The sequence below is a fragment of the Prolixibacter sp. SD074 genome (genome assembly GCF_009617895.1).
GTDB lineage: Bacteria > Bacteroidota > Bacteroidia > Bacteroidales > Prolixibacteraceae > Prolixibacter.
In genome coordinates this window covers 3,863,642-3,963,877 of sequence record NZ_BLAW01000001.1, presented here as the reverse complement: position 1 = coordinate 3,963,877, position 100,236 = coordinate 3,863,642, and the positions used below count along the sequence as shown (strand labels likewise).

The 100,236-nt window shown below is 45.7% G+C and carries 97 protein-coding genes and 5 pseudogenes; 50 read left to right on the top strand and 52 right to left on the bottom strand.

Annotated elements, in window-relative coordinates:
• The 7 genes and pseudogenes from GJU82_RS17745 to GJU82_RS17085 form a co-directional block, all read left to right on the top strand.
• The coding region (locus tag GJU82_RS17745) for a phenylalanine--tRNA ligase beta subunit-related protein (RefSeq protein ID WP_255474006.1) at positions 1–325 on the top strand (325 nt) is incomplete at its 5' end.
• On the top strand, positions 303–797 hold the full coding sequence (locus GJU82_RS17740) for a phenylalanine--tRNA ligase beta subunit-related protein (RefSeq protein ID WP_194831095.1): 495 nt from the start codon (positions 303–305) through the stop codon (positions 795–797). The genes GJU82_RS17745 and GJU82_RS17740, both read left to right, overlap by 23 nt.
• On the top strand, positions 758–1,771 hold the full coding sequence (locus GJU82_RS17110) for a hypothetical protein (RefSeq protein ID WP_194831094.1): 1,014 nt from the start codon (positions 758–760) through the stop codon (positions 1,769–1,771). The genes GJU82_RS17740 and GJU82_RS17110 overlap by 40 nt, the downstream gene beginning before the upstream one ends.
• A gap of 69 nt (positions 1,772–1,840) precedes the next feature.
• On the top strand, positions 1,841–2,113 hold the full coding sequence (locus GJU82_RS17105) for an EamA family transporter (protein WP_153633243.1): 273 nt from the start codon (positions 1,841–1,843) through the stop codon (positions 2,111–2,113).
• A 795-nt stretch (positions 2,114–2,908) separates the two neighbouring features.
• Positions 2,909–3,505, top strand: a pseudogene (locus GJU82_RS17590) (hypothetical protein).
• Positions 3,506–3,934: 429 nt separating this feature from the next.
• Positions 3,935–4,375, top strand: a complete 441-nt coding sequence (locus GJU82_RS17090) for an O-acetyl-ADP-ribose deacetylase (protein WP_153633240.1) — start codon at positions 3,935–3,937, stop codon at positions 4,373–4,375.
• On the top strand, positions 4,350–4,982 hold the full coding sequence (locus tag GJU82_RS17085) for a GNAT family N-acetyltransferase (protein WP_228488750.1): 633 nt from the start codon (positions 4,350–4,352) through the stop codon (positions 4,980–4,982). Before GJU82_RS17090 ends, GJU82_RS17085 begins: the two co-directional genes overlap by 26 nt.
• 15 nt (positions 4,983–4,997) lie before the next feature.
• Here GJU82_RS17085 and GJU82_RS17080 read toward each other — a convergent pair.
• Positions 4,998–5,321 (bottom strand): annotated as a pseudogene (locus GJU82_RS17080) (SRPBCC domain-containing protein); the annotation flags it as partial.
• 213 nt (positions 5,322–5,534) lie between these two features.
• Between GJU82_RS17080 and GJU82_RS17075 the strand changes: the two are divergent.
• Positions 5,535–6,356 (top strand): UbiA-like polyprenyltransferase, encoded by an 822-nt coding sequence (locus GJU82_RS17075; RefSeq protein WP_153633239.1) that lies wholly within the window; start codon positions 5,535–5,537, stop codon positions 6,354–6,356.
• A gap of 94 nt (positions 6,357–6,450) precedes the next feature.
• On the opposite strand, the gene GJU82_RS17070 is transcribed toward GJU82_RS17075, so the two are convergent.
• From GJU82_RS17070 to GJU82_RS17045, 6 genes and pseudogenes are all read right to left on the bottom strand, one after another.
• Positions 6,451–8,421, bottom strand: a complete 1,971-nt coding sequence (locus tag GJU82_RS17070) for a DUF3078 domain-containing protein (protein ID WP_153630303.1) — start codon at positions 8,419–8,421, stop codon at positions 6,451–6,453.
• Positions 8,422–9,280: 859 nt separating this feature from the next.
• A pseudogene (locus GJU82_RS17065) lies at positions 9,281–9,601 on the bottom strand (ABC transporter permease); the annotation flags it as partial.
• 27 nt (positions 9,602–9,628) lie between these two features.
• Positions 9,629–10,033, bottom strand: coding sequence for a hypothetical protein (locus tag GJU82_RS17060; protein WP_153630301.1), 405 nt, complete (start codon positions 10,031–10,033; stop codon positions 9,629–9,631).
• On the bottom strand, positions 10,030–10,947 hold the full coding sequence (locus tag GJU82_RS17055) for a DMT family transporter (protein ID WP_153630300.1): 918 nt from the start codon (positions 10,945–10,947) through the stop codon (positions 10,030–10,032). Before GJU82_RS17055 ends, GJU82_RS17060 begins: the two co-directional genes overlap by 4 nt.
• 123 nt (positions 10,948–11,070) lie before the next feature.
• Positions 11,071–11,937, bottom strand: coding sequence for a fructosamine kinase family protein (locus GJU82_RS17050; protein WP_153630299.1), 867 nt, complete (start codon positions 11,935–11,937; stop codon positions 11,071–11,073).
• Positions 11,927–12,403 carry a low molecular weight protein-tyrosine-phosphatase gene (locus tag GJU82_RS17045; protein WP_153630298.1) on the bottom strand — a complete coding sequence of 159 codons (477 nt, stop codon included), beginning with the start codon at positions 12,401–12,403 and terminating at the stop codon, positions 11,927–11,929. The genes GJU82_RS17050 and GJU82_RS17045 overlap by 11 nt, the downstream gene beginning before the upstream one ends.
• A gap of 121 nt (positions 12,404–12,524) precedes the next feature.
• Here GJU82_RS17045 and GJU82_RS17040 point away from each other — a divergent pair, with 121 nt between their 5' ends.
• From GJU82_RS17040 to GJU82_RS16940, 21 genes and pseudogenes are all read left to right on the top strand, one after another.
• A complete protein-coding gene (locus GJU82_RS17040; RefSeq protein WP_153630297.1) occupies positions 12,525–13,013 on the top strand; it encodes an outer membrane protein in 489 nt (162 codons plus the stop codon).
• A 510-nt stretch (positions 13,014–13,523) separates the two neighbouring features.
• Positions 13,524–15,802, top strand: a pseudogene (locus tag GJU82_RS17035) (sodium-translocating pyrophosphatase).
• Between the two features lie 209 nt (positions 15,803–16,011).
• Entirely contained in the window at positions 16,012–17,025 is a 1,014-nt protein-coding gene (locus tag GJU82_RS17030; RefSeq protein WP_153630295.1) for a dihydroorotate dehydrogenase-like protein, read from the top strand.
• A gap of 203 nt (positions 17,026–17,228) precedes the next feature.
• Positions 17,229–17,573, top strand: coding sequence for a hypothetical protein (locus GJU82_RS17025; RefSeq protein ID WP_153630294.1), 345 nt, complete (start codon positions 17,229–17,231; stop codon positions 17,571–17,573).
• Positions 17,573–17,992 carry an ATP-binding protein gene (locus tag GJU82_RS17020; RefSeq protein ID WP_153633238.1) on the top strand — a complete coding sequence of 140 codons (420 nt, stop codon included), beginning with the start codon at positions 17,573–17,575 and terminating at the stop codon, positions 17,990–17,992. The genes GJU82_RS17025 and GJU82_RS17020 overlap by 1 nt, the downstream gene beginning before the upstream one ends.
• A complete protein-coding gene (locus GJU82_RS17015; protein ID WP_153633237.1) occupies positions 17,989–19,398 on the top strand; it encodes a [Fe-Fe] hydrogenase large subunit C-terminal domain-containing protein in 1,410 nt (469 codons plus the stop codon). Before GJU82_RS17020 ends, GJU82_RS17015 begins: the two co-directional genes overlap by 4 nt.
• Before the next feature lie 82 nt (positions 19,399–19,480).
• Positions 19,481–19,816 (top strand): DRTGG domain-containing protein, encoded by a 336-nt coding sequence (locus GJU82_RS17010; protein WP_153633236.1) that lies wholly within the window; start codon positions 19,481–19,483, stop codon positions 19,814–19,816.
• 3 nt (positions 19,817–19,819) lie between these two features.
• On the top strand, positions 19,820–20,551 hold the full coding sequence (locus GJU82_RS17005; RefSeq protein WP_153633235.1) for a PHP domain-containing protein: 732 nt from the start codon (positions 19,820–19,822) through the stop codon (positions 20,549–20,551).
• Positions 20,548–21,099, top strand: coding sequence for an ATP-binding protein (locus GJU82_RS17000; RefSeq protein ID WP_153633234.1), 552 nt, complete (start codon positions 20,548–20,550; stop codon positions 21,097–21,099). Before GJU82_RS17005 ends, GJU82_RS17000 begins: the two co-directional genes overlap by 4 nt.
• Positions 21,100–21,106: 7 nt before the next feature.
• Positions 21,107–21,496, top strand: coding sequence for a ferredoxin (locus tag GJU82_RS16995; RefSeq protein ID WP_153633233.1), 390 nt, complete (start codon positions 21,107–21,109; stop codon positions 21,494–21,496).
• Between the two features lie 29 nt (positions 21,497–21,525).
• Positions 21,526–22,557 carry an NAD(P)H-dependent oxidoreductase subunit E gene (locus tag GJU82_RS16990; protein WP_153633232.1) on the top strand — a complete coding sequence of 344 codons (1,032 nt, stop codon included), beginning with the start codon at positions 21,526–21,528 and terminating at the stop codon, positions 22,555–22,557.
• A 119-nt stretch (positions 22,558–22,676) separates the two neighbouring features.
• Positions 22,677–23,945, top strand: a complete 1,269-nt coding sequence (locus GJU82_RS16985) for a transposase (RefSeq protein WP_194830920.1) — start codon at positions 22,677–22,679, stop codon at positions 23,943–23,945.
• Positions 23,946–23,964: 19 nt separating this feature from the next.
• Positions 23,965–24,765: pseudogene (locus GJU82_RS16980) on the top strand (NADH-ubiquinone oxidoreductase-F iron-sulfur binding region domain-containing protein); the annotation flags it as partial.
• A gap of 27 nt (positions 24,766–24,792) precedes the next feature.
• Positions 24,793–26,592, top strand: coding sequence for an NADH-dependent [FeFe] hydrogenase, group A6 (locus GJU82_RS16975; protein WP_153630290.1), 1,800 nt, complete (start codon positions 24,793–24,795; stop codon positions 26,590–26,592).
• Positions 26,593–26,598: 6 nt separating this feature from the next.
• Positions 26,599–27,129: an NADH-quinone oxidoreductase subunit NuoE gene (nuoE, locus tag GJU82_RS16970; protein ID WP_153630289.1), complete on the top strand. Its 531-nt coding sequence runs from the start codon at positions 26,599–26,601 to the stop codon at positions 27,127–27,129.
• Positions 27,130–27,401: 272 nt separating this feature from the next.
• The gene (nuoE, locus tag GJU82_RS16965) at positions 27,402–27,866 is read left to right on the top strand and encodes an NADH-quinone oxidoreductase subunit NuoE (RefSeq protein ID WP_153630288.1); all 465 of its coding nucleotides are present in this window, start codon (positions 27,402–27,404) and stop codon (positions 27,864–27,866) included.
• 34 nt (positions 27,867–27,900) lie between these two features.
• Positions 27,901–29,088, top strand: coding sequence for an NADH-ubiquinone oxidoreductase-F iron-sulfur binding region domain-containing protein (locus GJU82_RS16960; protein ID WP_153630287.1), 1,188 nt, complete (start codon positions 27,901–27,903; stop codon positions 29,086–29,088).
• Between the two features lie 25 nt (positions 29,089–29,113).
• The gene (locus GJU82_RS16955; RefSeq protein WP_153630286.1) at positions 29,114–30,904 is read left to right on the top strand and encodes an NADH-dependent [FeFe] hydrogenase, group A6; all 1,791 of its coding nucleotides are present in this window, start codon (positions 29,114–29,116) and stop codon (positions 30,902–30,904) included.
• 190 nt (positions 30,905–31,094) lie between these two features.
• On the top strand, positions 31,095–32,603 hold the full coding sequence (gene hydG, locus GJU82_RS16950; RefSeq protein ID WP_153630285.1) for a [FeFe] hydrogenase H-cluster radical SAM maturase HydG: 1,509 nt from the start codon (positions 31,095–31,097) through the stop codon (positions 32,601–32,603).
• Positions 32,604–32,847: 244 nt separating this feature from the next.
• Entirely contained in the window at positions 32,848–33,039 is a 192-nt protein-coding gene (locus GJU82_RS16945) for a cold-shock protein (RefSeq protein WP_106540221.1), read from the top strand.
• Between the two features lie 180 nt (positions 33,040–33,219).
• Entirely contained in the window at positions 33,220–34,857 is a 1,638-nt protein-coding gene (locus GJU82_RS16940) for an amidase (RefSeq protein WP_153630284.1), read from the top strand.
• 8 nt (positions 34,858–34,865) lie between these two features.
• On the opposite strand, the gene GJU82_RS16935 is transcribed toward GJU82_RS16940, so the two are convergent.
• Together GJU82_RS16935 and GJU82_RS16930 are read right to left on the bottom strand one after the other, a co-directional pair.
• A complete protein-coding gene (locus tag GJU82_RS16935; RefSeq protein WP_153633231.1) occupies positions 34,866–38,072 on the bottom strand; it encodes a glycoside hydrolase family 2 TIM barrel-domain containing protein in 3,207 nt (1,068 codons plus the stop codon).
• 278 nt (positions 38,073–38,350) lie between these two features.
• Positions 38,351–39,058, bottom strand: coding sequence for an RluA family pseudouridine synthase (locus GJU82_RS16930; protein ID WP_153633230.1), 708 nt, complete (start codon positions 39,056–39,058; stop codon positions 38,351–38,353).
• A gap of 367 nt (positions 39,059–39,425) precedes the next feature.
• Between GJU82_RS16930 and GJU82_RS16920 the strand changes: the two genes are divergently transcribed.
• Positions 39,426–40,505 carry a 3-oxoacyl-ACP synthase III family protein gene (locus tag GJU82_RS16920; RefSeq protein WP_153633229.1) on the top strand — a complete coding sequence of 360 codons (1,080 nt, stop codon included), beginning with the start codon at positions 39,426–39,428 and terminating at the stop codon, positions 40,503–40,505.
• Between the two features lie 188 nt (positions 40,506–40,693).
• On the opposite strand, the gene GJU82_RS16915 is transcribed toward GJU82_RS16920, so the two are convergent.
• Together GJU82_RS16915 and hydE are read right to left on the bottom strand one after the other, a co-directional pair.
• Positions 40,694–41,563, bottom strand: coding sequence for a hypothetical protein (locus tag GJU82_RS16915; RefSeq protein WP_153633228.1), 870 nt, complete (start codon positions 41,561–41,563; stop codon positions 40,694–40,696).
• A gap of 313 nt (positions 41,564–41,876) precedes the next feature.
• Complete coding sequence (gene hydE, locus GJU82_RS16910; RefSeq protein ID WP_153633227.1) at positions 41,877–42,971, bottom strand: [FeFe] hydrogenase H-cluster radical SAM maturase HydE; 1,095 nt, start codon at positions 42,969–42,971, stop codon at positions 41,877–41,879.
• A 169-nt stretch (positions 42,972–43,140) separates the two neighbouring features.
• Here hydE and amrS point away from each other — a divergent pair, with 169 nt between their 5' ends.
• Both amrS and mnmA read left to right on the top strand, forming a co-directional pair.
• On the top strand, positions 43,141–44,148 hold the full coding sequence (gene amrS / locus GJU82_RS16905) for an AmmeMemoRadiSam system radical SAM enzyme (RefSeq protein ID WP_153633226.1): 1,008 nt from the start codon (positions 43,141–43,143) through the stop codon (positions 44,146–44,148).
• 79 nt (positions 44,149–44,227) lie between these two features.
• Positions 44,228–45,409: a tRNA 2-thiouridine(34) synthase MnmA gene (gene mnmA / locus GJU82_RS16900; protein WP_153633225.1), complete on the top strand. Its 1,182-nt coding sequence runs from the start codon at positions 44,228–44,230 to the stop codon at positions 45,407–45,409.
• A 21-nt stretch (positions 45,410–45,430) separates the two neighbouring features.
• Here the strand turns inward: mnmA and GJU82_RS16895 are convergent, their stop codons facing one another.
• The 37 genes from GJU82_RS16895 to GJU82_RS16715 form a co-directional block, all read right to left on the bottom strand.
• Entirely contained in the window at positions 45,431–47,350 is a 1,920-nt protein-coding gene (locus GJU82_RS16895; protein WP_153633224.1) for a menaquinone biosynthesis decarboxylase, read from the bottom strand.
• 71 nt (positions 47,351–47,421) lie between these two features.
• A complete protein-coding gene (locus GJU82_RS16890) occupies positions 47,422–48,735 on the bottom strand; it encodes a citrate (Si)-synthase (protein WP_153633223.1) in 1,314 nt (437 codons plus the stop codon).
• A gap of 204 nt (positions 48,736–48,939) precedes the next feature.
• Entirely contained in the window at positions 48,940–49,545 is a 606-nt protein-coding gene (gene rplQ, locus GJU82_RS18005; RefSeq protein ID WP_153633222.1) for a 50S ribosomal protein L17, read from the bottom strand.
• A 6-nt stretch (positions 49,546–49,551) separates the two neighbouring features.
• A complete protein-coding gene (locus GJU82_RS16880) occupies positions 49,552–50,544 on the bottom strand; it encodes a DNA-directed RNA polymerase subunit alpha (protein WP_153633221.1) in 993 nt (330 codons plus the stop codon).
• 17 nt (positions 50,545–50,561) lie between these two features.
• A complete protein-coding gene (gene rpsD, locus GJU82_RS16875; RefSeq protein WP_153633220.1) occupies positions 50,562–51,170 on the bottom strand; it encodes a 30S ribosomal protein S4 in 609 nt (202 codons plus the stop codon).
• Between the two features lie 27 nt (positions 51,171–51,197).
• A complete protein-coding gene (gene rpsK / locus GJU82_RS16870; RefSeq protein WP_153633219.1) occupies positions 51,198–51,587 on the bottom strand; it encodes a 30S ribosomal protein S11 in 390 nt (129 codons plus the stop codon).
• A gap of 12 nt (positions 51,588–51,599) precedes the next feature.
• Positions 51,600–51,977 carry a 30S ribosomal protein S13 gene (gene rpsM, locus GJU82_RS16865; RefSeq protein WP_025863456.1) on the bottom strand — a complete coding sequence of 126 codons (378 nt, stop codon included), beginning with the start codon at positions 51,975–51,977 and terminating at the stop codon, positions 51,600–51,602.
• Positions 51,978–52,016: 39 nt separating this feature from the next.
• The gene (ykgO, locus tag GJU82_RS16860; protein WP_081782363.1) at positions 52,017–52,133 is read right to left on the bottom strand and encodes a type B 50S ribosomal protein L36; all 117 of its coding nucleotides are present in this window, start codon (positions 52,131–52,133) and stop codon (positions 52,017–52,019) included.
• An 11-nt stretch (positions 52,134–52,144) separates the two neighbouring features.
• On the bottom strand, positions 52,145–52,366 hold the full coding sequence (gene infA, locus GJU82_RS16855; protein ID WP_027585466.1) for a translation initiation factor IF-1: 222 nt from the start codon (positions 52,364–52,366) through the stop codon (positions 52,145–52,147).
• The gene (gene map, locus GJU82_RS16850) at positions 52,345–53,148 is read right to left on the bottom strand and encodes a type I methionyl aminopeptidase (protein WP_153633218.1); all 804 of its coding nucleotides are present in this window, start codon (positions 53,146–53,148) and stop codon (positions 52,345–52,347) included. The genes infA and map overlap by 22 nt, the downstream gene beginning before the upstream one ends.
• Before the next feature lie 10 nt (positions 53,149–53,158).
• Positions 53,159–54,502 carry a preprotein translocase subunit SecY gene (gene secY, locus GJU82_RS16845; RefSeq protein ID WP_153633217.1) on the bottom strand — a complete coding sequence of 448 codons (1,344 nt, stop codon included), beginning with the start codon at positions 54,500–54,502 and terminating at the stop codon, positions 53,159–53,161.
• Between the two features lie 5 nt (positions 54,503–54,507).
• Positions 54,508–54,954 (bottom strand): 50S ribosomal protein L15, encoded by a 447-nt coding sequence (gene rplO / locus GJU82_RS16840; RefSeq protein WP_153633216.1) that lies wholly within the window; start codon positions 54,952–54,954, stop codon positions 54,508–54,510.
• A gap of 23 nt (positions 54,955–54,977) precedes the next feature.
• Complete coding sequence (rpmD, locus tag GJU82_RS16835) at positions 54,978–55,157, bottom strand: 50S ribosomal protein L30 (RefSeq protein ID WP_153633215.1); 180 nt, start codon at positions 55,155–55,157, stop codon at positions 54,978–54,980.
• 17 nt (positions 55,158–55,174) lie between these two features.
• A complete protein-coding gene (gene rpsE / locus GJU82_RS16830; protein ID WP_153633214.1) occupies positions 55,175–55,690 on the bottom strand; it encodes a 30S ribosomal protein S5 in 516 nt (171 codons plus the stop codon).
• 5 nt (positions 55,691–55,695) lie between these two features.
• On the bottom strand, positions 55,696–56,052 hold the full coding sequence (rplR, locus tag GJU82_RS16825; protein WP_153633213.1) for a 50S ribosomal protein L18: 357 nt from the start codon (positions 56,050–56,052) through the stop codon (positions 55,696–55,698).
• A 16-nt stretch (positions 56,053–56,068) separates the two neighbouring features.
• Positions 56,069–56,626, bottom strand: a complete 558-nt coding sequence (rplF, locus tag GJU82_RS16820; RefSeq protein WP_153633212.1) for a 50S ribosomal protein L6 — start codon at positions 56,624–56,626, stop codon at positions 56,069–56,071.
• A gap of 16 nt (positions 56,627–56,642) precedes the next feature.
• A complete protein-coding gene (gene rpsH / locus GJU82_RS16815) occupies positions 56,643–57,041 on the bottom strand; it encodes a 30S ribosomal protein S8 (protein ID WP_153633211.1) in 399 nt (132 codons plus the stop codon).
• A gap of 20 nt (positions 57,042–57,061) precedes the next feature.
• Entirely contained in the window at positions 57,062–57,331 is a 270-nt protein-coding gene (gene rpsN / locus GJU82_RS16810; RefSeq protein ID WP_153633210.1) for a 30S ribosomal protein S14, read from the bottom strand.
• A gap of 5 nt (positions 57,332–57,336) precedes the next feature.
• Entirely contained in the window at positions 57,337–57,894 is a 558-nt protein-coding gene (rplE, locus tag GJU82_RS16805) for a 50S ribosomal protein L5 (RefSeq protein WP_153633209.1), read from the bottom strand.
• Positions 57,894–58,217 (bottom strand): 50S ribosomal protein L24, encoded by a 324-nt coding sequence (gene rplX / locus GJU82_RS16800; protein WP_153633208.1) that lies wholly within the window; start codon positions 58,215–58,217, stop codon positions 57,894–57,896. Before rplX ends, rplE begins: the two co-directional genes overlap by 1 nt.
• 14 nt (positions 58,218–58,231) lie before the next feature.
• Positions 58,232–58,597 (bottom strand): 50S ribosomal protein L14, encoded by a 366-nt coding sequence (gene rplN / locus GJU82_RS16795; RefSeq protein ID WP_025863443.1) that lies wholly within the window; start codon positions 58,595–58,597, stop codon positions 58,232–58,234.
• A gap of 2 nt (positions 58,598–58,599) precedes the next feature.
• On the bottom strand, positions 58,600–58,857 hold the full coding sequence (rpsQ, locus tag GJU82_RS16790; protein WP_153633207.1) for a 30S ribosomal protein S17: 258 nt from the start codon (positions 58,855–58,857) through the stop codon (positions 58,600–58,602).
• A gap of 8 nt (positions 58,858–58,865) precedes the next feature.
• Complete coding sequence (gene rpmC, locus GJU82_RS16785) at positions 58,866–59,063, bottom strand: 50S ribosomal protein L29 (RefSeq protein WP_153633206.1); 198 nt, start codon at positions 59,061–59,063, stop codon at positions 58,866–58,868.
• Positions 59,063–59,497 (bottom strand): 50S ribosomal protein L16, encoded by a 435-nt coding sequence (rplP, locus tag GJU82_RS16780; RefSeq protein ID WP_153633205.1) that lies wholly within the window; start codon positions 59,495–59,497, stop codon positions 59,063–59,065. The genes rpmC and rplP overlap by 1 nt, the downstream gene beginning before the upstream one ends.
• Before the next feature lie 34 nt (positions 59,498–59,531).
• The gene (gene rpsC / locus GJU82_RS16775) at positions 59,532–60,251 is read right to left on the bottom strand and encodes a 30S ribosomal protein S3 (RefSeq protein WP_153633204.1); all 720 of its coding nucleotides are present in this window, start codon (positions 60,249–60,251) and stop codon (positions 59,532–59,534) included.
• A 6-nt stretch (positions 60,252–60,257) separates the two neighbouring features.
• Entirely contained in the window at positions 60,258–60,674 is a 417-nt protein-coding gene (rplV, locus tag GJU82_RS16770; RefSeq protein WP_153633203.1) for a 50S ribosomal protein L22, read from the bottom strand.
• 44 nt (positions 60,675–60,718) lie between these two features.
• The gene (gene rpsS / locus GJU82_RS16765; RefSeq protein ID WP_153633202.1) at positions 60,719–60,988 is read right to left on the bottom strand and encodes a 30S ribosomal protein S19; all 270 of its coding nucleotides are present in this window, start codon (positions 60,986–60,988) and stop codon (positions 60,719–60,721) included.
• A 9-nt stretch (positions 60,989–60,997) separates the two neighbouring features.
• Positions 60,998–61,822: a 50S ribosomal protein L2 gene (rplB, locus tag GJU82_RS16760; protein WP_153633201.1), complete on the bottom strand. Its 825-nt coding sequence runs from the start codon at positions 61,820–61,822 to the stop codon at positions 60,998–61,000.
• Between the two features lie 8 nt (positions 61,823–61,830).
• The gene (gene rplW, locus GJU82_RS16755) at positions 61,831–62,127 is read right to left on the bottom strand and encodes a 50S ribosomal protein L23 (RefSeq protein WP_228488748.1); all 297 of its coding nucleotides are present in this window, start codon (positions 62,125–62,127) and stop codon (positions 61,831–61,833) included.
• A gap of 8 nt (positions 62,128–62,135) precedes the next feature.
• Positions 62,136–62,765 carry a 50S ribosomal protein L4 gene (rplD, locus tag GJU82_RS16750; protein WP_153633200.1) on the bottom strand — a complete coding sequence of 210 codons (630 nt, stop codon included), beginning with the start codon at positions 62,763–62,765 and terminating at the stop codon, positions 62,136–62,138.
• The gene (rplC, locus tag GJU82_RS16745) at positions 62,765–63,382 is read right to left on the bottom strand and encodes a 50S ribosomal protein L3 (RefSeq protein ID WP_153633199.1); all 618 of its coding nucleotides are present in this window, start codon (positions 63,380–63,382) and stop codon (positions 62,765–62,767) included. The genes rplD and rplC overlap by 1 nt, the downstream gene beginning before the upstream one ends.
• Before the next feature lie 23 nt (positions 63,383–63,405).
• Positions 63,406–63,711, bottom strand: coding sequence for a 30S ribosomal protein S10 (gene rpsJ / locus GJU82_RS16740; RefSeq protein WP_025863432.1), 306 nt, complete (start codon positions 63,709–63,711; stop codon positions 63,406–63,408).
• A 26-nt stretch (positions 63,712–63,737) separates the two neighbouring features.
• Positions 63,738–65,843: an elongation factor G gene (fusA, locus tag GJU82_RS16735; protein ID WP_153633198.1), complete on the bottom strand. Its 2,106-nt coding sequence runs from the start codon at positions 65,841–65,843 to the stop codon at positions 63,738–63,740.
• Positions 65,844–65,898: 55 nt separating this feature from the next.
• A complete protein-coding gene (rpsG, locus tag GJU82_RS16730) occupies positions 65,899–66,375 on the bottom strand; it encodes a 30S ribosomal protein S7 (protein ID WP_153633197.1) in 477 nt (158 codons plus the stop codon).
• A gap of 143 nt (positions 66,376–66,518) precedes the next feature.
• Positions 66,519–66,893 carry a 30S ribosomal protein S12 gene (gene rpsL, locus GJU82_RS16725; RefSeq protein WP_106540266.1) on the bottom strand — a complete coding sequence of 125 codons (375 nt, stop codon included), beginning with the start codon at positions 66,891–66,893 and terminating at the stop codon, positions 66,519–66,521.
• A 227-nt stretch (positions 66,894–67,120) separates the two neighbouring features.
• Positions 67,121–68,407, bottom strand: coding sequence for an HlyD family secretion protein (locus GJU82_RS16720; RefSeq protein WP_194831092.1), 1,287 nt, complete (start codon positions 68,405–68,407; stop codon positions 67,121–67,123).
• A gap of 60 nt (positions 68,408–68,467) precedes the next feature.
• Positions 68,468–70,657, bottom strand: coding sequence for a peptidase domain-containing ABC transporter (locus tag GJU82_RS16715; RefSeq protein WP_153633195.1), 2,190 nt, complete (start codon positions 70,655–70,657; stop codon positions 68,468–68,470).
• Between the two features lie 394 nt (positions 70,658–71,051).
• Here GJU82_RS16715 and GJU82_RS16710 point away from each other — a divergent pair, with 394 nt between their 5' ends.
• The gene (locus GJU82_RS16710; protein ID WP_153633194.1) at positions 71,052–73,208 is read left to right on the top strand and encodes a translation factor GTPase family protein; all 2,157 of its coding nucleotides are present in this window, start codon (positions 71,052–71,054) and stop codon (positions 73,206–73,208) included.
• Between the two features lie 93 nt (positions 73,209–73,301).
• Here the strand turns inward: GJU82_RS16710 and GJU82_RS16705 are convergent, their stop codons facing one another.
• Entirely contained in the window at positions 73,302–74,609 is a 1,308-nt protein-coding gene (locus GJU82_RS16705; protein ID WP_153633193.1) for a gliding motility-associated C-terminal domain-containing protein, read from the bottom strand.
• A 166-nt stretch (positions 74,610–74,775) separates the two neighbouring features.
• Between GJU82_RS16705 and GJU82_RS16700 the strand changes: the two genes are divergently transcribed.
• From GJU82_RS16700 to GJU82_RS16620, 17 genes are all read left to right on the top strand, one after another.
• Positions 74,776–77,091 (top strand): ATP-dependent helicase, encoded by a 2,316-nt coding sequence (locus tag GJU82_RS16700; protein ID WP_153633192.1) that lies wholly within the window; start codon positions 74,776–74,778, stop codon positions 77,089–77,091.
• Between the two features lie 156 nt (positions 77,092–77,247).
• Positions 77,248–77,859, top strand: coding sequence for a DUF4290 domain-containing protein (locus GJU82_RS16695; RefSeq protein ID WP_153633191.1), 612 nt, complete (start codon positions 77,248–77,250; stop codon positions 77,857–77,859).
• A 12-nt stretch (positions 77,860–77,871) separates the two neighbouring features.
• Entirely contained in the window at positions 77,872–79,179 is a 1,308-nt protein-coding gene (gene murA, locus GJU82_RS16690; protein WP_153633190.1) for a UDP-N-acetylglucosamine 1-carboxyvinyltransferase, read from the top strand.
• 35 nt (positions 79,180–79,214) lie between these two features.
• A complete protein-coding gene (locus tag GJU82_RS16685; protein WP_153633189.1) occupies positions 79,215–79,769 on the top strand; it encodes a TlpA disulfide reductase family protein in 555 nt (184 codons plus the stop codon).
• A gap of 163 nt (positions 79,770–79,932) precedes the next feature.
• Positions 79,933–80,571 carry a nucleotide exchange factor GrpE gene (locus GJU82_RS16680; RefSeq protein ID WP_153633188.1) on the top strand — a complete coding sequence of 213 codons (639 nt, stop codon included), beginning with the start codon at positions 79,933–79,935 and terminating at the stop codon, positions 80,569–80,571.
• 38 nt (positions 80,572–80,609) lie between these two features.
• Entirely contained in the window at positions 80,610–81,761 is a 1,152-nt protein-coding gene (dnaJ, locus tag GJU82_RS16675; protein ID WP_153633187.1) for a molecular chaperone DnaJ, read from the top strand.
• A gap of 312 nt (positions 81,762–82,073) precedes the next feature.
• Entirely contained in the window at positions 82,074–82,940 is an 867-nt protein-coding gene (gene hisG / locus GJU82_RS16670; RefSeq protein ID WP_153633186.1) for an ATP phosphoribosyltransferase, read from the top strand.
• Positions 82,941–82,951: 11 nt separating this feature from the next.
• On the top strand, positions 82,952–84,241 hold the full coding sequence (gene hisD / locus GJU82_RS16665; protein ID WP_153633185.1) for a histidinol dehydrogenase: 1,290 nt from the start codon (positions 82,952–82,954) through the stop codon (positions 84,239–84,241).
• A 3-nt stretch (positions 84,242–84,244) separates the two neighbouring features.
• A complete protein-coding gene (gene hisC / locus GJU82_RS16660) occupies positions 84,245–85,282 on the top strand; it encodes a histidinol-phosphate transaminase (protein ID WP_153633184.1) in 1,038 nt (345 codons plus the stop codon).
• Between the two features lie 26 nt (positions 85,283–85,308).
• The gene (gene hisB, locus GJU82_RS16655; protein ID WP_153633183.1) at positions 85,309–86,427 is read left to right on the top strand and encodes a bifunctional histidinol-phosphatase/imidazoleglycerol-phosphate dehydratase HisB; all 1,119 of its coding nucleotides are present in this window, start codon (positions 85,309–85,311) and stop codon (positions 86,425–86,427) included.
• A gap of 81 nt (positions 86,428–86,508) precedes the next feature.
• Positions 86,509–87,393: a formyltetrahydrofolate deformylase gene (gene purU / locus GJU82_RS16650; RefSeq protein ID WP_228488747.1), complete on the top strand. Its 885-nt coding sequence runs from the start codon at positions 86,509–86,511 to the stop codon at positions 87,391–87,393.
• A 14-nt stretch (positions 87,394–87,407) separates the two neighbouring features.
• Entirely contained in the window at positions 87,408–87,974 is a 567-nt protein-coding gene (locus GJU82_RS16645) for a TlpA disulfide reductase family protein (RefSeq protein ID WP_153633182.1), read from the top strand.
• Between the two features lie 17 nt (positions 87,975–87,991).
• The gene (hisH, locus tag GJU82_RS16640) at positions 87,992–88,600 is read left to right on the top strand and encodes an imidazole glycerol phosphate synthase subunit HisH (RefSeq protein ID WP_153633181.1); all 609 of its coding nucleotides are present in this window, start codon (positions 87,992–87,994) and stop codon (positions 88,598–88,600) included.
• A 14-nt stretch (positions 88,601–88,614) separates the two neighbouring features.
• Positions 88,615–89,346 (top strand): 1-(5-phosphoribosyl)-5-[(5-phosphoribosylamino)methylideneamino]imidazole-4-carboxamide isomerase, encoded by a 732-nt coding sequence (hisA, locus tag GJU82_RS16635; RefSeq protein WP_153633180.1) that lies wholly within the window; start codon positions 88,615–88,617, stop codon positions 89,344–89,346.
• A 3-nt stretch (positions 89,347–89,349) separates the two neighbouring features.
• Positions 89,350–90,102 carry an imidazole glycerol phosphate synthase subunit HisF gene (gene hisF, locus GJU82_RS16630; protein WP_153633179.1) on the top strand — a complete coding sequence of 251 codons (753 nt, stop codon included), beginning with the start codon at positions 89,350–89,352 and terminating at the stop codon, positions 90,100–90,102.
• Between the two features lie 51 nt (positions 90,103–90,153).
• Positions 90,154–90,753 (top strand): bifunctional phosphoribosyl-AMP cyclohydrolase/phosphoribosyl-ATP diphosphatase HisIE, encoded by a 600-nt coding sequence (gene hisIE / locus GJU82_RS16625; RefSeq protein WP_153633178.1) that lies wholly within the window; start codon positions 90,154–90,156, stop codon positions 90,751–90,753.
• Between the two features lie 223 nt (positions 90,754–90,976).
• Entirely contained in the window at positions 90,977–91,870 is an 894-nt protein-coding gene (locus GJU82_RS16620; RefSeq protein WP_194831091.1) for an N-acetylmuramoyl-L-alanine amidase-like domain-containing protein, read from the top strand.
• Between the two features lie 412 nt (positions 91,871–92,282).
• On the opposite strand, the gene GJU82_RS16615 is transcribed toward GJU82_RS16620, so the two are convergent.
• The 3 genes from GJU82_RS16615 to argH form a co-directional block, all read right to left on the bottom strand.
• Complete coding sequence (locus GJU82_RS16615) at positions 92,283–93,701, bottom strand: glutamate synthase subunit beta (protein WP_153633176.1); 1,419 nt, start codon at positions 93,699–93,701, stop codon at positions 92,283–92,285.
• A gap of 58 nt (positions 93,702–93,759) precedes the next feature.
• On the bottom strand, positions 93,760–98,280 hold the full coding sequence (gene gltB, locus GJU82_RS16610; RefSeq protein ID WP_194831090.1) for a glutamate synthase large subunit: 4,521 nt from the start codon (positions 98,278–98,280) through the stop codon (positions 93,760–93,762).
• 386 nt (positions 98,281–98,666) lie between these two features.
• Entirely contained in the window at positions 98,667–100,004 is a 1,338-nt protein-coding gene (gene argH, locus GJU82_RS16605; RefSeq protein WP_153633175.1) for an argininosuccinate lyase, read from the bottom strand.
• Positions 100,005–100,236: the final 232 nt, after the last annotated feature.

Sequence of the window (100,236 nt, the reverse complement as noted above, 5' to 3'; positions counted from 1 at the left end):
CGGTGTAACCGTTTCCGGTATTACCGTAAAGCAATCACCCGAATGGCTTCAGAACAGGTTGCGCCTGATTGGGTTGAATCCCATCAATAATATTGTCGATATTACCAACTATGTATTATTTGAAACCGGCCAGCCTTTGCATGCTTTCGATGCCGCTGAAATTGCCGGCAACAAAGTCATTGTCAAAACACTTACTGCCGGGACCAAATTTGTTACGCTCGACGAAGAGGAACGCGAACTCGATGCCAACGACCTGATGATTTGCAACGAATCGGAAGGCATGTGTATTGGTGGTGTTTTCGGTGGTATCAAAATCAGGTGTTAAAGATTCAACCACGGCCATCTTCCTGGAAAGTGCTTACTTCAATCCGGTTTATATTCGGAAAACGGCCCGTCGTCACGGACTGAATACCGATGCTTCGTTCCGTTTCGAGCGGGGTGTCGACCCGAACAATGTTATTTATGCACTGAAACGGGCAGCGTTGTTAATTAAAGAACTGGCCGGCGGAACCATCTCTTCTGACATAGTGGATGTGGTAGCCGACCAATCTGTTATGGAATATTTCCCGGTAACGGTATCGTACCGTCATATCAACCGCCTTATCGGGAAAGAGATTCCGGCTGAAACCGTAAAAAGCATCCTCACTGCGCTGGAGATAAAAATTCTAGCAAACACGCCGGATAATCTCGATTTGCTTGTTCCGCCGTACCGCGTGGACGTGCGCCGGGAAGCCGATATTATCGAAGAAGTTTTGCGGTGTACGGCTACAACAATGTGGAACCGGACGGAGCCGTGAAATCAACGATTCAGCATGCTGAGTTTCCCGATAAGGTAAAACTTCAGAATTTGCTTTCGGAAATGCTGACGGCAAACGGATTCAATGAGATCATGTCGAATTCGCTGACCAAAGTCGGTTATTATGAAGAACTTGACAGTTTCAAAGCCGACCATACGGTTCAGCTTTACAATCCGCTAAGTTCGGATCTGAACGGCATGCGCCAAACATTGATTTTTGGCGGGATGGAAGCCGTTGCCCGGAATACCAACTACCGGAATCCGGATTTGAAACTGTATGAATTCGGGAATGTATACACTTTTAAAGGGAATAAGTCGCCCAACAAACCGGTGAAGAATTTTGCCGAAGAAGAGCATATTGGCTTGTGGATTACCGGCAAAAATGAATCGGAAAACTGGACTACGCAAAGCCGCCCGACCACTTTCTTCACGTTGAAAGCCTTCGTGGAAAATATTTTAACCCGATTAGGCCTGGATGTATTGCAGTCTCAGGTTGACACCGTTGATTCAGACTTGCTCTCTTCCGGTTTGGAATACAAATTCAACAATCAGTTGGTGGCACAAATCGGCTATGTAAGTTCGAAGGTCAAGAAATTGACTGATGTGGAAGCCGATGTCTTCTATGGTGATTTAAACTGGACGGCCATCCTGAAGCTTTTGGATAAAGATGGTGTTTCTTATACGCCGCTGCCCAAATATCCGGAAGTACGACGCGACCTCGCGCTGTTACTCAACAAGGATGTAAAATTCGGCAGTGTAAAAGAAATTGCATACAAAACAGAACGAAAACTGCTGCGCAATGTTAGCATTTTTGACGTTTACGAAGGGAAAAATATTCCGGAAGGAAAGAAGTCATACGCAGTAAGTTTCTTCCTGCGCGATGAGGAAAAAACGTTAAAAGACAAGCAGATTGACAAAGTGATGAAGAAGTTATTGAGCGCGTTCGAACGCGAACTGAATGCTCAATTACGATAAACATCATGATTAAAATAATTCGGGCCAATTCGGGATGTTCGGGATGGCCCCTTCTTGATTCAAACGCTGATGACACCCAACACAACCAAAGGTGTTTTACTGGCCATGACAACCGCCTTCTTATGGGGATTTCTGGCCATTGCCCTGAAAGTAGCCTCAACCATGGTTGACTCGTACACCATTGTCTGGTTTCGTTTTACCGTCGCGTTTCTGGCATTGTTTCTCCTTCTTTCTGTTCCGGAAACGGGAAATGTTGCGCATTCTTATCAAACCGCCTTTTATTCTGGTGGTCGCAGCTCTTGCCCTTGGATGGAACTATCTTGGGTTTATGCAGGGAGTTAGTTACACTCGCCGGGAAATGCGCAGGTTATCATCAGCTGGGCCCCGTTTTGCTTGCAGTCGCCGGTTATCATTATCTACAAGGAAAAACTCTCCCGAAGGCAAATCATCGGTTTTTGTTGTCGCGTCAGTAGGTTTTTACTTTCTACCGTCAGCAACTAATTACCATGCTGGGTAAGGAAGCTGATTTCAATACCGGGTGTACTCTGGATTGTTTCGGGTGCGGTTGCCTGGAGCATCTATGCTGTTTTTCAGAAAAAGCTGGTGCAAAACTCACCATGCCCAGACAATGAACATGTTTATCTATGGTTTACCGGCGCTTCTTTTCATGCCGGCAGCAAACTTCGATTCACCTGGCAACCCTCCACGCCCGGTTGGTGGATTCTTTTTGTTTTCCTTGCTGCCAATACACTAATCGCTTATGGAACGCTTGGGCCGCCTTCAAATATATCGAAGCGAATAAGATCAGCATTATTGTTGCATGAATCCCGTCATTACCTTATACCATGGCTATTTTATCGGAACGACACGTTTCCTGGATTCCTCCCGAAAACATTTCTCCGCCAAGGTTATCGGCTGCCATTCTTGTGCTTACCGGAGCCGTATTGGTTGGTCAAGCGAAAGCGTAAAAAAGATTGATGGCAATTTGTGAAGTTTAGCTGGGCTAATTTTTTATATTTTTTGCCAACCTAAACAAAACGAACTTATGAATCTTAGCTTTGCCAAACGAAACCGGGTCATGCTCGCACTCATGCCCGGTATTTCCTTTTTTCCTGTCAACATGATGATTCGAAGGTAATGACCGTGACCGGCGAAATCCCTGCTTCTCAAATGGGTGTTACGCTTTCGCATGAACACATATTGGTTGATTTTATCGGGGCCGACCGTATCAGTCCCGATCGGTACAATCGTGAAGAAGTGGTGAAACGGGTCCTTCCCTACCTTGAGGCGCTAAAACAATACAACGTAAATACGTTTGTCGATGGAACTCCTCAGTTTTTAGGCCGGTGACCCTGAATTATTAAAAGAGGCTATCGGAAAAAAACCGGCATGAATCTCATCACCAATACCGGCTGGTATGCTGCGGGGAATTACAAATATTTACCTCAGGAAGCCTTTGATTTGAGTGCCGAAGAAATTGCCGCACAATGGATTGACGAGGCGAAAAACGGTATCGGGAATACCGGCATCAAACCCGGATTTATTAAAATTGGTGTCAACGTGCCCATGACCAAGGTAGACGTTAAATTGGTGAAGGCGGCTTGTATTACGCACCTGGCCACCGGATTGACCATTATGTCGCACACCGGTTTGGCGGGACCGGCATTTTCGCAGTTAAAAATTTTGAATGAATACGGCGTTGCCCCGTCTGCTTTATCTGGACACACGCCATGATTGAGCCTAAGATGGATAAAATCCTTACAGCTTGCCGACATGGGAACCTGGGTCGCTTTTGACAATCTAACTCCCGAGTATAAAATGGTCAGTCGGATGCTGGATCTGCTCAAATACTTTAAAGCGGCAAGACGGCTTGACCGTGTACTGATATCGCAGGATGCTGGCTGGTATTCACCCCGAGAACCTAATGGTGGAGACTTCAGAGATTATTCTACCATTTCGATACCTTAATGATCTTGCTTTACAAAAACAGGTTTTTACCAAAGATGAAATCGATCAAATCCTGGTAACCAATGCAGAGAACGCCTTCGCTATTCGGGTACGTAAGCTGCAAAAACAAGCAGACAAGACTTCTAAATAACATTTCCCCCGGTTGACTGTTCCGATTTTTGTAACTTCGTTTAGAAACAAAAAAGGGAATATCGCATGACAAATATTCGGGTTATCAAAGGAGACATCACACAATTGAAAGTTGATGCGATTGTGAATGCTGCCAATAATTCATTGTTGGGTGGCGGTGGCGTTGACGGAGCCATTCACCGGGCTGCCGGTCCGGAACTGCTTGATGAATGCCGTACATTAAACGGATGTGCCACGGGCGATGCAAAAATCACGAAAGGTTATCGCTTACCGGCTAAGCATGTCATTCATACCGTTGGTCCGGTTTGGTCGGGAGGTAGTTACAAAGAGCGGGAATTACTCGCCTCATGTTACCGGCGCAGCCTGGAAATTGCAGCTGAGCACAAATTGAAATCCATCGCGTTCCCCAACATCAGCACGGGCGTTTATCATTTCCCGAAAGGGGAAGCAGCCCGCATTGCTGTGGCCGAAGTGAAACAGTTTGGTAGAAAATTCTCTTTTACCTGATGAAATTATTTTCTGCTGTTTCGACGATGAAAATTTTTCACTTTACCAGGAAGTTTACATTAATCAATCCAACCATCTTTTATCTCTTTTTGCTATTTTGGCCTCCATGAAAATCACCATGAAACCGGTAGCCAGCCCCGGTGCAATCGAAACGGTTGCCCGGCTGGCAGAAGAAATCTGGAACGAACATTATGTCCCCATCATCGGGCAGGAACAAGTCGATTACATGGTAGCCAAATACCAATCGGTTCCGGCCATTTCCAATCAAATTGAAAACGAAAGTTATATTTATTTTCTGATTTTTGCTGAAGCGAAAGTCGTTGGTTATGTGGGAATGCAAATCAGGGAACAGGAGTTATTTCTGAGCAAATACTACGTACACCGCTCACAGCGTGGAAAAGGCTACGGAAAGCAAGCGCTGGATTTCATCCGTCAATATGCCCGTGAAAGGGGATTGAAGGGTATTTCCCTTACGGTGAATAAGTTTAACTCGAACAGCATTGCCGCCTACGAAAAGATGGGATTCCTCAATCTCGGGCCAACCGTCGCCGACATTGGCAACGGCTTCATCATGGATGACTACAAGATGCGACTTCCACTGAACTAATTCCGGGAAACCGGCTTACATAAACAATTCGGCCAGACTTCCATAATAATCTTCTTCCCAACCGCTTTTCATATTATCGAAGGCTCCCTCAGGAATGTTGGTCTGGTGAACTTCCATACTTGTTCCCCCCTTATCGGGATGCAGTTTAATGGTGACAACCGAATCCTCATCTTCTCCAAAATGCCATTTCTGTACGATGCGCATGTCCTGCTCAAATTCCACATTCTCACCCGAAATGGCTCCATCCCACAAGCTAAAGCGCGAGCCCGGTTCGGTACTCATAACAGCCGGTTCACCCGTCCAAATCTCAAGCATAACCGGATTAACCAATGCATTGTATACATCGGCAGGCTTTCAGCTTAAAATACTTCTTCAATTCTTTCATCGGGAACTTCTTTTAGCGGTCTTATACCGGCCAAAAATAACGAGAATATCCGGTGTAAGTAATTTATCAGGCTCAATATAGCGCAAACTTTCTATTTTTGTCCATCGATTACTAAGCGATGTTTATATTATGATAACGAAAATACGTAATTACGCCAACCTCGTAAAATTCGAACACACTATTTTTGCCTTGCCTTTGCGCTTATCGGCTTTACGCTGGCCATTACCCAAACAACATCTGTTTTTCGCTGGGAAGAGTTGATCGCTGTTTTGCTTTGCATGGTTTTTGCCCGGAACACCGCCATGGGCTTCAACCGGTATCTCGATCGTGAAATTGATGCGGAAAATCCACGCACAGCCAAACGTGAAATTCCTGCCGGTATCGTTAGGCCTCGCAATGCTGCTGTATTTGTTACCATCAATGCCATTCTGTTTATTGCCACCACATGGTTTATCAACCAGCTGGTATTTTTCCTGTCGCCAATTGCCCTGATCGTAGTGATGGGGTACAGTTACATGAAGCGCGTCACGCCGCTTTGCCATTTTGTATTGAGCGCCGGACTGGCATTGGCCCCCATTGGCGCCTATCTGGCCGTAACCGGAAAATTCGCATTGGTTCCCATCCTTTTCTCGTTTATTGTTTTTTTCTGGGTCAGCGGTTTCGATATCATTTATGCTTCGCAGGATGTAGTGTTCGACCGTGAAAAAGGGTTGAACAGTGTTCCGGTTTTACTTGGCGTGAAGAAAGCATTAAGGTTCTCAGCATTCATTCATGTACTGGCAGCCATCATGGTAGTATGGGCCGGTATTGATTTGCATGCCAACTGGTTGTATTGGACAGGGGCTGCCATTTTCGTTGGATTGCTTACTTATCAGCAAAGCATTGTGAAACACGACGACCTGAGTAAAGTGGGACTGGCTTTTGGAACCACCAACGGTGTGGCCAGTGTTATCTTCGCCGTTTTTGTGATTACCTCACTTTACATTTAATTATAGTGGCGACACACTTAAAGTACTTCAACAGAATCAAACGAACCGCTCCGAAATTCGCGAAATGCCCGGCCTGCTATCATGAATTGTTTGCTTAAAACTCGTACGTAAACCCGACAGTAAAAAGCTCCTGAAACTGCCATTTGGGCTTTTTGCCGATTTGGTTTCCGGCATTATCATATACCGGGAATTTGGTATTATCATCGTAAATCAGGTGCGTCATAATCCGGGTATTGATGGAACGGGTCACCTTCAGGACCAGTGTTTGCTCCCAATCGAAATTGAACTTGGTAAACGGGTAACGGTAGTTGACAAATATCTGCCCTGCTGTTTCATAGTGAATATTCTCAATAATGTCCTTCTTGAAAGTTGTTTTTACAATGAAACCCGGTTCCCACAACTTCTTTTGTCCGGCTTTTAGTCCATAGTTTGTCGGGTCGATCAGTGCAGTATCATTCATATATGTTGTTTTGGACGTAAGCGGAGAAATAAACAACGAGAAATCGGCGTTGGGTTTGTAATCCAGACCAATTGAGAACGTTACGTATCCCGGAGCCATGAAGGCCGATATAGGTTTCTGGTGATCGGGATCGGAATATCCCCGCGTCATCTGTGTTTTAAAATCGAAATCGCCAGAATAATACCAACGATTGAATGCTGAATATCCCAGACGGGATTGGAATTCAATCTTATCGTCGTTTTTCTGCAAGCCCTTCGTATCGGTCCGGTTCATCCCGTAACGGAGTTCCAGATCATTTTCCCATTTAATCTTCTTCTTTGAATAATTGACATGGTACTTGGCAACGCCCAATGCAGCCAGCGAACTTTCACCTCCCTTGGCCCAGTTTTTCAACGTTGTTTGTGTGAAGCCCAACGTGCCGTCACCGCCCATTTCCCAGGGCGACAACTTCGGTGTAATAGTGTTCATAGCCAGCAAGTTGTCTCCAGGTTCTTCCCGCTTGATTTTTATTTCCCGCCGGTCTGTGGTTGTAAAGCGTTGGATTTGCACTCCATCATCAATGATGATGTTCACCTTCCCCTTTCCGCTATTATTCACGATAACCCCCAACGAATCGTTCTGTACATTCTTCAGGTAAAACCGAATGGGTGGCATAGGCCGGTTTGCTGTCCACATCGACTTCTTCTCGCCGGCAAGGTTTGTAAAACTTAGTTTCACCGAATCGGCTGCTGCATATTTTGTCAGGTACCGAAGCGCCATACGAAGTGAATCATTCGCCGATGCTACTGCTCCATCATTGTAATAAGATAACTTGTCGTAATTACTTTGTTCCACTTTTTCCCGGTAGGCCTGAGCTGCTGAATCAATAAACTGCTGAATATACCCCGAACGGTATTGTGCAATAACCGAATCGCGGTAGCTGGTTAAAACCGAACCGTTATACCGCAACCGGCACGACTCAACGACGCTGATACGAATAGAATCAAAGGCCGCCGGTGAAATTGAATCGGCAGCACCAAGGCTGGCAAAATGTTGCTTGAGGCAACGCCGAAAGGCTGCCGGCATTTGTTCCAATGAGTCACTCAGCAATCGCTGTGGATCCATTGCCGGAATCAGTCGAACTTCCTTCTCTATATTTTCAAGAAGCGACTCGGGGACTTCAATCATACTGTTTTTTAGGCTATCCGCCCATTGTTTCTTCAACGATTTGACCTGATCGTCGACTTGATTGGAAGTAATATAACCGGGAACATTTTCCGGATGACGAATATCCTGAGGCCGCCGATCGTAGATAAAAACTACGCCATAATCGGATAATAGCTTTTGCATTTCGACCACCGATGTATCGATGGGCTGATTTTCGGCATAATTTAATACACCTTTAATGGCCTTCTGATATGTACGATCGGTAAGGTACCACTCATTTCCCGAATACATGATCCGGTTCAGATAATTCACACTCCACGCTAACGTATCCTTCGGATTTTCCAGCTGGTCACGATGTTGATCCTTTTTCACAGAAGCAGAACCTTGTGTATTAGCCCATGCAGGACCGGCCAACATCGCGATACATGCCAGCATCAAGACCGGAAATATTCTTGACATAATTACTTCCCCTGGTTTGGTTCAACACAAAAATAGTTATTCAAAGCAGATTTATAAAAAGATTTAAAATCATTCCTTCGAACTTTATGTACATCCATTTTCGTGCCATTTTATTGCTAAAACCAAATAAAACGTTCATAATAGTTATCATTTTGAATTATTATATACAAAAATGAGGGTGTCCGAAAAGTATCACTGCAAAATTTGAAACTTACAAACGGTAACCGGCCTTCTGTTTTACCCCTCGGATGGACATCGGGACTCCACTAAAGGGGCGGCTTAAAGTCCCCCTTTAGTCCTCGAGAATTCGGGGTCGGGGTGAACAAATTAAACTGTATTTACAATTTGATAGTTTTGAAAATGCTCTTTGGAATTTTCGGACACCCTCTTAAACCACGCCTTGGGAGTCGTCCCACAGCTTGCCGAACCGAAAGGAGGGTTTTCAAGTTGTCGAATGGCTTCGCTGAAGAAAAGTGAAGGCTTAAGCATTTGTTAATTGCTTCGCTGGTTAAAAAGTGAAGGTTTAGGCATTTGTTAATTGCTTCTCTAGCCAAAAAGTGAAGGTTTAAGCATTTACTAATTGCTCCGCTGGCAATAAAGAGGGCGTTTAAGCATTTACTAATTGCTTTGCTGGCAAAAAGTGGAGATTTTAGCACTTGTTAATGGCATCGCCCACAAAAACTTCATCAGTGGCCTTAAGGATGTCATCCCTGGAAGCGCTACAACGGACGTTCTTTGTTGATTGGCGAAATGTGCGCCTACGGTTGGCATGGACAATCTAACCCGGGGTTGGAACCATATCAACCCTTCAGGCTTTATGGCGACGAAGGGAGTCCGAAACATATGAAGGTGTTAACTTTTATGCTGTTTTCCGGTAACGCATCACCGCCAGGGAGAACATGACGACGCCGTATCCTAACATGGAAAGGAATTCATATTTCAGGTCAAAGAACCCGGAGCCTTTCAGTACCACATTACGGATAACTTTCATCATGTAATACAACGGATTCAGGTGATCGAGCCACTGAGCCCATTTCGGCATACTTCCCACCGGCGTGAACAGGCCGCTCATCAGAATAAAGACGAGCAGGAAGAAGTAACTTACAAAAAATACCTGTTGTTGTGTATCAGAAACCACCGATATCAATAATCCCAGTCCCATCACGCCAAGTAAAAAGACGGTGACCGTTAGAGTTTGGCCGGTTGCTTACGCTGGATTCCTGGTTAGCGCCTGTTTGATGAAAGCACTGACCATCTTGCGCCTTTTATTCAGATATTCATCATATTTCTCCCTGTCACCCTGAAAAAAAATTGTCTGAAACAACGGCCGTGCAGCAAAAGGCATGATAATCATCCCAATCAGGTTGGGAATCAAATCTGCGGCTTGAATCGGATTGATATTTCCGGCTTCGACTTCTTTGTCGATTACTCTTTGCAAAAAATTTGGGTCGATTCCACTATTCTGGAGAATTCTTACAAATTTCTCCGGATCGCGATTAATTTCGCCAATTAAGAACTGAGGCAAAAACGGATTGCCGCCAATTACGGTAACATACCGGTCAACAATACGATCAATCTTATCCAGCAGAGGGCCTTCTTCCTTAAAAATCAAATTTTTACCGAATGATTTTTTTTTCGGTTCAGATAATTGAGAAGTAAAAGGGAACTGCCCGTGATAATCATTCCGGCAATGGAAAGAACATCGGGATGCTCATCAGGCAGTAAAATCCAGGCGAAAATGGCTCCAAAAACCGGGATAATGAATTTCCACATGTTTAGATCCGAAACTTTTACACCCGGACGTTTTAAAAGTGTAAACCAGATGGAGAAAGCAGCGGCCGAAAGAAAACTGAGCCATGCCAACGCGGCATAATATTCGAAAGGCTTGGCCGAAAAATGAAGCCCTTCAATGGGAATGGAAAACAGGAAAAGCATTACACCGCCTACAATCATACTGGCCGAACTGAGCACCAGCGGCGGCACTTTGTCTTTATCCTTGGCTACAATAATATTGGTAAAACCGGAATTAATATTGGTCAGTACCAATAACGCAATGCCGACCAGTATCAGCTTCCCTTCTCCGGAAAGGCTGCCCTTTTCCAGGCTAACCAAAACCACACCGGTCAATCCCAGCAGAATAACGCCTGCCTTTTTCAAACTCATTTTGTCATCGGGCATAGTAAAATGAGCCACAACGGCGACAAACACAGGCCCCGAACCTACTACGATAGCGCCAAGTGCTCCCGGAACCATTGAAATTCCGGTGTAAAACAGAGAGTAATGCACAAAGGTCTGCAGCAGCGTTATAATGAATACCACCTTCCAGTTTTTCAGAATAATGCGGAAATAATCCCTCCGTTGGGAGCAAAACGGTAGAATAATCAAGCCGGAGATGAAGAACCGGATTCCGGCAAACTGAAGGGGCGTCGTATAGGGTAAGCCAATTTTGATTCCGACAAAAGCCGATGCCCATAACAGGCAAGCTAAAATGGCCAGGAAAATCGTACTGCTGAGTTTGGTCCGCATGAATCAGGTATCAATTGTTAAAAGAGGTGCAAAACTATGCCTAAAATTCTTATCAGCCAAAGAAACAATTATTACCAGGAAAATGATTCATCATAATTTCATGAACCCAATGAAGCCAAGTTTTTATAAATAACTCCGGAGCAACCGAACTGCTTGACCATAGTAACTGCTTCCAAAAAGGTTTAGATGGTTCATCACGTGATAGAGCAGGTAAATATTCTCGCGGTATTCATAGCCATCAGGCAATGGATTTTCTTCGCGGTAAGCCGAATAAAACTCAGATGAAAAACCGCCAAACAGTTTTGTCATGGCCAAATCAGCTTCACGGTGACCATAATACACCGCCGGATCAATGATAACCGGCTCACCATTTTCATCGCTCATGTAGTTTCCACTCCATAAATCGCCGTGTAACAAGGTTGGAGGTTCTTCACTTCCCTCTAGGATATCTTCAATCTTTTCTTCCAGCTTGCGGAAACCGGAGCGTAGTTTTTCATCAGCATAGCCGTTACGTTCAGCTAACTGAAATTGAAACAGCAAGCGCTTATTCATATAAAATGAAGTCCAATTGGTTGCCTCATCTCCTACCGGGATATTTACTTGGGGCGTAGCTCCAATGAAATTGTCTTCATAAAAACCAAACTGTTCAGCCTGGTAACGGTGCATCCGGGCAAATCGCCGGCCAAAATCCTCGAAGAAATTTCTTTTTCTTCCACCTTGCGGGATAAATTCCAGCAAAAGAAAATCATCTTCTTGTAACAAAACTTTAGGAACACGAATGGCATTTGCTTTAGCCAGCTCTTTTAAACCGTTAGCTTCGTTTCGAAACATGGAATTATGGAAACCAGACTTCATGAAAAATGAACGGCCAGCCCCGGTAGTAATCCGCCGGGCATTGGCAATGCACCCTCCGCCGATGGATTGTGTCCGAATAATTTTTTCGCCGGTACAGGCTTCAATTCGTGTAATTATATCCTGTTCACTTCCCATACTGAATGTGCTTTAGTAAACCATTGCAAGCATCTTCAAGCAGATCCAAAACCAATTCAAATCCTTCTTCCCCGCCGTAATACGGATCGGGGACCGATGTGTAGCCAAACTCCTCAAGGAAGTCGGTCATTTTGTATATTTTCTTTCGATCGGATTCATTTCGCGCCAACGATTGCAGATCGCGGATATTCTGATCATCCATACCGATAATCATATCGAATCGATCAAAATCTACGTCCGGATTCACTGGTCGCGAAATGCTGGCCAGATTGTAGCCACGTCTGATAGCATGCGATTGCATTCGTTGGTCAGCCGGTTCGCCTTCGTGGTAACCCATAATGCCCGCCGAATCGCAAGCGATTTCATTTTCCAGATTTCCCTTTTCAATGTAAGCATTCATCACTGCCTCGGCACTGGGTGACCGGCAAATATTTCCCAAACAAACAAATAGGATCTGCTTCTTCATACAAATTAAATTTCAACCCGAATATCGCAAGTTTTTTCAGGCCTCGCAACCGGGATGAGTTGTCTTCTCTGTTTCTTGTTTCCAAAAATGCCTTAATTTTGCTGCCGAAAAAATCATGGCCATGAAGAAAATTTTCTTATCGATTTTGCTTATCGCCGGCACATTCGGCTTTGCCAATGCACAGATTAATCACCAACATGCATTGGGCTTACGCTTAGGCAATAACGCAAACTTTGGAACCGAAATCAGTTACCAATACACCCTCACCCCAATGACCCGATTGGAAGCGGATCTGGGCGTTCGTTCCGGAAACAGCTGGAATAGCTGGGCTCTTACCGGTGTTCACCAATGGGTTTGGCACATCGATGGCGGTTTCAATTGGTATGCCGGTGCAGGTGCCGGAATTGGTTCATGGAGTTACCGGACTAATTATACCGACTACGGCGACAGCGGGTTATTCCTGACTATTGCCGGAACAGCCGGAATTGAATACAACTTTGAAATTCCGCTGCAGGTGGCCATCGATACCCGTCCTCAACTGGGATTCATCAATCCGCAAGGAGACAACCTCAACCTCGATCTGGCACTTTCGGTTCGTTACTGTTTTTAATCCCATCTTTGCTATTGCAGAGATAATATCATCCACACAAATGTTGAGGGTGTCCGAAAAGTCCAAAGAGCATTTTCAGGACTATCAGATTGTAAGTACAGCTTAAGTTATTTACCCCTATCCGCGACGTACATCGGGAGGAGGGGTAAATCCAAGCGCTGATTCATCTTCAAATTGACAAATCCATATTTAAAAGTTGGGTGCGAATCGGTTTACCTGCCGGGAAGATGGCGGGGAAAGGCCGTTTTCCAACACAAAGATTTTTCGGTTAATCGGTCAATTCCAAAACCTGCTGTAAAACAGTAAAAAGTATCCGTTACCGTAAACGAAATCGATAAATCTGCTCCACAACATAATTATAAAACATCCTTATTTCTTCATAATACCTATTTTTATTCCGAAACTGGAAAGAATTTATTGGCCTAACCTGCCATTTCGTTTCAAATAATCAAAAAATCAATACAGGGAGATTTTGCCCTGATCAAACCAATAATAAATAAAGCGTCTGTTATGATTCATTCCGTTTTCTGGCTGATTCCAGCCGCCTCTCTATTTGCCCTTTTATTTGCCTGGATATTCTTTAAGAACATGATGTCCAACCCGGAAGGGACTCCTAAAATGATTGAAATTGCCCAACATGTGCGTGAAGGGGCCATGGCTTATCTCGCCCGACAATACACGGTGGTAGCTAAGGTTTTCATTGTGCTGGTGATCCTGCTTGGGATACTTGCTTACCTTGGGGTTCAAAACCCGTTCGTCCCGGTAGCTTTCCTGACAGGAGGATTTTTCTCCGGACTGTCCGGTTTTCTGGGAATGCGGACGGCAACTTATGCCTCTGCCCGGACAGCCCACGGAGTTTCTGAGTCGCTGAATAAGGGATTAAAAATCGCCTTCCGTAGCGGAGCTGTGATGGGCCTTGTCGTAGTCGGTTTTGGCCTCCTCGACATTTCTATCTGGTACTTTATCCTCGATAATTTGGTTTACACTACTGCACACATGCAGGAAGGCGTTTCCTGGATAGGCCTGACATTTGTCCAAGCAGGAACCAGTGAACATGAAAAACTAATTGAAATTACTGCTACCATGCTGACCTTTGGCATGGGGGCTTCAACCCAGGCATTGTTTGCCCGTGTGGGGGAGGTATTTTCACCAAGGCAGCCGACGTGGGCGCTGACCTGGTTGGTAAAGTGGAAGCCGGCATTCCGGAAGACGATCCTCGCAACCCGGCTACCATTGCTGATAACGTGGGTGATAATGTAGGTGATGTTGCCGGTATGGGAGCTGACCTGTACGAATCGTATTGCGGCTCCATTCTGGCAACAGCTGCACTGGGCGCTGCCCTCCCCGGCCTGACCGGAGCTGACCAGACCAAAGCTGTTATTGCCCCGATGATTGTTGCTGCAGTGGGAATTATTCTCTCCGTAGCCGGAATCTTCCTGGTAAGAGCAAAAGAATCAGCGACACAAAAGAACCTTCTAAATGCTTTACTGCTGGGAACAGGAGGTAGCTCTGCTATGATTCTTGTCGTACTGGCGTTAATGGCTCAATTTGACTGGATAAGTTGGGGAGTTTTCGGCTCGGTCGTAGCCGGCCTGTTGGCTGGTGTTATTATTGGCCAGGGAACCGAATACTTCACATCCGACGAGTATAAACCAACCAAAGGTATTGCGAAACAAGGTCTGCAGGGACCAGCAACTACCATCATCGAAGGAATGGCTGTCGGGATGTTTTCCACATGGATTCCAGTGTTAACCATTGTGCTGGGGATTATTGCAGCCTACGGTTTTAGCGGTGGATTCCATGACTTTGCCACCGGTGTTTACGGTATCGGGTTTGCTGCAGTGGGTATGCTCTCAACCCTGGGAATCACCCTTGCCACTGATGCGTTTGGCCCCATTGCCGATAACGCTGGTGGAAACGCCGAAATGGCGAAACTGGCTCCTGAAGTCCGGCAACGGACCGATGCACTGGATATGCTTGGAAATACAACTGCCGCTACCGGTAAAGGCTTCGCCATTGGTTCAGCTGCACTGACAGCATTGGCCCTATTAGTAGCCTATATGGAAGAAATCAAACTATGGCTGGGAAAACTGGCCGGTGATGGTTTCAAAGAAGTTGGTAACGTATTGTTTTATAACGATCACGCTCCCGTTGTTACTGCCGGGAAAAAAGCTGTTGCAATAGCCACAGCCAATATCCAGGATTTTGTGGATGCTTATAGTCTAACGCTGTTCAATCCTCTTCTTTTAGGTGGATTGTTCATTGGAGCCATGATGGCATTTGTTTTCAGCGCTATGACCATGAAGGCCGTTGGTCGTTCTGCCGGAGCTATGGTCGACGAAGTACGTCGTCAATTCCGCGAAATTCCGGGTATTATGGAAGGAACAGGAAAGCCGGATTATGCCCGCTGCGTTGAAATCTCGACAAAAGGAGCACAACGAGAGATGATTCTGCCCTCACTACTGGCTATTTTTGTACCCGTAGCTGTTGGACTCATATTTGGAGTAGCCGGAGTTATCGGTCTTTTAGCCGGTGGACTGACTACCGGTTTTACATTGGCCAGTATGTTGAATAATGCAGGTGGTGCTTGGGATAACGCGAAAAAGTACATCGAAAAAGGTAACTATGGCGGAAAAGGCAGTGATGCCCATAAAGCCGGAGTTGTTGGCGATACGGTTGGTGATCCGTTCAAGGATACTTCCGGTCCGTCATTGAATATTCTGATAAAATTGATGACGATGGCGTCCATTGTCATGGCTGGTGTTACAGTTGCTTATCACATATTCTAATCCAATTTAGAAGATAGTTAAAAGGAGGTGGCCGAAATGGTCACCTCTTTTTTTGTTAAAATGCAATTATTCTATAACTTTCTAAGGAGAAATGAACCCCATCAATCATTTATTAAAAACGACTAAAAAACAACGGTGCCAACCAACCCGCGTTGAACGAATTGAAGATTTAACTTGTTACATATAAATAATACTAAATTAAATAAAACATGGCGGATCTCAAAACAACGTACATGGGGGTGCAACTGAAAAACCCCATCATTCTTGGAGCCAGCAGCATTGTTGATAAGCTCGAAACGGTAAAAAAAATTGAACGGGCCGGAGTCGGCGCCATTGTTTACCGCTCACTCTTCGAAGAACAGATTCATCTCGAAGAAGCCCAGTTGGATGACATGCTCGGGGAATATGATGAAAGGAATGCCGAAATGGTCGATATTTTTCCGAACATCAAACATGCAGGCGCCAAAGAACACCTTTACCAGTTAAAGAAAACAGTAGATGCCATTGATGTCCCTGTTTTTGCCAGCCTAAACGCCATTTACGATTCGACGTGGATAGAATATGCCAAACAACTGGAAGAAACAGGTGTCGCTGGTGTGGAACTAAACTTTTACAGTGTTCCGGTTGAGTTAGAGAAGACCGGTGCAAGCATTGAAGAACACCAGTTGTCCATCCTGAGAAAGGTTAAAAAAGCGGTGAAAATTCCGGTTAGCGTGAAGATTTCCTCGTTCTACAGCAATCCATTAAACTTTGTGCAGCAGTTGGATAAAGCCAAAACCGATGCCGTGGTTCTTTTCAACCGTTTCTTCCAGCCGGAAATTAATATTGAGACCGAAGAGTTCTATTACCCCTTCGATCTGACCCACGAAAAAGATTATCAGGTTACCCTACGTTTCGCCGGCCTGCTCTACGGACAAATTAAAGGCGATATTTGTGCCAGCCGCGGGATTTCCGATGGAAAAGACCTTATTAAAATGTTATTGGCAGGTGCCACAACGGTACAGGTGGTTAGTACCATATTCCGGAACAAAGCCGGATACGTAACCAAAATGCTTGATACCCTCGAACAATGGATGGACGAAAAAGGCTATAAAACCGTAGATGAGTTCCGTGGAAAGCTGGCCATGAAAAACCTGAAGGAACCATACGCTTATAAGCGGGCTCAATATGTCGACATTCTCATGAATTCGACTGAGATAATAAAAAAATATCCAATGATTTAATCCACCAATTTTAACCCGGCACACGCCGGGTTTTTTATTCCCCCTCCTTTACCTTCCTTCGATTCATTTTTCCTGCACCCACCCCCTTGTTTAGAACTGATTAAAATCAGTGTATTAGCATGTAAAAGTTTATCAAAATCATGTATTAACGAATTCCTCTTTCCTATTTTTACCGCAGGAAAACCAAACCTTAAAAGCCAACTATGGAGCTTGCCCATATCGTTGAGATAGTTAACGGCAGAGTCATCTGCGGAGAAGAGAAACTCAGGCGAACCGTCAAGTATGGCTTCAGCTCGGATTTAATGAGTGATGTTTTGACCATTAACATCGAAAAATTGCTGTTGATGACCGGTCTCACAAATCCCCAGACCATCCGCACAGCCGAAATGGCGGATATCGAATTTATCCTGTTTGTCAGGAATAAAAAAATCACCTCGGATATGATAAAACTAGCCAGTCAGAATGATATCGTACTCATTACTACCGGGTACTCACTCTTTCGGACTTCCGGCCTATTATATAATGCAGGTTTAAAACCGGTGTACTGATGAAACTGAATTTTCAGGTGGAAGGAGGCAACTTTGCCAAAGCAGGGGCAGCATCCAGCGAAGTGAAAAAGATGCTAAAACAATTGGGGGTTCCGCCAATGGTTATCCGACGCATTGTGGTTGCTTTGTATGAAGCAGAGGTGAATATTGTGGCCCATGCCCAGCAGGGTGCCATCAGCGTTGACCTGCATCACGACAAAGTGGAAATCAGGCTGCGTGACAAAGGACCGGGTATTCAGGATATCTCCCGGGCCATGCAGGAAGGTTTTTCGACAGCTTCCGAGGAAGTGCGCGCCATGGGATTCGGCGCCGGAATGGGATTACCAAACATCAAAAAAAACGCAGATAAGCTGCATATTGAAAGTCAGGTCGGCGAAGGGACCACGGTGTACATTACGAACTATTTTGCCGAACCATGAATCATTCGAACCAACCAGAACTACACCACGCCATTAAAATCGACCCGGATAAATGCCGGGCGTGCACGCATTGTTTGCAGGTGTGCCCCACCGAAGCCATACGGATTCGGAACGGGAAGGCAACCATCATTCCGGGGCGGTGCGTCGATTGCGGCGAGTGTCACCGGGCTTGTCCATACCAGGCATTTTACGTGGAACAGGATGACCTTTCGCGCATATTCGACTACAAATACCGCGTAGCGCTCTTCCCGGCCGTTTTGGTAAGCCAGTTTCCTGAAAATATTTCGGAAGAACAGATATATGGTGTCCTGAAGCAAATTGGGTTTACCCACATTTGCGAAGTGGAGCAGCCCATCTCGGTACTCATCGATTCCATCAAAGATTTTGCACAGAATGAATACGACAACGAAAGTCCCATCATTTCCTCATTCTGTCCGGCAACAGTCCGCCTGATTCAGGTGAAATACCCGGCGCTAACTGAGCATCTGGTTTTGCGCAATGCACCACATGATTTGGCGGCCTGGTATGTGAGAATGCGATTGGCAGAAGAAGGTATCGATCCCTCAGATGCCGGCATTTTCTATATCACACCCTGTGCCGCCAAAATTGCAGCAGTGAAAAGTCCCGTGGGTGAGAAAAAATCGATTGTTGACGGCATTATCAACATGAGCGAAATTTACAACCGGGTAATGTCTAAAGCAACAGGCGCGAATGGTGCTTTTCACTCCTGCGATTGCCGCAATGAGATCTCCCGCGAAGGGATTCTCTGGAGTCTTCCGGAAGGAGAAAAAGCTGCTTTCGAAGGTAAGTCCCTCTCGGTTGATGGGATGCACAATGTCATCCGGATTCTGGAACGGCTGGAAGATGGTGAGCTCCCCGATATCGATTTTCTGGAACTCCGGGCATGTGAAGAAGGTTGTGCCGGCGGTATCATGATGACCGGGAACCGTTTCCTTACGGCCGACCGTCAGCACAAACGTGCCAAAACATTCCCCAAAGCGCAATCATTTACCGGAATGGAAGAGCTTGCCGAGAAAATTCGCATTACCCCGGTTCAGCCTCGGCCAATGGTTCATTTGGATACCAATATAGAAAAGGCTTTCGAAAAAATGCAAAAGGCCCGTTCCATCATGTGCCACCTGCCGGGAATCGATTGCGGCGCCTGTGGTGCCCCATCCTGTTTGGCACTGGCCGAAGATATGGTCCGGCACGAAGCCCGGATGACCGACTGCATTTACGTCCAGCAGTTGTGGCAAAAGGAAGGGAAAATATCAGCTGATAAAGCTTTCCGTAATTTGGAGAAAAAATGGGGAGCAAATCGTTTCGACGTGGATTGCTCGAAACACGGTGCGAAGAATGATAACGGCCCTGGGCCAATGAACGAAGAAGATGCCGACTTGTACTAGTTTTTATTGCAGAGTAAGATATGAGCTGATGCGACAGGATGCCGCAGAAAGAAGGAATCAAACCAAAAATAACCTGGATAGAATGAACGTAAAAGATGTACAACAAGCCCTCGGACTAAAAATCTTTGGTGGAGAGAAAGGACTTAGTCGGGAAGTAACCGATGGATACGTTTCCGACCTGCTGAGCGATGCCATGGGCAACGCCACGGAAGGAATGGCCTGGATGACACTGCAAACCCATTTGAATGTAGTGGCCATTGCATCGTTGAAAGATTTGGCTGCTGTTATTCTGGTCAATGGAAACCTGCCGGAAAAAGATACGCTGGCGAAAGCCAATGAAGAAAATATTCCGGTACTCGGAACAAAACTGAGCACGTTCGAAATCGCCGGAAAATTGTTTCAACTTTTAAATTCCTGAGCCATGAAATCCTACCGGGCCGACCTGCATATTCATTCTCTTCTTTCGCCTTGCGGAAGTCTGAACATGAGTCCGGCCCGGATTATCTGTGAAGCAAAGGAAAAAAAGATTGACATCATCGCGGTAGCCGACCATAACTCGACACGACAGGCCGGATTAATAAAAAAGCTGGGACAGGAAGCCGGGATTACAGTATTGACCGGCGCCGAAGTAAATACACGAGAAGAAGTGCATTGCCTTTGCCTTTTCGGCGATGATGAGGCAACCCGGGCTTTTCAGAAATTCCTCGATGCTCGTTTGCCCGATGAGGAGAACGATGTAGTCATTTTCGGCGACCAGGTGGTCGTGGATGAAAAAGAACACATTGTTTACACCGAAGACCGTTTGCTTATTTCTGCTCTTCATGCCGGTATCAGCGAAGTTGAAGAAGTTGTTCATAAGCTAAACGGCCTGTTTATTCCGGCCCATATCGATCGCCCATACAGCGGCATTCTCGACCGGTTGGGATTCATCCCTGAAAATTTGCAATGCGACGCGTTGGAAATTTCGTATCGGATATCGGAATCAGAAATTTGCCAAAAACTACCTGAATTGTGTGGAAAATATTTTCTCCATTCATCGGATGCACACTACCCGAAAGATATCGGACGAGCCACCACTACGTTCGAACTGGAGGAAAATTCATTTGAGGCCATTCAGTCTTATTTGAAAAGTAAGCAAAAACAGCAAGAATGAAGGAGCTCTCGCTACATATTCTCGATATCGTCCAGAACTCGATTCGTGCCCAATCGACCCGAATCGAAATCACCATTGAGGACTATGCGCAAAAAAATGAGTTCCGGATTCTCATCTGTGACAACGGGAAAGGAATGGCGCCGGAAGAGATGGATAAAGCACTTGATCCATTCTACACATCACGCACGACGCGAAAAGTAGGACTCGGACTCCCTCTCCTAAAACAAAATGCAAAGCAAACCGGCGGAAAACTGGTACTCAGTTCATCGGTAGGAAACGGTTGCCGGGTAGAGGCGGTGCTGGTAAATAACCATATCGATCGCCAACCATTAGGCGACATTGCTGAAACGCTTGTCCAACTGTTTGCCTCCAATCCAACCATCCGATTCAAATTTAATTATCTCACCGACAAAGGGGAATTTAACATCGATACGGACGAAGTAAAACAGATACTGGAAGATGTTCCGATAACCAATAACAAAGTAAGAGAATTCTTAATCAATCATATTAGAGAAAACCTGAAAACCATTCAGGATTATAACCAATAGATCAATTATGAGCAAAATCAAATCGTTAGAAGAGCTGCGTAAATTACGTGAAGAGGTGCAAACCCGGATGAAGCTTCGCGAAAACAGCGACAAATCAGAGGATCTCGTGCGCATCAAGGTAGCCATGGCAACCTGCGGAATCGCTTCCGGCGCCCGCGAAACCATGCGCGTGCTGATTGAGCAACTCGATCAACGGGGGGTCGATGCTGTCGTTACGCAAACCGGATGTATGGGTTATTGCTACGCCGAACCGACAGTGGAAGTTACCCTTCCGGGGAAAGAACCCATGGTGTTTGGCGAAGTGAAAGAAGCACGCGCCCGGGAAATTATCGACAAATATGTCGTAAATCACGAATTAATCGACGGCATTATTCCGATCAATCATCAATCAATTTAAACGTTAATCGCTTTTCCAAAAACCTTGTTATGACAGATTACAGAATGAACATCCTGGTATGTGGCGGAACAGGCTGCCGCTCATCCGAAGGCGCCACCCTTTACGATGAGCTGGTCTCGCTTCTCGCGGATAAAGGCCTCGAAAAAGAGATCCAGGTCGTTTCCACCGGTTGTTTCGGATTTTGTGAAAAAGGCCCGGTGGTAAAAATACTGCCCGACAATACCTTCTATGTTCAGGTACAGGCTGCCGATGCCCGGGAAATTATCGAGGAACACGTTATTAAAGGACGAAAAGTAGAACACTTACTTTACGTGGCTCCCGAAAGCGGGAAAAAAGTGCCCGATTCCAAGCACATGGATTTCTATAAAAAGCAGGTCCGAATCGCCCTCCGGAATTGTGGCTTTATCAATCCCGAGAACATCGACGAATACCTGGCCCGCGACGGTTATGCCGCCATAGCTACCTGCCTCGGCGAAATGACGCCGGAACAGGTGATTAAAGAGATTAAAAAATCAGGACTGCGCGGGCGTGGTGGTGCCGGGTTCCCTACCGGGACGAAATGGGAGCTAACCCGCAAAAGTGACCCAGGCCAGAAATATGTGGTTTGTAACGCAGACGAAGGTGACCCCGGCGCTTTCATGGACCGTTCCATTCTCGAAGGCGATCCACATTCAGTTATCGAAGCGATGGCCATTTGCGGCTACTGCATTGGTGCCGATAAAGGTCTGGTTTACATCCGCGCCGAATATCCGCTGGCCATCAAACGCCTGAAGATTGCATTGGATCAGGCACTAAATTACGGACTGCTTGGCGAAAATATCCTGAATACCGGTTTTAATTTCGATATCGAACTTCGTTACGGAGCCGGAGCATTTGTTTGTGGTGAAGAAACCGCCCTCATACACTCCATGGAAGGAAAACGAGGCGAACCGACCTTCAAACCGCCGTTCCCGGCAGAAAAAGGATATCTCGGCAAACCGACCAACGTAAACAACGTGGAGACCTATGCAAACATCCCTCCTATTATTAATAAATTGACCATCTCCCGAAAAATGGATTGATCAAGCCCTACAATCCAGTCATATCAGGGGTTTAAAGATGTTTATATATGAGGAAAGCTGGTTTAAAAAGGTTATTTTTATTGTGCAAACAAAAGCAAATAATCTCTAAAAACCAGCTCATGTCAAAAGTATTAACAAAACAGGTACAGAACAAGATCAGTCGCTATTTTCTTAAGCTTGAGGGTCAATTAACAAAACCGGAAGCCCGATGTATCAGGGAAATGACCACCGGGATACTCAAGACAGGTACAGTATTGGTCAATAAGATAGCCACAGGCATTTGCGATACGATCTCGTTGAGCCAGACGACCAAGCGCTTTAGGAACCATTATAACAAGAAAGATTTTTTCATGAAGTTATTCCGGGGACATATGAACAGTGTAAAAAGCAAAATCTGTCATGGGGACTACATCCTGTTCGATGGCTCTGATATCCAAAAGAAATATGCCAAGATGATGGATGGGCTGGACTATGTGAAAGATGGCGATAAAGGAACCATTGGCCTTGGGTATTGGCTGATGAATGTTGTCCACTTTAGCAAAGACCAGGAAATGACTCCCCTGTACAATAAGCTTTACAGTTTTGACCATGGCGCAAAAAGTGAAAACAAGGAGGTTCTTGAAGCAATGGGCGAAGTAGGGGCAATCATTAACAAAGATGTCACAACAATATTCGACCGGGGAATGGACCGTCCCATTTGCAGGGATTTCATTATTGCCAATGAAGGCAACTTTAACCTGCGCCTGAAGAAAACCACAAAGCTGATGTACAAAGGCGAAGAAATGGCAGTGAACAAAATAAGCCAGAAAGTGCCGTTGTTCATGAAATTAACGGCTACAAGGATACAGAAAAGCAAGAAGCGCCAGTTGGTCTATGAATGCGGGGCGATAAAGGTCCAGTATCAAATCAAGGGCAAGATGCATGATCTTTGGCTTGTTGTAACCAAAAGGGCCAATGGCGGATATTGCTGGCTACTGACACGTTCTCCAAAAGACAGTATTGTTGAAGTAATCAAAGAAGCATTTACAGCCTATGGTTTTAGGTGGAAAATAGAGGAGTACCACCGACATATCAAGGAATGTTACAACCTGGAAGACATACAAATCAAAACATTCGAAGGCTTACAAAGCATGCTGGCAATACTGACAATAGCCATGAGCATCATATACTCATCGCTTTCATCCCTGCACACAAGGCTGTTGCTTGAAAGTGGGGTAAAAACACTAAACAAAGAACGTATGTACGAACTACGCAATTTTATCTATTACAAAATCAGCACGATAATAAAAGTATTGCTGGCCAATATGACACCAAGGGCTTTCCTTCCTCAATCAGATCCATCTCCTAATGACGGACAGTTAAGCCTTTTACTAAATTTTGAAAACTAAAAACGGGAGATGGTCAACTATTATTAATAAAGGAGCCAAATGGTTCAGCAGTATCGGCACCGAAAAATCAAAAGGTACCAAGGTTTTCGCCTTAGCAGGAAAAATCAACAATGTGGGACTGATTGAAGTACCCATGGGAACCACGCTCCGTGAGGTGATTTACGATATCGGTGGTGGTATCAAAAACGGAAAAGAGTTCAAGTCCGTCCAAACCGGAGGTCCTTCGGGTGGCTGTTTGACCAAAAACTTCCTTGATACTCCTATCGACTATGAAAGTCTGACTGAAGCCGGCTCCATGATGGGGTCAGGTGGTATGATTGTGATGGACGAAGACGATTGTATGGTCTCCATCGCCAAATTCTACCTCGAATTTACACTTGATGAATCGTGCGGAAAATGTAATCCATGCCGTATCGGAAACAAACGGTTGTGGGAAATTCTGGATAAGATTTCCAAAGGAAATGGAACAAAGGAAGATCTGAACCGATTGAAACTTCTCAGCAACGTGGTAAAGGACGCTTCTCTGTGTGGACTGGGCCAAACCTCTCCCAACCCGATTTTATCAACCATGGATAACTTCTGGGACGAGTACCTTGCGCACGTCGAAGACAAACGCTGTCCGGCTGGCCAATGTAAGGCCATGATGCAGTACGTTATCGATCCGAACAAATGTACCGGTTGTACACTTTGCTCGCGCATCTGCCCGGTTGCCGCCATCGAAGGAGAACGCAAAAAGCCGCATGAAATCGATCCGGAAAAGTGCATCAAATGTGGTGCCTGTATGGAGAAATGTAAATTCGAAGCCATCTCGGTGGCTTGATTGACCAATCCGTAAATCATCTGAAAAATGAAAATGGTAACATTAACCATCGATAATAAAACTGTTGAAGTTCCTAAAGGAACAACTGTTTTAGAGGCAGCGGCCAAAGTGGGCATCGAAATTCCTACCCTCTGCCACATGAAACTGGACAACCTGGAAATCGAAAATAAACCCGGTGGTTGCCGTGTTTGTCTTGTCGAAATACAGGGCCGGAAAAACCTGGCCCCTTCCTGTGTAACTGAGGTAACCGATGGAATGGTGATCAAATCATCGTCCATCCGCGTTATCAATTCCCGCCGGACCATTGTCGAACTGATTCTGAGCGACCACCCAGCAGAATGTCTCACCTGTGCCAAATCGGGTAACTGCGATCTGCAAAGCCTGGCCATCAAAATGGGCATCCGTGAGCTCCATTTCTCGGGAGAGAAGTCGGTGCACCGCGAAGACAAATCACCGGCTATCATCCGCGACATGGACAAGTGTATCATGTGCCGCCGTTGCGAAACCATGTGTAACGAGGTACAAACCGTTGGTGTTCTTTCGGCTATTAACCGTGGATTCAACTCGGTTGTTTCCCCGGCATTTGAGCAGGACTTGCAGGACTCAGCCTGTACATACTGCGGACAATGTGTGGCCGTTTGTCCCGTTGGGGCGCTTACCGGGCGTGACCAAACCGGCGCCGTCATCCGTGCTTTGTCAAATCCGGATAAGACCGTCGTTGTCCAAACCGCACCCGCTGTTCGTGCTGCTCTCGGCGAAGAATTCGGACTCGAGGCCGGTACGCTGGTGACCGGGAAAATGGCCGCAGCACTGCGTCGCCTTGGTTTCGACTATGTGTTTGACACCGATTTTGCTGCCGACCTGACCATCATGGAAGAGGGGACCGAATTGCTCGACCGGCTCACCCGCCACCTCAACGGAGATTCAACCGTAAAGCTTCCGATCCTGACATCCTGCTGTCCGGCCTGGGTAAAATTCATTGAGCATAACTTCCCGTCATTGCTCGACGTACCCTCATCAGCCAAATCACCGCAACAGATGTTCGGTGCCGTTGCAAAAAACTACTTTGCCGAGAAACTGAATGTCGACCGGAAAAAGCTGGTGGTCGTCTCCATTATGCCGTGTGTGGCCAAGAAATACGAGCGCGGCCGCGAGGAGTTTGCCGTGGATGGCAATTCAGATGTGGATTTTGTGCTCACCACTCGCGAGCTTTCACACCTGATTAAGCTGGCCAATATCGATTTCAATACACTTCCCGATGAAGAATTTGACCAACCGATGGGAATGTCCACCGGGGCATCAGTCATCTTCGGAACAACCGGTGGTGTGATTGAAGCGGCTGTGCGGACGGCTTATGAGCTCTACACCAAGAAACCGCTTCCCAAAGTGGAATTTGAAGAATTGCGCGGAATGGAGGGCCTGCGACATGCCACCATTGATTTTGCCGGATTGCCTTTACACATCGGCATCGCTCATGGCCTGGGAAATGCCCGTAAACTGCTGGAAGAAATTGCTGCCGGAAGAAGCCAGTACCATGCCATTGAAATCATGTCATGCCCCGGCGGTTGTATCGGCGGTGGAGGACAGCCTTTCCATCACGGAAAATCGGAAATTCTCAAAAAACGCCAGCAGGCTATCTATCAGGAAGACCGGAATAAACCCATCCGAAAATCGCATGAGAATCCGTTCATTTTCCAACTGTACGAAGAATACCTCGGTGAGCCGATGAGCGATAAAGCGCATCATTTACTCCACACCAAATATTTCGACCGTTCCACCGTATTTGAACAGGACGGCAATGCATCTGAAACTGACGATAAAAATTAATTTGTCATGGAAACAACCAGAGATTTGAAAACCCACAAAGTGCAGTTGTCAGAAAATGGCATTGCACTGGTCAAAAAGATATGTCGCCGGTTCAATTACCAAGAAGGCGAACTCATTAATATTCTTCATGCCGTGCAAAATCAATTTGGTTATCTGCCAGCTGAAATCCAGGAATTGATTGCCAAAGAACTGGACGTATCCGTTGCGAAGGTTTATGGTGTAGTTACCTTTTATTCTTTCTTTACCATGAAACCGAAAGGCAAGTACCCGATTTCTCTTTGTATGGGGACCGCTTGTTACGTGCGGGGCGCTGAAAATATCCTGGACGAAATCAAACGGCAGCTCAACATCGATGAAGGAGAAACTACTCCGGACGGGCTGTTTTCGCTCTCCAGTTTACGCTGCGTTGGCGCCTGCGGGCTTGCTCCGGTACTAATGATTGGCGAAAAAGTGTATGGGCGTGTAGCCCAGGCAGATGTGCGAAAAATCATATCAGAATACAAGGCGGGCTGCCCGACACACCCCTCAAAAGAGTAAATACACATATGTTAACGTCTGAATATCAATAGAAACGGGCCTTAAAAGGCCCGTTTTTTTTATGATTTTTGCTATGTATTTCTTTAATTTTTTACTATTTTATGATTATTGTAAAGTCTTTCTCCTCTCATTTTACACCTAACTCTAAAATATTGCTTTTCAGCATATAGTATTTAACCCTAATTCTGTATAAATTCGAACGGAACGTCGATGATAAAGGAGAGAGCCCAAAACGCAGCCATCATTTTTTCTTCACTATAAATCATCAAACTATGGAGCCAATCCAATCCAAAATCAAAGAACTGGCGGTAAAACATGGCCGCAAGCGCGAAAGCCTGCTACCTATACTTCAGGGAGTTGTAGAACAGGAACGTTACCTTTCGGAACATTCCATGATTGAAATTGCACGGGAACTTGACCTGCCGGCAGCGGAAGTCTATGGAACAGCCACTTTTTATTCTTTCCTCGAACACCGGAAAATGGGCCGTTTCGTCATCAGGATTTGCAAAACTATTTCCTGCTCGATGAAAGGGAAAAACCAGGTGCTCCTGGCCATTCAGGATATGCTCAAAATATCGACAGGTGAAACAACACCTGACGGCCGATTCTCCCTGGTTGAAACCAACTGCCTCGGACTTTGTCACAAAGCCCCGGCCATGCTTATCAACGAGGAAGTGTATACCAATCTGACACCGGAAAAAGTCCGTGAGATTCTTTCGGAATACATGAAAAAGTAACCCTTTTCATCCCAAACCAAAAAAATCAATCCAAATGGCTGAATCATATCATCTGTTGAAACGAGCCGATTTCATTTTCCGGAATGAAAATGACTGGGAGGCAATTCTCACAAAAACCATTAAGCGCACACCTCAGGATATTATCAATGAGCTGATTAGCTCAGAACTAAAGGGACGTGGCGGCGCTGGTTTCCCAACCGGCTTAAAATGGAAAATTACCGCTGAAGCCAAATCAGCTGAAAAATATGTCATCTGTAACGCCGATGAAGGAGAACCGGGAACCTTCAAGGACCGGGAAATCCTCTCACGGGTACCGTATAAAGTGCTGACAGCAATGGCTGTTTGCGCCCACATTATCGGTAGTAAAAAAGGCATTATATATCTACGCGGTGAATATCACTCCCTTAAAGAGGCACTGGAAAAAACCATTTCTGAATTTGAATACTACTGTAAGAAAATCAAACTCGATTTTTCCGTTGATTTATTTATGGGAAGCGGCGCCTACATTTGCGGAGAGGAAACTGCACTGTTCGAATCACTCGAAGGACATCGCGGCGAACCACGCAACAAGCCTCCCTACCCGACCATTAGGGGGTATATGGACAAACCGACCGTTATTAATAACGTTGAAACGCTGGCGCATACCTTCACCATTTTTAAATATGGCTCCAAAAAATTCTACGACCTGGGTGTCCAGTTCTCCCGCGGGACCAAGTTGTTCTCTGTATCGGGCGATACGCCCAAACCAGGTATTTATGAACTGGAGCTGGGAATGAGCCTTCAGGATTTCGTCAATGAATTCGGTGATGGCGATACCAAAGCTGTTCAGGTGGGCGGAGCGTCCGGATTTTTGGTGCCCCGAAAAAAATTCCAGGAAACCGCCATCGGTTACCAGGGGAAACTGACGGGAATCTCACTCCCTACCGGAGGGTCGATGATGATCTACAATAGTTCACGATCCATGTTTAATGTGTTGGATAATTACCTTGAATTTTTCCGCGAAGAATCGTGCGGACAGTGTACGCCTTGCCGTGTAGGCTGTCAGCAACTCCTTATCGGGATTAAGGCGGTGAAACGCGGAGAGCGTCCGGCGCAATACCTCGACAAATTGCTGAAGCTGACGGAAACAATGCAACTAACCGCCAAATGTGGCCTGGGTCAATCAGTGGCTAACTCGTTTGCTTCCATTGTCGAGAACTTCCGGGAAGAGATGATCTACTAATCGTGAACCAATCAAACCGTACATCATGACTCAAAAAATTCAAATAAATATCAACGGGCTCCCGGTAACAGTAAAACCCGGAACCACCATTTTGGAAGCGGCAAGTAAAGCGAATGTCACCATTCCCACATTGTGCTACCACAAAGACTTATGCGTTGCCGGTAACTGCCGTGTTTGTGTGGTAGAAGTGGCCGGTCAGAAACGTCTGTCAGCAGCCTGCGCCACACCTTGCGAAGATGGGATGGATATCCTGACCAACAGCCTAAAGGTGCGGAATTCGAGAAAACACATCATCGAGCTCCTCCTTTCGGAACACAACGCCGATTGTACCAAGTGTTACAAAAATGGTAAATGCGAGCTGCAATCACTGGCATCGGAATACAAGATCATGACGCAGGACTTTATCGAACTCCTGCCCTGGAAAAACTACACCATCGACATGATCTCACCTAGTATCATCAAAGATGACAGCAAGTGTATCCGTTGTCAACGTTGTGTACGTACCTGTGCAGAACTTCAGGGAGTAAATGCCCTTACGGTTGCTTATAAAGGCGATAAAATGAAAATCTCCACCTTCTTCGAGAAAGCCATGAATGACGTGGTTTGTACCAACTGCGGACAATGTGTGAACCGTTGTCCCACCGGTGCCCTGATCGAAAAGAACTATGTGGAAGAAGTTTGGGATGCTATCTCCGACCCGAAAAAACATGTGGTTGTTCAAACCGCCCCGGCTGTCCGTGTCGGATTGGGTGAAGACCTGGGATTCGAACCGGGTAGTCGTGTTACCGGCAAAATGGTTGCTGCCCTCAAACGCTTAGGTTTTGATTCGGTACTGGATACCGATTTTACTGCCGACCTGACCATCATGGAAGAAGGCACCGAGCTGCTTACCCGACTGAAAAAAGCGCTTGTGGATAACGACAAAGAAGTCAGGCTTCCAATGGCTACTTCCTGCTCACCCGGATGGATCAAGTACATTGAGCACATGTATCCCGAATATTTGCCCAACCTCTCGACCTGTAAGTCGCCTCAACAGATGTTCGGTGCATTGGCAAAAACCTATTATGCCAAAGCACGAAACCTCGAGCCAGATAAGATCGTTTCGGTTTCCATCATGCCGTGTATAGCAAAGAAATTCGAAGCGGCTCGTCCCGAAATGCATGCCAGTGGCTATCGGGATGTCGATTACGTTCTTACGACCCGCGAGCTATCCATTATGATTAAACAAGCTGGCATCGATTTCATGCAGATGGAAGACATGGAGTTTGACCGGCTGATGGGCGAATCAACAGGTGCCGGCGCCATCTTCGGTGTAACTGGTGGAGTTATGGAAGCAGCGCTTCGCACGGCTTATGAACTGGTTACCGGAAGACCGGTGCCATTCGAGAACCTGAACATCACCCCTGTCAGGGGCATGGAAGGCATCAGGGAAGCCACCGTTAAAATTGAAAAACCATTGAAAGAGTGGAAATTCCTGGACGGTGTTGAACTTCACTGTGCTATTGCCCACGGCTTGATTAATGCCAAAACGGTGATGGATGCCGTGAAAGCCGGAAAAGCCAATTTCCACTTCCTGGAAGTGATGGCCTGTCCGGGCGGTTGCCTTGGCGGTGGCGGACAACCCATCCCGACGAATTCAGAGATTAGGGAAAAACGGGCGAAAGCCATTTATGAAGAAGATGCGGGTAAGCCCGTTCGCAAATCGCACGAAAACCCCGAAATTCAAAAAATTTATAAGGATTTTCTGGGCGAACCGCTTAGTGAAGTCTCTCATCATTTACTTCATACTACTTATACGCCGCGACAGCGTTTCTAATGTCGTAAAATTGATTTGACGCTTTGAAACCCCGGTTGTCACCCGACCGGGTTTTTATCTCCATTTTCAGTTATCTCCGGACACCAGGAGAACCTGTCAAAAATCTTGTAATGAGAAGGTTTTTCGTGATTCCGATCATGCTGTTCTCACCGGGGAAATATATACCTTTGTTATATAAAACCAACCAATCATGCAATATCAGACAGCGGCAGCGTGGAAGAAAGACGTTATTGTCAGGGACGAAATTGATAAGTACCTGATTGACGGGAAAGATTTTATTGACGAAGAAAAGATTCATGCACAAATTGCGAATGCCAAAAATCCCGATCCGGAATACATTCGTGAAATTCTGAAGAAATCACGCTCAATAAAAACGCTGGCCCCGGAGGAAACTGCCGCCCTCCTCAATGTCGAACCGCCCGAGCTGTGGGACGAAATCAACGAAGCAGCGCTCCAGGTAAAGAAAAAAGTTTACGATAACCGAATCGTATTTTTTGCACCACTCTATTGTTCCAATCTTTGTGTCAACAATTGCGAGTATTGTGGTTTCCGGGAAGATAACCGCAATGAAACGAGACGTATTCTTACCCAGGATGAAATCCGCAGAGAAACCGAATCAGTTATAGATGAAGGCCACAAACGTCTGATCCTGGTGTTCGGCGAACATCCGCGTTCGGATGTGGATTACATGGTCGACACCATAAATACCGTTTATTCCGTTTACCGCGATGCACCGGTATCGGGCAGGGAAGCCAACATCCGCCGGGTGAATATCAACGCAGCACCGATGAGCTCCGCCAAGCTGACAAGATTGAAAGATGCAGGAATCGGTACATACCAGGTTTTCCAGGAAACATACCATCACGAAACTTATAACAAAGTACATCCCGTCAATACACTGAAAGGTGATTACCGCTGGCGTCTATATGCTTTGCACCGTGCTATGGATGCCGGCCTTGATGATGTAGCTATCGGCGCACTTTTCGGATTGTACGACTGGCGCTTCGAAGTGATGGGACTGTTGTATCATACCATCGATTTGGAAAACCGCTTTGGTGTAGGACCGCATACCATTTCTTTCCCGAGAATTACGCCTGCATCCGGTTCGTCGTTGAGTAATAATCTACCACACCAGGTTTCAGACGAAGACTTCAAAAAACTGGTAGCCGTATTGAGGTTGTCGGTTCCAACGGCTGGCCTGATTGTAACGGCCCGGGAAAAAGCAGAACTGAAAAAAGAAGTCATTAATCTGGGCTGTACCCAAACTGATGCTTCTACCCGGATTGGAATCGGCGCTTATTCCGACCAGAAAACAGAAGCGGATCTGGACAAAAAGCAATTCACCATTGGCGATCCGCGCGATCTGGACGACGTGATCCGCGAAGTAGCTGAATTGGGCTATATTTCATCATTCTGTACGGCAGGCTATCGCTGCGGAAGAACCGGTGAAACCATTATGGGAATGCTGAGCCACTGCGTGGAAGGTAAATTCTGTAAACTCAATGCGGTACTGACTTTCCGGGAATACCTAAACGATTATGCCTCGCCTGAAACCAAAACCATTGGCGAAGAATTGATTCTGAAGGAAATTGCCGAAATTGAAGCAGGACCTTATTTCGCCGAACGGCCTCACCTGATGGAGAAATTCAGGGCTGAGTACAAGGACATTCTTCTAGGCAAAAGAGATTTGTATCTCTGATTGAATTCATGTAAAAATCTCATATCAACCGTCGGATAATTTCCGGCGGTTTCCTTTTTCCCGCAAAAGGTAAAATATCCGGTCGTTTCAGCGTTTTTCTATCTGCTTTTTATTATTTACACAAACTCAAACTACTGGTTCAAAGCTCATATAACAAACAAAATTCTATTTTATTTAACATAAATTCTATATTTTATCACTGATTAATGTAAATTTGTTAGAACTACATTATCAACTCAAAACTATGAACAAGGGAACAGTTAAGTTCTTTAACAGAACCAAAGGCTTTGGTTTTATTAAAGACGCAGAATCAGACAATGAGTATTTTGTCCACGTAACCGGATTGATCGACGAAATACAAGAAAACGATGAAGTTACTTTCGAACTGAAAGAAGGTAAAAAAGGACTGAATGCAGTAAATGTTAAACTACTATAGTTTATTTCATTTCAGAACATCTTTCCAGCCTCGCCATCTTGGCCGAGGCTTTCTTTTTTATAAAAAACAAAACCCTTTCCATGAAACGAGTATGTTACTACTGCTAAAAACGCTTTAAATAGTTAATTTTCGCAACATACGAGTTCCATTCGACCATTTAAAAAAATAAATTTTAATCGAATGAAAAGAAGAAGCTTTTTCAAAACAGCTGCCATTGGCGGGGCAGCATTTTCACTGTCTCCATTGGCCGCCTGCGAGGACAAATCAGGAAAAACAGCTGCACCAACTGCTGATTTCACCCGGTTCGAATTCAACGAGGTGACCATTGAGCAACTTCAGCAAAAGATGAAAAGCGGCGAACTTACCACCGAACAGCTGACCAACAAATACCTGGGACGAATTAAGGCCGTCGATCAAAACGGCCCGTCACTCCACACCGTCATCGAACTGAATCCCGATGCCATTACCATTGCAAGAAAACTGGATGAAGAACGAAAAGCCGGAAAAGTGAGAGGCCCGTTGCATGGAATTCCCATTTTGATAAAAGACAACATCGATACCGGCGATAAGATGCAAACTACGGCCGGATCGCTGGCCCTGGAAGGCAATCACCCCAAGAACGACGCTTTTATTGTCGCAAAACTTCGGGAAGCCGGCGCTGTTTTGCTGGGGAAAACCAACCTCAGCGAATGGGCCAACTTCCGTTCCAATCATTCCTCAAGCGGATGGAGCGGCCGCGGTGGCCAGACCTGTAATCCATATGTGGTCGATCGCTCACCCTGTGGCTCCAGTTCCGGTTCCGGAGCTGCCGTTTCGTCGAACTTTTGCGCCATTGCCATCGGGACCGAAACGGATGGTTCCATTGTTTGTCCTTCCGGGATAAACGGGGTGGTAGGCATCAAACCAACGGTTGGACTGTGGTCACGCCACGGCATCATTCCCATTTCGCACAGCCAGGATACCGCCGGACCGATGGCCCGAAGCGTTACGGATGCAGCCACACTTTTGGGACCGTTGGTTGGCGACGATGCCAACGACAAATCCACCATGCCTGCTTCCAAATGGAAAGGGACCGATTATACGCAGTTCCTGGATAAAAACGGACTAAACGGGGCACGAATTGGTATCATAAAAGATTACTTCGGGTTTAACCCGGATGTGGATACGCTCATGGACCAGGCGATGGATGCCATGAAGCTACAGGGAGCCGAACTGGTGGATCTGGAACCCATGAAAGATCAGAAGGAATGGTCCAAAGCCGAATGGACAGTTATGGTTTACGAGTTCAAAAACGACCTGAATAAATACCTTGCTGAACATCCTGAAGCTCCCAGGAAAAACCTGAAGGAACTCATCGAGTTTAACAAGCAGAACAATGCTAAAGAATTGCAATGGTCCGACCAGGCGATTTTCATTACTGCTGAAGAGAAAACACCTTCGGAGAAAGAGTACCTGAACGCACTCAAGATTACCAAAACCCTTCCGGCAAAATATATCGACAGCGCCATGAAGAAGCACAACCTGAATGCATTGATTGCACCAACGAATGGCCCCTCGTGGACCATCGACCGGTTAAATGGCGATCATTTTGGTGGTGGAAGCTCGGATTTGGCCGCTGTTTCGGGATATCCGAGTATTACCGTGCCGTCCGGATTTGTCCACGAATTACCTATCGGTCTTTCCTTTGTCGGTACAGCGTGGTCGGAACCGGAACTGATCAAACTGGCTTATTCTTTCGAGCAGGCTACCAAATTAAGGCAGGCGCCGAAGTTTATTCCGTCGTTGTTAAACCAGCTGGGGTTTTCCCTGTTTTTATAAACCGTGATCTAATAAAGTTTCTCTGCCTGTGCAATGGATTTTACCGTACGAATGGTAAAGCTGTATTGATAGCTTTTGGCCGATAACCGGTACGGCGGATGGGCAATGGCTTGGGCGCTCCAGGTATCGTCGCCGCCAACACCCAATTGCTTGTAGTCGATGTGAACGGTGAAGAAATCGCGAACCTGCACCTCATCAATGTGTTTTGCCTGCTCCAAATCGGGTGCGGTGTAAGGCCACACGCTGAAATCGACCTTCGCCCCTCCCCGGACCATCAAACCTCCGTTTTTCCCGGCAAGGGCAAACCAGCGAACATCGCTCCGGTTACCGTTTTCCTGCGGACGCACATATTTGTATTGCAAATCGCTGGTCGGTGTTTTATACAAGGCCAGTTTGGCGCCTGATTTCCGGTCCCAGTAATTTTCCCACGGCCCTTTTCCGTAATACGCCGTTTCGGTCAACGTTCCCGGAACTTCCACCGTAAAGCCAAAGCGTGGCAAATCGGGCGCGTTGTCACCTTTCAATACATCGGCCGACACCTGAAGCGTTCCGTTTTCTTCCACCAGATAGTGCACCTTCAGTGTCGATGCATCCACCGGCAGCCTATAGGTACAAACAACACCTGATTGATTCTCGTCAATGGTTGCCGACTGAAGGGTCATATGGGCAACCGCGTCTTTCCAAACACGCATGTCGCGGAAAATATGATTACCACCAGCCAGATCATTATCTGTTGGCACACGCCAGAAGTCAGGCTTCAACGGACTAACGAACTGTTCTTTGCCATTCACTTTATAGGACGAAACGGCTCCCTTCGCCTTATCAACCACTACCGTGAAGTTCTTTCCCGACAAGGTAATATGGTTGCCATTTTCGGTGGCTCTCGCCTTACCGGAAACTACCGCAGCCGGTTTCACTTTGTGTCCCGGAAGGGTAAATTCATTCCAGGCAATTTCGAACCCGGCATCGGCCCACAGCGTTTTCTTCGCCAAATCCCAGCTGATATTCAGAACGTACTCAGCATCCTTCTTCAGTTTGTCTTGATCGACCGGAACATGGAAACGGGCATTCTCTCCCGGAGCACAAGCAGGCGCCGGAATGATACCATGCTGCACCTCAACACCGTTTTCCCGTAACAACCACTTGAGCGTATAGGGTTCCAGGCCCGTAAAGTCCTGCCGGTTCACTACCGTGAAATCGAAATTCTTCAGGTCAACCGGACTGACACTGATGGGCTGGAATACATGTTTGCACTCCCACAAGGCTGGTTTGGCCGTGCGATCGGGAGCAACAATACCATTAATACAGAAGTTTCCGTCGTTGGGCTTGTCGCCGAAATCGCCTCCATAGGCCCAGTAAGGTTTACCGTCTTTATCCTTCTCTAGGATGCCCTGATCAATCCAGTCCCAGATAAAACCACCCATCAGGTTGGGATGCGAACGGATGACCTCCCAGTATTTTTTCAAATCGCCGGTGGAGTTGCCCATGGAGTGGGCGTATTCACACATCACGATGGGGCGGTGAACCCAGGGGCTTTTCGCCAATCCTTCGAGCAAAGCTGGCGACGGATACATCCGGCTGATAACATCGACCCATTGCCTATCGGTTGGATTGGCATCATAGGGCCGTTTCCAATAATCCTTGCTGTTAACCGGCACATAATCCGGACTGGCCGGATCGCCCTGCGCTCCTTCGTAGTGAATCAACCGGGCCGGGTCGTAACTGCGAATCCAACCGGCCATTGCCGCATGGTTCGGGCCTACCCCCGATTCGTTTCCAAGCGACCAACCGATAATGGCCGGGTGATTTTTGTCCCGTTCCACCATCCTGACGGCACGATCCACAAATGCGTATGTCCAGGAGGTATTGTTGGTGAAATAGCCAGTCAGGCCATGTGTTTCCAGATCGGTTTCATCCAGAACATAAATACCGTATTTGTCGCACATATCGTAGAAATACGGATCGTTCGGATAATGCGAAGTACGCACCGCATTCAGGTTGAAGCGCTTCATCAGAAGAATATCGTCGAGCATCTCCTTCCGGGTAACCGCCTTTCCATTCACGTCGCTGTGATCGTGCCGGTTCACGCCGTATAGCTTCACCGGACGGCCGTTGACCTTGAATACGCCGTGGTTCCACTCAACTTTCCGGAACCCCACATGCGTACTGGTCGCATCCACAACGTTGCCATCAGCATCCTTCAGGGTTACAACCAATATGTAGAGGTACGGATTCTCGGCCGACCATTTCACCGGATTGGTAATATGCGTTTTCAGCAAAGCAAATGGTACGTTGTCGCGCTGTGGGACACTTTCGTGCAAAATATGATTCACCAAGATACTCATCTCCCCGTTCTTTACTTTGTTTCCCTGCTCGTTATACAATTGTGCACTAAATGTCCATCCCTTTGGATCGGTATCATCCGGTACTTTTACGCGCGGCCGGATTTGCAGCTCGGCATCTTTGTATGCCGCATCCAAATCGGTGCGAACAGCCAGATCATATATATTCACTTTGGGCTGAGCCACCAGGTACACTTCCCGGTGAATACCGCTCATCCGCCAATGGTCCTGATCTTCCAGGTAACTGCCGTCGCTCCAGCGGTACACCTGCACCGCCACCCGGTTCTTTCCGGGTACGATATAATCAGTAATATCAAACTCGTCCGGAAGCCGGCTTCCCTGGCTATACCCCGCTTTTTGTCCGTTCACCCACACATACATGGCCGACGAAACGCCGCCAAAGTGTAAGATTACTTCCCGGTCTTTCCAGTTATCAGGCACATCAAAGTCGCGGATGTATGAACCGACCGGATTGTCCCGAAGGATATACGGTGGTTTTGCCGGGAAAGGATAAGTAATGTTGGTATAAATCGGGGTACCGTATCCTTTCATTTCCCAGCTTGATGGCACCGAAATGTTGTCCCAAGCAGAAGCATCAAACCCCTTTTTCGCGAAATCGGTAGTTGCTCCTTCGGCTTTAGGAACGAAATAAAATTTCCAGGTCCCATTCAACGATTCGTACCATTGCGAATTGTCCCGCTCCATGGTCAGGGCTGTTTTCACATCCTGAAACGGATACAGCGTGGCATGCGCTTCCATTTTGTTCCGTTCAATCATGCGCGGATTTTCCCAATCCTTCGGATATTTTTGCCCGAAAGAAGCCAGCGACAGAAGCGTCAACAAAAAAGTAATCAGTGATATTCTTTTCATCATTAGGCAGGATTTATGTACTGTTTTGAGTGTGTAAAATAAGAAGTTTGGCGCAAATATCCAACCAGTACCTACCAGTTTGCGTTAGTCAAAATTTCTCCACATCGAATGAGATACAACTTCTCCTTTCATTGAAAGATTTAGGAAGAGAACAAGGAATGTTTCAAGTCTCGCTCGGTATTCCCGGTAGCGTCCAGATAAAAGTCCTGAATAGAGTGAAAGTTAACGAGGAAATAGTGAAACGATAGTTTGGGAGAAATACCTTCTACCTCATGAAAGACCTAATGCTTCAATAACACTTTGAAGTAGGCCGGAATATCCGTCTCAAAAACCATGGTTTCTTTCGTAAATGGGTGGGTCAGCTTTAAGGAAGCCGAATGGAGCGCCAGTCGTTTGACGCCTCGATCTTTTACTCCGTACATTTTATCGCCGGCCACCGGATGTCCCTCTTCCGAAAACTGGACCCTGATCTGGTTCTTCGTTCCGGTAAAAAGATCGATTTCCAGCAAGCTAAGCTGGTCCGATTCCCTGACGACCCGGTAACCGGTTTTCGAAAACTTTCCCTTTTCGGGATTATTGATGGAGTACATCCGGTGCAACTGGTTCTCCACCAAATAAGAGGTAATGATGCCTTCTTTTTCGGCCAGCTGACCGTGAACAACCGCGTAATACGTTTTATGAAACGTTGCCCAGTTATCCTGTAAATACCGTTTGGCGGGTTCACTCTTCGCAAAAACCAATACTCCGGAGGTTTCCCTGTCCAGCCGATGTACAATAAATATCCGGCTCTTAGAGCGGGGATTTCCTTTTTTCACATAGTCGGTCAGCAGAAAATAAGCGGTATTCTCCTTTTCCCTGGCGGTACTCATCGTGAGCAAACCATTCATCTTATTGACTACCAAAATATCCCGATCCTCATAAAGAATGGTTAATCCCTTGGGTTCGTGTTTCTTTGAAGGCCGTTTAAACTGAGGTCTGTTTTCCTGCATCGCTATGATTTATGGAGGCAAAGGTAGTATTAAAGTGGCAACATTTCGCCGCTGGTCTTTCTGTCGAATTTTTACGTTAATTTATCCAACGCCTGCTGAATGTCTTCTTTCATATCCTCAACATCTTCCGGTCCAACCCCCAGGCGCAGCATTTGTATCCGGTATCTTAAACGCTTCCTCCATTTCCTCCGAAAGATCGCAGTATATCGTTGATGACGGGTGAATAATTATCGTGTTGCCCCCGGGCTGTCCCCAAGATCCGGATAAATTACAAATATGCTTCCAAGAGCGAATTAATATGAAGATATATTGTAGTTTTACTCCCCACGAATTAATTTTGTTGACGTGGCATTATAATTACCAACGAATGAAAAAGCGATATTCTGTTATTAAAGGTTCAGGATATTATATCCCTGAAAAAAGAGTATTAAATGAAGATTTTCTGCATAATGAATTTTATGATTCTGATGGGAATAAAATAAATACCCCGAATGAAGAAATAATAAAAAAATTTGAGAAAATAACTGGGATCAGAGAACGAAGGTATGTTACTGACGACCTGCAAGCTTCTGATATAGCATCTTTTGCAGCAAAAGATGCTATCCTAAATTCAGGGGTTAATAAAGAAAGCCTTGATTATATTATTGTCGCACATAATTTCGGGGATGTACAAAATAATAATCGAAAGTCAGACCTGCTTCCCAGCCTGGCAGCCCGGGTTAAAAATAAATTAGGTATCGAAAACCCAAAAACCATCGCATTTGATGTGCCTTTTGGTTGTCCCGGATGGCTCATGGGTATGATACAGGCAGATTATTTCCTTCGATCCGGTGATGCAAAAAGGGCGTTAATAATAGGGGCGGAAACCCTCTCACGCATATCCGACCCATACGACAGAGATAGTATGATTTATTCTGACGGTGCCGGCGCGACCATTCTGGAAGCGATTGAGAGTGATGAGCCTGTTGGAATTCTCTCCCACGCTTCCCGATCAGATATGTTAAATCATGCTTTCCTGCTTCGGATGGGCAAATCGAACAACCCGGATTATCAAGGGAATGAATTATTTTTAAAAATGCATGGGCGTAAATTGTATGAATATGCATTAAATACGGTTCCGATGGTTGTAAAAGAAGCCCTTGAAAAAGCAAAAATAGAATTGGAACAGATAGATAAAGTATTGATACATCAGGCGAATGCCAAAATGGACGATGCCATACTGACAGGCTTGTTCAAGCTCTATAATAAAAAAGAAATTCCTAAACATATTATGCCAATGACCATAGCCGAACTCGGAAATAGTTCGGTGGCAACGATTCCTACTTTGCTTAGTTTGCTACTTGATAACCAATTGACTGATCAGAAGGTGACAAATGGAAACATACTGGTGTTTGCTTCTGTTGGGGCTGGAATGAATATTAATTCATTGGTCTATAAAATGCCATAGGCATTCTAAAGCTTTACGATATAAAAATTCCCTTTCCAATCCGCTTGGTTGGTTAATTACACGGCGTGGTAATCTGCCCCCTCGGAAATTGACTAGAGCTGGGCAACGTTTTTTTTGTTACCGGCTACAAACTAAAAGAGCATCCCGGGCGGGATGCTCTTTTGAGAACCAATCTTAAAACCTAATAATTATCTTTCAGCCACGACCAAATACCTGGAAGCTTTCCAGAATTCTTCAGGGTTTGTAATCGTGATGGCTTCAACTTCGTTGTCCTTTTGCTCGATTTTGTACGAGTCAGCCGGGTGTGCTGTTACCATGTTGATTTTTCTCCCATTCACCGGAATCGTTGTCGTCTTGGTGATATCGATGGCCGTAAATTTCGACGGATCGATTTGGTCGTTTAACTTGTTTGTCCTTCCAATTCCCAGTAAGCCTCCTGTGGCTGAAATAACATGCTGATCCCTCAGCTCCTTTGTCGTACCGGTTACGTAGTAAGCGGTATGAAGTCTATCTGTCTTTTCGTTCAGTAATTTTCCTTTCAACTGATTTTCTGCAGAGAGCGATTGAACTGTATCATTCAACTCGGCAACCTGTCCATTCAGGTTATCCACTTTTCCGTTCAGAGCAGCAACCTGAGATGTCAGGTTAGCAACCGACTCCTCTTTTTCCTGAATCTGTCTCTGCAGACTTTCAGTCAATTTCTTCAGTTTTGAATTGCGGTACCAACTATTTTTCAGTTTATTGTTCAAATCGGCCAAATCAGCTTTATTCTTATTCAGCTGGCTTTTCACCAAATTCAAATCATTCAACACCTGCGTTTTTGAATCAGCAGTCTGTTCTCCCGCAGCCTGTACCGAAATCAATTTCTCTTTTACCTTAATTGAATCGAGGTTGGCAGCAATGGCCTGAAACGATTCAACAAAATCGTTGATGGTGGAATCACGCTTCTGCGCTATTTGGGTCAGTTGTGCATTTTCTTCCTTCAACTTTTTTAATTCCTTTTGATTACATGCCGTAAAAAAAGGCAACACGAGCAAAATAATAACTAGCTTCCTCATTTCTTTATTCACTTTCGTTTTCGTCCAATAATTAATATCAAATCACCTGTTAACTAATAAGGGAATATTATGCCAAAACTTTCAGCGATATTTCCCTACCTGAACAACCCGACATAAGCAATTAGAAATCAACCGGGAATAGACTAATAAATATTATTCGGGAAAATACCGGCTCGGCAAGTTCTATAAGGGTTGTGGGACAGATTCCACACTTTGTGGAATTAAATTCCACACATCGATAACCTTTCCACAGTTCGCCACACCACGCGGTGGCATGGACAGGAGAATTGTTGTACGGAAAAAATGTAAAGTACTACCGGGAGGAAACCTTCATCCGCTTTTGAAAATGAAGTGAATCGCCCCACTTGCCATAGCCAATCACTCCTTCGGCCAGCGCAATGCGGGCATCCAGGCACCCTTTGCACTGTTCCGGTTCCTCCCCAACACAGGGCTTGTTCTGGTAAAGTGCGTAATCGTTGCGATACATGCCGGGGGTAATATTGGGCATAATCACATTGGCACCCACTTTCACAGCTTTTTCACGCCCCAGCGGATCGATGGCCTGCAACGCTGTTGCCGCCGCAATGTTGATGTCGGGCATGAGCAATCGCAAAACGGCAATCATTTTCAGCGAAAGCTCAAAGCGGTGTTGCAATGGCATCAATGTATCGCGAAATGCATACAGAGGCGTTTCGGCATGCTCGAGATACGGCCCCATGCCTACCATGTCGATATCGAAAGTTTTAAAAAAGAGCAGGTCATCGGCCAGATTTTCGAGGGTTTGAAAAGGCAGGCCAATCATCACACCGGTGCCGGTCTGGTAACCGGTTTCCTGCAGCGACTGCAGGCAGGCTAAACGAGTATCAAAATCATGTAATGAATCGTTTGGATGGATTCGTCGGTACAGTTCCGGAGTTGATGACTCGATGCGCAGCAGATAGCGGTGTGCGCCAGCTTCGAACCAGCGGCGGTACACTTCGGGCGATTGTTCGCCCAGCGATATGGTGATGCCAAGCTCGCCATTGCTCAACCGCTTGATTTCGCGCAACAGGTTTTCTACCCGGTTGGCAAACGCAGGTGAGGCTAATTCTCCCGATTGTAACACCAACGAACCGTAGCGATTCTCCCAGGCAAAACGGGCCGCTGTCAGAATGTCCTCATCGGAAAGGTTGTAGCGATGCACCCCGTCATTATCCTTCCGGATGCCGCAATAGTAGCAGTTTTTATCGCATACGTTTGAAAACTCCACCAAGCCGCGAAAGTAAACTTCATGCCCGGTGTGTTCAGCTTTCACTTCGGCAGCTTTCCTGAAAAGGTTCATCTTCGCCTCTCCTTCCAGCGAAAGCAGGCGGATGATTTCCTCACGGGAAAAACCGGACTGTGCTAATATGTTATCGATATCATTCATGGTTACGGTGCGGTAAAAATACCATAATCTTTCATAGTAAGATATGATTTTCTTCCGGCAACTTCGCCCAAATTTTGATAGTCTGCCTGTTTCTTTACAGGAAGACCGATTGAACTACCAGCCAATCTGAATTGTTGATGATAAGTGACGAACACAATATTCATCCCCCATGAAGAATGCGTTGTATTACGAAAGGGCGGGCCAGAACATTGTCCGGTGTAAGTTATGCCCACACTACTGCATCATAAATGAAGGGAAACGCGGGGCCTGCCGGGTTCGGAAAAATGTGGGCGGAGACTTGTATACCGAAATTTTTGAGAAGGTAGCCGCATACGGTTCCGACCCTATCGAGAAGAAGCCGCTCTATCACTTCTATCCCGGAAGTAAAATCCTCTCCATTGGCACCATTGGCTGTAACCTGAAGTGTTCGTTTTGCCAGAACTACCGTATCTCGCAGGTATCGCCCGACGAATTTGACAACTTTAAATTATTTTCAACCGAAGAGTTGGTACAGATTGCGCTAAGCGATGAGGACAACCTCGGAATTGCTTTTACCTACAGCGAACCCGGTATTGCTTATGAATACATGTACGAAATTTCCAAACGGGCGCTGAATACGCGTTTGAAAACCGTGATGGTGACCAATGGCTACATCAACAAGGCTCCTCTGTTAAGGCTTCTGCCCTATATCGACGCTTTCAATGTCGATCTGAAAGCCTTTTCGGAGAACTTTTATCACAAAATGACGCGTGCCAGACTGGAACCCGTGAAGAACAGCATCCGCATCATTGCGCAATCTGAGAGCCATCTGGAGCTGACCAACCTGGTCATTCCCGGGATGAACGATGACTTTGATGAATTTGAAGAGATGGTTCGCTGGATAGCCGGGGAAACCGGAAAAGATACGCCACTGCATCTATCCCGCTATTTCCCTGCTTTCAAACAGAACATTGCAGCCACACCGGTGAATACGCTACTCGATTTATTTGAAATCGCTGTGCGGCATTTGAATTACGTTTACTTGGGAAATGTAGGGGATGACCGCCGCAGCTCTACTTTCTGCAGTAAATGCCACCAGCGGGTCATCGACCGATCAGGTTACTACACCGAGATTTCCGGACTCGATAAAAAAGGGAACTGCACCAATTGCCATCACCACATCATCGATTATATCTAGGTTAAGCGCTCAACGCCTCCCCATTCATTCGTTGTCAATTCTTTTAAAAAGAATACCTTTGCGCTGATTTTTATTACGCATGAAGGAAAAAGTTGTAGTCGGATTATCGGGCGGCGTCGATTCGAGCGTTGCCGCATACCTGCTCAAGCAGCAAGGTTATGAAGTGATTGGTGTGTTCATGATTAACTGGAAAGAACGCACCGGAACCCTTACGGCGAGTTGTACCTGGGAGGATGATATCACCTTTGCAGAGATGATTGCCAAAAAGCTGGATATCCCCTTCCACGTAGTCGATTTGTCGGATTTCTACCGGAAAAGGGTAGTCGATTATATGTTCGAGGAGTACGGGAAAGGGCATACGCCCAACCCGGACGTGCTCTGCAATCGCGAAATCAAGTTCGACATGTTCATGGAAAAGGCTATGGAACTGGGTGCCGACTACGTGGCCACCGGACATTATTGCCGGAAAGCCGAGGTAGTGAAGGATGGAAAAACATACTATCGCTTGCTGGCCGGTTCCGACCCAAACAAGGACCAGAGTTATTTCCTGTGTCAGCTCAACCAGGAACAACTGGCTAAGTCCATATTCCCGATAGGCCATTTGCTGAAGCCTGATGTGCGTGAAATTGCCCGTGAACAGGGATTGATAACTGCCGAACGAAAGGATTCACAGGGAATCTGCTTTGTGGGAAAAGTGGACTTGCCCGTTTTTCTTCAGCAAAAGCTGGAACCGAAAAAGGGCAACGTGATTGAAATTCCGGCCAACTTTATGGCCCGGAAAAAGGGAGTGGAAAAAACACCGGACAATTTCAAAAAACTATGCTATGCCTTCCCTTACAAACCGTGGAACGGGAAAGTAATCGGCGAGCACAACGGTGCCCAGTTTTATACCATCGGGCAACGGAAAGGATTGAATATAGGCGGTTATGCTGAACCTCTCTTCGTGTTGGCCACCGACATTAACCGGAACATTATTTATGTGGGCGAAGGAAAATCACATCCCGGGCTGTACCGTCCCGGGCTGTTTGTTCCCAAAGAAGATACTCACTGGATTAGACCCGACCTGGAAATTCCGGTGGGAGAAGAAAAGGATTTTCTCTTCCGGATACGGTATCGTCAGCCTCTCGAAAAAGGACGGATGTACATGCGCGAAGAAGGCCTCTACGTTATTTTCGAAGAAGAACAGCGCGGCATTACAGCCGGGCAGTTTGTAGCCTGGTACACCGACGATGAGCAAATTGGTTCGGGTGTGATTGAATGATTTTGGACCCGGATTATCGGCTCATTCTTCCCCGGCAATAGCTCCGTCACCTTTCTGAATGGGAATATATCGTAACGATGGCGATTCGATGAATTCACCCAATCCAAGGTTGGGCCACATTTCATCCACTTTCCGGATGGTTTCCATGGACGAGACCACCGGATTGGGCCAGTCGCGTTTGAAATTATCGAGCGAACCGGATTTGCGTGTTCCGTCCAGTACCAGGTGAGAAACATCTCCTTCGCTTCCCCCTTCAAAGATTTGGGAATCGCGTTTGGGATCGATGTTGCCCGAAACATACCAACCCACCGCATTCATGTCACGGATATCAAGCTCTTCATCAACAATGGCAATGAATTTAACTCCCTTGAATGCTTTGTTTTCGGTCAACTTTTCACCCAGCGCTTTCACCATTCCCGGTTGATTTTTCTTAACCGACACGACCACGAACGAAATGCCCATATCGAGCAATCCGGCATTGATATCGTGTACTTCCGGAATTTCCTTTTTTATGTCTTTTACAGAAACAACGGAACTCGCCGGAACGGAGTAGTTATCAAGTTCGTTATATAGTTCCTCTTCGTACTTGTGGGTGGCATCGATACCCATTTTGGAACCGTACGCAAATTTAGAAGCAGAATGGTCGAGCACATCCATCGGTCCTTGCGTGAAATAAATGTCGTGTGCCGGATCGACGACCCGGGACACCATCCGGGCAATTTCAGGATAATTGTGAATGTCGGTTTGGCCATCAGCCACAATCATCACTTTGTTGAACATCATCTGGCCGGCGCCCCACATGGCATTCATTACCTTCGCTGCCTGTCCGGCAAATGTCTTATCAATTTTCGAAATGGCCAGGTTGTGTGCAACTCCCGCCGGTGGTAATTCCATGTCTTCCATTTCCGGGATCATGGTCAGCTTCATCGGGCTAAGGAAAATGCGCTCCGTAGCGCGACCGATGTACGCATCTTCCTGCGGAGGGATACCAACAATGGTAGCCGGATAAACGGCATCCTTCCGGTGGGTTATACAGGTAACATGAAACTTGGGGTACCAGTCGGCCAGCGAATAAAATCCAGTGTGATCGCCAAACGGTCCTTCCCAGATAAAATCCTCTTCCGGGTCTACATATCCTTCGATAACAAAATCGGCATTTGAGGGAATTTCCAGATCGTTGGTGATACATTTTACCAGCTCCACTCTTTTCTTTCGTAAAAAGCCCGCTAGAAGGTACTCGTCGATGTTATCGGGTAGCGGGGCAGTGGCTGCATACGTGTATGCCGGGTCGCCGCCCAAGACGACGGAAATGGGCATGCGCTCGCCCCTTTTCTTATACTCGTTGAAATGGCGTGCCCCGGTTTTGTGTTTGTGCCAGTGCATTCCGGTTAAATTCGGACCAAAAACCTGCATGCGGTACATTCCAACATTGCGAACGCCTGTTTCCGGATCACGGGTCACCACACAAGGCAACGTAACAAACGGACCGCCATCGGCCGGCCAGCAGGTCAGTACCGGTAACTTCCCCATATCCGGCTCTTTCATTACAACTTCCTGGCATTTCCCTTTTCCGGATACGGATTTCGGCATCCACGAAGAAATCTGCCCCAGCATGGGGAGCATCCGGAGTTTTTCCATTAAACCGGCTTTGGGGCTCACCAGTTTCTTAAACAACGACTCAATTTCGTCGCCAATGGCATTCAGGTTATCGGCACCCAACGCCAGCGCCATCCGGTTATTTGAACCAAAAGCGTTAATCAGAACCGGAAAATCAGTCCCGGTATTTTCAAATAACAGCGCTTTCCCCCCTTCGGGTGATTTGGATACCCTGTCAACAATTTCGGGTATTTCCAACACCGGGTTAACGTACCCACTAATTCTGATTAACTCTCCTTTTCGCTCTAAAAGGTCGATATATTCATGAATTCCCTGAAATGCCATTTTCAAAAATTTTGATATAAAAATAGGGGATTTTAGCAATCCCCCATCTTTTCATAAAAACAATCGTATTATCATATGCCCGCCTGCTCTTTGAACCAATGCAGGGTTTGTGATTTCGGACGCTCGATAGGCAACGCATAAATTCGGTCCCAAACCAACTGAGCCAATACGCCCAAAGCCCGGCTGACACCAAACATCACGGTATAGAAGAAATACTCGTCGATACCATAATGAGTCAAAAGCGATCCGGAATAAGCATCCACATTCGGCCAGGGATTTTTCACCTTACCCAGCGATTGCAATACAGGAGGAACGACTTCATACATGCAGTTCACCACATCAATCAGGTGATCATCTTTAATGTACTTCTCTGCGAATTTTTTCTGAGCGGTATAACGTGGATCAGTTACACGCAAAACAGCATGTCCGAATCCGGGAATTACTTTTCCTTCTGAAATGTAGTTCTTCACATAATTCGCAATTTTCTTTTTTTCGTCATCTGCACATCCACATGGCCCAATTTCTTCGAGCATACCTTTTATCCAGCGAATCACTTCCTGATTGGCATAACCATGAAGCGGTCCTGCTAATCCTGTCATACCAGCGGCATACGCATAAAACGGATTACTCAATGCTGAAGACACCAGGTGGGTTGTGTGAGCCGATACGTTTCCTCCTTCATGGTCAGCGTGTAGGAATAGGTACAAACGGAACAAACGATAGACTTCTTCACTATCGTATCCCATCATGTGCGCAAAATTGGCTGCCCAATCGAGTTTCGGATTTGGCGGAATGATGTCACCGCCCTGATAGTTGCGCCGATAAATATAAGCGGCAATTGTCGGCAACTGGGCAATCAAATTCATGACATCTTCATAAGTTGTATCCCAGTATTCATCTTTCGGGACACCTTCACGATAGGCTTTCTGAAACAGTGATTCTGTGGCCATAGCCATAATACCAGTACTGAATTGTGTCATCGGCTTACTGGTAGGAGGTAAAGCATTGATCACATCGAAAACGTGCCCCGGAACTTTATTCCGCTTGGTCCATTCGTTTGTCAAATACTGAACATCTTCAACCGTCGGCAGCTCGTCCAATAACATTAAATAAAATAAGCCCTCCGGCAAAGGTTCTCCTTCCGGATTTAGCTTGGGAAGCTTCTCCTGCAATTCGGGGATCGAATAGCCCCGGAAACGAATACCGCTTTCCGGATCCAGCTTCGAAGTAACAGTGAGCAAACTTGTAACGCCTTTCATGCCCGTCAGCACCTGGCCCATCGAAACGGTATCCAGCTGCAGATCACCGTGCTCCTTCGCCAGTTTTTTTACAATTTGTCTCTCCTGATTCCCTTTCTTTAGGAGTTTTTCCTTGATATAGTCCATAGTAATAGGTGTTGAGTTGTTCTCAAATCTAATTAATTTATTTAAATATTCTCATATTTCAAACCCTGTCAATTCTGTATCATAACAAAAAAAAACGTTAAAAGGTTGATGATTTGAGCGCCAATTCCTATAGAAACCTATCCTGTAAAGCAAAAAAGGGAAGCCTGTCGGCCTCCCCTTTTTAAGTCTATAATGTTGTATCGATTATTCGGCCTTTTCTTCTTCTGACTGACCATCTGATTTATCTTCAGCTTTCGGCTCTTCAGCTGCCTTTTCTTCCGATATTTCATCAGCTTTAACAGCTTTTTCTTTGGTATCAGCTTCAGGAGTTTTGGGCCCGTCCTTAGCAGCAGTTTTCTCTGCAACAGGTTTTTCGCTGCTTTTTTTCTTCGAACCAGCCCTTCTTGAACGGCTTTTCTTGGGAGCTTCTTCTTTCGCTGCCAGCATGTTTTCGTTGTAATCCACCAGCTCGATGATACACATCTCTGCGTTGTCACCTAAACGGTTACCGGTTTTAAGTATGCGGGTATATCCTCCCGGACGTTCGCCTACTTTTACAATAACTTCGCGGAACAACTCATTTACAGCTGTTTTACTGCGCAATGAACGAAATGCCATACGACGGTTGTGCGTGGTGTCATCTTTAGCCTTGGTAATAATCGGCTCGATGAACGAACGTAACGACTTAGCCTTAGCAACAGTAGTATTGATTCGTTTGTGCAGGATCAGGGAGTTGGCCATGTTAGACAACATCGCTACCCGGTGAGAGCTAGTTCTGCCTAAATGATTGAATCCTTTATTATGTCTCATTGTTTATTAATCCTTGTCTAATTTATACTTACCGATGTCCATCCCAAAGTTCAGGCTCATACCAACAAGTAAATCATCAAGCTCGGTAAGCGACTTTTTACCAAAGTTGCGAAATTTGAGCAGATCATTCCGGTTGTACTGAACCAGATCCCCAAGGGTATCCACGTCGGCGGCTTTCAAACAATTGAGTGCGCGTACCGACAGATCCATGTCGACGAGTTTGGTCTTTAGGAGCTGACGCATGTGAAGTACTTCTTCATCGAATTCTTCATTCGCAAACTTCTCGTCTGAGTCAAGTGTGATTTTCTCATCGGAGAAGAGCATGAAGTGGTAAATCAGAATTTTAGCAGCTTCCTTCAGAGCATCTTTGGGATGAATTGATCCATCAGTCTTGATATCAAGAACCAACTTTTCATAGTCGGTTTTCTGTTCCACACGATAGTTTTCAACCTCGTATTTAACATTCTTGATAGGTGTAAAGATGGAATCGATAGGAATGACACCGAATTCTTCTTCAACGGGTTTGTTCTCGACACTCGGAACATAGCCGCGTCCCTTTTCAATGGCCAGTTCAATCTGGAGCTTCACTTCGGGCTCCATATTGCAAATAACCAATTCGGGATTCAGTACGCGGAAACCAGTGATGAAATTATTAATATCACCAGCCTTGAACTGCTCCTGGCCGAAAAGGGTAACCGTTACCTTTTCCGTTTCGAAGTCTTCCACTTCCCTTTTAAACCGAATCTGTTTCAGGTTCAGAATCATCTCGGTTACATCTTCGATGACTCCGGGAATGGTAGAAAATTCGTGTTCTACCCCTTCGATTTTGATTGTGGTAATAGCGTATCCTTCCAAAGATGATAACAGAATCCGCCGCAATGCATTGCCGATGGTGATTCCATAACCAGGCTCCAACGGACGAAATTCGAACTTGCCGAATTTGTCATCGGATTCAACCATTATCACTTTATCAGGCTTCTGGAAAGCTAAAATTGCCATAAACCTTAAATTAATTTTTATTTCGAATACAACTCTACGATAAGCTGTTCCTTGATATTTTCAGGAATTTCTTCCCGTTCCGGAACATTCAGGAACTTACCAGTCTTAGCTTCCCCATCCCATTCAATCCAGGGATATTTGTTATGACGTTGCGAAGACAATGAATCGGTAACTACCTCAAGCGACTTTGATTTCTCGCGAACACCGATTACATCACCCGGACGTACACTGTACGAAGGGATATTCACCACCGCGTTGTTTACCACAATGTGTTTGTGGCTTACCAACTGACGTGCCGCGGCACGGGTGGGAGCTATTCCTAAACGGAATACGACGTTATCGAGACGGCTCTCGAGAAGCTGAAGTAATACGGTACCAGTAACTCCTTTATGCGACGCAGCCTTTGTGAAAAGGTTACGGAACTGTTTCTCAAGGACACCGTAAGTATACTTAACTTTTTGTTTTTCTTTAAGCTGGGTCCCGTATTCGGACACTTTCCTGCGGCGACGGTTGTTGCCGTGCATTCCCGGAGGATAATTCTTGTGTTCAAATGCTTTGTCGGGCCCGAAAATGGGTTCGCCGAATTTTCTTGCGATCTTAGTTTGTGGTCCTCTATATCTTGCCATTATTTTCTTCTTTTAAATCATCAAAAATTAGACACGACGACGTTTCGGAGGCCGACAACCATTGTGTGGCAGCGGAGTAACGTCAACAATCTCGGTAACCTGAATTCCAACGTTCGAGATGGCACGAATAGCCGATTCACGTCCGTTACCTGGTCCCTTAACGTATACTTTTACCTTCCGTAATCCAAGATCATAAGCAGTTTTTCCGCACTCTTCCGATGCTGTCTGTGCAGCGTAAGGTGTATTTTTCTTTGATCCGCGGAATCCTTTTTTCCCAGCCGATGACCAGCTAATAACTTCTCCGTTATTGTTGGTCATCGAAATGATGATGTTATTGAAAGACGAGTGTACGTGAGCCTGTCCTACAGCCTCTACATTAACTACTCTTTTTTTCGAACTTCCAGACTTCTTTGCCATATCTACTTAAAATTATTTAGTAGCTTTCTTCTTGTTAGCAACCGTTTTCCTTTTTCCTTTACGGGTTCTGGCGTTGTTTTTGGTGCTCTGCCCACGTACCGGAAGGCCAATACGGTGGCGAATGCCACGATAGCAACCGATATCCATCAGTCGTTTTATGTTCAGCTGATATTCGGAGCGCAGTTCACCTTCAACTTTATATTTTTCATTGATCACTTTACGAATAGCAGCGAACTGGCTATCGTCCCAGTCCTTTACCTTGACATCTTTATCAACTCCAGCCTGCTCGAGAATTTGCTGTGCACGGCTGCGACCGATACCAAAGATATAGGTCAGGGCAATTTCACCTCTTTTATTGTTCGGTATATCTACACCAACTATACGAGCCATATTATTAATGAATTAAAAAATCCTTACAAAATTAATACATTATCCCTGACGTTGCTTGAACTTCGGGTTTTTTTTGTTAATAACGTAGAGACGACCTTTCCGCCGAACGATTTTGCAATCAGCACTACGTTTTTTGATAGATACTCTTACTTTCATTTTTCTGCGCTTTAATTTTTATATCTGAAAGTGATCCTTCCTTTAGTAAGGTCGTATGGAGACATCTCAACTTTTACTTTGTCACCAGGTAAAATCTTGATATAGTGCATACGCATCTTGCCCGATATGTGAGCAGTGATCACATGACCATTTTGTAATTCCACCCTAAACATCGCGTTTGACAACGCTTCAATAATGGTTCCATCTTGTTCTATAGAAGGCTGTTTTGCCATAAAAATTTGTTTTTTTTAATTGCTTCTTCTATAAAGTTAAAAGTTGAAAGTTTCTCAGCTTTCTCTTCCCGCACCACCAGGGTATGTTCAAAGTGTGCTGATGATTCTCCGTCTACTGTTTTAACGGTCCAGCCATCATCTTCGGTTACTACTCCGGATTTCCCCGAATTCAGCATTGGTTCAACAGCCATTACCATCCCACGTCTGAGCTTCACTCCACGTCCGGGTTTGCCATAATTGGCTATTTCCGGTTCTTCGTGAAGATTCCGCCCAAGGCCATGCCCAACGAAACCTCTTACAATTGAGAAGTGATGTCGTTCGGCATGGCGCCGGACAGCGTGTCCTATATCACCGAGCCGGTTTCCTTCAATTGCCGCGGTTATGGCATCCTCCAGCGAACGATATGTTGCCCGGCATAAGGTTTTTTCACGTTCCGGAACATTTCCGACCAAAAAGGTATAACATGAACCACCATACCAGCCGTTTAAGAGTACGCCACAATCTATGGAAACAATATCCCCGTCCTTAATTTTATATTCGGACGGTATACCGTGCACTACCGTATTGTTGACAGAAGCACAAAGGGTATTGGGATATCCCTGGTATCCCAGAAAACCTGGCTTTCCGTTATTATTTCGAATGAACGTTTCAGCTATCCGGTCCAACTCAAGCGTTGAAATACCGGGTTGAATATATAGTGCTATTTCAGCTAATGTGCGACTTACAAGTAAGCAACTTTCGCGAATGAGGCCGATTTCTTCATTTGTCTTGAAGTAAATCATCCCCGGCTGCTTAAATCACAGAAGGACCGCCACCAGTACGTCCCTTGATACGCCCGCCTTTCAGCAGACCGTCATAGTGACGCATGAGCAAGTGACTTTCGATCTGTTGCAACGTATCCAGAATAACTCCCACAAGAATCAGCAATGACGTCCCACCGTAGAAGTGCGCAAACTGGGAATTAATTCCCATAATCATTGCAAATGCCGGTAGAATCGTTACCAGTCCCAAAAAGATGGAACCCGGCAGTGTAATTCTTGACATGATGGTATCCAGGTATTCAGCCGTTCGTTTACCCGGTTTAACTCCCGGTATAAACCCGCCATTCTTTTTCATGTCCTCAGCCATTTGGACCGGATTAATGGTAATAGCGGTATAGAAATAGGTGAATATGATTACCAGCATGAACTGGGTAAAGTTATACCAGAATCCGGTATAATCCGAGAATGCTGACACGAAGCCACTCATCGCTTCCGAACCGGAAAATCCGGCAATACTCATCGGCACAAACATGATAGCCTGGGCGAAAATGATAGGCATTACACCAGCAGCATTCACCTTCAGGGGAATGTACTGACGAACACCGCCGTACTGACGGTTACCTACTATCCGTTTTGCATACTGTACCGGTACTTTCCGGGTACCCTGAACAAGCAGGATAGTCAACATGAATACCAGGAACAGAATTACAAATTCGACCAGGAACATAACCAGTCCTCCACCCTGCTCTTCCAACCGGCTTACAAACTCGGCGAAGAGGGCAAAAGGCAGACGGGCAATAATACCAATCATGATAATGAGCGAAATACCATTACCAATTCCTTTGTCCGTAATTCGTTCCCCCAGCCACATGATAAACATGGAGCCTGCCGTCAGAATTATTGTGGAGGCAATGGTAAAGGTAGCCCCCTTAATTGCAAATGCCGTTTCGGGAAGCTGATAGTGCAAATTAGTTAAGTAAGCCGGCGCCTGAAACAACAGGATACCCACTGTCAAATAGCGGGTAATCTGATTGATTTTATTACGTCCGGACTCTCCTTCTTTCTGTAACTTCTGAAAATAAGGAACTGCGATACCCATAAGCTGAATCACGATTGAAGCACTGATGTAGGGCATAATTCCCAACGCAAATATCGATGCGTTCGAGAACGCTCCTCCCGAAAACATGTTCAACAGTCCGAGAAGCCCTGAGGAAGTTTGCGCCTTTAACGCACCCAACTGGGCCGGATCAATTCCCGGTAGGGAAACGAATGAACCAAGTCGGTAAACTATCAGGAAGAGAAACGTAACTGTCAACCGGGATCTTAAATCCTCAATCTTATAGATGTTCTTAAGGGTCTCGAATAACTTTTTCATTAGGTTCAGAGTATTTCAGTAGTTCCTTCTAATTTTTCGATTGCCTCTTTAGCGCTCTTGGAGAAAGCATGGGCCTTTACGTTGAGTTTTTTACTCAATTCGCCATTTCCAAGGATTTTCACCTTGTCGTTTTTGGAAATAAATCCAGCAGCGATGAGCGTATCAACATCTATTGCTTCCAGGCCTTTATCGTCGGCTAATTTCTGCAAAACACCCAGGTTGATAGCTTTGTAGTCAACCCGGTTTACATTTTTAAAACCGAACTTAGGCACAAGGCGCTGCAAAGGCATCTGTCCACCCTGGAATCCAATTTTTCGTGAGTAACCGGAACGGGATTTGGCACCTTTATGACCGCGGGTTGATGTGCCTCCGAAACCGGAGCCCTGGCCTCTGCCAATCCTTTTTTTGCTTTTGGTGGAACCTGTTGCAGGCTGTAAGTTATGCAATTCCATATCTGAAAAAATGATTTTTGTCGTTAAACTTCTTCAACCTTAACAAGGTGCTTCAGTTTGTTAACCATTCCCTGAATTTGCGGGGTAGCCTCATGCTCGATGGTCTGGTTCAATTTTTTTAGCCCCAGGGCTACAAGGGTCCTTTTCTGAACCTTAGAAGCACCAATTCCGCTTTTCACCTGTGTAATTCGAATTTTTGCCATTTCTCTAGGTGTCTTTCTTATCCGTTAAACACTTTGTCGAGGGTTACGCCACGGTGTTCAGCAACTGTATAGGCATCGCGCATTTCGAGCAATCCATTGAATGTTGCTTTCACCAGGTTGTGCGGGTTGGAAGACCCCTTGGACTTAGCCAGGATGTCATGAATTCCAACACTCTCCAGTACGGCACGCATGGCACCCCCTGCTTTTACTCCGGTACCCGAAGATGCCGGTTTCAGGAATACCCTTGCACCGCCATACTTGGCTACCTGCTCGTGTGGAATGGTTCCGTTAATAACCGGAACCTTAACGAGATTTTTCTTAGCTGCATCAACACCTTTCGCGATGGCGGTGGTTACTTCACTGGCTTTACCAAGACCCCAGCCTACAATTCCGTCTTCGTTGCCAACAACGACGATAGCTGAAAAGCTGAATGTTCTACCACCTTTGGTGACTTTGGTAACGCGGTTAATTGTTACTAACCGGTCTTTAAGGTCGAGATCGCTGGTTTTTACTTTTTTAATGTTCTTAGCCATAATACTTAGAATTTAAGACCTCCTTCGCGCGCAGCTTCGGCGACTGCTTTAACACGTCCGTGATACAAATATCCCCCTCTGTCAAACCTTACGGTACTGATACCGGCAGCTACTGCCTTTTCAGCAGCTAGTTTTCCAACTTTAGCTGCAATTTCAGTTTTCGTACCCTTTTCAGAGGCGATTTCTTTATTCAGTGAAGATACTGCGACCAAGGTATTACCCGCTACATCATCGATCAACTGTACATAAATCTGATTGTTGCTTCGATAAATACTCATGCGAGGGGCCTCGGCAGAACCAGAAATTTTAGTTCTGATTCTTTTACGAATTCTATCTCTTCTTTCTTGCTTTGTATGAGCCATAACTCAAAAGTCAAAATTATTTAACATTTGCCGATTTACCAGCTTTACGACGCAGCTGCTCTCCAACAAACTTGATACCTTTTCCTTTATAAGGTTCAGGCATACGGAAGGAACGAATTTTAGCAGCAACCTGGCCGATGAGCTGTTTGTCAGCACTTTTAAGTGTTACGATTGGATTGCTTCGCTTGTCAGTCACGGCTTCTACGTTCACTTCGTTAGGAAGTTGAATGTAGGTATGGTGAGAATAACCCAGAACCAGGTCAAGAACCTGTCCTTTGTTCTCGGCACGGTAACCAACACCCACCAATTCCAATTTAATTTCATAACCCTTTGAAACGCCTTTAACCATGTTGTTAATCAACGAACGGTACAAACCGTGCATTGCTTTATGACGCTTCTGCTCAGTGGGCCGTTTCAGCACAATCTTATTTTCTTCCAGAGAAACTTCGATTTCGGGATCGACCTTTTGGAAGAGTTCTCCCTGAGGACCTTTTACGGTAACGATATTTTCGTCGCTTACGTTTACAGCCACTCCGGCAGGGACTTCAATGGGCAGTTTTCCTATCCTTGACATTGTAATTCCTCCTTAATTAATAAACGTAGCACAAAATCTCTCCACCAACGTTCATATCCTTCGCTTCCTTGTCAGTGATAACTCCTTTCGATGTTGAAAGAATAGCTACACCTAAACCGTTGAGCACACGCGGGATTGAATCGGTGTCACAGTAACGGCGAAGCCCGGGTTTAGAGATACGCTTCAACGTTTTAATAGCAGGCGTACCGTCGACCGGGTGGTACTTGAGAGCGATTTTAATGCTTCCCTGGTAGTTTTTCTCTTCATCAATTTTGTAATTCAAAATGTACCCTTTCTCCTTCAGTATTTTGGTCATTTCGATTTTCAGGTTTGATGCAGGGATCTCTACTACTTTATGTTTTGCCTTAAGGGCATTTCTCAGTCGAGTCAGATAATCTGCAATCGGATCAGTCATCTTTGCAATAATTTAAATGATTACCAACTTGCTTTTTTAACTCCGGGAATCAGGCCGGCCGAAGCCATTTCACGGAACTGAATCCTGGAGATGCCGAACTGACGCATATACCCTTTCGGACGACCAGTGAGATTACAACGATTGTGCATACGTACGCGTGATGAGTTACGCGGCAGTTTGCTCAGTGCAATGTAGTCACCTTCTTCTTTCAGGCGTGCCCTCTTTTCGGCGTATCTTTCAACGAGTTTCGCACGTTTTACTTCACGTGCTTTCATTGATTCCTTAGCCATATCCTTTAATTCTTTTTAGCGTTTTTAAACGGGATACCAAATGCGCGAAGCAATGCATATCCTTCTTCATCGGTATCAGCCGAGGTAACGAATGTAATATTATACCCGTTAATCTTGGTTACCTTATCGAGAACAATCTCAGGAAAGATAATCTGCTCCGTTACGCCGAGGGTATAATTCCCACGTCCGTCTAATTTGTCGCTAACCCCTTTGAAATCGCGAATACGCGGTAGGGCAACACTAATCAGACGATCAAGAAATTCATACATCCGCTCGCGGCGCAGGGTTACGCGAACTCCAATCGGCATTTTCTTACGCAGTTTGAAATTCGAGATATCTTTCTTTGAATTAGTAGTAACAGCTTTTTGACCGGCAATTGCAGTTAATTCCTCTACTGCAACCTCGATGAGTTTCTTATCGGCTATAGCAGCACCAACTCCCTGGTTGATTATAATTTTCTCGAGTTTCGGAACCTGCATGATGGAACTATAACCAAATTCCTTCTGCAAAGCAGGTACGATTTCTTCCCGGTACTTGTTCTTTAGTGTAGGTACGTAATCCATTACTTAATCTCCTCTCCTGATTTCTTCGAATAACGTACTAATTTTCCTTTGTCGTTCAGGCGACGGCCAATACGAGTCCGCTTACCGCTTGCAGGATCAACCAACATCAAGTTGGAAATATGCACCGTGGCTTCTTGTTTTAAAATTCCGCCCTGTGGATTCTCTGCATTGGGTTTGGTGTGTTTCGACACCAGATTGACTCCCTCGACGATGGCGCGTTCTTTCTCCCGGTCCACCTCGAGCACTTTCCCTTGCTGCCCTTTGGAGTTGCCGGATATTACCACTACGCTATCCCCTTTTTTGATATGTAACTTTTTTTGCATTGTTCTGAATCTTTTTAAAGTACTTCAGGTGCCAAAGAGACAATTTTCATGTGGCTGTCACGCAGTTCGCGGGCAACGGGGCCGAAAATACGGGTTCCACGCATTTCTCCGGTTGCACTGAGCAACACAACTGCATTGTCATCGAAGCGAATGTATGAGCCATCCTGACGGCGCACTTCTTTCCGCGTACGAACAACAACAGCCTTCGAAACAGTCCCTTTTTTCAAATCGCTGCCAGGAAGAGCGTTCTTAACCGTTACCACCACTTTGTCACCCAAAGAAGCATAACGCTTGCGGGTACCGCCTAAAACGCGAATGACCAAAGCTTCCTTTGCTCCGCTGTTATCGGCAACTGTACAACGTGTTTCTTGCTGTATCATGGTTACTTAGCTCTTTCTAAAATTTCAACTAGTCTCCATCCCTTGTTTTTCGACAGTGGACGGGTTTCCATAATTTTTACGGTATCGCCAATGTTGCAGGCATTAGCTTCGTCGTGTGCATAAAATTTGCTGGTTTTATTCACAAACTTCCCATACATAGGATGTTTTACCTTACGCTTTTCTGCAACGACAATGCTTTTATCCATCTTATTGCTAACGACAACGCCGATACGCTCTTTCCGAAGATTTCTTGTTTCCATTGTCTAATTTATTTTTCTTCAAGTTGACGTTTCCGCAGTTCTGTTTGCAAACGAGCAATATCTCTGCGGGTATGGCGAATTCTTAACGGATTATCAAGCGGGCTCACGGCATGATTCATTTTCATCCGGACCAACTCTTCATTCGCGTTATCGATCTTCTCGACGATTTCCGCTGTGGTTAACTCACTGATTTCAGAAGTTTTCATTACTCATTAATTGAAGATTCTACAAAATCGCGTCGAATAACAAATTTGGTCGTTACTGGCAATTTCTGTGCTGCCAGGCGTAACGCTTCCTTTGCGAGATCGAACGGAACACCGTCCACTTCAATCAGGATTCTTCCCGGAGTAACGGGTGCGACAAATGCTTCAGGAGCTCCTTTACCTTTACCCATACGTACCTCTGCAGGCTTCTTGGTAATCGGTTTATCTGGGAAAATTCGGATCCAAATCTGTCCCTGACGCTGCATGTGGCGGGTTACCGCTACCCTGGCTGCCTCTATCTGACGGCCCGTAATCCATGCTGATTCCAGGGATTTAATACCAAAGGTTCCAAATGAAAGCTGATTACCTCGTTGGGCATTCCCCTTCATCCGTCCCTTTTGTACTCTTCTGAACTTTACTTTTTTGGGCTGTAACATCTTTTTTTACTTTCTCGATGGTTAACAGACTTAATTATTTCCTGCGCTGCTTCCTGGCCCCGCCACCTTGTTTGCCACCGCGTCCACCTGGTCCTTTTTGTTGACCAACGTTTGGCGACAAGTCGCGTTTGCCATAGACTTCTCCTTTGCAGATCCAAACCTTTACGCCGATCAATCCGGTTTTGGTTAAAGCTTCTCCAAGGGCGTAGTCAATGTCGGCACGAAGGGTATGCAACGGTGTACGACCATCTTTATACATTTCTGAACGAGCCATTTCGGCGCCGTTCAAACGGCCGGAAACCTGCACTTTGATACCCTCTGCCCCCATTCGCATAGCGGAAGCAATCGACATTTTAACAGCGCGGCGGTAGGCAATTTTGCCTTCTATCTGGCGTGCGATATTATTGGCGACGATGCGGGCGTCGAGTTCAGGACGTTTAATCTCAAAGATGTTGATCTGAACTTCTTTCTTGGTGATCTTCTTCAACTCCTCTTTCAATTTGTCGACTTCCTGACCACCTTTACCAATAATAATACCGGGCCTTGAGGTATGGATTGTGATAGTGATGAGCTTCAGCGTGCGCTCGATGATGATCTTCGAAATGCTCGCTTTAGCCAAACGTGCAGAAAGATATTCCCGCAGTTTGTGGTCTTCGACCAGTTTGTCACCATAATTATCACCTCCGAACCAGTTGGAATCCCATCCTTTGATTATTCCAAGCCTATTAGATATCGGATTTACTTTTTGTCCCATGTATTATTATTTAGAAATTTCTTCAACAACATTCTTACTGTCCAGACGGAGAGTTACATGGTTCGAACGTTTCCGGATACGGTGTGCCCGGCCCTGGGGCGCCGGGCGCAAACGTTTCAGAATACGTGCCGAATCAACGAACACCTCTGACACGTAAAGATTACTTTCTTCAATCCTTACGCCTTCGTTTTTGGCCTGCCAGTTCGCGATAGCTGAAAGTAATAGTTTTTCAACCGGGCGGGCGGCATCCTTTGACGAGAACTTCAGGACGTCCAGAGCTAAATTCACCTCCATGCCGCGAATCATATCAACGACAAGACGCATTTTGCGCGGCGAAGTGGGACAATTGCGCAGAACGGCCTGATATTGTTGTTTTTTTGCTTCTTTGAGCAATTCAGCGCTCTTTCTTTTTCTTGAACCCATCGTTAGTACTTTTTACTACTTTTTAACATTACCGTGGGTATGGCTTATCTCTTTTTGTTTCCACCATGACCCCGGAAGGTACGTGTAGGTGCAAATTCTCCCAATTTGTGACCAACCATGTTCTCAGTTACATAAACAGGGATAAACTTGTTTCCGTTGTGAACAGCGACGGTGTGCCCTACAAAATCAGGTGAAATCATGGAATGTCTGGCCCACGTTTTGATTACCGACTTCTTCCCGCCTTCATTCATAGCGAGAACCTTTTTTTCCAATTTCAAGTCGATAAAAGGGCCTTTTTTAAGCGAACGGCTCATAATCGATGATTACTTTTTCCTACGTTCAACAATGTACTTATTCGAAGCCTTCTTCTTAGCGCGGGTCTTATACCCCTTAGCCAGAACGCCTTTACGCGACCGCGGGTGTCCACCCGAAGAGCGTCCTTCCCCACCACCCATTGGGTGATCGACTGGGTTCATAGCTACACCGCGTACTCGCGGACGACGACCAAGCCAGCGGCTTCGACCGGCTTTACCTGATCTTTCAAGCGCATGATCGGTGTTTCCAACTGTACCTACCGTTGCACGGCAAGCAGTAAGAACCATACGGGATTCGCCTGATGGTAATTTGACAATCACATACCTTCCTTCACGTGAAGTAAGCTGCGCATACGAACCGGCAGAACGAGCCATGACGCCGCCTTGTCCGGGTTGCAACTCAATGTTGTGAACGATGGTACCCAAAGGTATTTTGGCTAACGGAAGGGCATTTCCAACTTCTGGAGCTACGCTATCCCCCGAAATAACGGTTTGGCCTTCACGAAGACCGTTCGGGGCGAGGATGTAACGTTTTTCTCCATCAGCATAAACCAACAGCGCAATACGTGCGGTACGATTCGGATCGTACTGTACAGATTGCACTTTAGCGGGAACACCATCCTTATCGCGCTTAAAGTCGATAACACGGTACTTCCGCTTATGCCCGCCACCTATATACCTCATTGTCATCTTACCGGTGTTATTACGCCCACCGGTTTTTTTTATGGGCTTCAACAATGATTTCTCAGGTGTGTCTGTCGTAACGGTATCAAAGGCACCAATAATCTTGTGCCTTTGACCCGGTGTTACAGGTTTTAATTTTCTAACTGCCATCTCTTAATTTAGATATTGCTGTAAAAATCAATAGTGTCACCTTCTACCAAAGTAACGATTGCCTTTTTATACGAGTTGGTCTTACCAGTCAGAACACCACTTTTAGTAAAGCGGGATTTGGCTTTACCCGGATAGACCATGGTGTTTACGGAGGCAACCTTAACGCTATAGAGATCTTCTACAGCCTTTTTAATCTGCTGTTTATCTGCCCTGCGATCAACAACAAACCCGAAGCGGTTAAACGTTTCCGCCTGGTCAGTCATTTTTTCGGTTACAATGGGGCGAATCAGAATATCAACCATCATTTTTAGCGTTAAATCTTAAACATTTCCTCCAATGCCTTCACAGAACTCTCCACGAAAACTACTTTCTTAGCATGCATTATTTTGTACGTGCTTAACTCAGAGGTAGTTAATACTTCGGCATTCTGTAAATTTCTGGATGACAAATATATGTTTTTATTTGCTTCAGATAAAACAATCAACGACTTTTTATCAGCCACTTGCAGATTGTTCTGAATGGCAACAAATTCCCTGGTTTTGGGCCCTTCGAAGTTGAAGTCTTCCACAACAAGGATATCATCGCTCTTTGCTTTATAACTAAGAGCCGATTTCCGGGCCAATGTTTTCAGCTTTTTGTTCAGCTTGAAACCATAGTTGCGGGGCTGTGGCCCAAAAGCACGACCTCCACCACGGAAAATGGGCGACTTGATGCTACCGGCACGCGCGGTACCAGTGCCTTTTTGTTTTTTCAGTTTACGGGTCGAACCGGTAATCTCTCCACGTTCCTTCGATTTGTGGGTACCCTGACGCTGATTGCCCAGGTACTGCTTTACATCAAGGTAAATGGCGTGATCGCTAGGTTCGACAGCATAGATAGAATCGACCAACTCTATGCTTCTTCCGGTTTCTTTTCCTGCTGTATTTAAGATTGCAATTTCCATTACTGTGCAACGATTAAGTATGAACCTTTGGCTCCCGGTACGGAACCTTTAACAATCAAGAGATTTTTCTCAGGGATAACCTTTAGCACTTTCAGGTTCTCTACAGTTACCGTCTTACCTCCGTCACGTCCGGCCATACGCAGACCTTTGAATACACGTGCAGGGTAAGAAGCAGCTCCGATAGAACCCGGTGCGCGCAGACGGTTATGCTGGCCGTGTGTGGACTGACCAACACCTCCAAAACCATGACGCTTAACTACCCCTTGAAAACCTTTGCCTTTTGAGATACCCGAGATATCGACCCAGCTTTCTTCCTGGATAATGCCAACGTTTACGGTATCGCCAAGCTTGAGCCCTTCATCGAATCCTTTGAATTCGATTACTTTACGTTTTGGGCTGGTGCCGGCCTTTTTATAGTGGCCAAGTTCAGCTTTCGTGCTGTGCTTTTCCTTCTTGTCCTGAAAACCCAGCTGAATTGCTTCGTAACCATCAGTTTCGATGGTCTTAACCTGGGTCACAACACAGGGACCAGCCTCAATCACAGTGCATGGGATGTTTTTCCCCTCAACACTGAATACGGAAGTCATTCCGATTTTCTTTCCAATTAATCCTGGCATTTCTACTTGCTTTAAGCAGTTTATCAAACTTTAATTTCAACCTCAACACCACTGGGAAGCTCGAGCTTCATCAGGGCGTCGATTGTTTTAGCAGTTGAACTATAAATGTCGATCAACCTCTTGTAAGACGACAATTCAAACTGCTCCCTCGATTTCTTATTTACGAAGGTTGATCGCAGGACAGTAAAAACACGACGATGAGTAGGAAGCGGAATAGGACCGCTTACTACTGCACCTGTAGTCTTCACTGTTTTTACGATCTTTTCTGCTGACTTGTCGACCAGGTTATGATCGTAAGATTTCAGCTTTATCCGAATTTTTTGACTCATGATAAGAACGTATTACAGCAATTATATTATAACAAATCTGTTCTTCCTTTAACATTCTCAAGCACACTAAGTGCAATGTTCTTCGGTACTTCGGCATAGTGCGCAAACTCCATCGATGAGGTGGCGCGTCCTGAAGACAGGGTACGCAGTACGGTAACGTATCCAAATTGTTCGGAAAGCGGCACCAATGCTTTAACAACACGTGCACCCAGCTTTGAGTCCATGCTCTCAACCTGTCCGCGCCGGCGGTTCAAGTCCGAAACGATGTCACCCATATATTCATCAGGAGTAACGATCTCCACTTTCATGATTGGCTCCAGTAGTATCGGTTTCGCTTTGGAAGCGGCATTTTTGAATGCCTGACGACCAGCGACCTCGAATGACAACTGGTCGGAGTCAACCGGATGGAACGAACCATCAAGCAAGGTAACTTTCAGATTCTCAATTGGGAATCCGGCCAACGGACCGTTTACCATAGCGTCTTTGAAACCTTTTTCTACCGAAGGAATATATTCTTTAGGAATGTTTCCACCTTTTACTTCGTTAACGAATTGCAAGCCTGACTGACCTTCATCAACCGGCCCAACTTTCACAATAATGTCTGCAAATTTACCGCGACCGCCAGTCTGCTTCTTATATGTCTCGCGAAGTTCTACAGTTTGCGTAATCGTTTCCTTGTATGCTACCTGAGGCGCTCCCTGGTTACACTCAACCTTGAACTCCCGTTTCAGACGATCAATGATAATCTCGAGGTGCAACTCACCCATACCACGAATAACCGTCTGTCCACTGTCCTCGTCGGTATTAACCCGGAAGGTCGGATCCTCTTCGGCCAGTTTCGCCAAACCATTCGACAGTTTATCCAAATCTTTCTGAGTCTTCGGCTCAACGGCAATGCCGATAACCGGTTCCGGGAAGGTAATCGACTCGAGCAGAATAGGACTATCAACGGCACACAATGTATCACCGGTACGGATATCTTTGAAACCAACTGCTGCACAAATATCTCCTGCTTCTACCGAGTCACGAGGCTGCTGCTTGTTGGAGTGCATCTGATACAAACGCGAAATACGCTCTTTTTTGCCCGTACGAGTATTCATTACATAGGAACCGGCCTCAAGCGTACCCGAATAAATACGGATGAAACAGAGACGACCGACGAACGGGTCAGTGGCAATTTTAAATGCCAGCGCGGTAAGCGGCTCTGAAGCTTCGGGTTGACGCATGATTACTTCTTCGGTACCCGGCTTGTATCCTTTTACTGCGCCAACATCGATTGGGCTGGGCAGGAAAGCACAAACAGCGTTCAGCAACGTCTGAATACCTTTGTTTTTGAACGCAGAACCACACAGCATCGGGACGATATCGCCAGCAATGGTTGCTTTACGAATAACGCTGTTCAATTCTTCAACGGTGATGCTATCCGAATCTTCAAAGAATTTCTCCATCAGCTCTTCATCCTGTTCGGCAACTGCTTCTACCAGTTCCTCACGGTATTCGTTTGCCTGATCAAGCATGTCTGCAGGAATATCCTCGATATCATATGCTGCCCCCATGGTTTCGTCGTGCCAGACAATGGCCTTCATCGAAATCAGATCGACAACTCCCTTAAATGTCTCCTCTGAGCCAATCGGAATCTGAAGCGGAACCGGATTTGCACCCAGTTTTTCCTTTACTTCACCTACCACTTTGAAGAAGTCGGCTCCCGATCGGTCCATTTTGTTTACAAATCCCATGCGCGGAACACCGTATTTCACGGCCTGACGCCATACCGTTTCCGACTGAGCTTCCACACCACCAACGGCACAGAAGGTTGCAATAGCACCATCGAGTACACGCAACGATCGCTCAACCTCTACTGTGAAGTCAACGTGCCCGGGAGTATCGATGATGTTAATCTGATGAATAATACCGTTATACTTCCACTCGGTAAATGTAGCAGCTGAAGTAATCGTAATACCACGCTCCTGCTCCTGCTCCATCCAGTCCATTGTAGCTGCACCGTCGTGAACCTCACCAATCCGGTGAGTACGGCCAGTATAGAACAAAATCCTTTCGGTGGCAGTGGTTTTGCCGGCATCAATGTGTGCCATGATGCCTATATTTCTGGTATTTCTTAAATCCCTTGCCATGTGAATAATACTACTCTATTCATGAATCCTTTTACTATAACCTTACACCAAACGACTAGAAACGGAAATGTGCAAATGCACGGTTCGCTTCTGCCATCCGGTGGGTATCTTCTTTCCTCTTGTAAGCTCCACCTTCCTCGTTAAATGCTGCTACGATTTCTGCGGACAATTTTTCCGCCATTGATTTACCTGAGCGTTTGCGTGCGAAAACAATCAAGTTACGGATCGAAATAGCCGTTTTACGTTCACCCCGAATTTCCATCGGTACCTGGAAGGTTGCCCCTCCAACGCGCCTACTTTTCACCTCTACCATTGGAGTAATGTTCTGAAGGGCTTTTTTGAAGATATCGAGAGACGAAAGCTCGTTTTCCTTCATCCGCTCATCCACAATTGCGAGCGCATCATAGAAAATTTTTAATGCGGTGGTTTTTTTCCCGTCACGCATTAAGTCATTCACAAACCGGGTTACCAGTGTGTCATTGAATTTCGGATCTGGCAACAGAACCCTCTTCTTTGGTTTTGACTTTCTCATTTTTAGTTACTCTTGTTAAGTGTTATTCGAATTAGCTGTTGTTCAGTCTTCAGTTTGCCAGCCTGCATGCACAGGCCCTTACTCAACCAAACCACCACACAAATAACTAAATTGTACTAATTTCATTAACTGCAATAAATCGCTTATTTCTTCGGACGTTTGGCACCATACTTCGAGCGACGCTGCGTACGACCTTCAACGCCGGCTGTATCGAGCGCACCACGAATCAAGTGATAACGTACGCCAGGAAGGTCTTTTACACGACCACCACGCACCAGCACAATTGAGTGCTCCTGCAGGTTGTGTCCTTCACCCGGAATGTAAGCGTTTACTTCTTTACCATTGGTCAACCTTACCCTGGCAACTTTACGCATTGCTGAGTTTGGTTTCTTTGGCGTAGTCGTGTAAACACGTACACAAACGCCACGACGTTGCGGACAAGCGTCCAGCGCGGGAGACTTACTCTTCTCGTTAATCTGTTTTCTCCCTTTACGTACTAACTGTTGAATAGTAGGCATAAAAGTTTAAAATTTGAACATTAATATATTTACGCACACAAAATGGTTTGCAAAGGTATATTATTTTTCGGAGAATCAGCACTGTTTATTACTATCCAGCCGCGGATCCTGCCTAAAATCGGTTTGCAAAATTACACATTTTCAAGACAAAACCGCATTTTCGATAAAAAAAATAGTGCTATCTCTGCGATTTTGAGGAATTTTAGATTTTTCGCAGGGAAATTGTTCTACCGGGCCACGCGTTCGCGGAAGAGTGAACGAATGGGATTGAAGAGTCGCTGTAACAATCGGCGATCTTCGGTAATGATTTCGGCCGACCCGGAAATTTCGTGGTTAAAACTGAGCTTCGTCCCGTAATTAGTTACCAAGCCATTGGGCAGATCAACTTCACAGGAATAGTAATCATCATTCGGGACCAGTGAAATTTTGGCAACACGCCCTTCAACCATTCCGTATTCCATATAAGGATAATTATCGAACTTGATGTTGACCCGCTGTCCAACCTCTACCTTGCCCGACCCCCGGATTTGCAATTTCACTTTACCAATAATACGACTGGGCTTATCAGGAACAATCGTAAATACATTTTCGCCTTGTTTTACATTCTGGTTTACACTCCAGAACCTGGTAAAAGTCACTTCTCCTTCAATCGGCGCTTTCATCATGAAATTTAACTCCCACACATCAATCTCACTCCGAAGGTTATTGTATGCCTCTTCCAGCGAAAGCTGCAGTCCTTTTTTCTCCTGGTCATATTTGTTCTGCATGTCGATAACTGATTGCTGCAGATCCAGAATTTTCATTTGTGTTTCGGCGAGTGTGGTCCGGACGCCTTCAAAATCGTACTCCTTATTTAGTAGCGTTTGTTTCGAAGTTTCGAACTCAGCCAGCGATAAAACACCTTTCTTATATAACAATGAGTCGCGCTTAAATTTCTTTTCGGTCAGCCCCAAATCTTCCAACACTACATTGCGACGGCTCCACTGCCGGTCATAATATATCCGGTAAACCCGAACCTGAACCTGTAATGCTTTGATTTTCCCGGGATAATAATTACGTTCTGAAAAATGAACATAATCATTATACAATTTCAGGAATGCGGTATACCTGGTTTGAATGGTCCCAAGTGTATAATTATCGCTGAAAACAGTCTGTTTCTTTAAATCAAAATCGATAAAGAAAGGAGCGAGCCAGCGTAAATGCTTTTTCAAATCGAGTACATCGTCGAAATTGGCGGAGTTTTCCAACAATGCAATTCGTTGTCCTTTCTCAACATGCTCTTTATCCTTCACATATAATTGCGTAACCTTTCCATCGACACGGGCCAAAATGTTGGCCGGCGGATTTTCGGTGGTGACTACAATGGGAGACGTAATAATATCAGGGTACTTAAAAAACCAGCTACCAATAAAAAGCAGGGCAATTACTACAAAAACCAGTGTTGTACCGTTGCGTGTTATCCACGCAGGTATACGTCCAAGAATATCCTGAACTTCTTCGCTTCTGATTTCCAAGTGTCTCTTTTTATCCATAAAATCGGCAACGGTTACATATATAAATAGCACCCTAAAAAATCAGGCGCCCAATTCCAGCTGATTCTTCACCAGATGAAAATATTGTCCTTTTTTAGCAATTAAATCTTTATGTGTTCCCCGCTCTACGATCGCTCCTTTTTCAAGCACCACAATCTGGTCGGCATTTTTTACCGTACTTAAACGGTGAGCCACTACAACAACGGTACGGCCTTTATAGAACTCTTCCATATTCTCCATGATAATTTTCTCGTTATTGGCATCCAGTGCATTGGTGGCCTCATCGAGGAAAATAAAATCGGGATCTTTATAAATGGCACGGGCCAGCAAAATTCTCTGCTTCTGCCCCTGCGACAATCCAACGCCTTCCTGCCCAATCTTGGTATTGTAACCAAGAGGCAACGATTCGATATACTCCTGTATGTTTGCCATCCTGACAGCGTGCAACATTCGCTCTCTGTCAATAGTCTCCTGGCCAACGGCTATATTATTTATAATGGTATCCGAAAAAATAAATCCGTCCTGCATCACTACACCGCACTTATCGCGCCACAAGCGGCTTGAAAAGTTTCGAAGCTGGATGTCGCCCAGATGAATATCTCCTTTCACCGGTTGATAAAATCCCAGCATCAGTTTTATCAGCGTGGTTTTTCCACTTCCACTCATTCCCACAATGGCTGTTGTTTTTTCGGCAGGAATATGCAAATTGATATCTTTCAGAACCATTGGTGAATGCGGGCCTTCATACTGAAAATGGACACTATTTATGCTCAGCTCCTTGTTTTCCGGAAAAACCGTAATCTTCGGCTCTTCGGCCTTTTCTTCGTCTTCCTTTTCATGAATCTCACCCAAACGCTCAAGTGATATCTTCGCATCTTGTGCCGTTTGGAAGAAATTCATCAAACCTTCAATCGGCGCATTCATCTGACCAATGATATACGATACAGCCACCATGGCACCCAGTGTCATCTGCCCCTCGATAACCAACTTAGCCGACAGAAACGAAACCAAAATATTCTTCAGCTGATTGACAAAGCCCGACCCAATGGTCTGCGTCTGCGTAAGCGATAGCCGCTGCACGTTCACCCGGAACAACCGGGCCTGAATGCGCTCCCATTCCCAGCGCTTTTGCTTTTCGCTGTTATTAAGTTTGATTTCCTGCATCCCGGTTATCAGCTCAATCAGCTTACTCTGATTATCGGATAACTGAGCAAAACGACGAAAATCCAACTCGCGGCGACGCCTCATAAATATCAGAATCCAGATAACATACAGAATACTTCCTACCAGGAATATGGCCAGAATCTGCCAACTGTAGATAGCCAGAACAATGGAAAAAACCACCAGATTAAACATGGAGAAAAGCACATTTAACGACTGGTTCGTTAAAAATTGCTCAATTCTGACATGATCGCCAATGCGCTGCATCATATCACCTATCATCTTGGTATCGAAAAAACCGATAGGAAGACGCATTAGCTTGACAAGAAAGTCTGAAATCAGCGATATATTGATGCGTGTAGTGAGATGTAATAAAATCCAGTTGCGGATAAATTCAACGGTCGTTTGCGAAATGAACAACACTAACTGGGCTACCAACACCAGGGTAACAAACCCCATGTTCCGGTTATTGATACCCACGTCGACCATCGATTGGGTTAGGAACGGGAAAATCAGCTGGAACAAACTCCCCAGGAATAATCCCAGTGCCAGCTGTATCAAAAATTTTTTGTAAGGTTTCAGATATGCAAACAGGAACCGAAATGAAGATTTATTTGTTTTCTCATCTTCGATATTATAAAAATCGGGGGTCGGTTCCAGCAGCAGGCACAATCCCTTGGCATTCTCTGTATCTGTTGAGCCGGTCCATCCTTTCATGAATTCGCTAACCGAATATTTCAGTAAGCCATAAGCCGGATCGGCTACGTAAATTTTCCCCCTTTTGATTTTATATACAACGACAAAATGCTCCTGTTTCCAGTGGACAATACAAGGTAACGGAACCTGTTCCGTCAACTGCTCAAAGGAGGACCGCGCCCCGATGGATCGCATCCCAATCGATTCGGCCGCATCCGATATTCCCAGCATGGATACGCCTTCTCTGGTTAGGTAACTTCGGTCCCTCAGGGTTTGAAGTGAAAAATTTTTCCCGTAATGTTTTGCAATCATCCGGAGGCACGACGGACCGCAGTCCATGGCATCCAGTTGCTTAAAGAAGGGAAATCGCTGCATGTACAGATAGTTTAATCCCAGGAAATGTTTCTGAACAAATATAACGGGAATCAATTATATTCAAAACAAAATGCTTTTTTATGTATAGTTCAAGAGGTTATATTCGATAAAATATATTCTAAAACATATTTCCACTCCTCAATTTAACCTCTTCTTACCTTCCGCTTCCGCGAAAAAAAATGCGATAATTCTGAATGACAAGTTATTTAAGACGAAAAACCAATGTCCACATCCGGGAAAAACTGTCAAGCCACAACCATGAAAGGATTGTGTCTTGTTAAATAATTTTTAATTTTGATAGACTTGTTTGGCACCTGCCGAAAATAAAAACAGGTGTCGTTTTTCTATTCGAAACCTTTAAACATTTTTTCCATCCTAAAAACTTTGACTACACATGAAAGTATACCAAACCAATGAGATTAGGAATCTGACGTTACTGGGTAATGCCGGCGCCGGGAAAACCACCCTCGCGGAGACAATGCTCTACGAGGGTGGCGTTATCAACCGAATGGGTGAAGTAGGCAACAAAAACACCGTTTCTGACTATCACCGGGTTGAACAGGAGTACGGAAACTCCGTTCACCCAACCGTCCTCTATACCGAATACAACGGTTGCAAACTGAACATCATCGATACGCCCGGAATGGACGACTTTGTCGGTGGTGTGATTCCCGCCCTCAGTGTTGCAGCTACCGGACTCATGGTTTTTAACACCGTGAACGGAGTAGAAGTAGGAACCGAAATTGCCAACCGCAACGCAGCCAAATTCCACACCCCGCTAATTTTCGTGATGAACCACCTGGATCACGAAAACACGAACTGGGACATGTCAATTGACTCGGCGAAAGCCGCTTTCGGCAATAAACTGGCTATCATCCAGTATCCTGTAAATCCCGGTACCCGTTTCAACAAAGTGGTCGACGTACTGAAAATGAAAATGTACGAATGGCCTGCCAATGGTGGCGAACCCAAAATCATCGATATTCCTGAAGAAGAGAAAGAGAAGGCCAAACAAATGCACAACGATTTGGTGGAAATGGCCGCCGAAAATGATGAGGATTTGATGGAACTCTTCTTCGATAAAGGCGAACTCACCGAAGATGAAATGCGTACCGGCCTAAAGCTCGGAATGCTCGAACGTAGTGTTTTCCCCGTTTTCTGCGTATGCGCTTCCCGCGACATGGGAACCCGCCGATTGATGGAATTCATCATTAATGTGGCCCCACACCCCGGAGAACTTGCCCCGAAGAAAACCATTAATGACAAAGAAGTAAAAGCCGACGTTAATGGCCCGACTTCACTTTTTGTCTTCAAAACTTCCGTTGAACCGCACGTAGGTGAAATCACTTATTTCAAAGTGATGTCGGGAACTGTGAAAGAAGGCATGGACCTGATAAACACGGCCCGCAACGCCAAGGAACGGATTTCGCAAATTTACGCCGTTGCCGGTAAAAACCGGACCAAAGTAACAGAGATGGTCGCCGGAGATATCGGTGCCACCGTGAAACTGAAAGAGACCAAACACAATCATACGCTTTCCGACAAGGATGCAAATTATAAATTCCCGTCACTCCAATATCCGGAACCTCGCTACAGAACTGCCATCAAGGCGGTAAATGAGGCGGATGAGGAAAAGATGGGCGAATACCTGCACCGGATGGCAGAAGAGGATCCAACTTATATAATTGAGTACTCGAAAGAACTGAAACAGGTAATTGTGCACGGCCAGGGAGAATACCACCTCAATACCTTGAAATGGTATCTTGCCAATGAATTCAAAATTGATATTGAGTTTCTCAAACCAAAAATTCCTTACCGGGAAACAATTACTAAAGCCGCACAAGCCGATTATCGTCACAAAAAACAGAGTGGTGGTGCCGGACAGTTCGGTGAAGTTCATATGATTATCGAGCCTTATGAAGAAGGCATGCCCGCTCCTTCGATGTTCAAAATTGACGGGAAAGAATGGAAAGTCAATGTTCGCGGTACCGATGAGCACAAACTGCCATGGGGTGGAAAACTAGTCTTCTGCAACTGCATCGTTGGAGGTTCCATCGACGCCCGATTCCTTCCGGCCATTCTGAAAGGAATTATGGAAAAAATGGAAGAAGGTCCGCTGACTGGTTCATATGCCCGCGACATCCGCGTTTTTATTTACGATGGAAAAATGCACCCGGTTGATTCCAATGAAATTTCGTTCAAACTGGCCGGACGACACGCCTTTAGTGACGCATTCAAAAAAGCTGGCGCCAAAATTCTGGAGCCTGTCTACGATGTAGAAGTGCTGGTGCCATCCGACCATATGGGCGATGTGATGAGCGACCTCCAGGGACGCCGTGCCCTCATTATGGGCATGAGCTCAGAAAAAGGATTCGAAAAAATCGTGGCAAAAGTGCCGCTGAAAGAGATGGATCGCTACTCCACAGCATTAAGTTCGCTGACCCAGGGACGGGCTATGTTCACCATGAAATTTTCGAATTACGAAAAAGTTCCGGGCGACATTCAGGAAGAGTTGCTTGCTGCTTACGAAGCAGAACAAGTCGAAGAATAAATTGTCTTTTCCAACCTATGACTAACTTAAAACCCCTGACTCCTTAATTTGGAGCAGGGGTTTTTCATGTTCAATTTTATCTGCTGTGTTATGTCACCTTAGGAGGTGAATAAATCCTTTTCGTTTTCGTCGTGTCCCGTCGCGCCCCACCGCATCGATCACAAAAAAGTATACACCAGCAGAGGCTGGTTTTCCACCAATCTTGCCATCCCACGCCGCCAGCTCAGAGTCTTCAGGGATATAGCCACTCTTTTTAAAATGGTGAACGGTCCGCCCCCAGCGATTCAGGACCTGAAAATCGAGCGATTCCAACGAACGTGTTTCAATTTTCAAAACATCGTTCATGCCATCGCCATTTGGCGTAAAAACAGGCGGCACCATCACCAATGAGGTATCCACCACAATGTAATCGCTCAGATAAAAAGTATCCCGGCAGGTAAAATTCGGATTCTCTTTTGCGGCAACCAACTTCACCATGTAACGTCCCGAATTCTCGTACGTGTAAACGGGATTCACGCCAGCCAGCACTTCCATAATGGAATCAACCGGCTGAGTTGTCGTGGATGCTTCTTCGCGGATAGCGCTAATATCGCGGAACAAAAACCATTCGAATTTGTCATTGTCGGCATTAATCGATTCGTTATTGAACTGCACGTCCAACGGTGCCTGTGGATTACTATACTGCGGATCGCTTTTCTGGCTGGTAGTCCAGGAGAATTTTGCTTCCGGCACAACCGATTGGTACGTTACCGTGGAAGTAGCTGCACAACCAGCCCGGTTGGTGACTTCCAGCCGGTAGTCGGTGTTTTGTGCCGGTACATCATACATGGTAAAAGCAGGCTGCGTAGACAAACGTGAGCCACCATCGTACCAGGCATACGTATCATTCGGAGCCAGCACAACCTGCTGATTCGAGCTGATATCATAGTAAATAAAAGTAGAACCCGTTACCGTCGATTCAAGATGAAAAGAACTACAGGTCGATGCTGTTACAGCCGCAGTTACCTGCAACCAACTGTTAAACACCCAGGACCGGAAAGAATAATTATTGCCGCCATCGGTAAATGAAACCTGGTAACAACCATCGGCCAGATTTTGAATAACAGAAGACGCTCCGCTTTCGGTGGCATACGCATCGAAACTGCCCGTTGCGCTGTTGTATTTAGTCCAGTTGAATGTAACGACACTACCCGCAGACGTTGCCTGCAATTCGGCAATTTGCTGCCCCTGCTGTGTGCAGAAATAATAAACCATATCATTATTCGGGGTAACCGGATAACTTGTCCTTTCCGAAAAATCAGAGGCGGGGGCATTAAGTTGCTGTGCAGTTGTCAGCAATGCCATTCCAGGCACAAAAAAAACAACAAGACATACTTTGATAATCAATGGGTTAATTTGCATGCAGGTAATTCTTTGCGGTTAAACCTGAATACAAGTATAAAAATAATCGACGGGAATTAATTTGAATTCCTTTACAGACCATTGAAATTTTTCCATACAGGCAGTTATATTTGCAAGTGGTTCTGAATAGAATCCAGTATTTTTAACCGATTAATCCACTCCCGTCGTGAACGACTACCTCAATGAATTAAATGAAGCCCAACGCAATGCCGTTGTCAACACCGAAGGGCCTTCGCTGGTAATTGCCGGTGCCGGTTCAGGGAAAACACGCGTGCTAACATACCGGATTGCTCACTTGCTGAAGAATGGTGTTCCGCCTTCGTCTGTACTGGCACTTACCTTCACCAACAAGGCAGCCCGCGAAATGAAGGAACGAATTGCCAAAATTGTGGGTCCTCAAACAGCCCGATATCTCTGGATGGGAACATTTCACTCCATTTTTGCCAGAATCCTTCGTGGCGAAGCAGAAATCATCGGCTACCCGTCCAGCTTCACTATTTACGACACACAGGACACCAAAAGCCTGCTGAAGACCATCATCAAGAACATGAAACTTGATGATAAAACCTACAAGCCTGGTTTGGTTTATAGCCGCATTTCGGCAGCCAAGAATAACCTCATTACACCAATGGCTTATCTGCAAAACAGTGAGATTCGGGAAGCTGACCAGGCATCGCGAATGCCCCGGCTTGCTGAAGTTTACAAAGAATACGCCCGCCGCTGTAGAAATGCCGGCGCCATGGATTTTGACGATCTGCTGCTGCAAACGAATTTGTTATTCAAGAACCACGAGGAAATCCTGGCAAAATATCAGCAGCGCTTCAAATACATTTTGGTCGACGAGTACCAGGATACCAACTTTTCGCAATACCTGATTGTAAAAAAGCTGGCTCTGGGTCACGAAAATATTTGCGTGGTTGGCGACGACGCCCAAAGCATTTACTCCTTCCGGGGAGCCAAAATTGAAAATATCCTGAACTTCCGGAAAGATTATCCGGAATTCAACACATATAAGCTGGAGCAGAATTATCGGTCGACACAAACCATCGTGGACGCGGCCAACAGTCTCATCGAAAAAAATAAACACCAGCTTCCCAAACGGGTATTCAGTGAAAACGCCGAAGGAGAAAAAATTCAGGTAATCGGTGCATTGACCGACAACGAAGAAGGCTACCTGGTGGCAAATGAGATTATCGATACCCGGATGAACCATCAGCACCGGTTTGCCGACTTTGCCATTCTGTATCGGACCAATGCGCAGTCGCGTATTTTTGAAGAGGCTTTGCGAAAGCGCAATATCCCTTATAAAATATATGGAGGCCTGTCGTTTTATCAACGCAAGGAAATTAAGGATTTGCTGGCCTACTACCGGTTAACCATTAACGTGAAAGATGACGAAGCATTGAAGCGGGTTATCAATTATCCGGCACGTGGAATTGGCAATACCACCATGGGCCGGCTGGAGGCCTATGCAATTCAGAACGATCAAAGTATTTGGGATATTGCCTCCAATCCGGACGATTGCCAAACGGCCGGGCTGAACGCAGGGACACAACGCAAAGTAGCCGGTTTTATTCACATGATTGAAGGATTTGCCAGACAATTAACTTCGATGGAGGCTTATGAACTGGCCTTGAAAATTGCTACGGAAAGCGGCATGCTAAAAGAGTTTTACAAGGATAAAACGCCGGAAAACCTGAGCCGGTACGAGAATGTCCAGGAATTACTGAATGCGGTTCAGGATTTTTCGCTGAACGCAAAAGAAGAAGGACGTCCAAACCAGCTCAATAATTTCATGGAGGAGGTTGCCCTGCTCACCGATCAGGATACTGATAAAGAAGAAGATTTTGATAAGGTGACCTTGATGACGGTCCACTCATCAAAGGGACTGGAGTTTAAAAATGTGTTCATCGTTGGTTTGGAAGAGAATCTTTTCCCATCAGGATTCTCCGGGACCTTAACGGGAGCAGAACTCGAAGAAGAAAGACGCCTTTTTTATGTGGCCCTCACCCGGGCCAAAGAAAATGCCTGGCTGTCATTTGCCAAACAGCGTTATCGCTGGGGAAACCTGGAATTTTGCAATCCCAGCCGTTTTATTGGTGAAATCGATGAGCAATTTCTCAACATGAAATCGGGTGGCCTCCAGGCTCACCTTCCCCGGCGCGAATCCGTTCCGCCTGCAAAAGAAGAAGCCCCCATAAGAAGAAATCCGATGGGCATTCGTAGTCAACAGGGGAATGAACATCTGGGCAAACGACTCACCCGCATAAACGAAGCCAGCCGGCAAAACACAGCCGCATTTACCGGAAGCGATCCGGAGGAAATTCAGGCGGGTATGTTTGTGGAGCACCAACGTTTCGGGCGGGGGAAAGTCATTGCCATCGAGGGAACAATGCCCGACCGGAAGGCAAAGGTCTTCTTCCCCAATGCCGGAGAAAAACACCTGTTGCTGAAATTTGCCAAATTGAAAATTGTAGAATAGCCATTGGCAGCAAACGAATATTCGTTTTCCATACCCCGAAAATCTTAACTTTTTGTAATATGCGGCAAAAGAATTAGATTTGTGATCGAAATCCCTCGTGCTTTTGCCTGATATTCCCGCATTATGCAAATGCCACTTAACCGAAGATACTTTTCAATGGATTATAACTCGAATCGTAAAAAACTGAAACTTCCTGAATACGGAAGGAATATTCACAAGATGGTTGATTACGTGGTTTCTATCGAAGACCGCGAAGAAAGGAACCGTGCAGCCAATCAAATTATCGAGATTATGGGAAACATGTATCCCTATCTGCGTGATGTCAGCGACTTCAGGCATAAATTATGGGATCACATCGCCATCATGTCCGATTTCAAACTCGATATTGACTACCCGTATGATCCTCCCCGTCCGGAAACCTTTCTTGAAAAACCCAAGCCGGTGCCTTACGATCATACACCCATAAAATATCGTCACTACGGAAAACTTATTGAAAAGATGATTGAGCAAGCTTCCCAGTACGAAGATGGAAGTCCGGAGAAAAAGCAGCTCATTCAAATGCTGGCTAATCAGATGAAAAAATCATTTGTGGTCTGGAATAAGGAAACAGTAAATGATGATAAAATACTAAAGGACCTGGAAGAATTATCAGGAGGCACCCTGAAAATTGAACAAGCCCCCAGGCTTGCCGATGCACGCGACATACTCAGAACCGGCGGGAACAGTAATAAAAAGAAAACCAAAGGAGCAAACCGGAAACATAAGTAATTAGCGACTTACATGGCACGGTTTATCATAGAAGGTGGCCAACAACTCACCGGAGAACTGATTCCTCAGGGCGCCAAAAACGAAGCTTTACAGGTTATTTGTGCAGTTTTGCTCACCGACGAGGAAGTAAATATCTCCAACATTCCCGAAATCAGCGATGTTCTGAAGCTCATCGAAACACTGAAAGGATTTGGCGTGAAAGTTACCCGTAAAGAGAAAGGGAATTACGACTTTCAGGCCAATCAAGTCAACATCAACTACATCAATACTGAAGAATTCAGGAAGCTGGCTGGTGGCTTGCGCGGTTCCATCATGATAATCGGTCCGCTATTAGCTCGTTTTGGGAGAGGGATCATTCCGCAGCCTGGCGGCGATAAAATCGGTCGCCGCAGATTAGACACCCACTTCATCGGACTCGAAAAGATGGGCGCTGATTTCCATTATGATGCCGATAAATGTCAATACCAAATTAAGGCGGACCAACTAAGCGGCGCCTACATGCTCCTTGATGAAGCTTCGGTGACCGGCACAGCCAACCTGATAATGGCCGCAACGCTGGCCAAAGGAACCACAACAATTTACAATGCTGCCTGCGAGCCCTATGTGCAGCAGTTGTGCAAAATGCTCAATTCGATGGGGGCAAACATCAGTGGGATTGGCTCCAATCTGTTGACTATTGATGGTGTTGACTCGCTTAGTGGTTGTAATCACTCGCTGCTACCCGATATGATTGAAATAGGAAGTTTTATCGGCCTCGCAGCCATGACTTCCTCCGCTCTGTCAATTAAAAATGTTTCATTACATGACCTGGGCATCATTCCCGATGCTTTTCGACGGTTAGGCATTCATGTTGAAAACCGGGGCAACGATCTTTTTATTCCGTCCCAGAAACATTACGAAGTGGAATCGTTTATCGACGGTTCCATCATGTCAATTGCCGATGCGCCCTGGCCCGGATTAACCCCCGACTTGCTCAGTGTATTTCTTGTGGTAGCAACACAGGCGCGGGGTAGTGTTTTGATACACCAAAAAATGTTCGAAAGCCGCCTGTTTTTTGTTGACCGGTTGATTGACATGGGCGCCAAAATTATTCTCTGCGACCCTCATCGCGCAACTGTTATCGGGCTTGACCGGGCAGTCCAACTAAGAGGAACTCACATGACATCTCCTGACATCCGTGCCGGAGTAGCGCTGCTTATCGCCGCTCTCTCCGCTACGGGCACTTCTACCATCGATCACATCGAACAAATAGACCGGGGTTACGAAGCGATCGACGTTCGGTTGAACAGTCTTGGCGCGAAGATTGTAAGAGAATCGTAAGGAACGCAATTCCTGAACGTCGAAAAAACATAGACATGAAATATCGCACTTTCACCTTATCATTATTAATATCCGCTTTTATTGCCTTTGCGGCCCAAACAAGCTTCGCCAAAGATCATAAGAATAAAAGCACTTTTCCTCCTGTCGGAACGTCAATAGGAAGAACTGCGCCCAATATCGTGGAAACCGGCATCAATGGCGATACCCTTAAACTTTCCGCTCTTCGCGGAAAAATGGTTTTGATCGACTTTTGGGCATCGTGGTGTGGACCTTGCCGCCGGGAAAATCCGAATGTGGTAAAAGCTTACGATGAGTTTAAGGACAAGAATTTCATTGAAGGCGAGGGCTTTACCATTTTTAGTGTTTCGCTCGACCAAAGTCACATTGCCTGGGAACGCGCCGTTAAAATGGACGGTTTGTCATGGCCATGGCAAGTAAGTGATTTGAAAGGCTGGATGTCAAAATATGCGGGGGTTTATGGTGTACGCGGTATTCCCACCAATTTCCTCATCAATGGCAATGGTGTTATTGTTGCCAGAAATTTACGTGGTAACCGATTGATTGAGACACTTTCGACCTTGCAAAAATAATTTGTAAACAGTCCGATAGGATTCCTTACTTTTGCGGACAAATCTGTTTCGACTCAATCGTTTTGACAGTCGGCCGGGAATAAAAATGTCAAATTGTCCGAAATCAGCAATTGGCAAAAATTTTGTTGACCAGTGACGAACTCGTTTAGAAAACTTTATTCGTATGAGCAAGGAAAAAAACAAACAGGAGGAACAAAAGGATATGAATACCAATAAAATGGAAGAACAAGAAGTAACAAAGGACAACTCCTCCGAAGGTAACGAAGTTTCAACTGCTGAAAAAGAACAGCAATCAGAAGAGAAACATGAGGATAAAAAAGACAATAAAAAGTCAAAAAAAGACAAAGACGCAGACAAAATAGCAGCGTTGGAAAAGCAGATTGAACAGATGAATGACAAATATCTGCGTCTTTCTGCTGAGTTTGATAACTACCGCAGAAGAACATTGAAGGAAAAAATGGAACTGACCAAAACAGCTGGCGAAAGTATTTTGACCAACATCCTTCCGGTTATTGATGATTTTGAACGCGCCATTGGCTCAATGGAACAAGGGCTTGATGAAAATGCTGTAAAAGACGGCCTGCTATTGATCTACAGCAAATTCAAAGATTTTCTGAATCAGAATGGCATTAAGGAAATAGAAGCCAACGGAACAGAATTCGATACCGATCTGCATGAGGCCCTGACGAAAATTCCGGCACCTTCCGAGGAACTAAAAGGCAAAGTGGTAGATGTTATCCAGAAGGGATATGTATTGAATGAGAAAGTGATTCGATTTGCCAAAGTAGTCGTTGGTGAATAAAAACGGAAGATTTTAACTGACAGGAAAGAAATCGGATAATGGCAAAAAGAGATTATTATGAAGTTTTGGGGGTTAGCAAAAGTGCAAGCCCGGAAGAGATAAAAAAAGCCTACCGAAAAAAGGCGATTCAGTTCCACCCGGACAAAAATCCGGGTGACAAAACGGCTGAAGAGAATTTTAAAGAGGCTGCCGAGGCTTACGAAGTACTAAGCAACCCTGAAAAACGTCAGAGATATGACCAATTTGGACACTCCGGCCTTGGCGGTGGTCAAGGTGGATTCAGTGGCCACGACATGTCCATGGACGATATCTTCTCCATGTTTGGTGATATTTTTGGTGGCGGATTTGGCGGATTTGGCGGGTTCGGTTCCGGAGGCGGACGCACACACCACCACATAAACCGTGGTTCGAACCTTCGGGTAAAAGCCAACCTGACACTGAAAGAGATTGCTCATGGTACGGAAAAGAAAATAAAAGTTAAGAAATACGTTACCTGCGATAGCTGTCACGGTAGTGGAGCGAAAGGAAGCAACGGATACAGCACCTGTTCCACGTGCCACGGTTCCGGCCAGGTTACACGCATCAGTAATACTTTCCTTGGGCAGATGCAGACAACATCCACCTGTCCTACCTGTGGTGGCGAGGGCCAGATCATTACACACAAGTGTGACAAATGCCACGGCGAAGGGATTATTAGAGGTGAAGAAATTATCAACATTAAAATACCGCCCGGCGTAGCGGACGGTATGCAACTTTCCGTTAGCGGAAAAGGAAATGCAGCCCGGCGTGGTGGCGTGCCCGGCGATTTGCTGGTACTCATCAACGAAGTAAAAGACCCCGACCTGATTCGAGACGAGAACGATTTGATTTACAATCTTTATGTATCGTTCCCCGATCTGGCGCTGGGCACTACTGCTGAGATTCCAACGGTTGACAACAAGGTAAAAGTGAAAGTGGACGCCGGCACCCAACCGGGAAAAATTCTTCGCCTTCGCGGAAAAGGGTTACCCGATTTGAATGGTTACGGACGCGGCGATTTGCTGGTTCGCATTCATGTATGGGTACCGAAGAAGCTTAGCAACGAAGAAAAGAAACAACTGGAAAAGCTTCAAGAATCGGATAATTTCAGTGCAAAAAATGTCGGTTCAGAAGACCGAAATTTCTTTGACAAGGTAAAAGATATGTTCTGATAAAGGGAGGCAATCTTTCCATTGCCTCTTCTTTCATATATGGGTAATGCCCATAATTAATGCTCCATAATTCTTATTTCGCATTAATTAAACATTAAAATACCTCCATTATTTTCGGCTGCTGTTGCATCGTTTTTCTAAAATATGTATCATTGCAGCAATAATAAGATTATGAACAACGCAATTTTCCATTACGGTCATCATCATTTCCTGCTAAAAGGTAGGCCGTAATTGGAATGTATAAAAATATTCATCAAAATTAACAGGCTTACCTTAATTAAGGTAGGCCTTTTTTTCATCTAAAAATTTGTCATGAACTCAACATTACGCATCGCGATTCAGACCAAAGGCCGCCTGAATGAAGATTCAGTCGGTTTGATTAAAGAAACCGGCATTGATCTGATTTCCGGCAAGAGAAGACTCATCTCTGCAGCCAAAAATTTTCCCATGGAAGTTTTGTATCTTCGGGACGATGATATCCCACAGTCAGTTGCTGACGGCGTTGCTGATATCGGGATCGTTGGTTTAAACGAAGTGGCCGAGAAAAAGCAGCAGGTTGATATCATCAAACATTTGGGCTTCAGTAAGTGCCGTCTTTCACTGGCCATTCCACAGTCGATGGCCGCTGAATATCCTGGACCAAAATGGTTTAACGGGACGAAAATCGCCACCTCCTATCCGGAGGTTCTGAAGGAATTTTTGGCCGAGAAGAAAATTGATGCGGATATTCATGTGATTACCGGTTCTGTGGAAATTGCCCCGGGTATTGGTCTGGCTGATGCCATTTTCGATATTGTGAGTTCCGGAAGTACGTTGGTGAGCAACCGGCTGAAAGAAGTGGAAGTGGTAATGAAATCAGAGGCTGTTTTGGTTGCTAATAAAAAACTGTCCAAAGAGAAACAAGGCATCCTTGATGAGCTGATTTTCAGAATTGAGTCAGTGGAAATGGGGAAAGGGAAGAAATATATCCTGCTAAATGCACCAAACCATAAATTAGATAAAATTGTTGAAGTACTGCCCGGAACTACTTCTCCGACCGTAATGCCGCTGGCAAGAGAAGGCTGGAGTTCACTTCACTCTGTTATCGACGATAATGAATTTTGGGAAGTAATCGGTAACCTGAAGAAAAATGGAGCAGAGGGAATCCTGGTTGTACCCATTGAAAAAATGATACAATAAAAATCCAATCAATGCAGATTCACAATTATCCCCTATTTAATACCTGGCCCAAAATTCTTTCACGCCCGGCCAACAACTACTCTTCGATTAACAGTACCGTCAGGATGATTCTTGACAATGTGAAGAAGAAAGGTGATGCCGCTGTCCGTGATTATACGCGTCGTTTCGATGGAGCCGACCTGGAAGAATTCAGGGTAAGCAAGGACGAATTGGAAAAGGCTGCTCAAATGATTGAGCCCAAACTGAAAGAAGCCATCCAGAAAGCAGCTAAAAATATCCTCGCCTTTCACGAGATACAGAAGCCGCCCATGCGGATGGTTGAAACAACACCCGGCGTAAAATGCTGGCAAAAATCTGTACCGATCGATAAGGTTGGACTTTATATTCCAGGGGGATCTGCACCGTTGTTCTCCACTGTTTTAATGCTCGGTATTCCTGCTCAAATTGCCGGTTGCAAAGAGATTATTCTCTGTACGCCCCCTAATGAAAAAGGCGAAATTCATCCGGCTATCCTGTTTGCTGCCGGGTTGGTCGAAGTTTCCAGAATCTATAAAATTGGCGGAGTCCAAGCCATCGGAGCCATGGCTTATGGAACCGAGACCGTTCCCCGCGTATATAAAATCTTCGGCCCGGGCAACTCATGGGTTACCGCTGCAAAACAAGCCGTATCGGTTAACGATTGTGCTATTGATATGCCTGCCGGTCCATCGGAACTGGCCATTATGGCTGACGAATCGGCCAACCCTGAATTCATCGCAGCCGATTTGTTATCACAAGCAGAACACGGCCCCGATAGCCAGGTAATTCTGGTGACAACCGAAGAGCCTCTTATTACCAAGGTATTGCAGGCAATCGACAGGCAAATGTCAGAATTGCCACGTGCGGCTATTGCTACCAAAGCGTTGGAAAACAGTCGGGCTATTCTGGTGAACGACGAAGAGCAAATGGTTGAACTCATCAACTTTTATGCACCTGAGCACCTCATCATTGCCACACGAAATACCACCAACCACGCCGATCGTATTACCAATGCCGGATCTGTTTTTCTGGGCAATTTCACGCCTGAAAGTGCCGGGGACTATGCTTCCGGGACAAATCACACACTCCCGACACAGGGATGGGCCCGTTCATTCAGCGGACTAAACCTGGAAAGCTTCTGCAAAAAAATTACGTTTCAGGAAATTTCCAGGGACGGCATTCAGCAGTTGGGGCCTATCATCGAAGCTATGGCCGAGGGTGAATTGCTTTTCGCCCATAAGAATGCAGCGACTTTGCGTATCAACTCTAGCGATGAATCATAGATCATGACATTCGATATACAAAAACTGTTGCGCGACAACATCCGAAAATTGAAACCCTATTCTTCGGCTCGTGATGAATTTTCGGGCGAGGCCGCGGTTTTTCTCGATGCCAACGAAAATCCGTTCAATGCGCCGTACAACCGGTATCCCGACCCGAGGCAAAAAGAACTGAAAAGCAAGATTGCGCCGGTAAAAAACATACCTGCTGAAAACATCTTCCTCGGCAACGGAAGCGATGAGCCCATCGATTTGCTGATTCGGGCATTTTGTTCACCCGAAGTGGATAGCATCGTTGCCATCGCCCCCACCTACGGAATGTACCGTGTGGCTGCCGATGTGAACGATGTCAAAGTGATTGAAGCTCCATTGAATGCAGATTATACCCTCTCGGTGAAAACTGTTCTAAATACAGTCACACCCTATACCAAAATGGTTTTCCTCTGCTCCCCCAACAATCCTACCGGGAATGCTTTGAAAAGAGAAGCCATGCTGGAAATCATGAATAATTTCGAAGGTTTGGTTGTTGTTGATGAAGCCTATATCGACTTTTGCCCGGAGAAATCGCTTCTGCCATTACTGGCAGAGCATCCCAACCTGGTAGTTTTACAAACATTCTCGAAAGCATGGGGAATGGCTGGTATTCGACTGGGAATGGCATTTGCCGGCCAGGATATTATTGACGTACTGAACCGCATCAAATATCCGTACAATATCAATATCCTGACACAGCTAAAAGCGATGGAGCTGATCGGGTTAGAGAAAGAAAAATCAGACTGGGTAAAGGTTTTGGTTTCAGAAAGAGAAAAGCTGGCAGAGAAACTGCAGGAGTTTCCATTTGTCGTCAAGGTTTTTCCCAGCGATGCAAATTTCTTACTGGTGAAGACACTCGATCCGCGTGGAATTTACAATTACCTGGTCGATGAAAAAATTATTGTTCGCGACCGCTCCGGAGTCGCACTTTGTGAAGGTAGCCTGCGTATTAGTGTTGGTTCGGAGATGGAAAACCAACGATTGATTGAAGCTCTGGAAACATTGGTTTAACAGGCTTTCAATACATTCTTCTAAAAATGAAAAAGAAAAAAATACTCTTCATCGACAGGGACGGAACGCTGGTGGTTGAACCGCCGGAGGATTATCAGCTGGATTCACTGGAAAAGCTGGAATTCATTCCGGGCGTTTTTCGCAACCTGTATAACATCAGAAACCTGCTCGATTTTGAGCTGGTGATGGTGACCAACCAGGACGGACTGGGAACGGGTTCGTTTCCGGAAGAAAACTTCCTCCCGGCCCACAATAAAATGTTGAAAGCTTTCGAAAACGAAGGCATCACCTTCGACAACATACATATCGATCGCACATTCCCGGAAGAAAATGCTCCTACGCGAAAACCTGGCACCGCATTGTTGCAAAAATATCTTGGTGAAGAATACGATTTATCCAGTTCTTTTGTCATCGGCGATCGCCCGACCGATGTGGAACTGTCCAGGAATCTGGGAGCTAAAGCCATCTTCTTCTCTGCAAAGGAAATCGAAAACGAAGAATTAAAAGCTTACTGCGCTTTGACAACTAATAGCTGGGAAGAAGTCTTTCAATTCCTGGCAACAGGCGAACGAACCGCGACCATTGAGCGGAAGACAACTGAAACAAAAATTAGCATTACCATCGATTTGGATGGCTCCGGCAAAGGAAATATCTCCACCGGGCTGGGTTTTTTCGATCATATGCTCGACCAAATTGCCCGGCACTCCGGTTGCGACTTAACCATTCATGTAAATGGCGACCTCGAAGTGGACGAACACCATACCATTGAAGATACGGGTATTGCCCTTGGAAACGCCTTCCGGCAAGCGCTGGGTGATAAACGCGGCATTGAACGTTACGGCTTTTGCCTTCCGATGGACGATTGCCTGGCCCAGGTTGCCCTCGACTTTGGCGGCAGACCGTGGCTGGTGTGGGAATCAGATTTCAAGCGGGAAATGATTGGTGATGTTCCCACAGAGATGTTTTTCCACTTTTTTAAATCATTTTCCGATGCAGCACTCTGCAATTTGAACATTAAAGCGGAAGGAACAAATGAACATCATAAAATAGAAGGAATATTTAAAGCATTTGCCAAATCGATCCGGATGGCAATACGAAAAGATCCCATGAAAAATTCGTTGCCCTCGACTAAAGGAACGCTTTGAGATGAAAGTTTTTTATTAATATAATTTTTGTTCGTCCCTGAAAAACGAACGTTCATCGTATAAAAACAAATAGTAAAATTCGTGGAAAGTATTAAATCAGTACACATCGAAAAGAATACGGCTATCCTTCTGATTCACTGCCCCGACCAGCAAGGCATCCTGGTAGCTGTTACCGAATTCCTGAACCGGAACAAGGGTAACATTATTTACCTCGATCAACATGTTGACCGAGAGGAGAAATTATTCTACATGCGTGTCGAATGGGAACTGGACGGGTTTGTTATTCCCCGTGAAAAGATTGCCGAATATTTCGAGACACTGGTCGCCGGCCGCTTCCATATTACTTTTTGGCTCCACTTTTCGGATAAACCGCCGCGAATGGCCGTTTTTGTGTCCAAACTATCCCACTGCCTCTTTGACATCCTTGCCCGATACACTGCCGGGGAATGGGAAGTAGAAGTTCCACTAATTATCAGCAATCACGAGAAGCTGGCTCCCGTTGCACAGCAATTCGAAATTGATTTTGAATACGTACCGATAACGAAAGAAAATAAAGCAGAACAAGAACAAAAGGAACTACAGTTACTAACGGATTACAAAATAGACTTTGTTGTTCTAGCCAGGTACATGCAGGTTTTATCCGATAAATTTGTCAAACACTACCCCAACAAAATTATCAATATTCACCATTCATTCCTTCCGGCATTTGCAGGTGCCAAACCGTATCATGCTGCTCATGCCCGCGGTGTAAAAATTATCGGGGCAACCAGCCATTACGTAACCCCGAAGCTCGATGCCGGTCCAATCATTGCCCAGGATGTGGCCCGGATTTCCCACATCGACACGGTTAACAGCCTAATGAGAAAAGGACGTGATTTAGAGAAGATTATCCTAAGTGAAGCGGTCTACAAACATCTCGAACGAAAGATTCTTGTATATAATAACAGAACTGTTGTTTTCAACTAAAAATTCCTTCCGTCATGCAGAACTATTACAATGTAATTCGATTATCAGTTATCGTGCTCCTGCTGACAATTACAGTAAAAGCACAATCGGCAACCAACAAAACCAGAAAACAGAAAGTGCCGGCCAGTTATGGCTATATTCTGGAGCCGGGCGATAAGATTCCTGAATTTTCCATGACCATGGCCGATAGCACAAAAGTTTCCAGCACTGACTGGAAAGGTAAAGTGGTCATGCTCCAGTTTACAGCAAGCTGGTGCGGAGTTTGCCGTCACGAAATGCCGCACATTGAAAAGGAAATATGGGGAAAACACAAAGATAATCCTGATTTCGTCCTTATTGGAATAGATAGGGACGAGCCAGTGGACGTTGTAAAGCGTTATGCTTCCGATATGAAAATTACGTATCCACTTGCTCTTGACCCGGGTGCCCATATTTTCGGGCTGTTCGCTGATAAAGCGGCTGGCGTCACCCGGAATGTCGTCATCGATAAAACCGGAAAAATCGTTTTTATGACACGCCTCTATAAAACGGATGAGTTCAATGAGATGAAAAAAGTAATCGACTCATTACTTAAACAATAACACGTATTCAATACTGAATGGAAGTAGCCATTATTAAATACAATGCCGGAAACATCATGTCGGTTGAGCTGGCGCTGAAAAGACTGGGTGTGAATGCTACCATTACAGCCGATCCGGAAATTATCCGAAAGGCAGACCGGGTTATTTTCCCCGGCGTAGGTGAGGCATCCACTACCATGGCCTGGTTGCGGGAACACAAACTGGATACACTCATCACCGGCCTCAAACAACCTGTTTTGGGAATCTGTCTGGGCCTCCAGCTCATGTGCTCGCACAGCGAGGAAGGTGATGTGGATTGCCTGGGTATTTTTCCCGAAAAGGTAAAGAAATTTGTGCCGGAACCGGGACAGGAGAACATTACAAAAGTACCGCACATGGGATGGAACAGCATCAGTAACCTGAAAAGTGATTTGTTCGGTGCTTCGCTGGAGAACCAGTATGTTTACTTTGTCCATTCATATTACGCCGCCGCAGGAGACGACACCGCTGCCATTTGCAATTACATTACGCCGTTCAGTGCCGCTTTGCATCGCGATAATTTTTATGCAACACAATTTCATCCCGAAAAAAGCGGACCGGTTGGTGCGCGAATTCTGGAAAACTTTATCAACCTCAAAGCACGCTAACGAAGAGATTTGCCATGATTGAAATTATTCCGGCAATTGATATTATCGATGGAAAATGTGTCCGCCTGAACCAGGGCGACTATGCACAGAAGAAGGTTTACAACGAAAATCCGCTGGAAGTGGCCCGTTCGTTTGAAGATGCCGGATTGAGACGGCTTCACCTGGTTGATTTGGACGGTGCCAAAGCCAGCCATATTGTTAATCACAAAATACTGGAAAGTATTTCGACTAACACATCGTTGACAATTGACTTTGGCGGCGGACTGAAATCGGATGAAGACTTACGCATTGCGTTTGAATCTGGCGCTGCGATGATTACCGGTGGAAGTATTGCCGTTAAATCGCCTGATGTATTTCAATCGTGGTTGGAGAAATTTGGCAGCGGGCGCATTATTCTGGGCGCCGATGCGCACAACCGTAAAATCGCCGTTTCGGGCTGGCTGGAAACCACCGATACCGACATCATTGAATTTATTTCCCTTTGGCAGGAAAAAGGCGTGACACAGGTTATCAGCACCGACATCAGCCGCGACGGTATGTTATCGGGACCGGCCGCCGAACTTTACCGTGACATTCTGGCCCAGATTCCGGAACTATATTTGATTGCCAGTGGCGGCATCAGCTCCATGCAGGACATTCTTGACCTGGATGCAGCAAATATTCCGGCCGTCATCACCGGAAAAGCCATTTATGAAAACCGGATTTCCCTGGAGGAAATCGGCCGTTATTACGCCAAAAACAGCTAATGCATGCTTGCAAAACGAATCATACCCTGCCTCGATATTAAAGACGGACAAACCGTTAAAGGCATCAACTTTGTCAACATCCAAAACGTGGGTGACCCGGTTGAACTGGGAGCATTGTACGCCGAACAGGGGGCCGACGAGTTGGTTTTCCTGGACATCACCGCCACGCACGAAGGCCGGAAGACTTTTGTCGATTTGGTCAGACGAATTGCCCGCGAAATTAATATCCCCTTCACGGTAGGTGGCGGAATCAGCGAACTGAAAGATGCTGACAAGTTGCTGGGCGCCGGCGCCGATAAAATTTCTATCAATTCATCAGCTGTGCGAAATCCTTCGTTGATTGATAATTTAGCAAAGAATTTTGGAAACCAGTTTGTTGTCGTAGCCATCGATGCACGTAAAACACCAAGCCACTGGGCGGTGACAGTCAACGGCGGCCGTATTGAAACCGACAAGGAGCTTTTTAGCTGGGCCAAAGAAGCGGAAAGCCGGGGTGCCGGTGAGATTCTTTTCACATCGATGGACCATGACGGTACCAAAAACGGATTTGCCAACGAAGAACTGGCTCAATTATCCGAAAGTTTGTCCATCCCGATCATTGCATCGGGAGGTGCCGGAAACATGGAGCATTTCGTTGATGTGTTTACCAAAGGAAAAGCCGATGCCGGACTGGCAGCCAGTATTTTTCACTTCCGTGAAATTGCGATTCCGGATCTGAAAAACTATTTACGTCAACAAGGAATTGTTGTCCGGTAAAGCCGGAATAATAAATGAATTAATTGTACTTCAAAAATAAGGAACAACAGAATGGAACTCGATTTTGACAAAGCCGGAAACGGATTAATTCCGGCCATTATTCAGGATAACGTGACCAACAAAGTTTTAATGTTGGGATTCATGAACAGGGAAGCCTACGATAAAACCGTAGCGGAAAACAAAGTCACTTTTTTCAGCCGGACCAAAAACCGGCTTTGGACCAAAGGAGAAGAATCAGGCAATTTCCTGCATGTGGTTTCCATCCAGTCCGATTGTGACGACGACACCCTGCTCATCAAGGTGAACCCCGCCGGACCGGTTTGCCATACAGGTACCGATACTTGTTGGGGCGAAGTGAACCGGGGCGATGATTTCATGTTCCTGAAAGAACTTCAGGATTTTATTGATAAACGAAAAGAAGAAATGCCCGAAGGGTCGTACACCACTTCCCTCTTCCAGAAAGGAACGGCCAAAATTGCGCAAAAAGTGGGCGAAGAAGCGGTCGAAACCGTTATCGAGGCGATGGCGAATAATGACGAACGTCTGCTGTACGAATCAGCAGATTTAATGTACCACCTCATCGTGCTGTTAACCTACAAAGGATACCGGCTGGAACACATTGCCCGTGAACTGAAAAAGAGACATCAATAACTTCTGCGTTCGTGAATTCAGGCATTTTATAAAATAAAACATAGCGTCTTTACGTTAATACCATGAATATGAAACATTTTCAAGGTATTACTTTTTACCGATAGCTGAGAAAACAATCATTATGGCCATCTAATTAGCTAATCACGATTGTTCTCACCGGCAGGTTGATTAACTTCAACCAATGTTTTCATTTGCTGAAAATCGTCACATAAAAATTCAATGTATGAAATGGTCAATTAAGTACCTGCTGCTTTTAATCATCCTGGCATTACCATTTGGTTTAAAAGCCGCTTCCCCAAAGGATTCTGCTGCTCCTGGCCCGGATGTCATCTATTCCGCACAGGACAAAGTTATTCTCAACCGGATTTTCACTGACTTATTGCCGAAGAAAGACTCTTCGATGGGACAGATAATGGTACTGGTTGGAAAAGAATTTTTGGGAACGCCGTACGTTGCGCATACGCTGGATAACCGCGATAAGGAAGCCTTGATTGTGAACCTCAGGGAACTGGATTGTACCACATACGTGGAAAATTGCCTCGCGATTGCGCGGACCATTAAAAGCGGAAAACCAACATTCAGGAAGTTTACCCGCGAACTGGAAAATGTTCGTTACCGAAATGGCAAACTTGACGGTTATCTGAGCCGGCTACACTATTTCAGCGAATGGATTTCCAACAACGAAAAGAAAGGCCTGGTCGAGGATGTGACTTACCAGATAGGAGGAAAACCCTTCCCGCTTGACCTTGATTTTATGAGCAATCATCCTGACGACTATCCGCAGTTGAAAAAACATCCGGAATGGGTCCCGGAAATGGCTCAACGCGAAAAAGAGATTTCCGGGAACTCATTTTTTTATATCAGCAAAGGAAAAATTGAGGAGGCTGAACCGGACATTCACGATGGTGACATTTTCGCGCTTACCTCGGCGATAAAAGGAATCGATATTATGCATGTGGGAATCATGCTGAAGGAAAACGGCCGGGTCCACATGATGCACGCTTCCTCTAAAGCCATGAAAGTGATTATTGGTGAAGTAACCATGGAAGATTACCTGAACGGAAGAAAGAATGTTTCCGGAATGATGGACATCCGGCCATTACCACCCAAAGACTGACAACATCTCTATTTTATACAAGTCCCCGGGGGAAATTCTTCCGGGATTTTTTTATGCCCGAAAATGCCGCAAAATCGCGATTCATCCCCTGCCCCGAGCTTACGACTAAAAACATCAAGACATAAATTAAAATTGTCAAGGTCTTATTTCAAAACATCAAGACGTAATTTCAGAACATACGGACCTGCTTTAAATTAAGTCCGGACTTTTTTAAAAAAGATCGGGGCCTTTTTTCGATCAGATCGGGACTTTCTTTCAACCAGGTCCTGACGGCCTGACGGGAGCATTCGATTCTCATCAAAAAAAAATGAGGCTGTCCGAATAAGACAGCCTCCAATTTTACTAATTCAAAATTCAACAAGTCAATCAATAAACCGTTTAAAAAATATATATCCTTTTTGCGTTATGGTGCTTAATCCTGCATCAGGTAATCATGAATTTTCTCAGCGGCATCGCGGCCTGAGCGGATGGCATGAACCACCAGGCTGGCACCTCGTGCCACATCGCCCGCAGCAAATACCTTATCAACCGATGTCGTATTGGTCACTGCTTTCACATTTCCACGTTCGTCGTATTCAACACCTAATCCGTCGAGCAAACCATCGTGAACCGGCGAAACAAATCCCATGGAAAGCAGCACCAAATCGGCTTCAATCAATTCTTCCGTACCCGGAACCTCTTTCATCCGGAACCGACCATCGATCTTTTCCCAAATAACCTCTACAACTTCTACTCCGGTTACCCGGCCTCCTGTCCCAACTACCCGTTTGGTAGCCAGCGCCCAGCGACGTTCGCAACCTTCCTGGTGTGAACTCGATGTACGAAGCGTATTCGGCCAGTAAGGCCATGGATTATTATCCACCCGTTTTTCGGGCGGTTTCGGGAGAATTTCGATCTGCATAACAGACTCTGCCTTCTGGCGGATGGAGGTTCCCACACAGTCGGAACCGGTATCACCGCCTCCAATGACCAACACTTTCTTTTTCTTGGCGGAAATGCGTTCTTCATCAGCAAATACTTCGCCACGGTTGACTTTGTTCTGTTGCCTCAGAAATTCCATCGCAAAATGGACTCCGTCCAAATCACGGCCTTCCACAACCAGATCACGGGGCTGCATAGCGCCAACGGCCAGGCAAACGGCATCGTAGTCTTTTAATAATTTCTCCGGTGTTATATCTTTCCCAACGGTGGTATTGGTTTTAAACTCAATTCCCTCGGTGACGAAGAGTTCCAGGCGGCGATCAATAACACCTTTATTCAGTTTGAAATCGGGAATACCATAGCGCAGCAATCCGCCAATGGCATCGTCCTGTTCGAAAACAGTGACCGAATGGCCAGCCTGGTTCAACACATCGGCTGCTGACATGCCGGCCGGGCCGGAACCAATCACAGCAATTTTCTTTCCGGAGCGAACTTCCGGTACGCGAGGGGTTACATACCCTCTGGTAAAAGCCTGTTCTACCACCGAAGCTTCATTTTCCCGGATGGTCACCGACTCCTCATGGATGGCCAGCACGCACGATTTTTCGCAAGGCGCCGGACAAATGCGGCCGGTGAATTCGGGGAAGCTGTTGGTCGATGAAAGGATATCGTAGGCCTCTTCCCAGTTCCCAAGGTAAATGGCATCCTGCCATTCGGGGATTTTGCTGTTTACAGGGCAGGCCCAGTGACAAAACGGAATGCCACAGTCCATACACCGCGAGGCCTGATCCTTCCTGTCCTTTTCGTTCAGTGTCTGTTCAACCTCGCCAAAATCATATATTCGTTCGTTAACGGGACGGTATCCGCTCTCTTTCTTTGGTATCTCGATAAAACCTTTTGGATTTCCCATAATGAAGATTTTTATTCGTTAAACGTGCTGAGTTACTTAATCACTTATCACTTCCGGCTTATTCGTGTCGGGCCGGATCATCTTCCGTTAACTGAAGTTTCATCTTCAGGTCCTTCAACTTAAGCTCTTCAAGCACTTTCTTATATTCAAATGGGATCACCTTAACAAATTTGGGAAGGTGTTCATCCCAGTTGGTCAGAATTCTCTCGGCCAGCGAACTTTGTGTATGCAGCAAATGATTACTAATCATCTCCTGAAGTTCCTGGATATCCGCTCTGTCCTCAACAGGCGACAGTTCCACAAGCCCTTTGTTGCAATAGTAATCGAAATCGCCCTTTTCGTCGAGTACATACGCGATTCCGCCGCTCATTCCTGCAGCAAAGTTTCGTCCGGTTGTTCCGAGTACTACAGTTCGTCCACCCGTCATATATTCACAGCAGTGATCGCCGGTTCCCTCAACCACAGCTTTGGCCCCGGAGTTACGAACACAGAACCGCTCACCTGCCACACCGCGGATGTAAACTTCACCACCGGTAGCACCATATAACGTCGTATTACCAACAATGATATTGTCTTCCGGCACAAAGTTGGAACCCATTGGCGGTACTACGGTGATTTTACCTCCGGAAAGTCCTTTACCGAGGTAATCATTGGAATCACCTTCCAGGCGGAAATTAATACCTCTTGCCAGGAATCCGCCAAAGCTCTGTCCTGCCGAGCCTTTAAAGGTACAATTGATGGTATCTTCCGGAAGGCCGTCTTCTCCATACCGCTTGGAAACCTCGCCCGAAAGCATGGCCCCTACCGTCCGCATCACATTGTTAATTTCGTGTGCAATCCAAATTTTCTCACCACCTTTAATGGCTTTATTCGCCTCGCGGATGAGCGTTCGATCAAGCACATCGTCCAGGTTCTTGGTGTTCGGCTGAACATTGTGTATTGGATATTGTGATGCCTCTTTGGGAACATACAGCAACTTCGAGAAGTCAACCCTCTTCATTTTCCAGTTCATCGCATCCGGATTCGGCTCCAGCAAATCGGCACGTCCCACCAGCTCATCGAAGGTGCGCATACCGATTTCTGCCATGTATTCACGAATTTCGCGGGCAATAAACTGAAAATAATTGATGACATATTCCGAACGACCAATGAAACGCTTGCGTAACTTTTTGTTCTGTGTCGCAATTCCTGCCGGACAGGTATTCAGGTGACACTTCCGCATCATCACACATCCCATTACAATCAGCGATGCTGTGGCGATACCAAATTCTTCGGCACCCAACAGTCCCATGATCACGACATCACGCCCCGTCTTCAACTGACCGTCGGTCTGCAATTTGACGCGTCCCCGCAGGTTGTTCATCACCAGTGTTTGCTGCGTCTCGGAAATTCCAAACTCGGCAGGCAAACCGGCATGTTTGATGGAACTGGCGGGAGAAGCACCTGTTCCACCCTCTGTTCCGCTGATAATAATAATATCAGAGAATCCCTTGGCTACACCAGCAGCTACCGTTCCTACACCCGTCTCAGAAACCAGTTTGACAGAAACCTTGGCGGCAGTATTTACATTTTTCAAGTCGTAAATCAACTGTGCCAGGTCTTCAATCGAATAAATATCGTGATGCGGAGGTGGTGAAATCAGCGTAATTCCCGGAGTCGATTTACGGGTTTTCGCAATAATCTTATTCACCTTATATCCCGGGAGCTGTCCCCCTTCTCCGGGTTTTGCCCCTTGTGCAATCTTAATCTGTATCTCCTGTGCATTGATCAGGTAGTTATTGGTCACGCCAAAACGCCCCGATGCAATCTGTTTGATTTTGGAATTTCGCTCTGAGCCGAAACGGTCCGGGTCTTCTCCTCCTTCGCCGGTATTGCTTCGTCCGCCGATAGCGTTCATCGCGACAGCCAACGCTTCGTGTGCTTCTTTCGAAATAGAACCATACGACATCGCACCGGTCACAAACCTTTTCATAATGCTTTCTGCCGGTTCAACCTCGTCAAGCGGAATCGGATTCTTTTTCCACTGCAAGGCGCCACGGATGAAGGCAGGCTTCTGGTTTTCCTTGTCGACCAGCTGACTGAACTTCTTGTAAACATCGTAATCGTTGGTTTTGGTCGCCCATTGCAATAATCCGATCGTTTCGGGGTTCCAGGCGTGGTGCTCACCATCGATTCGGTAATGATATTCACCGGTATTCTTCAGCATGAATTTATGCTGACTATTGGGAGCAAAAGCCTGTACATGGAACATCATCACTTCGCGGTAAATCTCTTCGAGACCAATACCGCTAATACGCGACGCTGTGCCTTTGAAATACTTATCGATGAGTTCCTGGCTTACGCCGATGGCTTCAAAAATCTGGGCCCCGTGGTAGGAACGCAGCGTGGAGATACCCATCTTCGACATAATCTTCAACAAGCCTTTATCGATGGCTTTGATGTAATTCTTACGGGCATCCTTATACTCCATGGAAATTTCACCATCGCGTACCTGCTTATTCAACGCGGCGAATGCCAAATACGGATTCACGACACTGGCCCCATATCCCAGCAACAGGGCAAAATGCATTATCTCACGCGGCTCGGCTGACTCAACAATGATACCAATCTGCATCCTTTTTTTCTTCTGGATGAGGTGGTGATGCACAGCAGAAACACAAAGCAACGAAGGAATCGGCGCCTGCTCCGCTGAAACTCCGCGGTCGGTTAATATAATCAGGTTCTTTTTGTCGTCAACGGCCTTTTCGGCCTGCGCCAACATCTGATTAAACGATTGCTTGAACCCTTCTACTCCATCCTTGACAGGGAAAAGCATCGGGATAGTGGCATGATTGAATGCTTCATGCTTTAAATCCTTAATCTTACCCAAATCGGTGTTGGTAATAATCGGGCTATCGAATTTGATCAACTTACAATGCTCCGGACTCTCCTCCAGCATATTTCCCGAAAGGGAACCAATATAATTGGTGAGCGACATCACCAGTCCTTCCCTGATGGGGTCGATTGCCGGGTTGGTCACCTGGGCAAACATCTGACGGAAGTAACTGAAGAACCGCTTTGGTTTTTCAGAGAAAACAGCGATTGGAGTGTCATTCCCCATGGAACTGGTCGGCTCAGCACCGTTCTCTGCCATCGGCTTCAGCAACATATTGATGTCTTCCTTTGAATAGCCAAAAACTTTGGCATAAGCCGGAAAGTCATCCCCCATGTTGGAAGATACACGCTGCTTGACCACAATGTCTTCCATCAACAGGCGATTTTCTTTCAGCCAGTTGATGTAAGGGTTTCTGCGGGAAAGCTGTGCCTTTACTTCCTTATCAGGAATAAGGATACCTAGTTTGGTGTCAACCAGCAGCAATTTCCCTGGACGCAGCCGTCCTTTTTCCTTAATCTGTTCTGCAGGGAAAGTTTGTACGCCCACTTCCGAGCCCATTACGATGAGATCGTTGTGGGTTATTACATACCGTGAAGGACGAAGACCATTCCGGTCGAGTGTTCCACCAATATAACGGCCATCGGAGAAAATCATTGATGCAGGTCCGTCCCATGGTTCCATCAGGGTGGAGTTATATTCATAAAATGCTTTCAGGCTTTCCGGTATCGGGTTCTTCTCGTTGAACGATTCCGGAATCATCATACACAGGGAGTGCGGCATATCACGGCCAGTCTGGTGCAAAAATTCGAGAACGTTGTCAAAGGAGGCCGAATCAGATTTGCCGGGTTCAACCACCGGGAAAAGTTTTTCAAGCTCGTCGCCGAATAAATCGGACTGAAGCAGCGATTCGCGGGCGTGCATCCAAAGGCGGTTTCCTTTAACTGTGTTAATTTCACCGTTGTGTGCCACCATGCGAAACGGCTGCGCCAGATCCCAGGTTGGAAAAGTATTGGTACTAAAACGGGAATGAACCAGTGCAATCGCACTCTTCGTCTCCGGATGAGTTAAATCGTTATAGTAGCTACGCAACTGATCGGGCGTAAGCATACCTTTATAAATAATTACCTTCGTTGAAAAACTAGGCAGGTAGAACGATTCTTTCTCATTCAGATGAGAATCACGAATCTCGCGCTCAGCTTGTTTTCGAACCAAATACAATTTTCGCTCCAGCGCATCCTGTTCCAAGTGGGCTGTAACAAAAACCTGCATCACCTTTGGTTCGGTCCGCCGCGCAATTTCACCCACGACAGAGCTGTCAACCGGAACATCTCTCCATGCAATCAAACGCAATCCTTCCAGTTCGATATAACGATTCATTACCTCCTGACATACGGCGGCCTCCTCCTCTTCTACCGGGAGAAACACCAGCCCTGTACCATAATGGCCGGCTGAAGGCAAATCTATTTTCTGTGAGATGAAAAAATCGTGCGGAATCTGGAGCAAAATACCTGCTCCATCACCAGTTTGATTATCGGCGCTGGTTGCACCCCGGTGGTCCATGTTCCGCAGTACAGTCAACCCTCGCTCTACAATATCATGTGACTGCTGACCTTTGATGTGCGCAACAAACCCAACACCACAGGCATCGTGCTCGTTTACAGGGTCATACATCCCCTGTATTTGTGGAAATCTTTTCTGCACCATATCTGAAAAATTTAATAGACTAAACTCAGGAAAACCGGAAGTAACTTCAGGCTACTTCCAAGAAATTATTACAAAAGTAAGCTGCCAGGCGGAAATCTGTAAGTAAAAAACAACCTATTTTTTTAGACTGAAAGCAAAAATAGCTTTTTTATCTTACAATTCCAACAACGGAGGCACTGCGGGGGAGCTGGAAAGTCCTGAATTGAGGTAGGTTAGCCTAATTACATATATACAACAGGATGATTTATAAGTGCATAATCGAACGTATTAAGTTTTCGTTAATAGAACTGCCATATATGATTAAAATATGAATGCTTAACAGCAATAAAAAAGCCTTTCCGTTACTGAAAAGGCTCTTTTGAGAACAAATTGTTCAAAACAACTCATTATTCCCCGCCTAACAATCGCTGAAAGGCAACTTCAACCTTTCCAAAGGAGAATCCGTGAAGGACACCCTCCATCTTCTGATTAATCTCTTCCAAACAGAGATTTCCAATGCTGCCTTCGTGTGTATGATGAACCACCTTATCAGGCTCAAATTCCCCTTTGTTAATCTCTTCCCCCACTTCCCGGTAGGCATCCCTGAACGGCACACCGGAAAGTACTCGCCGGTTCACTTCCTCTACGCTATACATATATTTATAACGTTCATCATCCAAAATAGACCCATTCACCGTTAGGTTGGCAATCGCAAAATTGGCAATCTCCAAACAGTCGTTCAATTCGGCAAAAGCAGGAATGAAAACCTCTTTGACCAGTTGCAAATCCCTGAAATATCCGCTGGGCAGATTATTAATCATCAACGTTATTTGATTGGGCAATGCCTGCATTCGGTTACAATGCGATCGTAAAAGCTCAAACACATCCGGGTTATTCTTGTGTGGCATAATACTGGAACCCGTTGTTAATTCCTTTGGCAAAGAGACAAAGTTGAAGTTCTGGCTCATATATAAACATACATCCATGGCCAGTTTTGCCAGTGTAGCAGCAACCGAAGAGAGCGCAAAAGCAACGATCTTCTCGGTCTTCCCTCTTCCCATCTGCGCATATACCACATTATAATTCATGGTATCGAATCCCAGGAGTTCTGTTGTCATCTGCCGGTCCAGTGGAAAAGAAGAGCCATACCCCGCTGCGGAGCCCAACGGATTCTGATCGGCCATACGGTAAGCTGCCTGAACCAACAACAAATCGTCAATCAAGCTTTCAGCATAAGCGCCAAACCACAAACCGAACGAAGACGGCATGGCCACCTGCAGGTGTGTATAGCCCGGCATCAATGCCTCTTTGTACTTTTCACTTTGGCTTACGAGCGTTCGGTACAATATCTCCACTCTTTCAACCAGTTCCTTCAGCCCGTGACGCGTGAAGAGCTTCAAATCCACCAAGACCTGGTCGTTACGTGAACGACCGCTGTGTATCTTTTTGCCTACGTCCCCCAACCGCCTGGTCAACAACAGCTCCACCTGGGAATGTACATCCTCCACCCCCTCCTCGATAACGAATTCACCGGTTTTGATCTCCTTATATATCTTACGTAGTTCGTTTGTCAAAACCGTCAGCTCGTCGCCTTCGAGCAAATTGATGGATTCCAGCATATGAATGTGTGCAAGCGAACCAAGCACATCAAATTCAGCCAGCGAATAATCCATCTCCACATCCTTACCAACTGTAAATCTCTCAATTAGAGCATCAACTTTATATCCCTTGTCCCAAAGCTTCATGTTGTTTATTTTAGGATTTGCCAAACAAAGTTAATTGAAGTTTGCATAAAGGGTGAATTATAACGACAGATTGAGACTTAAACAGGAAATATTTTATGATCCCTTAATTATTCGCCCCTATTAATCTACTTATTGCAATAACCCATTCGCCAACCCCCCCCGAATTTTCACCAATAGCCAAACTAACTTCTTTCTTTACAATCCTTCAACAACATAACAACTACCGCAACTC

Coding starts and splice junctions, on each gene's coding strand:
- GJU82_RS17105 (WP_153633243.1), top strand. CDS start 1,841: ATGACACCCAACACAACCAAAGGTGTTTTACTGGCCATGACAACCGCC.
- GJU82_RS17090 (WP_153633240.1), top strand. CDS start 3,935: ATGACAAATATTCGGGTTATCAAAGGAGACATCACACAATTGAAAGTT.
- GJU82_RS17070 (WP_153630303.1), bottom strand. CDS start 8,421: ATGTCAAGAATATTTCCGGTCTTGATGCTGGCATGTATCGCGATGTTG.
- GJU82_RS17055 (WP_153630300.1), bottom strand. CDS start 10,947: ATGCGGACCAAACTCAGCAGTACGATTTTCCTGGCCATTTTAGCTTGC.
- GJU82_RS17050 (WP_153630299.1), bottom strand. CDS start 11,937: ATGGGAAGTGAACAGGATATAATTACACGAATTGAAGCCTGTACCGGC.
- GJU82_RS17045 (WP_153630298.1), bottom strand. CDS start 12,403: ATGAAGAAGCAGATCCTATTTGTTTGTTTGGGAAATATTTGCCGGTCA.
- GJU82_RS17040 (WP_153630297.1), top strand. CDS start 12,525: ATGAAGAAAATTTTCTTATCGATTTTGCTTATCGCCGGCACATTCGGC.
- GJU82_RS17030 (WP_153630295.1), top strand. CDS start 16,012: ATGGCGGATCTCAAAACAACGTACATGGGGGTGCAACTGAAAAACCCC.
- GJU82_RS17025 (WP_153630294.1), top strand. CDS start 17,229: ATGGAGCTTGCCCATATCGTTGAGATAGTTAACGGCAGAGTCATCTGC.
- GJU82_RS17020 (WP_153633238.1), top strand. CDS start 17,573: ATGAAACTGAATTTTCAGGTGGAAGGAGGCAACTTTGCCAAAGCAGGG.
- GJU82_RS17015 (WP_153633237.1), top strand. CDS start 17,989: ATGAATCATTCGAACCAACCAGAACTACACCACGCCATTAAAATCGAC.
- GJU82_RS17010 (WP_153633236.1), top strand. CDS start 19,481: ATGAACGTAAAAGATGTACAACAAGCCCTCGGACTAAAAATCTTTGGT.
- GJU82_RS17005 (WP_153633235.1), top strand. CDS start 19,820: ATGAAATCCTACCGGGCCGACCTGCATATTCATTCTCTTCTTTCGCCT.
- GJU82_RS17000 (WP_153633234.1), top strand. CDS start 20,548: ATGAAGGAGCTCTCGCTACATATTCTCGATATCGTCCAGAACTCGATT.
- GJU82_RS16995 (WP_153633233.1), top strand. CDS start 21,107: ATGAGCAAAATCAAATCGTTAGAAGAGCTGCGTAAATTACGTGAAGAG.
- GJU82_RS16990 (WP_153633232.1), top strand. CDS start 21,526: ATGACAGATTACAGAATGAACATCCTGGTATGTGGCGGAACAGGCTGC.
- GJU82_RS16985 (WP_194830920.1), top strand. CDS start 22,677: ATGTCAAAAGTATTAACAAAACAGGTACAGAACAAGATCAGTCGCTAT.
- GJU82_RS16975 (WP_153630290.1), top strand. CDS start 24,793: ATGAAAATGGTAACATTAACCATCGATAATAAAACTGTTGAAGTTCCT.
- nuoE (WP_153630289.1), top strand. CDS start 26,599: ATGGAAACAACCAGAGATTTGAAAACCCACAAAGTGCAGTTGTCAGAA.
- nuoE (WP_153630288.1), top strand. CDS start 27,402: ATGGAGCCAATCCAATCCAAAATCAAAGAACTGGCGGTAAAACATGGC.
- GJU82_RS16960 (WP_153630287.1), top strand. CDS start 27,901: ATGGCTGAATCATATCATCTGTTGAAACGAGCCGATTTCATTTTCCGG.
- GJU82_RS16955 (WP_153630286.1), top strand. CDS start 29,114: ATGACTCAAAAAATTCAAATAAATATCAACGGGCTCCCGGTAACAGTA.
- hydG (WP_153630285.1), top strand. CDS start 31,095: ATGCAATATCAGACAGCGGCAGCGTGGAAGAAAGACGTTATTGTCAGG.
- GJU82_RS16945 (WP_106540221.1), top strand. CDS start 32,848: ATGAACAAGGGAACAGTTAAGTTCTTTAACAGAACCAAAGGCTTTGGT.
- GJU82_RS16940 (WP_153630284.1), top strand. CDS start 33,220: ATGAAAAGAAGAAGCTTTTTCAAAACAGCTGCCATTGGCGGGGCAGCA.
- GJU82_RS16935 (WP_153633231.1), bottom strand. CDS start 38,072: ATGATGAAAAGAATATCACTGATTACTTTTTTGTTGACGCTTCTGTCG.
- GJU82_RS16930 (WP_153633230.1), bottom strand. CDS start 39,058: ATGCAGGAAAACAGACCTCAGTTTAAACGGCCTTCAAAGAAACACGAA.
- GJU82_RS16920 (WP_153633229.1), top strand. CDS start 39,426: ATGAAAAAGCGATATTCTGTTATTAAAGGTTCAGGATATTATATCCCT.
- GJU82_RS16915 (WP_153633228.1), bottom strand. CDS start 41,563: ATGAGGAAGCTAGTTATTATTTTGCTCGTGTTGCCTTTTTTTACGGCA.
- hydE (WP_153633227.1), bottom strand. CDS start 42,971: ATGAATGATATCGATAACATATTAGCACAGTCCGGTTTTTCCCGTGAG.
- amrS (WP_153633226.1), top strand. CDS start 43,141: ATGAAGAATGCGTTGTATTACGAAAGGGCGGGCCAGAACATTGTCCGG.
- mnmA (WP_153633225.1), top strand. CDS start 44,228: ATGAAGGAAAAAGTTGTAGTCGGATTATCGGGCGGCGTCGATTCGAGC.
- GJU82_RS16895 (WP_153633224.1), bottom strand. CDS start 47,350: ATGGCATTTCAGGGAATTCATGAATATATCGACCTTTTAGAGCGAAAA.
- GJU82_RS16890 (WP_153633223.1), bottom strand. CDS start 48,735: ATGGACTATATCAAGGAAAAACTCCTAAAGAAAGGGAATCAGGAGAGA.
- rplQ (WP_153633222.1), bottom strand. CDS start 49,545: ATGAGACATAATAAAGGATTCAATCATTTAGGCAGAACTAGCTCTCAC.
- GJU82_RS16880 (WP_153633221.1), bottom strand. CDS start 50,544: ATGGCAATTTTAGCTTTCCAGAAGCCTGATAAAGTGATAATGGTTGAA.
- rpsD (WP_153633220.1), bottom strand. CDS start 51,170: ATGGCAAGATATAGAGGACCACAAACTAAGATCGCAAGAAAATTCGGC.
- rpsK (WP_153633219.1), bottom strand. CDS start 51,587: ATGGCAAAGAAGTCTGGAAGTTCGAAAAAAAGAGTAGTTAATGTAGAG.
- rpsM (WP_025863456.1), bottom strand. CDS start 51,977: ATGGCTCGTATAGTTGGTGTAGATATACCGAACAATAAAAGAGGTGAA.
- ykgO (WP_081782363.1), bottom strand. CDS start 52,133: ATGAAAGTAAGAGTATCTATCAAAAAACGTAGTGCTGATTGCAAAATC.
- infA (WP_027585466.1), bottom strand. CDS start 52,366: ATGGCAAAACAGCCTTCTATAGAACAAGATGGAACCATTATTGAAGCG.
- map (WP_153633218.1), bottom strand. CDS start 53,148: ATGATTTACTTCAAGACAAATGAAGAAATCGGCCTCATTCGCGAAAGT.
- secY (WP_153633217.1), bottom strand. CDS start 54,502: ATGAAAAAGTTATTCGAGACCCTTAAGAACATCTATAAGATTGAGGAT.
- rplO (WP_153633216.1), bottom strand. CDS start 54,954: ATGGAATTGCATAACTTACAGCCTGCAACAGGTTCCACCAAAAGCAAA.
- rpmD (WP_153633215.1), bottom strand. CDS start 55,157: ATGGCAAAAATTCGAATTACACAGGTGAAAAGCGGAATTGGTGCTTCT.
- rpsE (WP_153633214.1), bottom strand. CDS start 55,690: ATGGCTAAGAACATTAAAAAAGTAAAAACCAGCGATCTCGACCTTAAA.
- rplR (WP_153633213.1), bottom strand. CDS start 56,052: ATGGCTCATACAAAGCAAGAAAGAAGAGATAGAATTCGTAAAAGAATC.
- rplF (WP_153633212.1), bottom strand. CDS start 56,626: ATGTCAAGGATAGGAAAACTGCCCATTGAAGTCCCTGCCGGAGTGGCT.
- rpsH (WP_153633211.1), bottom strand. CDS start 57,041: ATGACTGATCCGATTGCAGATTATCTGACTCGACTGAGAAATGCCCTT.
- rpsN (WP_153633210.1), bottom strand. CDS start 57,331: ATGGCTAAGGAATCAATGAAAGCACGTGAAGTAAAACGTGCGAAACTC.
- rplE (WP_153633209.1), bottom strand. CDS start 57,894: ATGGATTACGTACCTACACTAAAGAACAAGTACCGGGAAGAAATCGTA.
- rplX (WP_153633208.1), bottom strand. CDS start 58,217: ATGCAAAAAAAGTTACATATCAAAAAAGGGGATAGCGTAGTGGTAATA.
- rplN (WP_025863443.1), bottom strand. CDS start 58,597: ATGATACAGCAAGAAACACGTTGTACAGTTGCCGATAACAGCGGAGCA.
- rpsQ (WP_153633207.1), bottom strand. CDS start 58,857: ATGGAAACAAGAAATCTTCGGAAAGAGCGTATCGGCGTTGTCGTTAGC.
- rpmC (WP_153633206.1), bottom strand. CDS start 59,063: ATGAAAACTTCTGAAATCAGTGAGTTAACCACAGCGGAAATCGTCGAG.
- rplP (WP_153633205.1), bottom strand. CDS start 59,497: ATGTTACAGCCCAAAAAAGTAAAGTTCAGAAGAGTACAAAAGGGACGG.
- rpsC (WP_153633204.1), bottom strand. CDS start 60,251: ATGGGACAAAAAGTAAATCCGATATCTAATAGGCTTGGAATAATCAAA.
- rplV (WP_153633203.1), bottom strand. CDS start 60,674: ATGGGTTCAAGAAAAAGAAAGAGCGCTGAATTGCTCAAAGAAGCAAAA.
- rpsS (WP_153633202.1), bottom strand. CDS start 60,988: ATGAGCCGTTCGCTTAAAAAAGGCCCTTTTATCGACTTGAAATTGGAA.
- rplB (WP_153633201.1), bottom strand. CDS start 61,822: ATGGCAGTTAGAAAATTAAAACCTGTAACACCGGGTCAAAGGCACAAG.
- rplW (WP_228488748.1), bottom strand. CDS start 62,127: ATGATGGTTGATATTCTGATTCGCCCCATTGTAACCGAAAAAATGACT.
- rplD (WP_153633200.1), bottom strand. CDS start 62,765: ATGGAAATTGCAATCTTAAATACAGCAGGAAAAGAAACCGGAAGAAGC.
- rplC (WP_153633199.1), bottom strand. CDS start 63,382: ATGCCAGGATTAATTGGAAAGAAAATCGGAATGACTTCCGTATTCAGT.
- rpsJ (WP_025863432.1), bottom strand. CDS start 63,711: ATGAGTCAAAAAATTCGGATAAAGCTGAAATCTTACGATCATAACCTG.
- fusA (WP_153633198.1), bottom strand. CDS start 65,843: ATGGCAAGGGATTTAAGAAATACCAGAAATATAGGCATCATGGCACAC.
- rpsG (WP_153633197.1), bottom strand. CDS start 66,375: ATGAGAAAGTCAAAACCAAAGAAGAGGGTTCTGTTGCCAGATCCGAAA.
- rpsL (WP_106540266.1), bottom strand. CDS start 66,893: ATGCCTACTATTCAACAGTTAGTACGTAAAGGGAGAAAACAGATTAAC.
- GJU82_RS16715 (WP_153633195.1), bottom strand. CDS start 70,657: ATGCAGCGATTTCCCTTCTTTAAGCAACTGGATGCCATGGACTGCGGT.
- GJU82_RS16710 (WP_153633194.1), top strand. CDS start 71,052: ATGAAAGTATACCAAACCAATGAGATTAGGAATCTGACGTTACTGGGT.
- GJU82_RS16705 (WP_153633193.1), bottom strand. CDS start 74,609: ATGCAAATTAACCCATTGATTATCAAAGTATGTCTTGTTGTTTTTTTT.
- GJU82_RS16695 (WP_153633191.1), top strand. CDS start 77,248: ATGGATTATAACTCGAATCGTAAAAAACTGAAACTTCCTGAATACGGA.
- murA (WP_153633190.1), top strand. CDS start 77,872: ATGGCACGGTTTATCATAGAAGGTGGCCAACAACTCACCGGAGAACTG.
- GJU82_RS16685 (WP_153633189.1), top strand. CDS start 79,215: ATGAAATATCGCACTTTCACCTTATCATTATTAATATCCGCTTTTATT.
- GJU82_RS16680 (WP_153633188.1), top strand. CDS start 79,933: ATGAGCAAGGAAAAAAACAAACAGGAGGAACAAAAGGATATGAATACC.
- dnaJ (WP_153633187.1), top strand. CDS start 80,610: ATGGCAAAAAGAGATTATTATGAAGTTTTGGGGGTTAGCAAAAGTGCA.
- hisG (WP_153633186.1), top strand. CDS start 82,074: ATGAACTCAACATTACGCATCGCGATTCAGACCAAAGGCCGCCTGAAT.
- hisD (WP_153633185.1), top strand. CDS start 82,952: ATGCAGATTCACAATTATCCCCTATTTAATACCTGGCCCAAAATTCTT.
- hisC (WP_153633184.1), top strand. CDS start 84,245: ATGACATTCGATATACAAAAACTGTTGCGCGACAACATCCGAAAATTG.
- hisB (WP_153633183.1), top strand. CDS start 85,309: ATGAAAAAGAAAAAAATACTCTTCATCGACAGGGACGGAACGCTGGTG.
- GJU82_RS16645 (WP_153633182.1), top strand. CDS start 87,408: ATGCAGAACTATTACAATGTAATTCGATTATCAGTTATCGTGCTCCTG.
- hisH (WP_153633181.1), top strand. CDS start 87,992: ATGGAAGTAGCCATTATTAAATACAATGCCGGAAACATCATGTCGGTT.
- hisA (WP_153633180.1), top strand. CDS start 88,615: ATGATTGAAATTATTCCGGCAATTGATATTATCGATGGAAAATGTGTC.
- hisF (WP_153633179.1), top strand. CDS start 89,350: ATGCTTGCAAAACGAATCATACCCTGCCTCGATATTAAAGACGGACAA.
- hisIE (WP_153633178.1), top strand. CDS start 90,154: ATGGAACTCGATTTTGACAAAGCCGGAAACGGATTAATTCCGGCCATT.
- GJU82_RS16620 (WP_194831091.1), top strand. CDS start 90,977: ATGAAATGGTCAATTAAGTACCTGCTGCTTTTAATCATCCTGGCATTA.
- GJU82_RS16615 (WP_153633176.1), bottom strand. CDS start 93,701: ATGGGAAATCCAAAAGGTTTTATCGAGATACCAAAGAAAGAGAGCGGA.
- gltB (WP_194831090.1), bottom strand. CDS start 98,280: ATGGTGCAGAAAAGATTTCCACAAATACAGGGGATGTATGACCCTGTA.
- argH (WP_153633175.1), bottom strand. CDS start 100,004: ATGAAGCTTTGGGACAAGGGATATAAAGTTGATGCTCTAATTGAGAGA.